Raw genomic sequence first — 108905 nt, 5'->3', positions numbered from 1 at the left:
GACAACGGGGTCAACAAGGACCACGTGCCCTACAACCAGGAATTCAGCCGACGCTACGGGCCGCTGATCAACGGCACCAAGGCACCTGCTCGCACCCGCAAGGCACCGACCGGCGCCTGATCGAACTCGCATCGGGCAGACGTGCCTGATGCCCGGCAGTCGAGGCCTGCCGAGGTGAACGATCGATAAGAATCCGATGCCGCAAGGCATCGGATTTTTTGTTGTCTGCAGGATAGGGGCAACCCTGTGAGCCCTATGTCCGAAAATAGCGAGCCTCGAACGAGTCCAGGACACTAGAATGTCGCTCATGACCAACCTCTGCCTGGGCTGGTGCCCACCCTATGACATCGAAGCGACGCTGGGCTTCCTGCGCCTGCGCGCCATCCCGGGCCTGGAATGGGTCGAGGGCCGGCAGTACGCGCGCACCCTGCGCCTTGTGCAGGACTCGCAGGCGTGCAGCGGCTGGCTGAGCGTGAGCCTTGATGACGAGCGCGCCCAGGCGCAGGTGACGATCAGTGACAGCCTTGCCAGCGTGCTGCCCATGCTGATCAACCGCGTGCGAACCGCGTTCGATCTGGATGCCGACCCGGTGGCGATCCACCGCGTGTTGCAGGCCAGTTTTCCGACCAGCGAAGGCATGCGTGTGCCCGGCACGCTGGATGGCTTCGAACTGGCGGTGCGCGCCGTGCTCGGCCAGCAAATCACCGTGGTTGCCGCACGCACGCTGGGCGCGCGCCTGGTCACCGCCTTTGGCGAGCCCATCCAGACTCCAGTCGCAGCGCTGGACCGCCTGTTCCCCACACCGGCCACCCTGGCGGCGGCCAGTGGTGATGCCCTTGGTCGACTGGGCATCACGCGCCAGCGCCAGGCGGCGCTCAAGGCCCTGGCCGAGGCCGTGGGGGAGGGGCGCCTGGTGCTGAGCCCCGGCGTCGATGTCGCGGCCACCTGCGCCCAGTTGCGTGCCTTGCCCGGCATCGGTGACTGGACGGCCCAGTACATTGCCTTGCGCGCACTGCGCTGGCCTGATGCGTTTCCGGCGGGTGACGTGGCATTGCAGAAGGCACTGGGTGTGAACAGTGCCAGCGCCGCTACGCAGGCCGCGCAGGGCTGGCGCCCCTGGCGTGGCTATGCGGTGCTGCGGGCCTGGCAAGGACTGGCAGGCAAGCCGTGAACCAGGCTCAGGGTTGTCCGGCGTTGTCTGACAGTGCCTGCAACACCGCCATGGCGCTTTGCGCGTCATCCACACCAACAAAGATATGGTCATGGTAGAAGGCCGCCACTACGTTGCAACTGATGCCGGCCTTGCCCAGCGCGGTGGCGAACGCTGCGGTCAGGCCAACGGCTTCGAGAGAGGAGTGGACGGTCAGCGTGATCCAGGCGCACACGTAGGTGTAGGGCAGCTGCATCGCGTCCGCGACCTTTCGCTCCAGGATGACCGTCCAGCCTTCGTGCTCCCTGAAGCTGCCGACAATGTTCAGGTCTTGTAGTTGTGAGGCGTCGGTGACCGTGGCAAAGACATACTCACCGTCATTGAGTACGGGTTTCATGGACTGGAGGAGTTTTTCAATCGAGGTTTCGCCATGCATCGTGTGGGCTCCCGGGGTGGTGAGCCGGCAGTCTAGAGCGTTCACCGGGGACGATTGAAATTAGCATTGCACGCAGGGCATTAGGATAATCGATGAGTCTGGCGCTCAGCGCCACGCCGCCAGGCGCACCAGCGAGGGCAGCAACAGTGCCCAGATCGGCGCCAGCAGCGTGGCGGTGGTGATCGCGCCCAACGGCAGGTCGACCTGCGCCAGCCGGGCGCCGGCGAGGTAGGCCAGCGGTCCGCCCAACGCGCCGAACAGCGCCCCGCGCCAGAACGGCCTGCCGGTCCAGGCCAGGCTGTGGCGCAGGCCGCTGGCCAGCACCAGCCACAGCATCGCCAGCCACATGGGTAGAGGACGGCTGTCGAAAGCGAACACGCCAAGCGCGCCGAGCAGGCTATCCAGCAGGCAACCGGCCAGCGTTACGCGCAGTAGCGCCCGGAATTCGCCAGCGCGATCCCGGCACAGGAATACATGCGCCACCATGACCGGCGGCACCACCAGCAACAACCAGGGCCATCGCGCCCCGAGCACGCACAGCCACCAGCCGGCCTGAAGCCACAGGGCATTGGCGATCAGCCAGCCACGGCGCATGGGTCAGTGCCCAGGCAACGGGGCGCGCCGAGCCAGGGGGGCGGCCCACAGCAACTGGGCGACGCCGATGGCGCGTTCCTCGAAGCCGCCCTGGCAGTAGCACAGGTAGTACTCCCACAGGCGCTGGAACATTTCGTCGTAGCCGAGCGCCGCCAGCTCACCACGTGCCTGGCGCAGGTTGTCGCGCCAATGACGCAGGGTGCGTGCATAGTCCAGGCCGAAGTCCTCCAGGTGCACGAGGTTCAGCCCTGTCTGGCGGCTGGCGGTGTCGAGCAGCACGCTCAGCGACGGCAGGGCGCCGCCGGGGAAGATGTAGCGCTGGATGAAGTCCACCGAGCGCCGGGCCTGGGCATAGCGCTGGTCGCGGATGGTGATGGCCTGCAGGAGCATCAGCCCGTCAGGTTTGAGCAGCGCGGCGCACTGGCGAAAGTACACGGGCAGGTAACGGTGGCCAACGGCTTCGATCATCTCGATCGAGACCAGTTTGTCGAAAGTTCCCTGCAGGTCGCGATAGTCCTGGCGCAACACCGTTACACGGTGTTCCAGCCCCAATGCCTGGACGCGCTGGAGGGTGAACGCATACTGGGCTTCGGAGAGCGTCGTGGTGGTGACCCGGCAACCGTGTCGGGTCGCGGCGTGGATCGCCAGGCTGCCCCAGCCGCTGCCGATCTCCAGCAGGTGATCCTGCGCACCCAGTTCGAGCTTGCGGCAAATCTGCTCCAGCTTGTTCAACTGGGCGTGCTCCAGGGGTTGCTCGGGGTGTTCGAAGCGGGCCGCCGAGTACATCATGGTCGGGTCGAGCAGGTGTTCGAACAGGACGTTGCCCAGGTCGTAGTGGGCCAGGATATTGCGTTTGGCGCCGCGCCGGGTGTTGCGGTTCAGGCGATGCAGCAGGCGCAGCAGGGGGCGGCCCAGGCGTGCCAGGCCACCTTCCAGGGCGTCCAGCACCTCCAGGTTGGCCACGAACAGGCGGGTCACGGCCGCCAGGTCCGGGCTGTGCCAGTAGCCGTGGATGTAGGCTTCGCCGGCACCGATCGAACCGTTGCCGGCCACCAGGTTCCAGGCCGCGCCTTCAAGGATCTCCACTTCGGCCAGCAACGGGCTGCCGGCGTCGCCGAAGCTCCATTGCTGTCCCCGCTCGCGCAGTCGCAGGTGGCCGTGGCGCAGCTTGCCCAGTTGCGCCAGCACCGCGCTGCGGGCCAGCCCACCCAACAGGGGGGTGAGGCCTGCGGATTTGCTGACGCTAAGGGTGGGGTTCGACATGATCGGGCTCCTCGCAGCGGTGGCCAAGCGCCAGGGCGCCCTGGCTGGCGGTGTGGTCGTGAATGGGGATGCGCTTGAGCAACAGGCGCAGGGCTTGCCAATAGATGGCCGAGACGGTGCGCAGGCTCATCCAGGGGAAGGACAGCAGGTATCGGTGCAGCGCGGCGCGGCCCAGCGGCTGGCGGCGCACGGCGAGGTCGGCTTCGAAGACTTTCTGACCGTCTCGCCAGTTCTCCATGTGCACGTGAATCCGCTGCGCGTCCAGATGGAAACGCAGGTGGTAGTCCATGGCCATTGGCAGGAAGGGCGAGACGTGGAAGGCCTTGGTCATGACGAATGGCTGGTCTAGACCGTCCCGCACCGGCAGTACATAGTGGAAGCGCTCGCGCCATGGCGTATTGCGCACTTCCAGCAGGATCGCCGCCAGTTGTTCGTTACGGTCATGGCAGAAGTACAGGCTCACCGGGTTGAACGACAGTCCCCAACTGCGCAGTTGGGTCAGCAGATGCACCGGGCCCTCGGGAATCTGGCCGGTGGCTTGGCCGACCAGCCGGCGGGCGGCCTGGGCCAGCGGCTCGCCGGTACCGGTCAGCGCCGGCAGGTAGTCGGTCTCGCGCCAGCTCAGGGGGGCCAAGCGCCCGTGGCCTATCCAGCGTGACAGGCCCAGCAGCCGGGCCTGCTCGTCAAGGTCCAGGTAGAACATGCCGATCCGGTAGCGGAAGGCATGCGGGCGGGGCCCCAGGCGCCGATGGCTGACCCAGCCCGGGCACAGGCTGCTGTTCACAGTTGCTCTCCGAAGTGTTCGGCGACCTTGAGCGCACTGACCACGCCGTCCTCGTGAAAGCCGTTGCCCCAGTAGGCGCCGCAGTAGTAGCTGTGGCGCTGGCCCTGCAGTTCGGCCTGGCGGGCCTGCGCGGCGGTGGCGGCGAGGCTGTACTGGGGGTGGGCGTACTGGTAACGGGCGATGATCTGCGCCGGGTCTACCTGCGCGGTCTGGTTGAGGCTGACACAGAAGGTCACCGGGGCCTGGAGGCCCTGCAGGATGTTCATGTTGTAGGTCAGCGCTGCCGGAGCTTGCTCGGGGCCGCCCAGGCGGTAGTTCCAACTGGCCCAGGCCTTGCGTCGGCGCGGCAGCAGGCGGGTGTCGGTGTGCAGCAGCACGTCGTTGCTGGCGTAGGTGATGGCCCCGAGTACCGCGCGCTCCTGGGCGCTGGGCGCCTCCAGCAAGGCCAGGGCCTGGTCGCTGTGGCAGGCGAACACCACGTTGTCGAAACGCTCGCTACCGGCCTTGCTGAACAGGGTGACGCCACCTTCGTCGCGGCTCACCCGGTCGACCTTGCACGCCAGGCGGATGCGCTCGGCGAACGGCCGGCACAGCGGTGCGACATAGCTGCGCGAACCACCTTCGACGACCCGCCACTGCGGACGTCGGTTCACCGACAGCAGTCCATGGTTGCGGCAAAAGCGCACGAAGAACTGCAAGGGAAAACCGAGCATGTCCGCCCGTGACATCGACCAGATCGCCGAACCCATCGGCACGATGTAGTGCTCGACGAAGCGCCGGCCATAGCCCTGTGCCTGGAGATAGCCGCCCAGGGTGGTGGACGGGGCAATTCGCCCGCGGTCCAGGTCGGCCAGGGCCTGGCGGTTGAAGCGCAGGATGTCGCGCAGCATGCCCCAGAACCCCGGCGACACCAGGTTGCGCCGTTGCGCGAACAGGGTGTCGAGGTCGTGGCCGTTGTATTCGAGACCAGTGCCCGGGTCATGCACCGAGAAGCTCATCTGGGTCGGTCGCGAGGCAACGCCGAGCTGGTCGAGCAGGCGGATGAAGTTCGGGTAGGTCCAGTCGTTGAACACGATGAAACCGGTATCCACCGCATGGCGCTCGCCGTGCCAGGGCACTTCGACGGTATGGGTGTGGCCGCCGATCCAGTCGTCGGCCTCGAACACCGTGATTTCGTGGCGGCGCGACAGCAGGTGGGCGCAGGTCAGGCCGGCGATGCCGCTGCCTATGATCGCGATACGCATGTTGGGCTATTCCTGTGGCCGTCTTGCCAGGCGTCGACCCAGCGCCAGGCGCCAACGCGGCGGCAGCGCGCCGAGCAGGCGCAGGGCCAGGGTGAATGCAGCGGGGAAGTTGATTTCCAGTGGCCGCCCGGGCAGGCGCCGGGCGATATGGCGGGCGGCGCGTTGCGCCGTCCAGCGCTGGGGCATGGGGAAGTCGTTACGCCGGGTCAGGGGCGTGTCGACGAAGCCGGGGCTGATCAGGGTGACATCGATGCCTTCGTTGGCCAGGTCGATACGCAGCGATTCGACCAGGTAACGCACGGCGGCCTTGGACGCGCCGTAGGCGCCGGCCCGGGGCAGGGCGAGCCAGGCCGCCGAGCTGCCCATTACCACTACATGCGGGCGTTCGCCGCGACGCAGCAAGGGCAGGGCGACGGCCAGGCAATGGCACAGGCCCAGCAGGTTGGTGCGCATCACGCGTTCGACCAGGTCTGGGTCGAATCGACCTGGCTCCAGGTATTCGCAGGTCCCGGCGTTGAGGATGACCGCGTCCAGCGCGCCCCAGGTCTGCTGCAGTTCACTGGCGATCAATGCCAGCCGTTCGCGGTCGTCGATGTCGCCAAGGGCCACCAGTGCCTGATCGGGAAAGCGTGCGACCAGGGGCGCCAGGCGTTCGGCGCAGCGGCCTCCCAAGGCCACCCGGTGCCCCTGTTCCAGCAATTGCACAGCCAGTGCGGCGCCGATGCCGCTGCTGGCGCCGGTCAGCCAGTAGCGGCTCATGTCAGTCGGCCCTTTAGCCAGCGAATGGCGCCGCCCATGACCGGGATATGTTCGTACAGCAGGGCGCCGGCGTCGAAGTAGTCCTGGTGGATCTGCACTCGCTGCTGCCATTGCAGATGACTGCAGCCCTGCAGGCTGATGGCCCGGCCGCCGGCCAGGCGCGGATGGCGAAAGTGCAGGGTCCAGCGCAGGTAACCCTGCCCGGGCTGGACCTCGTCGGCGCCGGTGAAGGCATAGCGGATGTCGTGGGCGTTGGCGTAGAGCTGGGCGAAGTACGCCTTCAGGGCCGGCAGGCCATCAATCCGGTGCAGCGGGTCGCGAAAGCAGATGTCTTCACTGTACAGGTTTTCCAGCGAATCAAGATTGCCTGCCTGCAAGCGGGCAAAGTGATGGGCGAACTGCAGCAGGTAGTCTGACATACGCGGCTCCGGGCAATCCTGTACAACGATGGCGAGTTGTACAGGTATGACTGAAGCCTAGGACTAAAATTGTACAAATACAATTGTCTTGTACAGCTTTTTCAATCAGCGTCCCGTCGCCTCCAGCGCCTGGCGCAAGCGCGCAACCTCCGCCTCCAGTTCGCGCACTTTCTCCTCGGCGGCCACCTGAGCCGTGACATCGCGCTGGATACCGATGTAGTAGGTCAGCTGGTCGGCTTCGTTGCGTACCGGGGTGATCGACAGCTCGTTCCAGAACGGGCTGCCATCCTTGCGGTAGTTGCGCAGCACCTGGCGGCAAGGGTGGCCTGAGCGGATCGCCTGGCCGATGGCGGCGACGCCCGGCTGATCATGGTCGGCGCCCTGGAGAAAGCGGCAGTCCTGATAGAGGATGTCGTCCGTGGCGTAGCCGGTGAGCCGTTCGAAGGCCGGGTTGACGTAGATGAGAATGCTGTCGTTGCCCTCCTGCTCGGCGACGACGATGCCATCGTTGGATTGTTCGACCATCAGTTGCAGGAGTTTCGCGTTGATCATGGAGCTCACCTGTCGGAACGTGGATGCGAATGCGCAGCGTAGCTACCGTGCGAGAGCCTCGGGCGCGTTTGCCGACCATGATGACCCAAGCAGGCTCGCCGCAACAGGTGCCCATGGGTTTAGAATGTGCTCACCTCCATGCGAACCCTGGCCATGACCGACACCCCTTCCTTAGACTTGCTGCCCATGCGCGACGTGGTCAGCCTGACCGGCATCAACCCCGTGACATTGCGGGCCTGGGAGCGCCGCCATGGCCTGATCAGCCCACAGCGCACCGAAGGCGGCCACCGGCTGTACACGGCCCGGGATGTCCAGCGTATTCGCGACATCCTGCGCTGGACCGGCAACGGCGTGCCCATCAGCAAGGTCGGCGGTCTGCTCGCCGGCCAGCCCGAGGCGCCCCCCGCGCAGGACGATGCCCTCCACGACTGGCGCCTGGCCGTTGTCCGGGCGACCAAGGCATTCGACGCGCAGGCGCTGGAAGGCATTCATGGGCAACTGTTCACGCTCCTGCCCAAGACCACGGTGATGCATGAGGTGTTCATGCCGGTGTGGCGTGAGCTGGCCGAGGGCGAGTCTTTCGGCGAGCGCAGCCAGTGGCTGTTCCTGGACACCTTCCTGCGCGCCCGTCTGCTACTGCGCCTGCACATGAACCAGGCCGATGCACCACGGGTGCTGCTGGCCGGCGCCGAGGGCCTGGTCGACCTGCAGTTGCTGTGTGCCGGCCTGCTGCTGAGCGATCGACGGCAACGCATCGAAGTGCTGGGGTGTGGCCAGCCGCTTGAGGAGCTGGCGCTGGTGTGCGGGGCAATCCAGCCCGCGGTGCTGGTGGTCGCGGTGCAGGGGCCGGTAAGCGCGGCCTTGGCGAAACGGCTGCGTTCGTTGCAGATGGAGATCCCTTGCCCGCTGGCCTTGGTGGGGGAGGGGTTGGGCGCTTCGCAGGCGGTGTTGCAGGGAACTCCGGTGTGTCTGCTGGATGAGCGCGATCCGCAGGCGCCCGGCATGCTCGATGCTCTGCTCAGGGGCGCCCTGGACCTGTGATGGCTACCTACAGCGCTTTCATCTGCGCAATATCCCGCGCCACCTGATCCGCAGAACGGTCGAACATCGCCTGCTCCTGCGCATCCAGCGGCAGCTCGATCACCTGCGTGATACCTGCGTCCGAGAGCACGCAGGGAACCCCCATGGCAATATCCGTGCGTCCGTACTCGCCCTCGAGAATCGCGACCGCCGGCAGGATGCGGCTGCGCCCGTTGGCAATCGCATCCACCATCTGCGCAATCGCCACGCCCGGCGCATCGCAGGCGCTGCCGACCTTCTTCAGGGCAAGGATCTCGCCGCCACCTTTACGGGTACGCTCAACGATCTGCTCGATCTGCTCACTGGACAGCAAGTGCGCCAGCGGTACCGCACCGACCGTGCAATAGCGCATCAACGGCACCATGCTGTCGCCGTGCCCGCCCAGGACCAGCGCCGTGATATCCCGTGCCGAAAACCCGGTCTGCTCGGCAATGAAACACTTCATGCGCGCGGTATCCAGCACCCCCGCCTGGCCGAACACCTTGTCGCGGCCCAGGCCACTGAGGTTCCAGGCCCGATAGGTAAGCACGTCGACCGGGTTCGACACCACCAGCACCGTCGCGCTCGGCGCATGCTGTTTCACATCGCGCATGATGCCATCGAGTATCGGCAGGTTGGTGGCCAGGACATCCTGGCGCGACTGGCCAGGTTTGCGCGGCACGCCGGCGGTGATCACCACCAGGTCGGAGCCCTGCAGCAACCGGGCATCCGACCCGCCGTGCACCTTGGTATCAGAGCCGGACTCCACCGCCGCCTGCCAGACATCCAGCGCCTTGCCCTGCGCCAGCCCGCCCTGGACGTCGATCAGCGCCAGTTCACGACAGAGGGCTTCCCGGGCGATGACCTGGGCCGCTGCCTCACCGACGATACCGGCACCCACGATTGATAGTTTGTTCATCTCGCACCTCCTCGCGGCTTGCGTCATCAGTGACACGCTCGCCTGTACAGGGAAGTATTGACCGCCCTTGGTAAAAGGCTACACGTTAGTCACTGCCAGCCAGCTGGACGCCAATTCCCATCACCCTGAAAGGCCTGCCCCTCAGAGCACTTTGACCGCCCGCCCGATGAACTGCACAGGCCCGGTCGGAAGGCCGCTGGCAGAGCCACCCACATTCTCCAGGGTCAGCTCGAACAACTGGTTGGGCTCAACCGCAGGCAGGCGCTCCAGCGGCACGGTTACCTGCTCCCCAGGTTCGACCAGCCCAAGGGAAACCGGTGCCGGCCATTGTTCACCCTTGGTCCAGAACTGCAGGACCTTGTCTCCCGGGACCTCGGACTTGCCCAAGGGAATCAGCTGGACCTTGTCAGGGCCACGGGCCTGGACTACCCAGCCAGGTGCCTGGGTGGCGGGTGCCACCAGCACGACCATGTAGGTGGTGGCAGGCGACTGAACCGTCAGCAGTGCAACACCCAGCAACAAGCTGGCTGCAAGGCTGGCAGCGGCCAGCCCTTGCCACAGCCCCAGGCGTCGCCACCATGTGGGCTGGGCAGGGCAGTCGCCCAGGCTACGGTTGATCCGTTGCCACAGTCTGGGACTGGGCGGCAGGGGCGCGGCCAGCGCGTTCAACCCCAGCAGCCGCTGCTCCCAGGCGTCCACGGCGTCACGCAGTGCACGGTCGCTATCCAGGCGCCTGAGCACGCTATCCTGCTGCTCGGCCGACAACGTGCCCAGCACATACTCGCCGGCCAGTTGCTCGAGATCATCGGCGCTTTTGCTACCTGGCTCGTTGTTCATCCCATGCACTCCCGCAGCGCCTTGAGGCTGCGTTTTATCCACGACTTGACCGTGCCCAGCGGGGTATCGAGCAAACGGGCGATCTCGGCATGGCTGCAGCCGTCGACGTAGGCATGCAGGATGCAGCGGCGCGGCGCGGTGTCGAGCTGGTCGAGGCAGCGGTCAATCCTCGGCGAATCGGCTTGCATGATCATGTCTTCGTGATAGGGCGCGATATCGGCATCGTCGAGCACGACCTCACGGCGGGTATCGCGCACGAAGTTCAAGGCCAGGTGCCGGGTCAGGCTGTACACCCAGCCACGTGCCGAGCCACGTGCCGGATCGAAGCTGTCCGCGCGGGTCCAGATGCGGATGAAGGCGTCATGGACGATGTCTTCGGCGGTGGCGTGGTCACGGGCGATGCGCCGGGCCACGCCGAGCAGCCGGGCAGCCTCCTGGTCGTAAAGCGCCTGCAGGGCGCCGCGATCGCCCCTGGCACAGGCCTGGAGACAGCGCTCGTAGTCGAATGGCGTCGTGGGCAGGTTCAAGGTCGGGCCGATCCTCATGCTATCGGGAGCCCCGGCCGGTCGGCCGGGGACTGTCGATGAGCGTAGCTCAAGGGTGCTGGCGCGCCTTGCGCGCAGGCCCTCAGTTGGCGGCCCAGAAGATGTAGTCGGCCTGGTACTTGACGATCTGCTTCTCGCCCTTGTTTTGCGCCGTGCAGGCGGTCTGCGGGGCGACACCGCCACGGGTGGCCAGGCGCTGGACGAAGCTGACGCCGCTCATGGCGCCCTTGCCCTCGGCGGGATTGGCCTTGACCAGCTGGTACGGCAGGTCACCCTTGGCCGCCGGGGCAATGGCCAGTTGCGTGCCGGTGATCTTCGAGCCGTCCTTGGCCTGCCAGGTGGCGGGCGGGCCGAAGTAGTCGCCCACGGCCTTGCCGGTCCGGTCCTTGAGCACGGCCTTCGGACCGACGAAGGTCCATTCGGTTTGGCCGGGGGCGTCGGGCTTGTCGCGGCATTCGTAGGTGATCTCGCCGACACCGACGGTTTCCAGCGCTACCTTGTGGCCGTCCGGCACCTTGACGGCATCGGGGACCCCGGTCTGGGCGTGGGCGGTCGGCAGCAGCATGGCCAGGGCGAGGCCGCAGGCGGGCAGGAACGAAACGTGTGCGATGTTCATCGAGCGATCTCCTGGTGGGGACATGGCAGGGCATTCAGGTGTTGCCCTGAGGTGAGTACCCACCAGGACGCGATCTGGATGCACCCAGACGAGTTCATCCTGGTGCTGCCAGGCCTGGTGCTGAACTACTTCGGCCAGGGCGCGTTGATCCTCGACAACCCGGCAGTGGTGCGCAACCCGTTCTACCTGCGGGCCCCGGAGTGGGTGCTGCTGCCGATGGTCGCGCTGGCCACCCTGGCCACCATCATCGCCTCGCAGGCGGTGATCTCCGACGCTTTTGACCCGCCAGGCCATCCAGCTGGGCTATGTGCCGCGCATGTTCATCCAGCACACCTCCAGCGAAGAGCAGGGCAGATCTGTTGCTATGGAAGGCCCCGCGCTGGCTGGCCATCCCCTTGCTGCTGGGCTTCCTGCTGGTGGACGGCCTGTACTTCGCCGCCAACGCGCCGAAGATCCTGCAGGGCGGCGCCGTCCCGGTGATCGCCGGCCTGGCGCTGTTCGTGCTGATGACTGCGAGGGGGCGAGCGCTTCCTCCCGAGCGATAGCATGAATCAAGCCCGCAGCAGATGAACAGCCAGCCCGGCCACGGCGCAGGCAAACAGCACCTGAATCACCCCCCGCTTGAAGCGGAACAAGGCGACTGCCGCAGCAAACGCGATCACCGCTGAAGGCCAGTCGAATGCCCCACTGAAACCCTTTGGCCATAGCACGTGGTAGCCAAAGAACAGGGCCAGGTTCAGGATCACTCCCACGACCGCCGCGGTGATGCCGGTCAGCGGTGCGGTGAACTTCATCTCGTTGTGCGTCGACTCCACCAACGGGCCACCGGCGAGGATGAAGAGAAACGATGGCAGGAACGTGAACCAGGTGACCAGGCTCGCCGCGACCGCACCGGCAAGAAACGGGTGCTCGGTACCGAACATGGGATGCACGTAGCCCCCAACGAAACCGACAAAGGCGACCACCATGATCAGTGGTCCCGGCGTGGTTTCCCCCAAGGCGAGGCCATCGATCATCTGGGTCGGCGTCAGCCAGCCGTAGTGTCCGACAGCGCCCTGGTAGACATAGGGCAGCACCGCGTAGGCACCACCAAAGGTCAGCAGTGCGGCCTTGGTGAAGAACCAGCCCATCTGTGGCAGGGTTGCGCCCCAGCCAAACGACAGCGTCAGCAGCCCCATGGGCAGGACCCAGAGTGCGGCACCGACCAGCAGCAGGCGCAACAGGTGGCCCCAACGGAATCGGGCGTGCGTGGGAGCCGGAGTGTCGTCATCGATCAGTGCCGGGCCATGGTTATGCTTTGCGGTTCCGTGACCGCCACCGATCACGAACTGGGCTGGGGCAAGGCGGCCTCCCACATAACCGATGATCGCGGCCACCAGCACGATCAGCGGGAACGGCACGTTGAGGGCGAAGATGGCAACGAACGAGGCGCCGGCCATGGCCCATAACCAGCCATTCTTCAACGCGTGCGAACCGATCCGGTGGGCTGCGTGGATGACGATTGCCGTGACCGCTGGCTTGATGCCATAGAAGATCCCTGCCACTACCGGGACCTGACCGAAGGCGATATAGACCCAGGACAGACCGATCAGGATGAACAGTGAAGGCAATACGAACAATACACCGGCAATCACCCCGCCCCAGGAGCGGTGCATGAGCCAGCCGATGTAGGTGGCCAGCTGCTGAGCCTCAGGGCCGGGCAACAACATGCAGTAATTCAGCGCATGCAAGAACCGCTTCTCGCTGATCCAGCGTCGGCGCTCGACCAGCTCCTGATGCATGATCGAGATCTGCCCGGCGGGCCCGCCGAAACTGATGAATCCCAACTTGAGCCAGAACAGGAAGGCTTCATACAAACTGACCGACTGCCGGGTGTCTTGCGAAGGTGGCTGTGTGCTCACAGCGGAGGGAGTATCAACCATTTTGAGCTTCCTCACTTGCGAACGCCGTCAGCAGGCCATCGAAAATGCCCTCGGCTACCGTTTCAGTTGATCGTCATCGCCGACATTTTCTCTCAAGCCCGCGAGCATACGCGTTTTCAGAGGCCGCGTTCCAGCGCGGGCAGCGTCGTCGTGCGGGCCATCGGTATCACGCAGGGCGTGGGTCGTGGGCAGGTGTCCTAGATCGATTATGAGAAAAATTAAAGATCAGCTCAAAATAAATGAGCTTTCCTCAAGGTGTTCATCTGCCGACAATCCCCCCATTGAATTTTTCCTTCGAAGCCGGGCAAGCCGGAAGACTTTTCAGGATCTACTTCGGGAATGAGGGTACCGGGTCACAATGAATAAAGAATTTACCTTCGCGATTAGTAGTATTCGTTTCGACGAAGACTATCGACCTGCGGACAACACGCGCATCACCACCAACTTTGCCAACCTGGCCAGAGGCGAGAGCCGTCAGCAAAACCTGCGCAACACACTGGCGATGATCGACAATCGCTTCAATGCCCTGGCGCATTGGGACAATCCCACGGGTGACCGTTATTCGGTAGAGCTCGATATCGTTTCCGTCGAGATGAAGATCGCGGGTGCGCAGGCGGGCGATGCCTTGCCGTTGATTGAAATCCTGAAAACCAGCATTGTCGATCACAAGACCAACGAGCGCATCGAAGGCATTGTCGGGAACAATTTCTCCTCGTACGTGCGGGACTATGACTTCAGCGTGCTGTTGCTGGACCACAACAAGGGGCAGTCCGCCTTCAGCACGCCGGAGGCATTTGGCGAACTGCACGGGAAACTGTTCAAGTGCTTCGTGAACTCGAGCACTTTCAGGGAGCATTTCAACAAACTGCCGGTCATCTGCCTGAGCGTTTCGAGCAGCAAGACCTACCATCGTACTGAAAATCAGCACCCGGTCCTGGGTTATGAATACCAGCAGGATGAGTATTCATTGACCGATGAGTACTTCGCCAAGATGGGCCTGAAGGTGCGCTACTTCATGCCGCCGAACAGCGTCGCGCCGTTGGCGTTCTATTTTGCCGGCGACTTGCTGGGTGATTACACCAACCTGGAACTCATCAGCACCATCAGCACGATGGACACCTTCCAGAAGATCTACCGCCCCGAGATCTACAACGCGAACTCGGCGGCAGGCAAGTCCTATCAGCCCAGCCTGAAGCACCAGGACTACTCGTTGACTCGAATTGTCTACGACCGCGAAGAGCGCAGCCGTCTGGCCATAGAGCAAGGCAAGTTTGCCGAAGAACAATTCATCAAGCCGTACCACGCTGTGCTGCAGCAATGGTCCGCTCATTACGCTGTTTGATCGATCGAATACACAAGGCCTTGGGTCATGAAAAAACTACTCCCCACTTCGACTGCCGGCAGCCTGCCCAAACCGTCCTGGCTGGCACAGCCGGAAACCCTCTGGTCGCCCTGGAAGCTGCAAGACGAGGCGCTGATCGAGGGCAAGCAGGACGCGCTGCGTCTGTCGTTGCACGAGCAACAAGTCGCCGGTATCGATATCGTCAGTGACGGTGAGCAGACCCGTCAGCATTTCGTCACCACGTTCATCGAGCACCTCGACGGCGTCGACTTCGAGAAGCGTGAAACCGTCCGCATTCGTGACCGCTACGATGCGAGCGTTCCGACGGTGGTGGGCGCCGTGGCTCGTCAGAAGCCGGTGTTCGTGGAGGACGCCAAGTTCTTGCGCCAGCAAACCTCGCAGCCGATCAAATGGGCGCTGCCAGGCCCCATGACGATGATCGATACGCTGTATGACGCGCACTATAAAAGCCGCGAAAAGCTGGCCTGGGAATTCGCCAAGATCCTCAACGAGGAAGCCCGCGAGCTTGAGGCTGCCGGCGTTGACATCATCCAGTTCGACGAACCGGCCTTCAACGTGTTCTTCGACGAGGTGAACGACTGGGGCGTTGCCACCCTGGAGCGGGCGATCGAAGGCCTCAAGTGCGAAACGGCCGTGCACATCTGCTATGGCTATGGCATCAAGGCCAACACCGACTGGAAGAAGACCCTGGGCTCGGAGTGGCGCCAGTATGAGGAGGCGTTCCCCAAACTGCAGAAATCCAGGATCGACATCGTCTCGCTGGAGTGCCACAACTCCCACGTTCCGATGGACCTGATCGAACTGATCCGCGGCAAGAAGGTGATGGTTGGAGCCATCGACGTGGCCAACCACGCCATCGAAACCCCGGAGGAAGTGGCCGATACCCTGCGTAAAGCGCTTCAGTTCGTGGATGCCGACAAGCTCTACCCGTGCACCAACTGCGGCATGGCGCCGTTGCCGCGTGCCGTCGCACGCGGCAAGTTGAACGCGTTGAGCGCAGGTGCAGAGATCGTGCGACGAGAGCTCGCGAAGCAAGGCTGAGCGCGAGGTGGAAGGGCGGGGCGCGCAGCTTCGGCCCTTTCCCATTGCTGACGGGTCGCACCCCATATCCAGGATCTACTATGTCGCTCTTCAGTACTGCCATCGAGCCACTGCGCTTTCGCGAAGCGCTCGGGCACTACGCCTCCGGCATCACGGTGATCACCTCGCACTGTGATGGCGAGCCGCTCGGCTTTACCTGCCAGTCGTTCTACAGCGTGTCGATGAATCCGCCGCTGGTGTCATTCAGCGTCATGTCCAATTCGGCCAGCTACCCCGGAATTCGCAAGGCCGGCCGCTTCGCGGTCAATATCCTGTCGGGTGAGCAGGTCGGGATTTCCAACCAGTTCGCACGGCGCGGCACGGACAAGTGGCAGGGCGTCGACTGGCAGGCCTCGCCGCTGGGCAACCCAATCATCGCAGGCAGCCTGCATTGGCTCGATTGCGAGATTCACGCCGAACACGCCGCCGGTGACCATCTGATCGTGATTGGCGAGGTGAAAGCGCTGAACTTGCAGGAAGCTGCGGCTGCCCAGCCATTGCTGTACTTCAAGGGGCAGTATTGCAACCTCGCCGCACTCAGCCCGGCCTGAGCCTTGGCAATGGCCAGCACGGCCGAGGTCCAGCCGCGCTCTGGGATTTACCGGCATGCCCACGCCACCCACTTCACGGATGGCACCGACGATGCGCTGGTCAGTGCCCTGGGCAGACAGTTGATTGGCGCGTATCAGGGGGCGGCGGGGTGAATTTTGCCGCGCCTTCTTCGTCACCCCTGGATTGGACAGGTTCATCGGACGAGGAGGGCCCGTGCAGACTGATCACGTGTTGAGCAGGCAGCCTTCCACCTGGCTGTTGCGCAGCTTGCTGGGCGCATCACTTGGACATGTAGTCGATCACTGCCTGGTAGTCCTCGGCGGTGCAGTCCATGCACAGGCCTCGCGCCGGCATGGCGGTGAAGCCGGTCTTCAGAGCAGGATGTAGTCACTGAACTGGCGGATACCTCCATGCTCGCCCTTGACCAGATGCACATAGCGTCCCGCCACCAGATCGACCGGCAGGCAATCGTCGACGTCGAGCACAGCGTCGGTATGCGGCTTGAGCCAATCTGCCGCCATGCGTTGCTTGCCCAGGCGCTTGGCCTCGGCCTTGTCGGTGGCCGCCACCAGCAGGTAGCGATGCGCTTCACCGAATACCTGCCGCTCATAGCCGCCCAGGTTCAGGAAGAACAGGCGCATGGTGTCGGGGCCCGGAGCCACCTGGCTCAGTTCGACGCGATAGCCATCGACACCGGCAACTTCCAGCCAGGAGTCGATGTGCAGGCCTTCGGCGCTGCCGAACCAGGCTTCGCGCAATTGCGGATAGAGCTGTTCCAGCGTATCGGCCTGGGCGAAGACCACATCGTGGACTTCGATGTGGGCTCGAGGGTGACGACCGCCGAGCATGACGATGTAGAGCATGATCAATCCTTCAGGGCAGCAAAAAGCGCTGTGGTGTGAACACTACAACGCTGTTCGCCAAGCACGCAATCAGCGTAACGGTTGCCTGAACACCCTGTGCAGACGTCGCCAGGCCACCGATGCTCATGGCAACGAGCAGGCTTTCGCGTAGCAGCGGCCTGGCCAGCCGGCGTTGTCAATCCCAGCTATGCAGCAGTTTTAACAAACAGCGGCCGAACCGTTGCGTGTGCGACCAGCTCGCCGTTCGGCGTTTCGCCTGGGCACCTTGGGGCGCCTTTGACGTGCTCATAATCACGCTTTGTGTGTTTGCAGCAGGTTTGCGTAAGGCCTATGCGTTGCTGACCTTGGCATTCGTGCCTGTCGATAGTGCGGACTTGGCGATATTGCTAGTGACCTGATCGAGGTCTGGCGCTGTCCATCAAAATCTATACGGTTGCAGCGAATAACTGTACAAGATGCTATTATTGTACAGTATTTGCGTGCGATCGAGGTCATTATGGCGCACCGTACTCGTTGGACTTGCCTTTGTCTGTTACTGGTTATCTTCTCGGCGGGCGCGAGCTGGAGGGCCGAGCTGCCTGGTGCGCAACGGCTCGGGAGTGGTGAGTTTCTTCTCCATCTGGCTGGACCCACGCTCCAGGGGCCTGCAACTGCGCCTGCTTGGGCTGGCTAGCAACGACTGAGGAACATGAACATGTACAAAGTACTGTTGCTGGTTTCCTGCGTGCTTCTGGGCAGCTGCCGCAATGTCGTTGTCGAGCACTATGCCCAGGAGCAACCGAAACTCGACCTGGCTGCATTCTTCTCGCGACCGGTGCAGGCCTGGGGGATGTTCCAGAAGCGTTCCGGGGAAGTGGTCAAGCGCTTCCATGTGCGTATCGACAGCCGCCGCGAAGGTGAGCGGCTGATCCTCGACGAACATTTTCTCTATAGCGATGGCACTCGCCAGCAGCGTACCTGGACACTGGTGCCAGACGGCCCTGGTCGCTGGCGCGGAACGGCAGGAGATGTGATCGGCGAGGCGCGCGGTGAAGTGGCGGGTAACGCGTTGCGATGGCGTTACCGGCTGGACCTGCCAGTTGACGGGCGGCACTGGCAGGTAGACCTGGACGACTGGATGTATCTCATGGATGACGACACCCTGATCAACCGTTCAAGCATGAGCAAGCTGGGCGTCGAAATCGGCCAGATCACCCTGTTTTTCCGCCGCCAGCCAGAGGGCACACAATGAACCTGATCGCGCTTGCCCAGTTGGTCTCGACTGGCGAAGCAAAGGAGCTTGAACTGCTGTCGCTGGAGGGTGGCTTCTACCTTCTGCGCGCCTTGACCGACGCCGGCCCCGTGACATTGAGCGATGCCCATGGGCAGCCCGTTCGCGTGCGTTCCACTACCGAGCTGCGACAGCTGTTGGCCGACCTGCCACCCGTGCCTTGCATGCTGGTACAGCAGGTGGTGCATGATGAGATGTGCGGGCAACGTGACGGCCCCATTGCGCCGCTTCGCGTACCGGTCACGCTCACCAGCCAGTGGTAGCCTGAACGATGCGCCTGGGCCTTGTGCTGGGTGACCAGCTGTCGTTCGACCTGGCGAGCCTGGCTGCCCTTGACCCCGCCCGAGATGCTGTTCTGATGGCGGAAGTGGAGGGTGAGGCTCGCTATGTGCCGCATCATCCGCTCAAGATCGTGCTCATCTTCAGTGCCATGCGGCACTTTGCCCAGACCCTGCGTGAGCGGGGTTGGCAGGTGCATTATGTCGAGCTCGATGCTGACGGCAACAGCGGCAGCATCGTTGGCGAGTTGCATCGCTGGCAAGAAGCCCTGGGCGCCACGCAAATTCACCTGACCGAGTGCGGGGAATGGCGCCTGGAGCAGGCTCTGCGTGATGCCGGATTGCCCCTCGTGTGGCATCGCGACACGCGTTTTCTGTGCTCCCGCGAAGCCTTTGCGCGCTGGGCCCATGAGCGTCGTCAGCTGCGTATGGAGCACTTCTACCGTGGCATGCGCAAGCGAAGCGGCCTGCTTATGCAGCCCGACGGCAGCCCGGCAGGTGGGGCCTGGAATTTTGATGGTGACAACCGCAAGCCCCTGCCTCGCCAGTTGCGTGGGCCGTTCGCTGCGCATTTCGCGCAGGACGGGATCACAGCAGCGGTGGTCGCCTTGGTACGACGGCGCTTCAGCGACCACTACGGGGACATCGACGGCTTTGACTACCCCGTGACCCATGCCGAGGCAAAGCAGCTGTGGCAGCACTTTCTGGATTTTGGCCTGGCGGCTTTCGGCGACTACCAGGACGCGATGGCCGAGGGCGAGCCGTACCTGTTCCATGCGCGCATCAGTGCGGCGCTCAACATCGGGCTTCTGGATGTCCGATGTGTGTGTGAAGAGGTCGACAGGGCCTGGCGCGAGGGGCGGGTGCCGCTTAATGCAGCTGAAGGCTTCATTCGCCAGTTGATCGGCTGGCGCGAGTATGTGCGCGGTATCTATTGGCTGCGCATGCCTGAGTATGCCGGGCTCAATCACCTGGGCAACGACCGAGCGCTACCTGAATTCTATTGGACCGGGCGCACCCGCATGCGCTGCATGGAGCAAGCCATCGGGCAGACCCTGCGGTTGGGCTACGCGCACCATATCCAGCGGTTGATGGTGACCGGCAACTTCGCCTTGCTGGCGGGTATCGTGCCTACCGCGATTTGCGAGTGGTACCTGGCGGTGTATATGGATGCCTTCGACTGGGTCGAGCTGCCCAACACGCTTGGCATGGTGATGCACGCCGACGGCGGCTACCTGGGGTCCAAGCCATACTGCGCCAGTGGTCGTTACATCCAGCGCATGTCCGATCATTGCCAGGCGTGCAGTTACAAGGTGAATCATGTGATCGAGGACGATGGCTGTCCGTTCAATGCCCTGTACTGGCATTTTCTCATCCGCCATCGCCCCCTGCTGTCGACGAACCCGCGTTTGGCTCTGGTCTATCGCAGCCTCGATGGCATGACTGCTAGTCGGCGCGAGGCCGTGTGGCAGCGTGGCCAAGCACTGTTGGCGCAGCTCGATGCGCAGCAGCCGTTATGAAAAAGAGTCTTTTGCCCAGCAAGGTCTGCGTGGTATGTGATCGGCCGTTCAACTGGCGCAAGCGCTGGGCTCGCTGTTGGGACCAAGTGCGCTACTGTTCAGAGCGATGCCGCAGGTCAGCGCCGCGCCGCGAGGCGCGCGAGCAGTGGCATGGCCAAGGCCCATATCGGCATCAGTAGCAGGCCGGTTTGCAGCGCGCCAAGCGGCAGGGCGACATCCGCAAACCTTGCGCCGCCTACGTAGGCCAACGGGCCACCCAGTGCACCCGTCCCTACAAACCCAGTTGGAGCGCGCAACGCGCCCAAGCCTTCATCCTGGAGCAGTCAGGGCAGCATTTTGATCCGCATTTGGTCCAGGTCATCCAAGGATGCTTCGAGCAAATCGAGCAGTATTTCGAATCATCCACGAAGGTGGGTGTTTGCGGCATTTAGCCGTCAGGCCGAATTCACCTGAAGTCGAAAACGTCACTTCAGATTCTATTCAGATTCGACCCCGATAATCCCCCCGTCGAACCCAATCGGGGGGAGTTTCATGACCGAATCTCAATGGAGCAGTCTGCTCCCGCTACCCATCGGTAGCCATGCCGACCACCGCGCGCAGCTTTCGCTTTGTTTGGAGGGAGATGCTTCACGTGCGAATCTTGAGCAATTCATCCACGCGTGCTTCGCCGCCGTGCATCAAGCGAATGTGCAGCATTACTTGCCAGAACTCCTGGCATTGCATGACAGCCACGGCCGCCTGATCGCCGCGGCCGGCATGCGCCCGGCCAGCCAGGGTCCAGTATTTCTCGAACGGTACCTGGACGTGCCTTTGGAAACCGCCGTTTCTCAAGTTGCGGGTATTTCATTGGATCGCACCTGCATAGTCGAGGTAGGAAACCTGGCCTCCCTCAGCGCTGGCAGTGCTCGCATCATGATCATCGCTGTCACGTGGTTGTTGGCCAACCGCGGCCTTGAGTGGGTCACGTTCACTGGGGCGGCGACACTGATAAACAGTTTTCAACGGCTTGGGCTTACGCCCTGCGTGTTGGCCGCCGCCGATCCCGATCGCCTACAGGGGCAGATGGATCAGTGGGGGACCTACTATGACCAACATCCGCAGGTGTTTGCCGGAAACATCGGCTATGGCTTCGACGCCCTGACCCGAGCCGGCGTGTTCCAAAGGCTGGGTTTTCCAGTGCTCGCCGAGGAGACTGGCCATGCCGCGTGAACTGGAGCGGTTTCAAGAGCTACTGATGTCGTTCGCCCGCGATCACGCCGGTGCCGTGGCGGTGAAAGGTGATGCTCACAGCTACACATACCGGCAGTTACTCGGTGAAGTAGGACTGCGAGCCCATGTGCTGCACCGGCAACCTGCCGGGGCGTTGGTGCTGGCCCTGGATAACGGCCCTGATCTGCTGTTCTGGGACCTGGCCGCCTTGTTCGCAGCGCGCCCCTGCGTGATCGTGCCGTCGTTCTTCAGCGCGACGCAGTTTGATCACTGCATTGCCCAGAGTGGTGCTTCAACCGTGCTTTGCACGACGCAGTGGGAGCCGCGACTGGTCAGTGAGGGGTTTGTTCAGGAAGGTGAGTTCTGGGTGCGCGAGCGGTTGGCCTGCGCCCGATTGCCTGATGGTACCGCCAAGATTACCTACACCTCTGGCAGCACCGGGCACCCTAAAGGTGTCTGCCTGAGCGCTGACGCCATGCTGCGGGTAGCACGGGAATTGGAGGCGGCAAGCCGGCCCACTGAACCGCAACAGTACCTGGCCGTGCTGCCTTTGGGCGTATTGCTGGAGAACCTCGGCGTATATGCCGCACTGATGGCGGGTGCCTGCGTACAGCTCTATCCGCAGCATCAGTTGGGCATGGGCGGGGCAAGTCAGGTGGATTTCAAGCGACTGCTGGGCGCCATTGCCCTCAGTGGTGCGCAGAGCCTGATCCTCGTGCCGCAGTTGCTGATGGGGCTGGTCACGGCCATTGAGCGCGGGTTGATGCGCGTTGGCCCACTGCGTTTCGTGGCGGTGGGCGGTGCCCGGATATCGCCAAGCCTGCTAGCCCGGGCCGAGGCGGTCGGGTTGCCGGTGTTCGAAGGCTACGGCCTGTCGGAGTGTGCCTCCGTGGTCGCATTGAATCGCCCTGGTGCCGTACGCCACGGCAGCGTCGGCCAGCCATTGCCCCATGTGCAAGTGCGTATTGCCGAGGACGGCGAGGTGCTGGTGGCCGGCTCGACATTGCTTGGCTACCTGGAGGACGCCCCGGTGACCCAGCCCTGGTGGGCAACGGGCGACCTGGGCCACCTCGACGAAGAAGGCTATCTGTTCCTCGATGGACGCAAGAAACACCAGTTCATCACCAGCTTCGGGCGCAACGTCAACCCGGAGTGGGTAGAAGCCGAACTCACCCAGAGCGGCGTCATCGCCCAGGCATTCGTGCATGGCGAAGCCTTGCCGCACAACCTGGCTCTGCTTTGGCCTCTTGACCCTGCCGCCAGCAACGAGGCCATCGAGCAGGCCGTGCAGCAGTGCAACGCGCAGCTGCCCGATTACGCCCGGGTACATACCTGGCGGCGCTTGCCGGCCCCCTTCAGCACCCGTGACGAAACCCTGACTGCCAACGGCCGCCCGCGACGCGAGGCGATCCTGCAGCACTACCAAACCCTGTTATCCGACATCTCGTGGTGAGGCTCCCCATGTCCTTTTTCGACACCCTGCAACTACAAACAACCCAAGAGCGTCAGGCGTTGTTCGCCGTGCCGGTGATCCGTGACGCCCTGGCCGGCCAGGTCAGCCTGGACAGTTACATTGCCTTCCTGACCCAGGCCTACCACCATGTCCGCCACACGGTTCCGCTGATGATGGCCTGTGGCGCGCGCTTGCCGTCGCGCCTGGAGTGGCTGCGCGGCGCGGTGTGCGAGTACATCGACGAGGAATACGGCCATGAGCAGTGGATCCTCAACGATATCAACGCCTGTGGTGGTGATTGGGAGGCGGTGCGCGATGGTCGGCCGGCGCGGTCGATCGAGCTGATGGTCGCCTACCTCTACGACCTGATCGCCCGCGGCAACCCGGTCGGGCTCTTCGGCATGGTCAACGTGCTCGAAGGCACCAGCATCGCCCTGGCCACCCAAGCGGCGGGCACGATCAAAACCACACTGAACCTGCCTGACAAGGCGTTCAGCTACCTGAGCTCCCATGGGGCGCTGGACCAGGACCACATGGTGACCTACAAGCAACTGATGGACCGCCTCGATGATGCCGCAGACCAGCAGGCCGTCATCCATGCGGCGAAGGTCGTCTACCACTTGTACACCGAAATGTTCCAAGGCTTGCCGCGCGCGGGGCAGCGAGAGGTGCATCATGCGCTTGCCTGAGTCCGTGGTGATCCTCACCGGTGCCAGTGGCGGCATCGGCCTGGAGCTGGCCGAACAGTTGTGCGCTGCCGGTGCCCAGGTACTGGCTGTCAGTCGGCACATGGGCAAGCTGGCAGGCTTGATGAATCGCTACCCGGATCGCCTGCGTTGGCAGGAGGCCGATTTGCGCAGCCAGGCGGGGCGCGAACAGGTCGTGAGCCGAGCCCGCGAGATGGGCACTGTCAACGTGCTGATCAACGCGGCCGGCGTGAATCGCTTCGCCCTGCTCGACCAATTGGACGAGCACGCGCTCGACGAGCTGCTGGACATCAACCTCAAGGCACCGCTGCAGCTGACGCGCGCCTGCCTGCCGCTGCTGCGTGCTCAGCCCAAGGCACTGGTGGTCAATGTCGGCTCCACCTATGGCTCGATCGGCTATCCCGGCTACGCCACCTACTGCGCCAGCAAGTTCGCCCTGCGCGGCTTCTCCGAGGCACTGCGGCGCGAGCTGGCCGACACCACGGTCAACGTCTTGTATGCCGCCCCCCGGGCGACCCGTACCGGCATGAACAGCAGTGCTGCGACTGCACTCAATCAAGCGCTTAAAGTCGGCATGGACGACCCGGCGGATGTTGCTCGCGCCGTGCTCGAGGCGGTGCAGTCCGAGCGCAGTGAGCTTTACCTGGGGTGGCCGGAAAAGCTTTTCGTGCGCATCAACAGCATGTTGCCGGGCGTGGTCGACCGCGCACTGCGCAAGCAACTGCCTGTCATTCGGCGCTATATCGCTAGCCACTCCAAGGAGTCGATCAAATGAAGCGTCTGTTCGTCGCCAGCTTGTTGGCATTCGCACCCTTGACCTGGGCATTGGACCAGGCAGGCACACAGCACCTGAGCGATCTGCAGCAGCACTGGGCGCAGATCCAGTATCAGGTACCCAAGGACAAACGTGCCGACGCCTTTGAAAAGCTCTCCGCTGACGCGGCGGCATTCGTTCATCGGTACCCCGGATCACCTGAGCCGTTGATCTGGCAAGGCATCATCGACAGCAGCTGGGCGGGCGCCACCGGTGGCCTCGGCGCACTGGGCAAGGTCAAGGCGGCGAAGGCAAGTCTTGAGCAGGCCATGAAACTGGACCCCAATGCCCTGCAGGGTTCGGCCTATACCAGCCTGGGCACTTTGTACGACCAGGTGCCCGGCTGGCCAATCGGTTTCGGCGACACCGACAAGGCTGACGCCCTGCTGCGCAAGGCGCTGCAAATCAACCCCGATGGTATCGACAGCAACTATTTCTGGGCCGATCATCTGTATCGGCAAAAGCGCTACCCTGAGGCTACTGCTGCTCTGCAGAAAGCCTTGCAGGCCCCGCCCCGACCAGGGCGTGAGTTGGCAGACCAGGGCCGGCGTGCCGATATCGATGTCTTAATGAAAGCGATCAAGGACAAACAGGACTGAACATGCGGCTGCTGCTGGTTGAGGACGACATCGCACTGGGAGAGGGCATCTGCGACGGCTTGCGCCAGGAAGGCTATACGCTCGACTGGTTGCGTGACGGCGTCAGTGCCTTGCATGCGCTGCAGCATGAAGCCTTCGACCTGGTGATCCTGGACCTTGGCCTGCCGCGCATGGATGGCCTGGAACTGCTGCGGCGGGTGCGCGCCGGCGGCGACAGCCTGCCGGTGCTGATCCTCACCGCGCGGGATGCGCTGGACGATCGCATTACCGGGCTTGATGCCGGTGCCGACGATTACCTGGTGAAACCTTTCGACCTCAACGAACTGAAGGCACGCTTGCGCGCCTTGCTGCGGCGCAGTGCGGGGCGAGCGAAGGTAGTGGTCGAGCATGCCGGGGTCAGCCTCGACCCTGCCACCCAGCAAGTGCACTACAACGGTGTCGAAGTGGTGCTGACCCCGAAGGAGTATGTGCTGTTACATGAACTGTTGGCGCAACCCGGCAAGGTATTCACCCGCGAGCGCCTGACCCAGCTGCTGTATGGCTGGGACGAAGAGCCCGAGAGCAATACGCTGGAGGTGAACATCTACCACCTGCGCAAGAAGCTGTTCAACGGGTTGATCCGAACGGTACGCGGCATCGGCTACCTGGTCGAGGCCAAGGCATGAGCTCGCTGCGCCAGCGCACATTGTGGCGGGTGATGTTGTTGCTGCTGCTCGGCACCGGTCTGCTGGCGCTCTACAACTACCACGACAGCCGCCGCGAAATTAACGAGGTGTATGACGCCCATCTCGCCCAGAACGCCCGCCTGCTGCAGGGTGTCATGAGCCTGCCGGTGCAGGACGGCTCGCGTGAGGCGCTGTACTGGGCCTTCAACGAAGCGTTGGGCAGGGCAGGGCGACATCAGGTGGGGCACCCTTACGAAAGCAAGCTGGCTTTTCAGGTCTGGCAGGTCGGCGGAGCCCTTCTGGTGCATACACCCAGCGCGCCATCGTTCGATTCGCCACCGACGGCGCCAGGCTTCTACGACTTCACCAGCGGCGGCGAACAATGGCGCGGTTTCGTCTTGCCGGTGCCGGAAAAACGCTGGGTGATCTGGGTCGGCGAGCGTGATGACGTACGCTACGACCTGATCGACCGAATTGTCCGCCATACCCTGTTCCCGTTCCTCCTGGGCAGCCTGGCATTGGCGCTGTTGGTCTGGGCGGCGATCGGCTGGGGGCTGCGGCCGTTGCAGAACATGGCCAATGTCATCCGCGCGCGCCACGCCGACTCCCTTGAGCCGTTGCAACTGGTGCCGCTTCCCTCGGAGCTTGAGCCGATGCAGGCCGCCATCAATCGCCTGTTGGCGCAGATCGAGGACCTGTTGCGGCGTGAGCATCGGTTCATTGCCGATGCCGCTCACGAAATGCGCACGCCGCTGGCCGTCCTGCGCCTGCATGCACAGAACGCGCTGGCCGCCAGCAACGACATGGAGCGGCAAAAAGCGCTGGGGTTCCTGATGGGCGGGGTCGACCGGCTGACCCGGGTGGTCAACCAGTTGCTGACACTCGCCCGCGTCGAGCCGAAACTGGGGCAGCGTGCCAGTACCTGCGTCGACCTGGCTGAGGTGGTTACCGAGACCCTGGCTGAGCTGACCCCGTGGATACTTGATCGCGGCCTGGAGCCCTCGCTGGAGATCGGTGAAGGCGACCATCACCTGGCGATCGATGCTGGCGCGTTGGGCATTGCGCTACAGAACCTTGTGTCCAACGCGGTTGAACATTCACCCCCGGCAGGCCGCATAACCGTATCACTCAGGCGTCTGGATGGCGCCTTGGAGCTGGTGGTCGAGGACGAGGGGCCAGGTATCGATGAAGCAAGCCTTTCTCGTGTATTCGAGCGTTTCTATAGCCGCAACAGCCCGAATGGCGCCGGCCTTGGTCTGTCGATCGTTGCGACCATCATCGATCGCCTGGGCGGGCAGGTCCGGTTGGAGAATCGAGCGGGCGGGGGACTGGCCGCCACCTTGCTGCTGCCAAGGGATTGAGTCCATCGGCACATGCGCTGGGCAAGTCCTGCCGATGACCTGCGGCGCAACGCAACGTTGATAGCTTCAGACTGCGCCGCCCGGGCTTGAACTGGCACTGAGCCTCGCCGCCGGTGCGGCGAGGCCAGGAGGGCAGCAGTTGTGCGACTGCCTGGCCATCCTTCTGGCGGCGCTGGTCTTGTGCACGATCAGGTACATCGGTGGGGACGGCATCGGGTAAACGCCCAGTTGGCCGAGATGGGCCAAAATGGGACCCGCCGTCACAGTACCTGAGACTGAACGAAGGGTTGCGGCAGCGCCGTAACTTTGATGGCACGCACTGGTACGGCAAATTTGGCGCCGATTCGGGTGAAGCGTTCGAGCAGGTGAAAGTTGATAGCCTGTTGAATATCCATGTAGAGGTTATAGCCAGGGTCTCTCACGATATAGACGCATTCGAACTCCAGCGCCTCTTTGCCAAAGCCGCGCAAGTGAGCGCGGTCGAAACGCACTTGCTGCTGGGCCTTGATCGCCTCTTCGACGATGGCGGGCGCCTGTTTCACCGCCTCGGTGGGCGTGTCGTAGGACAAGCCGAACTCGAACACAATACGTCGTTCCTGCAAGCGCTTGTAGTTCTGGATGGTGCTGCTGATCATGCTGGCATTGGCCATGACGATCTGCTCACCGCCCAGGCTGCGGATGCGAGTAGTCTTCAGCCCAACATGTTCCACCGTGCCGGCCAGTGGGCCGATGACGATGAAATCACCGACTTCGAAGGGTTTGTCGACAGCAATCGACAATGAGGCGAACAGGTCACCCAGGATGTTCTGCACGGCCAGGGCCACGGCAATCCCGCCCACACCCAGGCTGGCCACGAAGGCGGTGATATTTACGCCGAGGTTGGACAGCATGGCCAGCAACACTACCGACCACAGCAGCACCCGTGCCCCCCAGGCCGAAAGCGTGGCCAATGCACTGCCTTGATACAGGCCGTCGGCGCTGTGCCGGCTGAAGTAGCGTGTCAGCCCCAGCGCGATGGCGCGATTGACCCAGAGGCCGATCTGCAAGGCGGCGACCACGAACCACAAGCTACTGACCCGGCCCAACCAGCGCTCGGGCAGGTCCAGCATGCTCAAACCGACCAGCAGCGAAGCGAGCAGCAGCAGGCTGTTGCTGGTACCAGCCAGTACCTTGGCCAGCACCTGACTCATCGCCCCGTCATGTTCGGACCAGCGCTGCACCCGGCGCATCAACAGGCCGATGACAGCTCTGGCAATCACGAACGTCAGCACGGCAACGCACAGCGCTACCAACAGGTTGAGGATGGAAATGCCGAAGAATGTGGTGTCGGTGAACAGTTCGATGATTCGATCATTCATGGGAGCCCACCTCCAGATGGCTCAAGGCAGGGCCGCAAGGCGGCCCCTGGGATTGCGCGGTGACGTGTGGGTTACTTGCCGTGGGTGGCTTGCAGCGCCCTGGCCTGTTCCAGATGGTGTTGCAGCGTTGGCAGCTTGTCGCTGGCAAAGGCCTTCAGCTCAGGCTTGTCGGAGGAGGCGGCCTCTTTCTTGAACAGTTCCACGGCCTTTTCGTGCGCGTCGACCTGGTTATTGACGTAGGACCGGTCGAACGACTCCTCGCGCCATTCGAGGATCATCTTCTTGACCTTGTCGATCAGCGCCGCCTCGTCGGGCACGCTGATGTCCAGCTTGCGGGCGATATCACCGAGTTCCTGGTTGGCTTTGGTATGGTCTGTGACCATTTGCTGGGCGAATTGCTTGATGTCTGCGCTTTGGCTCTTTTCCTGCACCAGGTTGCCGGTGACCACTTCGGCGATACCGGCTTCAGTGGCCGCATCGACGAAATCGTCCGAAGACGCTGCCTGTACCTGCAGCGAAGCCAGGCCCATCAACAGGGTTATCCCGGCGATTTTCAAGAATGGTTTGTTCATCTGTCACTCCTTCGCTTGGTGGCTGCGACCTCTATGCCGCAATCGGTTGAGCCGTAGGAGCAAGTGAAGGTTTAGTTTTTCTCGAATAACCGGCCACTGTGAGGGCGCAGCCGGTGTTTTGGGCACCGCTCATCCACTATGTCGCAATCAGAATGAACTCACGGATGCCGTTCAGACTTGTCCAGCAGATGGCATGTAGAAGGAACTTTACCGATCTTGCGATCCTCCACCGGATGCGAGTGCTTCACCGAGATATTTCATGAACAGCCCGTTCAGAAAGGGGCAAGACCCTGACGGTGAATACATCACACTCCGGAGACCGCAAAATGAACAAATCCGACGATCAGCAGCAGAAAGGCCCCCATTCCTCCGATCATGCAACGACTGATCAGGACCTGGGATTCGATCCGGACTCTCCAGACCTGGACGACCCTCAAGTGGACCCCCAAGGCCCAGCGAAAGCGCCCAGGGATGTGGAAAAGAAACCGTGAGCTTGCCTACCCTGATTGAAGGCGGGTATATCATCCGGCATGCGGCTGGTGATCAGATTCCCGTCCACCACCTCTTCATCTACTTTCGCCAGGTGGGGACGTGGGACGTCTCGGACGGAGTGAGAAGTTCCATCGCACTACTTCAGCGGTAGGGTTGCTAACCGTCTGACCGTTGCAGTTGAACATTGCGCGGTGCTTGGGCTCTCACTTGCAGGGATAGAACGAGGCGGCCGTCATGAGCATCGAACGCAGCATTCCTGAACTTGAAGCCTGGTACGCGCAGTACGACGACATCAGCTACCGGCGCGAATCGCCGGACGCCTACCACCATGAACTGGTTTGCACCGCCGAGGAGCTAAGGGACGATGGTGCCATTGACTGGGATGACTGGTTGGCGCTGAAGGCACTGGCCGACGAGGCACATATCCGAGCATTGGAAGATGCCGTACAGGCTCACGTGAGCGACCCTGACGCATGAGAGCGCTGAAGATCGCCACCTTCAATATCAATGGCATCCGCAGCCGCCTGCCCGCGCTGTTGGCCTGGCTGGAGCGGGAGCAGCCGGACATTGCCTGCTTGCAGGAACTAAAGGCGGCCGACAAGCAGTTTCCTCGCCAGGCCATCGAAGCGGCAGGTTATGGCTGCCTTTACCAGGGGCAACCCTCCTGGAACGGCGTGGCGATCCTGGCGCGCGATAGCGAGCCGCTGGAGGTCCGTCGCGGGCTGCCCGGCATGCAGGACGATCAGCAGAGCCGCTATCTCGAAGCTGCGGCGCACGGTGTACTGGTGGGCTGCCTTTACCTGCCCAACGGCAACCCGCAACCCGGCCCGAAGTTCGATTACAAACTGCGCTGGTTCGAGTGCTTGATCAAGCATGCCCAAACACTGCATGTCAGCAGCCATCCTGCGGTATTAGCGGGGGACTTCAACGTTGTGCCCACCGATCTGGACATCTATAACCCGCGCTCATGGCTCAAGGACGCGCTGCTGCAACCTGAATCGCGGGCGTTATTCCAAGAATTGTTGGCCCAGGGCTGGGTCGATGCTGTTCGTCACCTTTATCCCGAGCAGCGCATTTACACGTTCTGGGACTATTTTCGCAATCACTGGGCGCGTAATGCCGGGCTTCGTATCGATCACCTGCTGCTCAACTCGGGTCTGAGCCCTTATTTGAAGCGGGCGGGCGTGGATGCCTGGGTGCGCAACGAAGCCAAGGCCAGTGATCATGCGCCGGTCTGGATCCAGTTGGGCGGGCGCCGCCAGCAACGCTAGGCTGTTCCCTGCAACGAGCGGGCAGCTTGCAGTTGTGTGTTTTTTCGCCACCCTCGCAGATTCATGGCACAGAGGCACAATTGCAGGATGATCAATGCCCAGGCTTCTGCTTGCCAGCCCCAGACGGCCCACAGAACGTTGCTTGCAAGAAAACAACAGAAACCTGCCTTCCTGCGCCCCGGACGGCGTGAACCGATGCACCAGGCTGCCAGCACGGTCATTACCATGGCGGGCCATTCAAGTAAGCCAATCCAATATTCCATGAAACCTTCCGACTGATGATGGGTAGCTGAAACTGATCACCTGCCAGCGTACTGAGCGCTGGCAGGTGATCGCTTGACTAAGCTGCTCGCTGCTCGCCCTTGAGCATCTTTTTCTGCATTTCCATGGTTTGCCCCAGCTCCTCGAGGGTGTCCTTGCTGAGCAGCTTCTTCGCGGTGGGGAAGAGTTCGCCTTCCTCTTCCTCGATGTGATGCTCCAACAACTCTTTCATGACCTTGACCCGCCCGGCGAATTCGACGGTGCCGGTTTCGGTATGCAGGAGGTCGGGTAGGACGAGGGAGTCGACAGTCCGGTGTTCTTCCTTGGCCTCGTAGTACATCTTCGCTTCTTCCTTGCCACCCGCTTGCTTGATGGCTGGGTAGAGTATTTCTTCCTCGAGCGTGGTGTGGATCCGCAACTCCTGCTCGATCCTGTGAAGTAACTCGGCCCGTTTCTTCACTGCGCGCTCGGTGGTGGTCGACAGTTCTTCGAGCAGTTTTTTCACCAGCTTGTGGTCTTGAATCAGTAAGTCGATAGCGTTCATTGGCGTTACCTCATCACGGATTGAGTCAAGAACTTGCTCGTGGTTGAGTACGCGCAGAGTGACAGGGTTCAATGCTTACGATGGCTGGCATCATCGCGTGTGCATGCGAAGCGATGGTCGTAGCTTTACTGTTGACAAAAGGCCTCACTTGGCAGGAATGATCGAAATCTTTCCATTGCGTTCGACGATGGCGAACTTGACCTGCTCAATGTTCTCGATACCTTGGCTGTCCCGCGCTGACTCGAGGATATCGTCCTCCGTGAGGCGTACCCGGCGCATGCGGTTATGCAGAAAGCGCCCATTCTCGACAACCAGGGTAGCGTGCCCATCCAGTAACCTGGCCAAGGGCTTGGAGTTGAGCTTCGCGAGCGAAAGACCGACGTCCAGGACGATCAGCGTGGCAATCACCAGCATGGCATTGGTGAACGAAAAGTCCTCGCCCAGAAGCGCCTGCTGGGTGGCCTCCCCGATGATCAGCAGCAAGACGAAGTCAAAGGTCGTCAGGTCGGCCAGCGAGCGCCGCCCGGCTACGCGAAACAGCAGCATGAGGGCGACGTACATTCCGGCTGCGCGGAGGATCGAATCCATGACGCACCCCTAGGGGTAAAGGAATGTGGAGAAACGAACGGCGCTTTTGGGGCCAGCCCTGACGCTGCCCTCCAGAGTGCCTACGTGCTCACTTCGAAGGGTCAGGTACAAGGTGGCCACGCCATCTTGCCTTGTACCCAATTGGAACAGCATGGCCTGGCCATGTGACATCGACCGTTGCGGCTCCGGTTGTAACGTCTCGATACTGGCGTCACGAAGCAATGATCCTGCGAGTTGCACCTCTACCGGCTGACCAGGGGTACCCTGAACGGTGATGAAAAGGCTATCTGTCGTGCCGCTTCGGCTGAGGCGCTGATACTCAACCCGTACCCTGCCATCCTGGCTCACCACCTCGGCATCGCTCAACGGGCCATTACCGAACAGGCCTGCCAAGGCAAGCAGTACCATGGTCACGAGTACATACCACCCCACGCGCTCAAAGCGCCAGACGCGCTGCTGCATCGGCATGTCTTCTTGAACAGGGTGACGCCGGGATACCAGTTCATCTTCCGACATGATCACAGCCCTCAAGCGCGCTCACCGTGTAACCAGCGCTGGTGATAGTGGGAAACCTGGGTCAGACCGAACAGGGCGCCTTCGCGCATGACTTCAGATCGCTCGCCGAAGAACCGTCGAGTGCACGTGAAAACGGCAATTGGATCGCCGGCGAAAGCCCACGCAAAGCACATCGTCCCCGGCGGTATTCCGGATTCGGGCGCCGGGCCGGCTACCCCGGTGGTGGCGATAACCACATTGGCATCGCTGTCTCGCAAGGCGCCCAAGGCCATTTCCCAGGCCACTGCTTCGCTGGTCAAGCCGTATCGTTCGATGGTTTCGGCGCTGACACCCAGCAGGCGTTTCTTGGCGCTGGGTGAGTAGACGACGTAGCCGCTTTCCAGCACCTCTGCGGTACCCGGTACCGCCGCCAGCAAAGCCACCATGCAGCCCGCAGTGCACGATTCTGCTGTGGTCAAAATCAGTTTGTTGTTCTTGAGATAGCCGAGGGCGGCCAGTACAGGGTCGTTTGCCATTCCAGTGTCGACTCGCTTGTTTTGCGGTGGACGCGATCCGGGGGTATTTGGTTCATCGCATCTATTGCCCGGCTATCTCGAGAAGTGAACGTGACGTGAACTTTGCCCGTGCTTCGGCTTCCCTAGTTCAAAGGCAATGGCAGGAGAGCAACATGAAGAAAGTGAGCGATAGGCTAAAGGAGTCTGCGCAGACGATGCCGCATGGGGAAGAAGAGCGAGACAACGATGCTCATCGTCCGGATGGATCCACCGGTACATCACATGACTCGACAGCGCAAAAAACGGCCCGTGATCACGATCGGCACAAACACTGAATCTGCCCCGCAAAAGGGAGGCCCGCCAGCACGGCGAGCCTCTTGGCGCTAAAGTATCGGTTTGCCGCCAGTCACCGCGTAACGTGAGCCACTGATGTAACTGGCCTCGTCGGAGCCCAGCAGCACGTAGATCGGCGCGACTTCGACCGGCTGCCCCGGCCGCCCCATCGGGTAGCTGGAACCAAAGTTCTTGACGGCCTCGTCCGGCATGGTTGCCGGAATCAAAGGCGTCCAGATAGGGCCTGGCGCGACACTGTTGACCCTGATGCCTTTCTTGCCCAGCAACTGAGCCAAGCCAGCAGTGAAATTGGCAATGGCCCCCTTGGTCGTGGCATAGGCCAGCAGGCTGGGGGATGGATCGTCGGAGTTGACCGAGCTCGTATTGATGATCGAACTGCCCTTGGGCATGGAGGGTAGTGCCGCCTGGCAAATACGGAAGATGGCGGTGATATTGGTATCGAACGTTTTCACCCATTCATCATCGTCGATTTCCTCCAGGGTCTCATGGGACATCTGGAACGCCGCGTTGTTGACCAGGATGTCGATACGCCCGAACTGGCGGACGGTCTTTTCGACGATGTCGTAGCAGTGCTGTTTCTGCGCCAAGTCTCCGGGCAACAGCAGGCATTGACGGCCCGCGGCCTCGACCCAGCGCGCGGTTTCTTGCGCGTCTTCATGCTCATTCAGGTAAGCGATGGCGACGTCTGCACCTTCACGGGCATAGGCAATCGCTACTGCCCGCCCGATGCCGCTGTCTGCTCCGGTGATGAGTGCGATCTTGCCTTCGAGTCGATTGTGACCGGTATACGACTGCTCACCACAATCCGGATAGGGTTCCATTTTGCGCTGTGAGCCGGGGACATTTTGAGGCTGTGAAGGGAAGGGCGGGGTAGGGAAGTCTCGCATGGTAGAAGCTCCTGCCGTTGAGAACGTTCATACCGGTTCGAAAGGCCGGGCCCCGGCGTGTTGGTTTCAATCTGCGGTTGATACGACGAGCGGTGCGGGATACCAATCCAATTGAATTTCACGCCCCATCGCCGTTCTACCGAGCTCAGCTCCAGGCGCATCTCGTCGTTCGGAGCCCAACTCCCGGAGTAGCAAGTGCCTCGAATCATTACCCCAACGACCCCTGAACACGAGATCAGCGAGCACAATGCCAGGATGTTTGGCTCTCCCAAGGAGCGTCTGGACTTTTACCGGCGTGAGATCCAGTACGAAACCAGCATCCTGGCCAACCGCACCGACGCCTACCTGGCGGCGCAGTCATTCCTGGTCATCGCCTTCGTCTCCTCCATGGGCAACCTAAATCAAGGATGGGGCGAGATGTTCACCCTGATCGTGCCTGCGTTCCTCGCCCTGCTCGGGGTATTGAGCTCGCTCAATGCCTGGCCTGGCATCCGTGCGGCCTACAACATCATCGATCATTGGCAGCTCAAGCAAAGCCATCTGCTGCGCAGCGAGCCGTTGATGGGGTTGGCTTACGACGAATCGCCGCTGTTCTGCGAGGCGGAAACCTCGCGTGCAGGCCATCGGAAATCACTGCTGTTCTCGCTGCGCACACCGTGGATCTTTCTGGTGTTCTGGGTGCTGCTGGGTAGCTACTCGGTGTACATCCAACTCGCCTGACAGTCCGCTGCATGGATTGGCTGCGCGTCGTCCTGCGAATCCGATGGAATTATCTCTTCCAGGAGTCGCTCAATAGCGTATGAACCAGGGAGCGGATCTTGTGCCAGCACTTCAATTGTACGTAATCGAGTATGACCTTCACGGTGACCATCGGACGTTCATCATCCGCCTGGAGAAAATGGACAACGCCGTGGCTTGGCACTGGGCCAGTTGCGATGCCGGCGTTGGCATCATCCCGAGATTCAGTCAGCAGAAAATCAAGTTGGTCAGTCGACCGATGGCCGAGCGCTACGGCATCGCCAAGGTGAAGTGGCGGCTCGCTGGCGATGGCCCTGAATTCGTGGCGCCACCTATCGACGTCAAAAAGTTTTCGGGCGTTGCTGGAGGTAGTTGAAGTCCAACGCCCGATCCATCTGCCCAGGGCCCAGGGTGCCCGCTGCAGCGCCTGGCACGAGGATGACCTTGCGACAGTCATCCTGCTTCTGATCGAACAACTTGTAGCCCATGGCTGCTTCTTCGAGGGCCAGGCGGTGAGTGACGATCAATTCCGGTTGTAGACGTCCTGCTTCGATGTGTTCCAGCAGTTCGGGCAGGTATTTCTGGACATGGGTCTGGCCCATCTTGAAGGTAAGGCCCTTGTCGAACGCGTCGCCGAACATGAATGCATGAATGAAGCCCGCGTACACTCCAGGGACACTCACGACGCCGCCACGCCGCACGGCTGCAATGCTCTGGCGCAATGCTTTGCCACTGCTGCCTTCAATCTTCAGGGCCGTCATCACCGTTTCGGCAGTGCTGCCCTTGGCCTCGAAACCGACCGCGTCGATCACCGCATCGACCCCGCGCATGCCGGGTGTCTGACGAATGATGCTGTCGGCTGGATCGTCGTCCTGCTCGAAATTGATCGGTATGACGCCGTAAGCCTCGCGGGCGTAGGCCAAGCGGTAATCATTGTCATCGACCATGAAGATGGTCTGAGCGCCGAGCATTCGCGCGCAGGCTGCGCCCAGCAAGCCCACTGGCCCGGCGCCGTAGACTGCCAACGTTGAACCCGGGCCAATCTCGGCATTGATGACCGCCTGCCAAGCGGTGGGCAGAATGTCCGAGAGGAACAGCACCTTGTCATCGGCCAGGTCTGTGGGCACTTTGAACGGGCCGACGTTACCCTTGGGTACCCTCACGTAATCCGCTTGGCCACCAGGGATTCCGCCATAGAGATGGCTGTACCCGAACAGCGCGGCGCCCGGTGGAATGCCTTTCTTGTTGATGATCGAGCCACGGCCTGTGTTGGTGGTTTCGCAGGCAGCGAACAGATCACGCTGACAGAAAAAGCAGTGGCCGCAAGCGATCACGAAGGGAATCACAACCCGATCGCCGATCTGGAGATTGGTGACGGCACGTCCTGTGTCTTCGACGATGCCCATGAATTCATGGCCAAAGATATCGCCCGCTTCGGTTTCTGGAATTTTTCCTCGGTAGAGGTGCAGGTCGGAACCGCAAATGGCCGTAGCGGTGACCCTGAGGATGATGTCGTCTTCTTGCTCGATGATGGGATCAGGGACGTTATCGACTCTGACGTCGTTTGCTCCGTGGTAGGTCAGTGCTCTCATGAAAGTCAGCTCCTGCAGCCGCGTGTTTGCGTTATCGGTATGCAGGGGAAGCCATGGCGGACAGTAAAGTTCAGACCAACAAGTCTGGCGGTACTGATTTGCTGCAGCCCCGAAAATTGGCGGAACCATTCAGATCATCCTGGTATCTGAGCAATCATCGTCGTACCGAGGAGCGCGAGGTGCTCGTGCGGACGATCCTGCCGACCTGGCTGCTGCTGACCGCAAAGCGGGTGGGGGGACTTGGCCCCCGCCCGATCAGAGCACTTTGTCGAGCGTGATCGGAAACTCCCTCACACGCTTGCCTGTGGCATGGTAGACCGCGTTGGCCACCGCAGCGGCCACCCCGACGACGCCGATTTCGCCCACGCCCTTGGACCCCAGTTCGTTGACAATGTCATCGTGCTCTTCAACGAAGATCACTTCGATATCCCCACAGTCTGCATTGACCGGGATGTGGTACTCCGCCAGGTTGTGATTGACGATGCGGCCTAGCCGATGGTCGGTCAACGCTGCTTCGTGCAGGGCCATGCCCACCCCCCACACCACGCCACCCAGGATCTGACTGCGCGCGGTCTTCGGGTTGACCACCCGTCCTGCGGCCACAGCGCTGACCACCCGGACGACCTTGATCGTGCCAAGCTCTTCGTCGACGTGGACTTCCACGAATACCGCCGAATGGGTGGCGGTGGAGAATGGTTGACGCCTGGCGCCGGGCTCGGCGTCGATCTGCACTTCGAACGCACCGGCGGGTGCGTTGGCGACGATGTCCGCCAATGCCAGGCGATGGCTGCCAGCGTGCAGATAGCCGTCGGCGAAAGCGATCTGCTGCCCGGCAGTGCTCGCCACCTGGGGGTGCATGTTGCGCGCGTGTGCCAGCACCTTGGCGCGCAGTACCTGGCAGGCCTGGCGCACGGCCGAGCCCACCGACGACACCGTGAATGATCCACCCTGAAGCGGTGCGGTGGGGAGTGAAGAGTCACCCAGCACGAAGGTGACATCCTCCACCCTGACGCCAGCTGCCTCGGCGGCGATCTGGGTCATGACGGTATAAGTGCCGGTCCCGATATCGGTGGTGGCACTGCTGACGGTGAGATGGCCCTGGGCATCGATGCGCGCCCTGGCGCTGGCCTTCATCTGCATGGCTTCCCAGACGCCGCCGGCCATCCCCCAGCCGACCAGCTGGTTGCCATTGCGCATGCTGCGCGGTTGGGGAGTGCGGTTATGCCAGCCAAAACGTTCGGCACCTTGCTGGTAGCACGCCAGCAGTTCCTTGCTGGAGTAAGGCTTGCCCTCGTTGGCGTTGTTGGCGGCGAAATTGCGCCGGCGCAGATCTACCGGGTCGACCTGCACTGCACAGGCGAGCTCATCCATGGCGCATTCCAGCGCAATCATCCCGGACGCAGCCCCAGGCGCCCGCATGTCCAGCGGGGTGTACACATCGAGCGAGGCCAGGTGATAGCTGAGCGCAACGTTGTCGCATTGGTAAAGCATGCCGCTCCATTCCACCAGGTGCTCGGTGAAGTCCTCGAAGCGGGAGGTCTGGCCAAGCGCATCATGAGCGATCGCCAGCAAGCGCCCGTTTGCGTCTGCACCCAGGCGCAAGCGTTGCTCGGTGCGGGGCCGGTAGCCAAAAGTGAACATCTGCTGGCGTGTCAGGGTCACGCGCACCGAGCGCTTCAGGTGCAACGCCGCCATCACTGCCAGCGGCAACTGGTACTGCGGGCGCAAACCCGAGCCGAAGGCGCCGCCGACGAATGCCGCGCGCACACGGATGTTTGCCTTGGGCAGGCCGAACACCTTGTGCAGGTAGTCCTGGCAGTTCTGCGTACCTTGGGTCTTGTCGTGGATTTCCAGGGTGCCGTCGGCCTTGTAGTGCACGGTCGACGCATGGGGCTCCATCGGGTTGTGGTGCTCGTTGGCCGTCAGGTAGGTGGCATCCACCTGCACCGGCGCCCTGGCAAACTGCCCGGCGAAGTCGCCACGCGGCGCTGGCGTTTCGGCGGGTGCCGCATGCGATTGTTGGCAGGCGCCCAGGTCTGTCTGGTGAGCCTGCTCGGCATAGTCGATTTTGATCAGCGAGCCTGCATAGCGGGCCAGTTCCAGGGTTTCGGCGATCACCAGCGCCAACGGTTGCCCACTGTACAGCACTCGATCATTGAACAAAGGCCGAAACGGTGAGCCCTCGGCAGTGTCGGCATCGCTGTAGTCGTTGTCATAACTGGATATAGGCGGGCGATGGCCATGGTCGAGCACGGCGATTACCCCGGGCACGCGCATGGCCTGCGTACTGTCGATGTCGAGTACCCGGCCGCGGGCAATGGTACTGGACACGACGCTGCCGTGCAGCAGGCCCGCCTCGGGGTATTCGCCCGCATAGCGGGCCTGCCCGGTGACCTTCGCCACACCGTCCACGCGGTCCAGGGGTGTGCCGACTACGGGTGTGCTTTTGATCATGAGCGTGCCCTCCCGTCAGCGGCGCCGCGCGCCGCGTCATCCAATGCCCGTACGATTGCTCGCTGGGCGAGGGTCACCTTGAAACCGTTGTGGCTCAGGGGTTGTGCACCTTGCAGCAACGTTTGCGCGGCGCGGGTGAAGAGCGCTTCAGATGGCACCTGGCCAGCCAGCATGCACTCCACAACCGGGTCCCGCCAGGGTTTGTGGGCAACGCCGCCCAGCGCAAGGCGCGCCTGCCGGATCACATCGCCATCGAAATTCAAGGCGGCAGCGACGGACACCAGCGCGAACGCGTAGGAGGCGCGGTCGCGTATTTTCAGATATCGAAAATGATGTTCGAACATCGGGGGCGGCAGCTCGATGCCAGTTACCAGTTCAGCGACTGCCAGTTGATTGTCGCGTTCGGGCGTGTCCCCGGGCAGACGATGGAAATCCGCAAAGGGTATCTCCCGTTTACCCGACGGCCCTGCTACATGCACCACGGCTTCAAGCGCTGCCAATGCCACGCACATGTCCGAGGGATGGGTCGCGACACAGGCATCGCTGGCACCGAGAATGGCATGGATGCGGTTCGACCCTTTACGCGCAGGGCACCCGCTGCCGGGCTCACGTTTGTTGCAGGGGGTGCCGGTGTCGTAGAAGTAGTAGCACCGGGTACGCTGCAGCAAGTTGCCACCGGTGCTGGCCATGTTCCTCAACTGCGGTGACGCCCCGGCCAGGATCGCGTCCGACAGCAGTGGATAATGCTGCTCGATCATCGGGTGCCAGGCCAGCTCGGCATTGCTCACCAGAGCACCGATCAGTACACCGCCGTTCGAGGTGGGATGGATACCGTTCAGCTCAAGGCCGGTGATATCGATGAGCCGCTCGGGACGAACGACGTTTTCCTTCATCAGGTCGACAAGGTTGGTGCCCCCGGCGATGAAATGCGAGCGTGTGTCAGCCAAGCTCACCGCTTCGCGGACTGATGCGGGCTTGCAGTAGTTGAAGGGCATCATGAATTTGGCCCTCGTTGCGGCTGGGCTGCGCCTCTTATCAACGGCAGCGCTTCTTCCACCGCTGCGACGATGTTGCCGTAGGCACCACAACGGCAAAGGTTGCCGCTCATCTGCTCGCGGATGGCCTCGCGGGTGTCGGCACGTCCTTCGTGCGCAAGCCCGACCGCAGAGCAGATCTGCCCCGGGGTGCAGTAGCCGCACTGGAACGCATCGTGAGTAATGAAGGCGCGCTGCATCGGGTGCAGGGCGTCACCGTTGGCCAGCCCTTCGATGGTCACCAACTCGGCCCCGTCACACATGATGGCCAAGGTCAGGCAGGCATTGACGCGCTTGCCGTCGCGCAGCACCGTGCAGGCACCGCACTGACCATGATCGCAACCTTTCTTGGTGCCGATCAGGTCCAATTGCTCACGCAGCAGGTCGAGCAAGGTAACCCAGGGATGCACCTGCAGGGTTCGGGGCTGACCATTGAGGGTCAGACAGATGGGGTGCTCTGCAGCCCCGTTGGAAGCGATCGCGCTCATGGTAGGTCCTCACGGTCAGGGTTCGCGCAGTCGGCTGCGTCTTAGTCGTGCGACCGGGCCGGCCGAATAAACGTTCAGCCGGCTCGCCGAGGTGTCGCTCATTTCTTGCCAGGCAGCACCGAGCCGAGCACCTGCTTGGCTGTCTGCACGATGATGCCCGCCTGGTCGGGGTCTCCCTTGAGCAAGGTACCGGCAAACTTCTTCGCCTGTTCCAGCGTGATGTGGGGAGGCAGGGGCGGCACGTTCGGGTCGGTCTTGAACTCGATCAGTACGGGTCGATCAGCCGCCAGGGCGCGCTCCCACGCAGCGGCAACGTCCTCTTCGCGATCTACGTAGATACCTTGCAGGCCAATGGACATGGCAAACACATGGTAGGGCACGTCAGGGATTGTCTGCGACGCGTCGAACTTGGGGTCCCCCTCCATGACCCGTTGCTCCCAAGTCACCTGGTTGAGGTCCTCATTGTTGAACACGGCACAGATCCATTGAGGGTTGTCCCACTGCTGCCAGTATTTGGCCACGGTGATCAATTCGGCGAGGTTGTTCATCTGCATCGCCCCATCGCCCACCAGGGCAACCACGGTCCGTTGCGGGTGGGCGAACTTGGCTGCAATCGCATAAGGCACGGCTGCGCCCATGCAAGCCAGGCCGCCAGACAGCGAACACTGCATCCCGTGGCGAATCTGCAGGTCGCGGGCAAACCAGTTGGCGCAGGAGCCGGAGTCGCTGGTGATGATGGCGTGGTCGGGCAGGCGAGGAGACAGTTCATGGACCACGCGTTGCGGGTTGATCGGGTCAGCCTTGACCCGCGCGCGTTTGGCCACGGTCCTGTCCCACCGTGCACGCCAGGTCTCTACCTTGTCGCGCCAGCGCCGGTCGGTCTTGTGCTCAACCAACGGCAACAGTGCGCGCAATGTTTCGCTGGCGTCGCCGACCAGGTTGACCTCCATCGGATAGCGCAGGCTGAGCATGTCGGGTTGCAGGTCGATCTGCACGCCACGCGCCTGGCCTTCCCTGGGCAAAAACTCGGAATAGGGAAAGCCGGAGCCGATCATCAGCAAGGTGTCGCATTCGGTCATCAGCTGATAGCTGGGTTCGGTGCCGAGCAGGCCTATCGATCCGGTGACCCACGGCAGCTCATCCGGCAGCACAGCCTTGCCCAACAGCGCTTTGGCAACCCCGGCACCCAGTCTTTCGGCGATTGAAATGACCTGGTCTGTCGCCTGCAGTGCGCCGGCACCCACCAGTATCGCCACCTTGTGCCCAGCGTTTAATACATCGGCGGCGCGCTGCAGGTCTTCGTCGAACGGCAACACGCGGGGCTTGCTGTAGCCGATGCCGGAATGCACGGTACCGTGGGCCCTCGGTGGTTCGTTGTAAGGTAGGTCCTGCAGGTCGTTGGGCAGGATGATGGTGGTGACGCGGCGTTCGCCGACGGCCGTACGCACTGCACGGTCAAGCAGGTGGCGCACTTGCTCCGGTGTCGATGCCTGCTGGACGAACGCACCGGCGACGTCCTTGAACATCGACAGCAGGTCCAGCTCCTGCTGGTAGTGCCCGCCCAGTGCCGCGCGGGCCTGTTGACCCACGATGGCCAGTACCGGCTGGTGATCCATGCGTGCATCGTACAGGCCGGTAAGCAGGTGCGAGGCGCCCGGGCCGGAGGTGGCGATGCACACGCCGAGCTCGCCGGTGAACTTGGCATGGGCGCTGGCCATGAAGGCGGCCATTTCCTCATGGCGGGCCTGGATGAATTGAATCTTGCCGTTGGCCCGACTCAGCGCGCCGAACACACCATTGATGCCGTCGCCGGGGTAACCGAAGATGCGCCGTACGCCCCATTGATACAAACGCTCCACCAGAAAGTCGCCTACCGTGCCGGTCATTGCCTGCTCCCGTTCTGTTATCGATAGGCGTCTGGAGTTGGCACGTGGCAGGAAAGTTTCATCGGTCTGTGTAGCGCTCTGCCGGCCGGAACCTGGCAACAGCCGACGGGCTCGAAGGTAAACCAATCACTCGATCAGGAAGCGCATCATGACGCGCATGAATACGCAAGATGCCAGCGTGCAGGCCTTGTTTTTCGAAGACGACGGCGCGACGCCGAATAGCCGTTTTCCGGTACTGCTCTACCGGCTGAAACTCGATCGGGCAGGGGATACTGCCAGCGCCTTCGAGGCCCTGTTTGCGGCTCACGAATGGACCCCGCTCTGGCGCGACGGGATCTTCGATTATCACCACTTTCATCCTAACGCCCACGAGGCACTCGGGATTGCCCGTGGGCGGGCCCGATTGACGCTTGGCGGGGAATGCGGGCAAAGCGTGAGCGTGGAGCGGGGGGATGTGCTGGTGCTGCCAGCAGGCACGGGCCATCGCTGCATCGAGTGCAGTGATGATTTCCTAGTGGTGGGTGCCTATCCTCACGGGCAGGAAGATTACGACATTCAACGGCCCGATAGTGCGGCGCACCAGCGTGCCTTGGAGCGCATCGCCAAGGTGCCGCAGCCTGAGCAGGATCCGGTCAGTGGCTTGCATGGCGCGTTGAAGACACGCTGGCGATGAGGCTGCACATAATTTCTATGTGTTTGAGTGTTTTTGGCGTTTTGCTGGGACTCGGTCACAGGCTATCGGGATCCCCGAAGGCACAGGGCATCAGGGCAGCGCAGAGTGCTCGATAGCGTGCATTGAAAGCCGGCAGGGCGAGAGGTCTATGGCGGCAACACGTCCCCGTTACAGCAGCGCGGTAGTCAAGGTTACAGGTTAGGCTGATGGACAGATGCAATGACAGTGGGGGCGTCAACCTGATTGCGTTTACGGCGTGGGCTGCCTGGAGGGCTTACGGATGATGGCACGCTGGCGTTGGGTCGCTGTTACGGGGTCTTCGGAAATGATAGATGCCGGTCAAGTGAGCACAGCTGAGCAGCCCTCGATCAGTAATAAAGAGGACTGCTCTGAAGACATTTGCAAACGCCTATCCGTTTACGTCCACAATCAAGCGACCCCGGATCTTTCCATTTATCAGGTCTGAGGCTGACGCGATCACGCTATGCAGGCCGATTTCTTTTGTCATGAGCGATAATGCGCCCAGGTTCAGCTGAGTCGAGAGTCTCTCCCACGCTTGCACTCGTCGCTCATAAGGCTGAGTCACGCTGTTGATGCCGAGCAGGCTTACCCCTCTGAGAATGAACGGCGCGACGGTGGCCGGAAAATCCATACCTTGAGCCAATCCGCAGGCAGCTACCAAACCTTCGGACATTGTGCTTGCGCACGCATTGACCAGCGTATGGCTCCCGACCGAGTCCACGACGGCCGCCCATTTCTCTTTCGCCAACGGACGCCCCGGGGCTGACAGTTCGGCGCGGTCGATGATAGTTGTCGCACCCAGGCTTTTCAGGTACTCATGCTCACTGGATTTGCCTGTGGCGGCGGTTACGGTATACCCCGCACCTGCCAGAAGGCTGATGGCGAAACTGCCCACGCCGCCGGTGGCGCCGGTAACCAGCACTGGCCCGTGGGAGGGTTTCAGCCCATGGCGTTCCAATGCCATCAGGCACAGCATGGCGGTGTAACCGGCTGTGCCAATGGCCATCGATTGGCGCTCATTCAGCCCCTGGGGATGGGGGATGAGCCAGTCGGCGTTCAACCGAGCCTTTTGTGCAAGGCCTCCCCAATGGCCCTCGCCAACGCCCCAGCCATTGAGCAGCACGCGATCGCCAGGCTGGTAGCGAGGATCGTCACTGGTCTCGACAGTACCCGCGAGGTCGATGCCAGGGACCATCGGAAACTGACGTACAACCGGCCCCTTACCGGTTATTGCCAGCGCATCTTTGTAGTTCAAGGTGCTGTAGGCCACCTTGACGGCCACGTTTGCGGGTGGGAGTTGATCCTCCCGCAGTTCCGTGACGCGGGCGGTATGTTGGTCATCATGCTTATCGATCAGAATGGCATTGAACATGGTGCGTCCTTAATTAGACCGGTTGTCTTTAAATCATCCGAAAGGAATCAGTGGGTGATTCCGTTCAGAAAACCTTGATAGAAAATGTCCAGCGGACGGACATTCTGCGTAAGCCGTGCACGAAGCACTGCACCCTCCCAACCTACCCAAAAGTAGGCTGCGAGTGCCTTGCAGTCATGTCCGCAAGGCACTTCACCCAGATTGACTGCTTCTTCCAGGCAGGCTGCCAAGCGCTGCTCCCAATCCTGCAGGGTCAGTTCCAGCTGTTCGCGGAAGCTGTCGGGGAGCACCAGTACCTCTTGGCCAAGGTTGCCTACCAGGCAGCCTCTTCTAAACTGATACCGGGCCATCCCCGCTTTCGCCTCCTCGACGAAATTGGACAGCCGTCGCAAGGGAGATACGCTCAAATCACCGAAGTTGCGCTCGAGCTTTTGAGCGAAATAGTCGGCATAGCGTTGCAGTACGGCTTGGCCAAATGCTTCTTTACTGTCGAAGTAGTGATAAAACGAACCCTTGGGCACCTGCACGCGCTTGAGCACGGCCTCGATGCCGGTGGCGGCGAAGCCTTGTTCGGTGAGGATTTCCATACCGCAACGCAATAGCATTTCGAGGGTTTCGCCATGCTCACGTGCGACTTTGGGGGGGCGGCCTCGACGAGGTGCAGGTTTGGAGATAGTCATGCGTTGTAATTTAGACTGATCGTCTCTAATGTCAACCTCCGAGCGATTCGATCCCCGATGAGCCGAGTGTTGGATGCGTCATGAAAAAGCGTTTACCGCCCTTGAACTGGCTTCGAGCATTTGAGGTTTCTGCCCGGATGCTCAATTTCACCCACGCCGCTGAAGAGCTCAACCTCACGCAAGCGGCGATCAGCCAGCAGGTTAAAGCGTTGGAGTCCCAGCTGGGCGTTGCGCTGTTCAAACGTCTGCCACGTGGACTTGAGCTTACCGAGGTGGGTAAATCGTATTTTCCAGTGGTCAGAGAGTCGGTTGAACGCCTGGCTGCATCGACCGACGAAATCTTTGGGCAAGGCCATCGCAGCGCACTCATTTTGCGTAGCAGTCTGGTTTTTTTTACCCACTGGATAGCCCCGCGCTTACCTAGATTTCAAGCAAGCCATCCAGACATACCCATTCGCATTGCCAGCAACATCTGGGTGGATGAAACAGCGTTCGATGCCGATCTCGAAATCCGCTACGGGCAGGGCCGCTGGCCCGGCATGAAGGCTGAACGATTGACCTGGGATACCCTGGTGCCGGTGTGTTCGCCTGCGCTCATCACGCCAGAGCGCCCGCTGCAGCGCCCCCAGGACCTTGCCAGACACCCGTTGCTGCACGTGTTGGGTTATGAGGAGGGGTGGGGCTACTGGCTGAAGAAGAACCATGCGGAGAACGTTGATTCCTCGCAAGGGTTGCAGTTCGACACCCTTATCTCGGCATTGACGGTGGCGGAATTGGGGCAGGGTGTAGCCCTGGCGCGTTCCTCGCTGGTCAAGCACCTGTTGGATCAAGGCCGTCTCGTAGCCCCCCTGGGGCGCAGTGTGCCGACCAAGGAGGCGTTCTACCTGGTGTATGCCGCCCACAGCATGGTTAACCCTGACGCCGCGGCTTTTGCACAGTGGCTGTGCGAAGAGGCACAGGCCTTCAGGGACGAGTACCGCTCGTTGGGGGAGGAAAACGCCAAGCGATAAGGAAATTTCCTTAGCAATAAAAAAAATGGCCCCTTAGGGCCATTTTTTATTGCTTTCGCGATGCCGTCGAATTTCTGAGAGTAGCTTCCACATCGCAGGCCCTTGGATGGATCAATCGTCCAGGTGACCGGTTGGTACGAGGTCTCAATAACAACAATAACCGCGCCGGCGAATCTCGTTGGCCCGGGGCTAAGTAGGGTTATCGTCATGCAGCATTGCAACCGTTTACCTTTGCAAGGCGTCAATGTCATCGATTTTGGTCAGTACATCGCAGGCCCTGCCGTCGCGATGATCCTTGCGGACCTGGGCGCGACTGTCGTACACATCGACCCGCTCGACGGGCCGCTGTGGGACAGCCCAGCCAACGCCACGCTCAACCGCAACAAGCTCTGCCTGCGGCTGGATCTGAAGACTGCCCAGGGGCTGCATCAGGCTCGCGAACTCATCTCCCGTTCAGACATCGTGATCGAAAACTTCCGGCCGGGTGTCATGTCCCGGCTGGGCCTTGATTTCGCAGCGCTGCGGCGCGCTCGCCCTGAGCTGATCACGCTGTCGATCCCTGGGTTTGCCAGTGATGACGAACTGCGTGCACAGTGGCGTGCGACGGAGGCGGTGATCGCTTCGGCCTCTGGTGTGTTCACCGATATGGGCCAGAACCGCGTACTGATGGGCATCAACCCCAGTTTCTCGCCGCTTCCGCTGGCGTCGGCCTATGGCACCATGCTGGCTGTTTCTTCTGTCGTGCTCGCCTTGCAGGCGCGTGAGAAGCACGGCGTTGGCGATCAGATCGAAGTGCCGCTGGCCGCCGCCGTGATGGAAGGTCTGTCGTACAACTCGATCAAGATCGACGGATACCCGCTGCGTTACAAGACGCTGCGTGAGAAGGAGAGCGAGCGGCGCCGTGCCGAAAACCTGCCGATGAACCTGAGCTACCAGGACCTGCAGGAGTTCCTCGACCCGTTCTACCGCACCTATGAATGTGCCGATGGCCGCAAGTTCTACGCCGTTTGCCCGTCCCATCGTGAGCATGCCAAGCGCTGTTTGCAGGCGATGGGCATCTATGAAGAAATGGTGGCCGCCGGCCTGCCCAAGGTAGATGACCCTTACCTGCCGATCGAACAGTGGGAAGGCAACGCATCGCTGGGCGTCTACCCTTTGCCGGCTGACTGGGCGGCACGCATCAGCGCCCGCATGAAAGAAGTGTTCTTGACCAAAACGGCGGCGCAGTGGGAAGTCATCTTCGGTGAAGGGCGTTTCCCAGGGGCGCCGCACAGATCGACCCAGGAGTGGCTCCACGACGAGCACTCGAATACTGCTGGTTTGATCGTCGAGGTCGATGATCGCGAGTTCGGCGTGATGAAGCAGCCTGGCCCAATTGCCTGGTTGGAGGGGTGTTCGGAGCCCATGCTCAAGCCGCTTTCGCGTCGTGATGTCAGCTTCGAGCAAGCGCTGGCAACCCTGTCCGAACGTCCTGATCCTGAATTGCCGCCTGCCAAGCTCGACACGCCTGCTGGTTGGCTGGAAGGCGTGAAGATCCTCGACCTGACGAACGTGATCGCAGGGCCGCACTCGACATCGTTCCTGGGCCGCTTCGGCGCAGATGTCATCAAGCTCGACCCTGTGGTGCCCAACTATGACCCGTGGAATACCGTGGTCTTCGGCATGTCGTCGGCACGTGGCAAGGAAAGTGTGCTGGTCGATCTGAACAAGCCCGAAGGGCGCGAGGTTTTCAATCGCCTCGTGCGCGAGGTCGATGTAATCGTCATGAACGCGCCGGATCGCCAATTGGCACCGCTGGGCCTTGATGAGGCGAGCCTGCAGGCGGTGAATCCTGGCGTGATCTTCTGTCAGCTGGACTGCTTCGGCGGCCCGCGTCGCGGACCTCGTACGGATTATCTGGGGTATGACGACCTAATCCAGGCCACTACCGGAATCATGCTGCGCTTTGGCGGCGGCATGGAAACGCCGGAAGAACATGCACACGTCGGCACGATCGATGTGATGTGCGGGTTTGCTGCTGCGCTGGGCGTGGCAACCGCCCTGTATCGTAAGCATCACTCGGGTGAGGCCTACCGGGCACGCACCTCGTTGGCTTCACTGGGCAACCTGGTGCAAATTCCATTCTGCTACGACTACCCAGGTCGTGGCCCATTCAATGAGCCATCCGGCCGTGACGTGGTCGGCTACAGCGACCTTTCCCGGTTCTACAGGACGGCGGATGGCTGGATCTACCTGGATGCCAGCGAAGGGGAGCTGCACAAGTTCGCGGCCATCGCCGATCTCAGCGGCGTGACCTGCGCAAGTGATCGGGTGGGCTATCTGCAATCTGCCATCAGCAGGATGAGCTGCGTGGTGCTTCAAGAGCGCCTGCAGGCTGCCAACATCGCTGCCGCAGTACCGGACAACATCGATCACCTGCGCAGCCAGTACAGCCGCAGTGCCGATGGCCAGCCGGGTATCGAGAATGGCAGCTACTCCTTCAGCATCTATGACGACCATCCGAGCGGGCATCGGGTTACGCAACTCGATCCTTACGCCATTCGCCCACGGGTCGGGCTTATACGAGCGCTGTCACCGGCTGAGAAGTTCGGTGCCTCGACTCGCAAGGTGCTGAGCCGCTACGGCTACACCGAGGCGCAGATTCAGTCGCTCCTGGACGCCAGCGCAATCGGCGAATCCTGGAGTGAGGAATATCTGCCGAGCTGACTGCTGAGGGCAGGTAAAGGCGCTGGGTTTCCCGCCCTGGCTTGCCCATTTCGAACAAGCGAACACGAGCCCAAGGCTGCTCGCGGGCGCGTTCATGCCCAAAAAATGAGATAGAGCCATGAATTACAACAGCATCCTTCCCCGTATCCTGCAAACCGGAGCTGGTGCCAGCCAGCAAATCCATCAGGTTCTAGCCAGCCTGGGCTGCCACAAACCGCTGATCATCACTGACCGGATGATGGTCGAGCTAGGCTACGCAGGGCGTATCAGCGCAGTCCTGACAGAGCAGGGGATTCAAGGCGACGTATTTTCCGACACCGTACCCGAGCCGACCGTCGCTTCGATTCAAGCCGGCGTATCGACCGCCAGGGAAGGTGGGTATGACAGCATCATCGCACTGGGCGGCGGAAGCCCTATCGATAGCGCCAAAGCGATCGGCATTCTGGCCAAATTCGGCGGTGTCATGCGCGATTACAAGTTCCCGCGCAACGTGACCGAGATGGGTTTGCCGATCATTGCCATTCCAACCACGGCCGGCACTGGCTCGGAAGTGACCCGGTTCACCATCATCACCGACGAATCGACTGACGAAAAAATGCTCTGTGTGGGCGCAGGCTTCATGCCGGTGGCGGCACTGGTCGACTACGAACTCACACTGTCGTTGCCACCTCGCGTCACCGCCGATACCGGTATCGATGCATTGACCCACGCCATCGAGGCATACGTCAGCAAGAAAGCGAATCTGTTTAGCGATGCCCAGGCACTGGCTGCCATGCGCCTGATCGGGCCGAACCTGCGCAAGGTCTACCACGACGGTAGCGACCGTGCTGCGCGCGAAGCCGTGATGCTGGGGTCGACCTTGGCGGGCCTGGCGTTCTCTGCAGCCTCCGTTGCCCTGGTGCATGGCATGAGCCGCCCGATCGGCGCGGCATTCCATGTGCCCCATGGCTTGTCGAACGCCATGCTGCTGCCTGAAGTGACAGCCTTTTCCATTCCCGCTGCACGTGATCGGTACGCCGATTGCGCACGTGCCATGGGCGTCGCCACGCAAAGCGACAACGACCAATCGGCGGTAGAGAAACTGCTGGATGAGCTGGTGGCGATCAATGATGAGCTCAAGGTGCCCACCCCAGCAGAGTTCGGCATCGATCGCGAAAAATTCTTCGAGCTGATGCCGACCATGGCCGCTCAGGCGTTGGCTTCCGGTTCACCTGGCAATAACCCGCGAGTACCGACCGAGGCCGAGATGGTCGAGCTGTATCGCAGCCTTTGGTAATGGCGCCTCATCGCATTATTTGAATAAAAAAAAGTGGAGTTACACATGAATACTGTCGGTCATCTGATTAACGGCGACGTCGTTGTCGAATCCAAGCGCACCCAGGATGTCTTCAACCCTGCCACCGGCCAGGTCGCTCGCCAGGTTGCCCTGGCATCGAGCCAGACCGTGGAGCACGCCATCGCGACTGCTGAGGCTGCTTTCCCGGCCTGGCGTGATACGCCGCCCATCAAGCGCGCACGCATCATGTTCCGCTTCAAGGAACTGCTGGAGCAGAACGCTGATGCGATCTGCAAACTGATTGGTGAAGAACACGGGAAGATTTCCCATGATGCGGCAGGCGAACTGCAGCGGGGTATCGAGAACGTCGAGTACGCTTGCGGGATCGCCGAGCTTCTGAAAGGTGAACACAGCAAGAATGTCGGCCCGAACATCGATGCCTGGAGCGAGTTCCAGCCCCTGGGCGTGGTGGCAGGTATCACGCCGTTCAACTTCCCAGTGATGGTGCCGCTGTGGATGATCCCGGTGGCCATTGCGGCGGGCAACTGCTTCATCCTCAAGCCCTCCGAACGCGATCCAAGCTCCACGTTGTTCGTTGCGCAACTGCTGCAGGAAGCGGGCCTGCCCAAGGGTGTACTTAATGTGGTGAACGGCGACAAGGAAGCGGTCGATATCCTGTTGCGCGACTCGCGCATCCAGGCAGTCAGCTTCGTAGGTTCGACCCCGGTTGCCGAGTACATCTACGCCACCGCCACGGCTCACGGCAAACGCTGCCAGGCACTGGGTGGGGCGAAAAACCACGCCATCGTCATGCCAGACGCCGACATCGACAATGCGGTGAACCAGCTGCTGGGCGCGGCGTTCGGTTCCTCCGGTGAGCGTTGCATGGCCCTGTCGGTCGCCGTTGCGGTGGGTGACGCGGCAGCCGATGCGCTGATCGCCAAGATGAAAGAAGCCATGAAGAACTTGAAGGTAGGGGCTTACAGCGACAGCACGAACGACTTTGGCCCGGTGATTACCCGCCAGCATCAGCAGAAGGTGGTCGGCTACATCGACAGCGCCGAAGAGCAGGGCGCTACGGTGGTTGTCGACGGTCGTCAGCCAAACGTTGCGGGCTATGAGGAAGGCTTCTTCGTCGGCGGCACCCTGATCGATCACGTCACCCCAGACATGCAGAGCTACAGGGAGGAGATCTTTGGTCCGGTTCTGCAGGTCGTGCGTGTCAACAGCATGCAGGAGGCCATGGCGTTGATCGACAAGCACGAGTACGGCAATGGTACGTGCATCTTTACCCGTGACGGTGAGGCTGCTCGGTACTTCTCCGACAACATCAAGGTTGGCATGGTCGGCATCAACGTGCCGCTGCCAGTACCTGTCGCGTACCACAGCTTCGGCGGTTGGAAGCGCTCGCTGTTCGGTGACTTGCATGCCTACGGGCCGGATGGCGTGCGGTTCTACACCCGACGCAAGACCGTTACCCAACGCTGGCCGTCGTCAGGTGTTCGCGAGGGCGCTGAATTCTCCATGCCGACCATGAAGTAACGCAGGTACAAGAGGTGTGCCTGGCTGTCGCCAGGCACACCGTTTCGTATGACACCGATGATCAATGATCGTCGTACTGCCGAGTGATGGTGTGCTGTTTTGTGGTGCCGCTGAAATAATAATTAGATAAAGCTAGAGGCGAATATGAATAATAAGCACAATATATGTTCGGGAAAGGCGGGTGGCCTTTCATTTCTTCAAGGGACGAGGTCTGTTCGAGCAAGGTTTGCAGTTCGTGCTTGACCTATTTGTATTCAACATGTGTTTGGTGTTGAGTCGAACGTTCTGAGGAGGTATGCCAAATGAGTACGTTGAAAGAAGGTGCGTCGATGGATGGGCGGGTGTTTTGGCCATCCATTGCAGTGATACTTGGCGTCACCGTTCCGCTTATTGCATTTCCCGAGGCTGGAAATGCAGTGATCAATCAAATGTTTGCGTTTGCCACCGGCAAGTTTGGCTGGCTCTACTTGGTTTCAGGCCTGATGACGGTCGCGTTTCTGTTGTGGATGGCGTTCGGGCGCTATGGAAATATACGCCTTGGACGAAAGAGTGATGCGCCAGAATTTTCCTATTTCAGCTGGGTCGCCATGATTTTTTGTGGTGGTATCGGCATCGCGATTGTCAATTGGGCCTGGGTTGAGCCGATTTATTATTTCAATGGCCCTCCTTTGAATGTCGCGGCTCACAGTCGGGAAGCGGCAGAGTGGGCGTTGACTTACGGACAGTTCCATTGGGGCCTGACCCCATGGGCATTCTATTGCCTGCCAGCCTTGCCGATTGCCTATTCGATGTATGTACGCCGGCAGCCAGGGGTGAGATTGTCCGTGGCTGCCCGTGGTGTGCTGGGTGATAAGTCCAACGGGTGGCTGGGGCTTACACTGGATACGGTGGTGGTGTTCGGGATCGTGGGTGGCGTGGGCACTTCCCTCGGCCTGGCCGTTCCGCTGGTTTCGACCTTGGCGGGTGACATCTTCGGTATTCAGCAGTCCTTCGCATTCGACATGGGTGTGCTGGCGCTCTGGACACTGATGTTTGGCATGAGTGTGTGGTTCGGACTGAGCAAAGGGATCAAGATTCTCAGTGATATCAACGTCTACCTGGCGTTTGCACTGCTGTTGTTCGCGGCCGTCGTGGGCCCCACGCTGCTGCTGATCAACGGCTGGGCAAACAGCCTGGGCCTGATGATCAATAACTTCATTCACATGAGCTTGTGGACGGATCCGGTTGCCAAGGGTTCTTTCCCTCAGGACTGGACAATTTTCTATTGGGCCTGGTGGATTGCCTACGCACCCATGATGGGCTTGTTCGTCGCCCGAATTTCCCGGGGGCGAACGATCAAGGAACTGATTCTGGCCGAGCTTGTGTGGGGCAGCCTGGGGTGCTGGGTATTCTTCGCAGTCTGGGGCGGGTACTCACTTAATCTGCAACTCAGTGGTGAGTTGGATATCAGCGCCATCTTGACCGCGCAAGGTATCCCTGCGGCGGTGCTCGCCATTTTGAAAACCATGCCCTATTCGAGTATTGCTATTGCAGCGTTCGTGCTCCTTTGCTTTGTGTTCCTGGCGACAACGCTTGATTCGGCGGCCTATGTGCTTGCTTCGGTGACATCGAAAGAACTCAGTGGTTATGAGGAGCCTCAGCGCTGGCTGCGAATTGTATGGGCGCTGTTGCTGGCGGTCATCGGCATCGGGCTTCTCAAGGTTGGTGGGTTGAAGGCCGTGCAAACATCTACCATCGTCGTCGCGCTGCCATTGATTCCCGTACTTGGCGTACTGGCTTGGTCACTGCTTCGCATGATTCGTGCAGATCTTGGGCATGCACTAGGAACGACCGAAGTTGTTTTGGACGACGCGCTGACGCTTGACAAGACTCCTGAAATGGACGTGCGACAGACTGCTGATACTGTTTTGATTACGATACACCCAGAGGCTAGATAGCAAGGTTTCTATTTTTCTGCTTACTAGGAAGAACTCAGAATTTTCTGGGCTCTTCCTTTCCACCCAGCGTATGTATGCCGGACTCTAAGGATTCTGTTAACAGCAGCGGAACGCTATCGAACGGCTATTTGGTTGGTTGAAGGAGCTCCGCCGCCTGGGTACACGCTATTGCAAGCTAGCGGAAGGCTTCGCAGTGATAATTATGTTGGCTTGCTGGCGGCAGTGTTTACGACATTACTTTTCGTACAGTGCCTAACAAGCGTGTGCGAAGTCCCTAAAGACTGTCAGGGTCGCCAAAGAACATCTGAATCCGCGACCGCAACCACTTCTCCGCCGGATCATTGTCCTGCGCCCCACGCCAGGCCATGTGCAGCTCGAAGCTGCGCACCTCCAGCGGCAGGTCTTCCGCCCGCAACCCGCCCGCCGCGGTCAGCGCATCGGCGGTGTAGTCCGGCACCGTGGCGACGATATCGGTCCCCGCCAGCAAACTCCCCAATCCGTTGAACTGCGGCACCGCCAGCACCACATGACGCTTGCGGCCGATCTCGTCCAGCGCCTCGTCGATGAACCCCGAGAGGTCGCCGGCGAACGACACCAGGGCGTGGGGGCGGGCGCAGAAGTCATCCAGGGTGATGCTGCCGGGCATGCTGTCGGCGCGCAGCAGCTTGGGCATGCTGCGACGCAGCACCTTGCGCTTGGCGTTGGCGGGGAGTTCACTGGTGTAGCTCACGCCCACCGAAATCTCGCCGGAGGCCAGCAGGGTGGGCATCAGCAGGTAGTTGACCCGGCGCACCACCAGGACGATGCCGGGGGCTTCGGCGCGGATGCGCTTGAGCAGCTGCGGCAGCAGGGCGAATTCGGCGTCGTCCGACAGACCGATGCGGAACACCGCGTTGCTGGTCGCCGGGTCGAACTCGGCGGCGCGGCTGACGGCGGTGGAGATCGAGTCCAGCGCCGGTGACAGCAGGGCGAAGATCTCCTGGGCCCGTGCCGACGGTTCCATGCTGCGGCCGGTGCGCACGAACAGCGGGTCGTCGAACAGGTTGCGCAGGCGCGACAGCGCGGCGCTGATCGCCGGCTGGCCGAGGAACAGTTTCTCGGCGGCGCGGGTCACGCTGCGTTCGTGCATGAGCGTTTCGAACACGATCAACAGGTTGAGGTCTACGCGACGCAAGTCGTTACGATTCATTCGATGCGGCTCGCCAGAAGTGGGGCAGGGGTGAATCTTAAGGCCAAAGGCTGGTACCCTGCACCGATTTCCGGGTGCCAATGCACAGATTTGTCAGGGGCCCAATCAATGACAGGCATGTCGACTATTAACAGCCACTGATGGTCCAACCGTGAAAGCCCGGATAAAGTCCGTGGTAATACGAGATTCACACAGGCGAGGTATGCGATGTCCCGCATGATCCGTTTCCACAAGTTCGGCCAGGCCGATGTGCTCCGATGCGAGGAGCAGGCCGAACCGTCCCCGGCTGCCGGCGAGGTGCAGATCCGCGTCGAGGCGATCGGCGTCAGCTGGTACGACGTGCTCTGGCGGCAGAACCTGGCGCCGTCCCAGGCACGGCTGCCGGCCGGTATCGGCCATGAGATGGCCGGCGTGGTCACCGCCGTGGGCGAGGGTGTGGACGATATCGCGGTGGGCGACCGGGTCGCCAGCTTCCCGGCCACCAGCGCCAACGACCACCCGGTGTACGGCGACGTGATCGTCCTGCCGCGCAGCGCCATCACCCGTTACCCGGATGTGCTGACCCCGATCGAGGCCAGCGTGCACTACACGCCGCTGCTGATCGCCTATTTCGCCTACGTCGACCTGGCGCGGGCCAAGGCCGGACAGACCGCGCTGGTCACCGATGCCAGCCACTGCGCGGGGCCGGCCTTCGTGCAACTGGGCAAGGCCCTGGGGCTGAAGGTGATCGCCGCCACCAAGGAGCCCGAGCAGCGCGAGTACCTGCTGGGGCTGGGCGCGGACAAGGTGATCGTCACCGAGGAACAGGACCTGCTGATGCAGATCGGCAAGTACACCGATGGGCGTGGCGTGGACATGGTCCTCGACGGCATGGGCGGCCCACAGATGTCGCTGCTCGGCGATGTCCTGGCACCGCGTGGCAGCCTGGTGCTGTACGGCCTGCAGGGCGGCAACCAGACGCCGTTCCCGGCCTGCGCGGCGTTCCAGAAGAACATCCAGTTCCATGTGCACTGCATCGGCAACTTCACCGGCAAGCCGGAGCTGGGCATCGCCCAGGACCAGGTGGCCCTGCAGCGGGCGTTGCGCGACATCAACCAGTTCACCGCCGACCAACTGCTGACGCCGCAGATCATCAAGGTGTATCCGTTCGAGCAGGTGGTCGAGGCGCACCGGCACATGGACGAGTGTCCGTGTGGTGGGCGGGTGGTGCTGGATATGGGGGCGCACTGACGCCTCAGGTCGTACGCGCTCCCACAGGGGGCGTGCAGCTGTAGGGCTGGATATTTAGCTAAATATCCTACCTGGCTTTAGGAAGTTTCCTTCAAGCTCGGTTTGCTATTCATCTGCCAGAATCGGACTTCAATTCGAAGCCGTCAGGGAGATGGAGCGATAGCATGACCGAGACCCACGACCAAGCCATGCACTATGTCTACCAGCAAGTCCTGCAGCGCCTGCTGGAGCACATGACCCAGGCCCAGCGCGCCTCGGTGCAACTGCTGGTCCAGCGATTGCTGGTCATCGCCGGCGGCCAGGAATACGTCGGTAACGTCCGGGTGCTGGTGCTGCACGGCGTCGACCGGCGCAGCGCGCACTTGCTGGCCTGCCTGCGCGCCGCGCAGTTGAGCATCGCCCTGCGCCATGGCGCGACCTTCCGCCTGCGCGTACTGGCGGCCCGCCTGCCGACCCTCGACGATACCGCCCTGGCCCTTCACGACCGTTGTTTCAGCGCGCTGTTCCTGCATGACGATCCGCGGGTGGAGCTGCTGCGAGCCGACGGCGGGCAACTTGGCCCGTTCGGTGCACGCCAGGCCTGCTCGGGCGAGCAACTGGCCGATGCAGGCAACGCCTGGTTGCTGTTCGGCCATCTGGTTGGCGGGCAGCCGGACGCGATACTCGGCGCCAGGGGCTACCTGGAGCTGGCCAACAGCCTGGGCCAGGCGCTGGCGGGGGAGGCTGGCGAACAGATCCTGATCAGCACCGTGCCGTTCGCTGAGCGCCATCGTCTGCTGGCCTGGGGCAGACGCTGCCTGCGCCATACCGTTGAAGTGGCGCAGGCCCTGACGCCCCACGACGTGCTGGCGGCGGGGCTCGAGCAGCTGGGCGAGGTGCTGGCCGATCCCTGGCAACCGCCGACTTCACCCGTGCTCCGCCAGCGCGGCGGCGAGCCGCGCCTGGTGATGGCCGAGGACCTGTTGCATCACCCGGACGACGGTGGGCCGCTGGACCGCATGCTCGGCCGGCAGGATGCCCAGGAAAGCCAGGCCCAGGGGCCATCGGGGTTGTTCGATCCCTTGCCGCTGGCCCACCTGCATGGGCTCAAATCGCAGTACCTGGACCTGCGTAGCTATCGCGAAGGCAGCCAGGCGTACTTCCAGCGTTTGCGCCGGCCCTCGGTTGCCTGGCCCCAGGGCCGGGCTTTGCGCGGCGAGGCACAGGCGCGCCTGCTTGGCGCCTATGGCGTGAGCGAGGCGCAACTGGTCTGCCAGCTGTTCACCCCGTTCGAGGCGGGAGGGTACAACCTTGAGAGTTTCGTGCTGCGTTGTCACCCGGGCATGCGCGTTGCACTGCCGTACCTGCACTGTGCCTTGCAGGGGCGGCCCTGCCCGGAGCCGGTCAGCCAGTGGCTGGTTGAAACCAGCGGCCTGCAGCTTGCGCAGTTGCGGGGGCTTTATGCCGGTACGCTCAGTCACCAGGCCCGGCGCCTGTTCCAGCTGTTGGGACGGCGCGACCTGGGGTTGCGGCTCCTGCCGGCCAGCCCGGACGGTGGCTATCCGCTATTGCGCGCCGCCGAGTAGGCCTGCTGCCTGGGCCAGCGCTCGCAGGGATCGGGTGACCGTCGATCCAGTACGCTTGCCCAGGCATGCGGTCTGTATGTATAACCAGTGCTTGTTTCCCAGCACCCGACTCGCACCGTGATCGCCCATTCCGTCGATGATCCCCTGTACTACCTGCATAACTTCCGCCAGGTCCTGAGCTGGGTCGGGCAGCGCTATGCCGACCTGCTGGATCGCCACGAGCACGGTTTCATCCAGGCTTTCAGCGAACTGCCGGTGCCCAGCCAGGCCCTTTTGGTGCGCATGGTCATGCGCAAGGGCGAGCTGTTTCGCAGCGACAAGCTCGACTACGCCGAGATCGGCGATACCGAGGCGGCCGTGGCGCCGTTGCTGGTGTTGGGCTGGGTCGCCGACGACGCGCCGATGACGGTGGAGCAGCTGTGGGCGTTACTGCGCAAGGATGAGCTGGCGACGTACTTCGCCGGGCAGCTTCCCCGACCGCGCGCCGGCAAGGCCGAGTTGCTGGAGCAGTTGCAGGCCTTGGGCTTGCCACCCGGTCCACTGGCCCAGTGGTGCCCCGATTTCCCCGTGCGGATCCTGCACTGGTGCCAGCAGCCCTTGTGCGACCGCCTGCGCCTGCTGTTCTTCGGCAACCTGTACCAGAGCTGGTCGGACTTCGTGCTGGCCGACCTGGGGGTGTTCCGCTACGAACAGGTGGCATTCAGCGACGACTCGCGGGCCTTGCGCCAGCGCGCCGAAGTCGACCTGGCCATGGCCCTGCACCAGTGCGCCGAGCGCCTGGAGCAGGGTGCCGCGCCCGCCGAGCTGCTCGCGGCGCTGGACGGGTTCGACGACAGCAACCCCTGGCTGACCCGGCGCCGGGCGCGCCTGCTGTTCAGCCTCGGCCAACAGTGCGAGCGCCTGGGGGACTGGGACCTGGCGCTGCGGATCTACGCTGACTGCGCGCACCCCGAGGCACGTATTCGCCAGGTCCGGGTCTACGAGCGCAGCGAGCAATGGCCGCAGGCTCACGCCCTGGCCCAGCATATGGCCCTGGCACCGGCCAACGCCCTGGAGCGTCAGGCCCTGGAGCGCCTGCTGCCACGCCTGATGCGCAAGCTGGGCGGTCCGGCACAGCCGCGCCGGCGCAGCGAGGCGGTGATGCTTATCGAACTGGAACTGCCGGCGGAACTTGCGTCACAGGGAGTGGAAGAGGCGGTGCGTCAGCACCTGGAGCAGGAAGGCGGCAGTGTTCACTATGTCGAGAACGCCCTGTTCAACAGCCTGTTCGGCCTGCTGTGCTGGGAGGCGGTCTTCGCCCCGGTGCCGGGGGCGTTCTTCCACCCGTTCCAGAGCGGACCTCAGGACTTGCACGACGTCGACTTCCAGCAGCGCCGCGCGGCACTGTTCGACGTCTGCCTCGGGCGCCTGGACGATGGCAGTCATCGCCAGGCCATCCTTGACTGCTTCCAGGCCAAGCAGGGCCTGCAGTCGCCTTTCGTGTTCTGGCAGATGCTCGATGAGACGCTGCTCGAACAGGCACTCGAATACCTGCCGCCCGCGCACCTCAAGGCCTGCTTCCTGCGCCTGCTGCAGGATATCCGCGCCAATCGCGCCGGCATGCCTGACCTGATCCAGTTCTGGCCGGGGCAGGGCGGTTATCGCATGGTTGAGGTCAAGGGGCCGGGCGATCGCCTGCAGGACAACCAACTGCGCTGGCTCGAGTTCTGCCATGCCCACGGTCTGCCGGTCGCGGTATGCCATGTGCGCTGGAAGGGGGGCGTATCGGCATGAGCTACACCGTGGCCGTACGCGCACTCTGTGAGTTCAGCGCCAAGGTCGGCGACCTCGACCTGCGTTTCACCCCGTCGCCCACCGCCCAAGAGGGCATCGCCGGGCACCGCCGGGTGGTGGCGCGGCGCGCCGCTGGTTATGAGTCGGAGGTGGCGCTGGAGGGCGAGTACCAGGGGCTGCGGGTACGCGGCCGCGCCGATGGCTACGACCCTGCGTGCAACCGCCTGGAGGAGATCAAGACCCATCGCGGCGACCTGGCCAGGCAGCCCGACAATCACCGCCTGCTGCACTGGGCCCAGGCCAAGGTCTATGCCTGGTTGCTGTGCCAGGCACGGCAACTGCCGGCGATCGACGTGGCGCTGGTCTACCTCGACGTCGACAGTGACGGCCAGACGCTGATCAGCGAGCGTTACCAGGCCGATGACCTGAAGCGCTTCTTCGAGACCCAGTGCCAGCGCTTTTTGGCCTGGGCGCAGGCCCAGGAGCGACGGTTGAGCGAGCGGGACCGGGACCTTGGCGCGCTGACATTCCCCTATCCCGAATTCAGGCTGGGCCAGCGCCAGCTGGCCGAGACGCTGTACAAGGCCGTGAGCACCGGCCGCTGCCTGATGGCCCAGGCCAGCACCGGCATCGGCAAGACCCTCGGTACCCTGTTCCCGCTGCTCAAGGCCGTGGTGCCGCAGCAACTGGACAAGCTCTACTTCCTCACCGCCAAGACCCCGGGCCGGGCCCTGGCCCTCGACGCTCTGCGCCAGATTACCCGGGCGTCGCCGCAGCCGGCGCTGCGCAGCCTCGAACTGATCGCCCGCGACAAGGCCTGCGAGCACCCCGAAAACGCCTGCCATGGTGAGTCCTGCCCCTTGGCGCGGGGCTTCTACGAGCGGCTGCCGGCCGCCCGCGAAGCCGCCGCCCAGGTGCCGCTGCTCGACCGCGCCAGCCTGCGCGAGGTGGCCCTGGCGCATCAGGTCTGCCCCTATTACCTGGCCCAGGAAATGGCGCGCTGGGTCGACCTGCTGGTGGCCGACTACAACTACTACTTCGACGCTCATGCCTTGCTGTTCGGCCTGGCCCAGGCCAACCAATGGCGCACGGCGGTGCTGGTGGACGAGGCGCACAACCTGGTGGAGCGGGGACGGCAGATGTACAGTGCCAGCCTTGACCAGGGCCAGTTGCTGGCACTGCGCCAGAGCAAGCCGGCCGGACTCGGCAGTGCCCTCGACCGGCTCAACCGGCAGTGGAACGCGCTGTACAAGGCCCAGGTGGCGCCGTATCAAGCCAGCGAAAAACTGCCGGACACCTTCCTGCGCGCCCTGCAGCAATGCATCGGGCTGATCCAGGAACGCATGAACCAGGCACCCGCCGAGGTCGAGCCCAAGGTGCTGGAGTTCTTCTTCCAGGCCCTGCAGTTCAGCCGCATCGCCGAGCTGTTCGACGAGCACTTCCTGTTCGATATCAGCCCGCGCAACGGCCCACGGGGGCGGCGCCTGGCCACGTTGTGCCTGCGCAACGTGGTGCCGGCACGGCTGCTGGGGCCGCGAATGAGCGCGGCGCGCAGCGTCACGCTGTTTTCCGCCACGCTCAATCCGCGGCACTTCTACAGCGACCTGCTGGGCATGCCCGCCGATACGGCCTGGCTGGAGGTCGCCGCGCCGTTCCGGGCCGAGCAGCTGCAGGTGCGCATCGTCAGCGAGGTGTCCACCCGCTACCAGCAGCGCCAGGCGTCGCTGGCGCCGATCGTCGAACTCATCGCCGCTCAGTTCGCCTGCCAGCCGGGCAACTACCTGGCCTTCTTCAGCAGTTTCGAATACCTCGACCAGGTATCGCGACTGCTGGCCGAGCGCTACCCGGCACTGCCCATCTGGTGCCAGGCGCCCGGCATGGACGAGGCCGGGCGCGAGGCGTTCCTGGCGCGGTTCGTGGAGCACGGGCAGGGGGTGGGCTTCGCCGTGCTCGGCGGCGCCTTCGGCGAGGGCGTGGACCTGCCCGGCACGCGCCTGATCGGCGCCTTCGTCGCCACCCTCGGGCTGCCCCAGGTCAACCCGGTCAACGAGCAGTTCAAGCAGCGCCTGGGCCGCCAGTTCGGCGCCGGTTTCGACTACGCGTACCTGTACCCGGGCGTGCGCAAGGTGATCCAGGCCGCCGGCCGTGTGATCCGCGGCGACCAGGACCGTGGCGTGCTGATGCTGATCGACGAGCGCTTCGCCGAACCCCGGGTGCGGCAGATGTTCCCCGGTTGGTGGCAACTGGGGTGAACGCCGCCATCGCCTGGCGCTGAAACTCCCAGTACACTGCGCGTTCCAACACCTACTTCTGTTGATTTCGAGGTTCCGCATGACGCTCAGTCCTTTGGCAGGCAAGCCGGCTCCGGCCAGCGTGCTGGTCGATATTCCCCGCCTGTTGACCGCCTACTACACCGGCCGTCCCGACGCCGCGGTGGCGGCCCAGCGCGTGGCCTTCGGCACCTCGGGCCACCGCGGCACGTCGTTCGATCTGAGCTTCAACGAGTACCACGTGCTGGCGATCACCCAGGCTATCTGCCTGTATCGCCAGGAAAAGGGCATCGATGGCCCACTGTTCATCGGCGCCGACACCCACGCGCTGTCGGCGCCGGCCGCGGCCAGCGCCCTGGAAGTGCTGGCCGCCAACGGCGTGCAGGTGATGCTGAGCCAGGATGACGAGTACACCCCGACCCCGGCGGTGTCCCACGCCATCCTCTGCTACAACCGTGGCCGGCAGCAGGGCCTCGCCGACGGCATCGTCATCACCCCGTCGCACAACCCGCCGCAGAGCGGCGGCTTCAAGTACAACCCGCCCAACGGCGGCCCGGCCGACAGCGACGTGACCAAGTGGATCGAGGTCAAGGCCAACGAGCTGCTGGCGGCGAACCTGGCCGGTGTCAAGCGCATGGACTACAAGCAGGCGCTGGCGGCACCCACCACCCAGCGTCACGACTACGTCAGCAGCTACGTCGCCGACCTGGAAAACGTCATCGACTTCGAGGTAATCCGTGGCGCCAACCTGCGCCTGGGCGTCGACCCACTGGGCGGCGCCGGGGTGCGCTACTGGTCGGCCATCGCCGAGCGCTACCAGCTGAACCTGGAAGTGGTGAACACCGAGGTCGACCCGACCTTCCGCTTCATGACCGTCGACTGGGACGGCCAGATCCGCATGGACCCATCCTCGCCGTACGCCATGCAGGGCCTGATCGGCCTGCGCGAGCGCTTCGACGTGGCTTTCGCCTGCGACCCCGACCACGACCGCCACGGCATCGTCACCGCCGACGGCCTGCTGCAACCGAACAACTACCTGGCCGTGGCCATCGACTACCTGTACCGCAACCGCCCGCAATGGCGCAGCGACGCGGCCGTGGGCAAGACCGTGGTCTCCAGTGGCCTGATCGACCGGGTCACCGCCGCGCTGGGCCGTGACCTGTACGAAGTGCCGGTGGGCTTCAAGTTCTTCGCCCAGGGCCTGTTCGACGGCTCGCTGGGCTTTGGCGGCGAAGAGAGCGCCGGCGCCTCGTTCCTGCGCAAGGACGGCAGCGTCTGGGCCACCGACAAGGACGGCCTGATCCCGGCGCTGCTGGCGGCCGAGATGACCGCCCGCACCGGGCGCAACCCGAGCCAGATCTATGCCGACCTCACTGCCAAGCTGGGCAAGCCTTACGCCACTCGCGTCGAGGCCAAGGCCGATGCACGGCAGAAGGCGCTGCTGAGCAAGCTGGCGCCGGAGCAGGTCAAGTCCACCGAACTGGCCGGCGAACCGATCCAGCAGATCCTCAGCCATGCGCCGGGCAACAACCAGGCCATCGGTGGCCTGAAAGTGATGACCGAGAACGGCTGGTTCGCCGCCCGTCCTTCGGGCACCGAGGACATCTACAAGATCTACGCCGAGAGCTTCATCGACGAGGCGCACCTTGCGCGCCTGGTGGCCGAAGCCCAGGTGCTGGTGGATGCGGCGATCGCCTGATCGACGCTGATGCCCATCGCGGGGCAAGCCCGCTCCCACAGTGCCTATGTACGTTGGCCTCGTGGGAGCGGGCTTGCCCCGCGATACATTTGGTTGTTCCATTTTTGGAACGATCTATGCCATTTTAGCGGTCTACCGAACCATTAGTCTCATCTGTAAGGTGATACCCATCAAACAGGAGGCTTCTCATGAAAAAGATCCAGGGTATCCACCGCAGCCCCCACGCCCATTGGGTGGGCGACGGCTTCCCGGTGCGCAGCCTGTTCACCTATGACCATCTGGCCCGGCACATCAGCCCGTTTCTGCTGCTGGACTACGCCGGCCCCCACGACTTCACCCCGACCACGGACCGGCGCGGCGTCGGCCAGCATCCGCATCGCGGCTTCGAGACCGTGACCATCGTCTACCAGGGCGAGCTGGAGCACCGGGACTCCACCGGCGCCGGCGGCCTGATCGGGCCGGGCGACGTGCAGTGGATGACCGCCGCGGGCGGCATCATCCACGAGGAGTTCCATTCCCCGGCCTTTGCCCGCAGCGGCGGCACCCTGGAGATGGTGCAACTGTGGGTCAACCTGCCGGCCAAGGACAAGCGTGCCGCGGCGGGCTACCAGACGCTGTTGGCCAACGACATTCCCGTGGTGGCGCTGGCAGGCGAGGCGGGCAGCCTGCGGGTGATTGCCGGACGCTACCTGGATCATCAAGGGCCGGCGCGCACCTTCACCGAGATGGATGTCTGGGACCTGCGGCTGAAGGCCGGCGCCACACTGCAACTGCCCTTGGCCGCCGGGCGCAATGCCGCGCTGGTGGTGCTGCGCGGCAACCTGCGGGTCAACGACGAGCGCGAGGTCGGCCCGGCCAGCCTGGTGCTGCTGGAGCGCGATGGCAGCGATGTGCGCGTCGAGGCGCTGGAGGAGGTCAGCGTGCTGCTGCTCAGCGGCGAGCCGATCGACGAGCCCATCGTTGGCTACGGGCCATTCGTGATGAACAGCCAGGCGGAAATCGCCGAGTCGTTCGATGATTTCCAGGCCGGACGGTTCGGGCAGGTAGGGGGCGCCGAGCGCGTCGTTGCCCGATAGCACCCATCGCGGGGCAAGCCCGCTTCCACGCCAGGAGTTCATCTTGGAGTGGGGGCGGGCTTGCCCCGTGATTTAGTTTCAACGCTTTATGCCTGGTCTGCACCACCGAGACCACATCAGTCTCCATCAGCCACTCGGCTTGGGCCAACTATCTGGTAAAGGTCCAGAGTTGAGGGCCGTGGATGGCTCTTCTGATTCCCTCGTTGACACGCTGCATCTCATCCTCTGAGTCCGACCCGTAAGGTGTCGAATCGCTTGAAGAGATTGGCTCGTTCGAACGGGCCCATCTTGCTTCTCGAATTTCTTTCAGCATTCTCTTGGGGCCACCAAGCCGTTCGATCCGCTTGATGTCGTTAAAGAAGGGGAGCGGCGGGATCTCAAGTTTTGCTTTCTGCGAAGCTGTCATGCCTGAAGCGCCGTCGGTCTTGAACACTATATCTCTGGCGCGGTCTGGTAACTGCATTATGCGTGCGGTGAGCCTGGGAGCATTCTGCTGGGCTATCTCAGATGAGGTTCTCGAAAGAGCAAATAGCTCGGGGAGTTCAAGATGATTGACGATTGACGTCAATATGTCTGGCTCCATACGAATCACTTTCAGGAAGAGATGGCCTGAAGGATCGACCTTGTTGACGGGATCTGCGGCGCAATAGCTATAAGCACTCACTCCACCCGCCCCGAACGGACTCAGCGAGTCGGTTGAGAGAAAGCGCATCAGCACAGGGCTGAACGCCCGGTAGCCATTACCGAGAAGGTAGCGTCCAGTCAATGAGTCGCGATGCTGGCCATTGAAACCGAGTGCAGCGCTTGTTATGCCGACAGGCCCTGAATACCCATAAGCGGTGTAGGTGAGTGCATGAGATTGCTGGTCTTTGCTGCACCACAGAATGGACCTTGGCCTATCTGCCGCCAATAGGATTGTTGCGGTCGGCATGGGGTTACCTGATTAGGGGCTGGGCAAGATAATTTAGGCATCAACGCTCGATACTGGAACTGGCAAAATTATCAGGTGCCATTTTGCCCCTCTTCTTGCTACTGGCAGGCCCAATGAGGCCGCAACGCGGCCCCCTGTACTGCTCATGATCAAGCCTGATCCGGCACCACCGCGATCACATCGATTTCCATCAGCCACTCAGCCTGGGCCAAACCCGCCACCACCAGCCCGGTGGAAATCGGGAACACCCCCTTGAGCCACTTACCCACTTCCTTGTACACCGGCTCGCGGAAGCGCGGGTCGGTGATGTAGGTGGTGGTCTTGACGATATGCGACAGGTCAGAGCCCGCCTCTTCGAGCAGCTGCTTGACGTTCTTCATCGCCTGTTCGGCCTGGGCCCGTGGATCGCCCAGGCCCACCAGCCGGCCTTCGAAGTCGGTGCCGACCTGCCCGCGCACGTAGATGGTGTTGCCGGCCCGTACCGCCTGGCACAGGTCGTTGTCCAGGGTCTGGTTGGGGTAGGTTGCCTTGGTGTTGAACATGCGGATGCGAGTGTGGGTAGGCATCAGAGGGCTCCGAAGGTGCTGACGTTGCTGATCGAGGGTTGCTGCTCATCCGCCGCGCGCTGCTCGCGGTCGCGGTAGGCCAGGTAGGTGCGCTGGGTGGCGATGTGTCCGGCGACGTGCTTGGCGTCGTGCCACACCCCCCAGATGAATGACGAGCCGCGGCGCGACAGCCAGGGCAGGCCGAGGAAGTACACGCCCGGCTCCTTCGATACGCCGCGCTGGTGTTGCGGCTTGCCGTTGGCGTCGAAGGCGTCCACCTGCAACCAGCTGAAATCCACGCCATAGCCGGTGGCCCAGATGATGCTCCTGACGTTGGCCTCGGCGAGGTTGAGTTCCAGCAGCGGCTGGCTGACGCAGGCCGGGTCGGGCAGGCGCTTGCGGGCCTCGGGCTCCTCCGGCAGGTCCAGACCGTTGCGCTCGACATAGGCGTCGGCGGCGTCCAGCAGGGCCAGGTAGTTCTCGTCGCCGCGGTTGATGTTCTCGGCCAGGTTGTCCTGGAAGCGGGCCACGCCGCCCTCGAACGACTGGGTCAGGCCGACCAGGGTCATGCCCTGGTGGGCGAGGGCGCGAAAGTCCACGGTGTGGCCGCCGCGGGCGCCGGACACGGCGATGGTCACGTGCTCGCGGCCGGGCTTGGCGATCTCCGCGTCCCACTCGCCGAGCACGCCCAGCCACCAGCAGAAATCGCGGTTGCGGTAGCTGCGCGGCGGACGGTCATGGGCGCCGACCGACAGGTACACCTGGCGTCCTGCGCGCATCAGTTCCTCGGCGATCTGCACCCCGGAGGAGCCGGCGCCGACCACCAGCACCGCGCCTTCGGGCAGTTGCTGCGGGTTGAAGTAGGCGGCGGAGTGGATCTGGTGCAGGCCTTCGTCCTTGGGCGCGATGGCCGGGATCACCGGGCGCTGGAACGGGCCGGTGGCGGCCACCACGCGGTTGGCTCGGATCACGCCCTGGTTGGTGTCGATGGTGAAGCCTGGGCGGTCGGCATTGCGCACCACCTTCTTCACCTCGACCCCGGTACGTACCGGCAGGTTGTACTTGCGCACGTACTGTTCGAAGTAGTCGGCAACCTGGTCCTTGCCGGCGAAGGCGTCGGCGTCGAGGTCGAATTCCAGGCCCGGGAAGCGGTCGTGCCAGACCGGTCCGTTGGCCACCAGCGAATCCCAGCGTCCGGTGCGCCATGCCTCGGCGATGCGCTTGCGCTCCAGCACCAGGTGCGGCACGCCGAGCTTGCTCAGGTGTTCGCTCATGGCCACGCCGGCTTGGCCGGCGCCGACCACGAGGGTGTCGATTTCGATGTTGTTCAGTGTCATGTCCCAGCCCTTCTTCAGCGGCGTTCTTGTTCAGGTCGGTGGGGACCGCCTTTGCCTGGGGCCAGACTAGGGACGGGCGGGAAATCGCGAAAATAGTATTTAGTTGGGGGTTGCCGATAAATTGGCGAAGGCTCTCCTGGCAATGGGCTGCAGCGGTTTCCAGGGGGGCGCAGGACCCTGTGGAGCGGCCTTAGTTTTTTCCTGCCCAGTGCCGAGGAAAATGTTGGTTTCGCAGCTCCCGGGGCCCACCGAGAATGCCGGTAACCCCAACACAGGAGCTGCACCATGACCTTCTCCATCATCGGCCGCTGCCAGGAAACCGGCCAGGTCGGCATCGCCATCAGTTCATCGAGCATCGCCGTCGGCGCCCGCTGCCCATGGGTGCGGGCCGGGGTCGGTGCCGTGGCCACCCAGAACATCACCCTGCCGGCCCTCGGCCCGCAGATCCTCGACGCTCTCGAGCAGGGCCAGCTGCCGCCCGCCGCGGCATTGGACCGGGTGCTGAGCGCCAATGGCTGGAGCGAGTATCGCCAGGTCACGGTGATCGACAGCCAGGGCCAGGTGGGGCTGTTCACCGGCAAGGAGGCCCTGGGCGTGCACAACGCCGTGGCCGGCGAACAATGCGCCGCGGCCGGCAACCTGCTGTCGTCGCAGGCGGTGATCGAGGCCATGGTGGCGGCGTTCGAACAGGCCGGCGGCCACCTGGCCGACCGCCTGCTGGCGGCGATGCACGCGGCCATGGCCGCCGGTGGCGAGGCGGGGCCGGTGCACTCGGCGGCGTTGAAGATTGCCGGCGAGCTGACCTGGCCGCTGGTGGACCTGCGCGTGGACTGGACCGAGCACGATCCCATCGCCGAGCTGGACAACCTCTGGCAGGCCTACCGCCCGCAGATGCAGGACTATGTGACCCGCGCCCTGAACCCGACCGCCGCGCCAAGCTATGGAGTGCCGGGCGATGAATGAGGTTTCCAGCCGTGCGCTGTTGGAACGGTTGGTCGGGTTCGCCACGGTCAGTCGCGATTCCAACCTCGAGCTGATCGCCTTCATCCGCGACTACTTGGCCGGGCTTGGTGTCGCCAGCGAGCTGTTCCACAACGAAGAGGGCACCAAGGCCAATCTGTTCGCCACCATCGGCCCCGACGACCGTGGCGGCGTGGTGCTCTCCGGGCACACCGACGTGGTGCCGGTGGAGGGCCAGGCCTGGAGCGTCGAACCGTTCCGGCTGACTGAGCGCGAAGGGCGCCTGTACGGTCGCGGCACGGCCGACATGAAGGGCTTCATCGCCTCGGTGCTGGCGGCGGTGCCGGCGTTGCTCGCCCAGCCGCTGGAGCTGCCGGTGCACCTGGCGTTTTCCTATGACGAAGAAGTCGGCTGCCTGGGCGTGCGCTCGATGCTCGCCGCCCTGGCGCAGCGCCCGCACAAGCCGCGGCTGTGCCTGATCGGCGAACCCACTGAACTGAAGCCGGTGCTTGGCCACAAGGGCAAGCTGGCCATGCGTTGCCAGGTACATGGCGCCGCTTGCCACTCGGCCTATGCCCCCTACGGCGTCAACGCCATCGAGTACGCGGCGCGGCTGATCGGCAAGCTGGGCGAGATCGGTGACGACCTGGCCCGTCCCGAGTACCACGACGAGCGCTTCGACCCGCCGTTCTCCACAGTACAGACCGGTGTGATCAAGGGCGGTCGTGCCCTGAACATTGTCCCCGCCGAATGCGAGTTCGATTTCGAGGTGCGTGCCTTGCCCGGCTTCGAGGCCCAGGTCGTGGCTGATCGGCTGCAGGACTACGCCGAGACACAGTTGCTGCCGCGCATGCGCGCGGTGAGTGGGGCGAGCGATATCCGCCTGCGACCGTTGAGTGCCTACCCGGGCTTGGCCACGCCTGCCGACAGCGAGGCGGCGCGCCTGGTGGCCTTGATCAGTGGTTCGAGCGACTTTGGCACGGTGGCCTTCGGCACCGAGGGCGGCTTGTTCGACCAGGCCGGCATCCCCACCGTGGTCTGCGGGCCGGGAAGCATGGAGCAGGGGCACAAGCCCGACGAGTTTGTCAGTGTCGAGCAGCTAAAGGGATGCGATGCCATGTTGCGTCGGCTGGTGGATCATCTGCGACAGGACTGACTGCGCATGCCCGTCCGCTCCCACCCAAGGGCAGGAGCGGGCGTCGTTGGCGGCTTATGCCGGCACCATCGCAAAACCTACGCCGAATCGGTTCCAGGCATTGATGGTGGCGATGGCCAGGGTCAGGTTGGCGACCTCCTTGGCGCTGAAGTGCTCCAGCAGCGCCTGGTACTCGTCCTGCGGCGCGCCACGCTCGGCCAGGCGGGTCAGGCTCTCGACCCAGGCCAGGGCGGCCCGCTCGCGCTCGCTGAAGTAGCGGGTCTCGCGCCAGACGCTCAGGGTCTGCAGGCGCGCCTCGGTTTCGCCGGCCTTGCGCGCATCGTTGGCGTGCATGTTGACGCAATAGGCGCAGCCATTGATCTGCGAGGCGCGCAGGCGGATCAGCTCGAGCAGCGAGTGCTCCAGGCCCGAGGCGACCAGCGCCTGTTCGAGGCCGATCATGGCCTTGTAGGCTTCCGGTGAGTGTTTGGCCCATTCGATACGGTCATGCATGGTGAAACTCCAGGTCGGCAAGAGGAAAGTGGCACTACCTTAGCGCCAGGCCGCGCCGCGCCGAATAGCCAATCCCGCGCTTTGCCAGGAGGCCAATCGGTCATTCGGATGAGCACTGACAGGCATCCAATCTCTTCATTTCTGCCAGGGCGGTCGAGTCGGGATAATGGGCGGGTCAACACCTGAGAACCGTTTCATGTCCGCAGATCGATTCATGCGCGAGGCCCTTGAGCTTGCCCGCGCCAATATCCAGGCCGGTGGCCGCCCCTTCGGCGCCGTGCTGGTCCATCAGGGGCAGGTGATCGCCCGTGCCGTCAACGAGATCCACAGTACCCAGGACCCCACCCGCCACGCCGAGATGCAGGCCATCCGCCAGGCCTCCCAGGTGCTCGGTCGGGCGCGCCTGGACGGCGCCGAGATCTACGCCAGCGGCCATCCGTGCCCGATGTGCCTGGCCGCCATGCACCTGTGCGGCATCGAGCGCGCCTGGTTCGCCTATGACAACGACGAGGGCGAGCCCTATGGGTTGTCCACCGCCGCGGTGTATGCGCAGATGGCCCGCCCGCCTCGGCAGCAGAGCCTGCCCCTGCGCCCACTGAAACCGGCGGGTGAAAATGGCCTGTACCGTGAATGGCAGCAGGTCGGCGAAGCATGAGAGGCGCATTGAACCTGTTGCTGGTAGTGCTGCTGGCGTTGAACCTGCGGCCGATCCTCACCAGCATCGGCCCGCTGCTCGAACCGATGCGCCATAGCACTGGCCTGGGCTACCAGCAGGCGGCGCTGCTGACCGCGTTGCCGGTGCTGTGCATGGGCCTGGTGCCGCTCCTGCAACCCTGGCTGCGGCGCTGGTTGAGCGAGCATGGCGGCATGCTGGCGGGGCTGGCGGCCATCGCCCTGGCGTGCCTGTGGCGCCTGCAACTGGACAGCGCCTGGGCGCTGATCGCAAGCGCGGTGGTCGCCGGGCTGGGCGTCGCCGTGGTTCAGGGCATGATGCCGGGCTTGGTCAACCGCTGGTTCCCCGGCCGCCTGGCTGCGACCATGGGGCTGTATTCGGCGGCGTTGATGAGTGGCGGTGGCCTGGCGGCGGTGTTGGGCCCATCGATCACCGCGCACTTTGGCCATTGGCAGTTCGGCCTTGGCCTGTGGGCGCTGCCTGCGCTGCTGGCTATCGTGGCGTGGATCGCCCTGCGCCCGCGCCAGGACACGCCGTCCCTGGCCGGTGGCGGCGGCGGGCACTGGTTCGGCAACCGACGGGCCTGGCTGCTGGCGCTCTACTTCGGGCTGATCAACGGCGGCTACACGAGCATGGTCGCCTGGTTGCCGGCCTATCACCTGGAGCACGGCGGCACGGCCCAGGGCGGTGGCGAGCTGGTCGGGTTGATGACCATCTTCCAGGTCTGCGGCGCCCTGGGCCTGCCGTTGCTGCTGCGGCGCCTGGCCGATCGCCGGCCGGGGCTGTGGCTGGCCTTGCTCATCCAGCTGGCGGGCTTTCTTGGCTTGCTGCTGGCGCCGGCCAGCGCCATGGGCCTGTGGGTGGCGCTGATCGGCCTGGGCCTGGGCGCGTGCTTCAGCCTGAGCCTGACGCTGACCCTGGAGCACCTGCGCACGCCCGGTGAAGCCGGCAGCTTGGCGGCTTTTGTCCAGGGCGTGGGTTTCATCATCACCGGAATCGTGCCGTACATCACCGGCTGGCTGCGTGATGTCAGCGGCGACTTCCAGGCGTCCTGGACCCTGCTGACCTGCACGGTGCTGGCGATGCTGCTGGTGACCGTGCGTTTCGCCCCCAACGGCTATGCCCGGGCCATCGCCGGTGAGCGGCGAGCGCCTGCGGCGGCGCTCAACTGAGGCGTTGCAGGGTATCGCCGACCCGGTCCAGTGCCGGGTCGATGTCCAGCAGTTCGATGGCACCGAAGCCGAACAACAGGCCTGGCCTGACCGGCGCTTCGCTGAAGAATGGCGCCAGGGAGTAAAGACCGACCTCCACCTTGCGTGCCAGGTTGATCAGCAGCTCGACATCCACCCCGGGCTTGGCCAGCGCGCTCAGGTGAAAGCCGGCGCTGGCCGGCACGGCGTCGAACCACGGCGCCAGGTCGCCACCCAGGCGCGTCAGGATCCGCTCGCGGCGGGCGCTGTACACCTCGTGGCAACGGCGGATGTGCTTGTTCAGGTGACCTTCGCTGATGAACCGGGCCAGCGCCCACTGCTGCAGGCTCGGGCTGTGCCAGTCGCTCAGGTGCTTGGCCACGCAGGCGGCCTGCAGCACGGCCGGCGGCAGCACGGCGTAGCCCAGGCGCAGTTCCGGCAGCAGGGTCTTGGAGAAGGTCCCGACATAGGCCACCAGGCCATGTCGATCCAGGCGCTGCAGCGCTTCGGCGGCCGGCCCCTGGTAGCGGAATTCGCAGTCGTAGTCGTCCTCGATGATCAGCGCGCCAAGCTCCGCGGCCCGCGCCAGCAGCGCCTGGCGCCGTGGCTCGGCCATGGGCATGCCCAGCGGGAACTGGTGCGAGGGTGTCACGTAGATCAGTCGGGTGCCGTCCTCGATCTGCTCGACGCACAGCCCCTGGTCGTCCACCGGCACCGACTGCAGGCGCGCGCCGAGGGCCAGGAATAGTTGGCGTGCCGGTGGGTAGCCCGGGTCCTCCATGGCCACCTTGCAGCCGGGTTCGACCAGTACCCGGGCGATCAGGTCCAAGGCCTGCTGGGCGCCATTGCACACCAGCACATCGCTGGCCGCGCACTGGATGCCGCGGGTGAAGGCGATCTGGTGGGCGATGGCCTCGCGCAGCTCCGGCAGGCCCTGGGCGGAAAACTGCCGGTCGGGGTGGCGCTGGCTGCGGCGCAGGGCGTAGTTCATGCAACTGCGCCAGTGGTCGTAGGGGAACTGCGCCTTGCTCGAGGCGCCGCCGATGAAGTCATAGCGCGACGGTGCGTCCAGCGCCCGCCGGCCCAGCACCGTGGCGCGCCGGCGCCAGCGTTCGAGGGTGTCGGCGGCGGCCAGCGGGATGTTGTCGCTATCGCTCTGGTGCCGTGTGTGGCGCGGGGTAATGAAGGTGCCGCGGCCGACCACGCCGCTGAGCAGGTTTTCATAGGTCAGGCGCGAATAGGCTTCGGCCACGGTCTTGCGCGAAACCCCCAGTTGTTCGGCCAAGAGACGCGTGGGTGGCAGCTGGGTGCCGGCGGCCAGGTGGCCGCTGTCAATACCGGCGCGCAGTTGCTGGTAGAGCTGTTCGGCCAGGCCTTTGCGGCCTTCGAGGCGGATGTGCAGTTCCATCGGGGGAGGGTGTCCGAAGCGCAGGAGGGGTAAAAGCTTCGGGGTTTATTGCGTTGGCTGCAAGGGGACCGCTCTGCGGCCCATCGCCGGCAAGCCGGCTCCCACAAGGACCGTGTTCACCCTGTGGGATCTGGCTTGCCGGCGACGAGGAGTCAAAGTCGGGCGGTACTGATGGTGATGTAGCCTTTTTCCGGCAGTGCGATGCGGATCACCGTCTCGTCTTCGCAGGCCTTGCGTTTTTGCTGGATGCACACGCCGTCCACCGCGGCTTCGCGCATGCGGGCTGGGATGGCGCGGCCCTTGGCATCGAAGAAGGCTTCGCTGGCGAGCAGCTCGACCCGCTCGATCAACTGGCGGGTGTGCTCGTCGGTGGCACAGAAGAACCGCACCCCGGACAGGTGCGGATTGTCATCGGGGTTGCTGACCTCGTGGGCCAGCAGTTGGCGCAGGGTGTGGCGCAGTTCACGGGTAGGGTGATCAGCGTTTGCGGGCATGGCATGGCCTCGTCTGGATGGGGTTGGCCGCGCCGGGGCGGCGGTCACGTCTCCAGGTCGGATGATGTTTTGCCGACGGTGTGGCAACAATCTAGAAGCTTCCGTGTTTTCGGTAGGAGGGTTCCGAAATTACAGGCGCCAGGTTGAACATCGCCTTGATCCGCGTCAGGGGCGGGGCACAATTTCCATCGCCTCGACAGCGCGGGGCTCAAGCGCCGCCTCGACGATTTCGATCCAGTGCCGCACCGGCGTGCGCCCGGCACCGCCGAGGTGCAGCTGGCAGCCGATGTTGGCGGTGGCAATGAGCTGCGGGTTGCCGCTTTCCAGGGCGTTGAGGCGGTTGTCGCGCAGCTGGCGCGCCAACGTCGGCTGGGTCAGCGAATAGGTGCCGGCCGAGCCGCAGCACAGGTGGCCATCGGGCACCTGGGTGAGGTGGAAGCCCAGGCGCTGCAGCAGGCCTTCCACCGCACCGCCGAGCTTGAGGGCATGCTGTAGGGTGCAGGGGCAGTGGAACGCCAGGCGCTGCTCGGTGCAAACACCCAGTCGCTCCAGTGGTTCGGCCTGCAGCACCTGCACCAGGTCGCGGGACAGGGCACTGACCGTGGCGGCCTTGGCGGCGTAACGCGGGTCTTGTTCCAGCAGGTGGCCATAGTCGCGGACGAACGCACCGCAGCCGCTGGCGGTCTGCACGATGGCCTCTGCGCCGGCCTCGATGGCCGGCCACCAGGCGTCGATGTTGCGCCGGGCACGGTCGAGGCCACGCGCCTGGGCATCCAGATGATAGTCCACGGCGCCGCAGCAGCCGGCCTCATGGACCGGTTTGACGCTGATGCCGAGCCGGTCAAGCAGGCGCGTGGCGGCGGCGTTGGTGTTGGGTGAAAGGGCCTGCTGCACGCAGCCTTCGAGCAGCAGCACATGTCGGGCGTGGCGCGGTGTCAGGCGTTGGCGTGGGGCTACAACATGCGCCGGCAGCTTGTCCTTGAGGCTGGCCGGGAGCAGGGGGCGCAGGGCCTGGCCGGCGCGCACCAGGGCCTTGAATGCGCCAGGCCGTGGCACCACGGCGCGCAGGCCGGCGCGCAGCAGGCGTTGCCCCGGTGGTCGGGGGACTTGCCGGTCGACCACGGCGCGGCCGATGTCGAGCAGGTTGTGGTACTCCACCCCCGACGGGCAGGTGGTCTCGCAGTTGCGACAGCTCAGGCAACGGTCCAGGTGCGCCTGGGTGCTGGTGCTCACCGGCTCGCCTTCGAGCACCTGCTTGATCAGGTAGATGCGCCCGCGAGGCCCGTCCAGTTCATCGCCGAGCAACTGGTAGGTGGGGCAGGTGGCGGTGCAGAACCCGCAGTGCACGCAGGCGCGCAGGATACGTTCGGCCTCGTCGGCGCGGGGCAGTTGGCGGGCGGAGTCGCTCAGGTGTGTGTGCATGCCGTGGCCTCACAGGTCGGCGTACAGGCGGCCAGGGTTGAACACGCCCTGGGGATCGAGTTGGCGTTTGAGCGCCTGGTGATAGCGCAGCGTCAAAGGATCAAGCGGGGCGCTGCTGTCATCACCGGGCCGGTAGGCGGTGGCATGACCGCCGGCCTCGGCCGCCAACGCCCGGATGACGGACGCCGGGGCATCAGACTTCAGCCAGCGCTGGGCGCCGCCCCAGTCGAGCAACTGACGCCCCGGAAGTTCGAGTGCGCCGCAGGCAAGGGGCAGGGAAAGCCGCCACAGCGTCGCGGGTGCGGCGAAGAAGGCCAGGCGCTGCTCGCGCAGGTCGTGCCAGAAGCCCGTGTCGAGCGCTTCGCCACCCAGGCGCTCGCGGGCCGAGCGCACCGAGCCTTCGCCGCCTTCCAGGCGCAGATGCAGCGTCTCGCCGTCATGGCAGGCAGCGCTGATCGGCAGCGCTTGCCGGCCCCATTCGACGAGTTCGCCCAGGGCCTGACCTACGTTCATCTCCAGGCGCAGGCCCAGGCACTGGCGTGGTCGCGGCAGCACCTTCAACGACACCTCGGTGAGCAGCCCCAGGCAGCCGAAGCTGCCCGCCATCAGCCGCGATACGTCGTAGCCGGCGACATTCTTCATCACCTCGCCGCCAAAGCGCAGGTGCTTGCCGTGGCCGGTGATCAGCCGGGTACCGAGGACGTAGTCACGCACCGACCCGGCCCAAGGCCGCCTTGGCCCCGACAGCCCAGCCGCGACCATGCCGCCCAGCGTTGCCTCGGGGCCCAGGTGTGGTGGTTCGCAGGCCAGCATCTGCCCGGCCTCGTGCAGTGTCGCCTCGACCTCCCGCAGCGGCGTGCCGGCGCGGGCGGTGAGTACCAGTTCGGTGGGGTTGTAGCCGACGATGCCACGGTGGCCGCGGATGTCGATGACCTGCCCGGTTACCGGGCGACCGAGCATGGCCTTGCTGTTGCCGCCCTGGATGCGCAGCGGGGTGTGCATCTCCAGCGCCTGGTTGACCTGCTCCTGCAGGTCCTGGCTCAAGTCCCTGTCCATCAGAAACGCTCCAGGTCGGGGAAGGGCAGTTGTCCGTGGTGCACATGCAGCGCGCCGAACTCGGCGCAGCGCTGCAGGGTGGGGATGTTCTTGCCCGGGTTGAGCAGGCCCCATGGGTCGAAGGCGGCCTTGACCGCGTGGAACAAGGTGATCTCGTCGCTGTTGAACTGCGCGCACATCTGGTTGATCTTCTCCCGGCCCACGCCGTGTTCGCCGGTGATGCTGCCGCCGACGGCCACGCACAGTTCGAGGATCTTGCCGCCGATGGCCTCGGCGCGCTCCAGTTCGCCGGGCAGGTTGGCATCGAACAGGATCAGCGGGTGCAGGTTGCCGTCGCCGGCATGGAACACGTTGGCCACCCGCAGGCCATACTGCCGGGAAAGCTCGCTGATGCCCTTGAGCACTCGTGGCAACTCCCGGCGCGGGATGGTGCCATCCATGCAGTAGTAGTCCGGGGAAATGCGCCCCACCGCCGGGAAGGCATTCTTGCGCCCGGCCCAGAAGCGCGCGCGCTCGGCTTCGTCGCAGGCCAGGCGCACCTCGCGGGCGCCGGCCCTGCGCAGCACGGCATCGACCCGTGCGCAGTCGTCCTGCACGTCGGCCTCGACACCGTCGAGCTCGCACAGCAGGATCGCCGCCGCGTCCAGCGGGTAGCCGGCATGGATGAAATCCTCGGCGGCGCGAATCGCCAGGTTGTCCATCATCTCAAGCCCAGCCGGGATGATCCCGGCGCCGATGATTTCGGCCACCGCGCCCCCGGCATCCTCGACGCTGTCGAAACTGGCCAGCAGTACCCGTGCCACCTGCGGTCTGGGCAGCAGCTTGACGGTGACTTCGGTGACGATACCGAGCATGCCTTCGGAACCGGTGAACAACGCCAGCAGGTCGAATCCGGGGCTGTCCAGGGCATCGCTGCCCAGCACCAGGCGTTCGCCTTCGACGGTGAGGATTTCCACCTTGAGCAGGTTATGCACGGTCAGGCCGTATTTCAGGCAATGCACGCCACCGGCATTCTCGGCGACATTGCCGCCGATCGAGCAGGCGATCTGCGAGGACGGATCGGGCGCGTAGTACAGCCCATGGGGCGCCGCCGCCTGGGAGATCGCCAGGTTGCGCACACCAGGCTGGACCCGGGCGAAGCGGCCCTGCGGGTTGACCTCGAGAATGCGCTTGAAGCGCGCCATTACCAGCAGGATGCCCTGGCTCAACGGCAGGGCGCCGCCGGACAGGCCGGTGCCGGCGCCGCGCGCCACCACCGGCACGCCGCGCTGGTGGCAGAGCCGCAGCAGCGCCTGCACCTGCTCGATGCGCTCGGGCAGCGCCACCAGCAGCGGTAGCGTGCGGTAGGCCGAGAGGCCGTCGCACTCGTAGGGCCTGAGGTCTTCGCCGCGGTGCAGGATCTCCAGGTCGGGCAGGGCCTCGCGCAGGGCGGCCAGCAGTGCCGGCTTGTCCACGGCTGGCAACGGTCCGTCGACACGTTCGTCGTAAAGGATATTCATGAAGACTTACTGCGCCAGGTGCCGGATCATCGCCACCGTCAGGTACAAGCGTGGCGCCACGCTGGCGATCTCCATGTATTCGTCGTCGCCATGCAAGCCGGCGCCGACCACGCCGAGGGTCTCCAGCACCGCCGGCTTGTCGCTGTCGGGCACGTAGGCGTAGCCGGCGTCGGTGCCGAAGCGCATGGCGATCGGCTGCAACTGCCGGTCGATCTTGCTGTAGAGCTGCCGCGCCGTTTGCGCAAGTTCCGTGGAGGCGTCGTTCCTGGCCAGCGGCGGACGGCCTTTTTCCATGACCAGCTCGACCTGGGTATCGGCCACCAACTGTTTCTTGATGATCCGCAGGGCATCCTCCTGCACCCGCTCGGTCTCGCTCAGGTCGGAGTAGCGCATGTCGGCCTCGGCGCTGGCCTGGGCGGGAATGATGTTGGCTTTTTCCCCGGCCTTGGCCAGGGTCCAGTTGACGGTGGTGCCCTTGCTCTTGTCGCCGAGGTTGTTCAATTGCAGCAACTGGTGCGCCAGCTCCAGCAGCGCGTTGCGCCCGGCCTCCGGGGCGGAGCCTGCGTGGGAGGCGCGGCCCTTGACCTCGAGCTTGAGGCGATTGATGCCGTTGGTGGCGACGGTGACCGCGTCCTTGTCGGGCGGCTCGTAGGAGAAGACGAAGTCATGCTTGCGCGCCAGTTCGGCAATCAGCTGCCGCGAGCCGGTCGAGCCCATTTCCTCGTCCGGGTTGAACAGCACGGTGAGGGTGCGGTATCCCTTGTACTGCTGGTCCTGCAGCAGTTTCAGCGCATGCAGGATCATCGCCACGCCGCCCTTGGCATCGGCCACGCCGGGGCCGTAGGCGCGGTCGCCGTCGATCCGAAACGGGCGCTTGGCCACGGTTCCGGGGCCGAACACCGTGTCGTAGTGGACCATCAGCAGGAAGTCCTTGTCGCCACTGCCCTTGAGCGTTCCGACGATGTTGTCGCCCACCGAAGGCGTGGCCGGCTGCGTCGTGACCTTGGCGCCGAGAGCCTCCAGTCGTTTCACCAGTTCGTTGCCGACCTGCTTCAGGCCGGGCTCGGTACCGGTGCCGGTGTCCACGGCCACCAGGGTCTTGAGGGTTTCCAGGTAGTGAGGCTGTTCGGCCTGGGCCTGGCTGAACAGGGCCTGGGGCGTCGGGTCGGCTGCCTGGGCGGTGGCGCAGGCCAGGGCAAGGGTCAAAGAGCAGAGTCGCAAGGGCATGGGCAGGGATCTCGTTGTCGTGAACCCTTTAGCGTAGACCCTGTCACGCAATCATCGCCAAGGCCAGACCGTGCCCCGTTGCTCAGAACCAGCGGTCGTTACGTTTGCGGCCACGGGTCAGCGCCGGCAGGATCAGCCCCGCCAGCAGCCCGGCGCCGGCGATGCTGCCGCCATACACCATGTAGCGCATCATCACCTGCTTGTTCTCGTCACCCAGGCGTGCCTGGGTGTCGCGCAGGGTCGACTGGCTCTGCTCGAGCTGTTCGTTGAGTGCCTTGTTGCGGCTTTCCAGCTCGTCGATCAGCGCCTTGCGCGAGTCGAGGGTCTCCTGCATGCCCTGCACGCGGTTCTTCCAGCTGTCGTCGATGGTCTTGAGCTGGCCGGACAGTTCGGCCACCTGGGCGTCGAGCTGCGGCAGGCGCTCGCTCTGGCCGGGCACCGCCTGCAAGTCGCTGGTGAGGATCCACACCAGGTCGCCGCTCTGCCCGCGTACCTGGCTGTAGTTGCCCTGGCTGGTGACCAGGGTGACCTTCTGCCCCGACTTGAGCGTGCCGACGATGCGGTGGCCGTCGGTGGGGCCGCTGCGGACATAGGTGCTCAGGCTGTCGCTGACCCAGCGCGCATCGCTGGCCGGCTCTTCGGCGTGGGCTGGGGCGGCAAGGGCGATCAGGGCGGCGATCAGGCCGCCGCGCAGGACGGTGAGGGCAGGAGGAACGGGCTGGATGTCTGGCATGCTGGTCTTCGCTGAAACAGGACGAATGAAGGCCCGATGACTGGGCCGGCGATCCGGTCGGGTGGATTGACCGTCAGCGAAAGACCGTTTTTTTGTAGGCAGGTTCACTGCCTGGCTTGGGAAATGTCTGCAGGATGTTGCGGGAAGTGGTGTGTAGCTTGCCCCTGTGAGCGCCGGCCTGCCAGCAAAGGGGCCGCCAGGCGGCCCCCCGAGGTCTCAGGCCACCACCTCATAACACGGCACATACGCCGCCCCGCCGGGCAGCTTCATGCGGTGCTGGTCGACGAACGCCTGCAGCAGGCGCCCGAGCGGGTCGAGGATCGCCGCGTCGCCACGGATCTGGTACGGCCCGTGCTCTTCGATCAGGCGAATGCCCTTGTCCTTGACGTTGCCGGCGACGATCCCGGAGAACGCCCGGCGCAGGTTGGCCGCCAGTTCGTGGGGCGGCAGGTTGCGGCGCAGGGCCAGGTTGGCCATGTTCTCGTGGGTCGGGTCGAACGGGTGCTGGAAGCCTTCGTCGATCTTCAGCAGCCAGTTGAAGTGGAAGGCGTCGTTGCGTTCGCGACGGAACTGCTTGACCGCCTTGAGCCCCTCGACCATCTGCCGGGCGACTTCGGCCGGATCGTCGATGATGATCTGGTAATGACGCTGGGCGGCCTCGCCGAGGGTGGCCCCGACGAAGGCGTGCAGTTGCAGCAGGAAGGCTTCGGCGCTACGCGGCCCGGTGAGTACGACCGGGAACGGCAGGTCCTGGTTTTCCGGGTGCATGAGGATGCCGAGCAGGTACAGGAACTCCTCGGCGGTGCCGGCGCCCCCGGGGAAGATGATGATGCCGTGGCCAACGCGGACGAAGGCTTCCAGGCGCTTCTCGATATCCGGCAGGATCACCAGTTCGTTGACGATCGGGTTGGGCGCCTCGGCGGCGATGATGCCTGGCTCGGTCAGCCCCAGGTAGCGGCTGCCGTGCATGCGCTGCTTGGCGTGGGCGATGGTGGCGCCCTTCATCGGGCCTTTCATCACGCCAGGGCCGCAGCCGGTGCAGACATCCAGCTTGCGCAGGCCCAGCTCGTGGCCGACCTTCTTGGTGTACTGGTATTCCTCGCTGCTGATCGAGTGACCGCCCCAGCACACTACCATCTTCGGCTCGACGCCCGGGCGCAGGGTGCGGGCGTTGCGCAGCAGGTGGAAGACGTAGTCGGTGAGGCCCTGGGAGCTCTCGAGGTCGATGCGCTGGCTGGCCAGCTCGCTCTCGGTGTAGACGATGTCGCGCAGGGCGCTGAACAGCATCTCGCGGGTGCTGGCGATCATTTCGCCGTCGACGAAGGCGTCGGCCGGGGCGTTGAGCAGTTCCAGGCGCACGCCGCGGTCCTGCTGGTGGATGCGTACCTCGAAGTCCTTGTAGGCCTCGAGGATGGTCTTGGCGTTGTCGACATGGGCGCCGGTGTTGAGGATGGCCAGGGCGCACTGGCGGAACAGGGTGTAGAGGCTGCCGGTACCGACTTCGCTCAGTTGCTGGACTTCACGTTGCGACAGCGTCTCCAGGCTGCCCTTGGGGCTGACGGAGGCGTTGATGACATTGCGTTGGGGCATCTGGTCTTTCCTGTGCGGGTAAAACATCCTTCTTGGACAACACCATACAAGCAAATGTGCGTGGCAACGAGGGCCTTGGTGAAAAACCTTGGACGCAGTGCCTACCCCGTGGGAGCCGACCTGCCGGCCAAAGGGCTGCGTAGCAGCCCCGGGGTTATTGGACGTTGAACACATGCCGCAGGTACGCCACGAAATTCTCGTCCCGGCACTGGGTCTTGCCCGGACTGTCGGAGATCTTCGCCACCGGCGCGCCGTTGCAGGCGGTCATCTTGATCACCATGTTCATCGGCCTGACCCCGGGGATGTCGCAGGTCAGGTTGGTACCGATACCGAAGCTGACGTTGATCCGCCCGTGCAGGGCGCGATAGAGCGTCAGCATCTTCTCGAAGTCCAGGCCGTCGGAGAAGATCAGCGTCTTGCCACGTGGATCGATGCCCAGCCGCTGGTAGTGGGCGATGGCTTTCTCGGCCCAGGCCAGCGGCTCGCCCGAGTCATGCCGTAGGCCGTCGAAGAGCTTGGCGAAGTACAGGTCGAAGTCCTTCATGAATGCATCCATGCCGATGCAGTCGGTCAGGGCGATGCCCAGCTGTCCACGGTATTCACGTACCCAGCATTCCAGCGCGGCGGCCTGGCTGTCGACCAGCCGCGGGCCGAGCTGCTGGTGGGCCATGAACCATTCGTGGGCCATGGTGCCGATGGGCTTGATCTGGTATTCGCGGGCCAGGTGCACGTTGCTGGTGCCGACGAAACGCCCGGGGAAGTCGCGTTTGAGGATATGCACCACCTCTTCCTGTACCCGATAGGAGAATCGCCGGCGGGTACCGAAGTCGGCCAGTTGCAGACCGGCCAGTTCGTCGTCGCTGGCTTCTGCCCTGAGCCAGTCGAGCTTCTGGTACAGGCGCTCGCCGACCTGTTCGATCAGCACCTCGCGATAGCGGTAGCGGTTGCGTACCTCGCTGATGATCGCCAGCAGCGGGATCTCGAACAGGATCACGTGCAGCCACGGGCCGCGCACGCGGATCGCCAGTTGCCCGGCATTGTCCAGGCCGACCTGCACATAGCGCAGGTTGAAGCGGAACAGGCTGAGGAAGCGGATGAAATCCGGCTTGATGAACGGGATCTTTTCCAGGTAGGCCAATTGGTCGTGGGTGACCGAGACATCGGCCAACTGCTCGACCTGGTAGCGGATCTCGGCGAGGTAGGGCGCCAGGTCCTCGTCGTTGCGGCAGCGGAACTCCCATTCCACTTCGGCGTTGGGGTAGTTGTGCAGCACCGCCTGCATCATGGTGATCTTGTAGAAATCGGTGTCCAGCAGGTTCTGGATGATCCTTGGGCCGAAGACGCTGTCGCTCATGGGCGGTCCTCCTTGAGTTGGTCGAGCCGGGTGTCGAGGGTCTGTTCGTCGGCGCACAGGTGGATGCCGGTGCTGGCCATTTCATCGCAGGCCGCTTGTGCGCCCTCGGCGCTCAGGGCGCGGCAGGCCGGCAGGTACAGCAGCACCTCGAAACCGGCGCGGCGCAGCTGCAGGGCGGTGGTGCGCACGCAGTAGTCCAGTGCCAGGCCACCGACGATGATCGCCTGCACCTGTTGCACCTTGAGGAACTCGATGACGCCGGTGGAGCGGCGCTCGGCCAGGTCGTGGTAGCAGGCGCCGTAGGGGTGCAGGTCGGGCTCGACGCCTTTCCAGACGAAGTAGTCGTAGTCGATGGGGGAGGGCAGGCCGGGCAGCAGCTCGAAGCCCGGCGTGCCGGGGACGCAGTGGCTGACCCAGGTCAGGTCGGCATTGGCCAGGGGCAATGGTTGCAGCATCTGGCCCGGCTCGGCGACCACCCAGGCGGCGTTGGCCGGGTGGGCGTCCTTGCTGCCCAGGCGCAGCGAGGCGCGTTGGGCCATGGCGTTGAGCGCGGGGGCGATCAGGTGGCCGCCGGGCACCGGCAACTCATGGGCGGCGTTGGCGGTGAAGCCGTTCTGCGCGTCGACATCGAAACTGGCGATTTTCATTGGAGGAAACTCCTCGGCTGGAATGGCTATATATTCCACCTGGTGGATTAAGTGTGTCAAGATTATTTTATCCAGGGATTTAGGGTTGCCCTATTTAATCGCCCTGGTGGAATATAGGCGGATGTTGATTAAGGAACCTTTCCGTGAGCACAGCTGAAGTCCTGGCCAGTGTCGATATCGTCACCCTGCGCCTGTCGCCCCACAGCCAGCGCCTCGAGGTGTTGCTGTCCCCGCGCGAACGCGAGCCCTACAAGGGGCAGTGGGCCTTGCCGGGCGTCATCGTCAATGGCAGTACCGCGGACAACAACCTGGATGCCGCCGCCTGCCGGGCGCTCTCGGAAAAGGCCAAGGTGCGCCCGCGCCACCTGGAGCAGGTCGGCACCGAGGGCAATGCTTCCCGCGATCCACGAGGCTGGACCTTGAGCACTTACTACCTGGCGTTGCTCGATCCTGCGGTTGTGGTCGAGGATCCGCAGATTGCCTTTTTCGATCTGCAACGCGTCCTGGACAACGAACCGCCGTTGCCGTTCGACCATCGCCTGCTGGTCGAGCGTGCCCATGAACGGCTGGCGGCCAAGGCCGTGTACACCAACCTGCCTTTATACCTGGCACCCGAGCGGTTCACCGTGCTGGATGCGCTGGCCGCCGCGCAGGCGTGCCTGGGGCAGCCAGTCAACAACACCTCGATGCGTAAACGCCTGGAGCGCATGAAGAGCGAAGGCTGGGTGCAGGACACCGGAGAGAAGAACCAGCCCAGGCTGGGACGGCCACAGCAACTGTACCGGCATACTCCGCAGGGGGGCGGGGCGTTCATGTTCGACCGGAGTCTGCTGGCGGGAGGATAGTCAGGGCCGATCGCGGCCTCTTCCTGCAGCCGTCGAGTAGCGACTATCCTTGCCCCATGACCAGCCTGCCTCCTTTACGCCATCCTTGTCCGCCGGGCGCCTGCGACTGCGGCCGCGAACGCCTGGCCGACGGCCCCGAGCGACGCATCCTGCTGCTCACCCGCGAGGAGGAGAAGCGCCTGGTCGAACGCCTGGAGAACCTGAAGGATCTGGAGGACCTGCAGCGCCTGCAGTCACGCCTCTACGAGCAACTGGGCATCCGCGTGCATATCGCCCCGGGCTTCAACGAAGTGCGCACCATGCGCGGCATCGTCATCGAGCTTGCGGCGCAGCCGGGCCTGTGCCGCAAGACCCGCCAGTCGATCCCCGCCGCTATCCGCCGGGGACTGGAGCGCAATCCGCAGGTGGCCTTCCGCCTGCTCGACGCCCATGACCTGCTGCGTGATGCCTGAACATCAACGCATCGCCGCCAGCTTGATGCCGAAGCCTACCAGGCAGGCGCCGGCCAGGCGTTCGAGCAGGTTAGTGATGCGCGGGCTGGCGCGCATGCGCTCGGCCAAGCGGTGGGTGAGCAGCACCGCCACCAGGCCGTAGAGCAGGGTCAGGCCAGCCACGGTCAGCGCCATGAAAGCGAAGGTCACCACGCCCTGGTGGCGCACCGGGTCGATGAACAGCGGGAAGAACGCCATGTAGAACATGATCGCCTTGGGGTTGAGCAGGGTGATCATCATGGTCTGGCGCAGGTAGCGGCCGCTGGCCATGCCGCTGTCGCGCGGCGCGCCGCCGGGCTTGCTCAGCACCATGCGCAGGCCGAGCCAGGCCAGGTAGGAGGCGCCGGCCCACTGCACCACATGGAAGGCGGCCGGATAGGCGGCCAGCAGGGTGGCGACGCCCGCCACCGCCAGCCACATCAGCACCTGGTCGCCGAGGATCACTCCGAAAGTAGCGGCCAGGCCGCCCTTGATGCCGCCCTTGCCGGTGGCGGTGATCAGGGCGAAGTTGCCGGGCCCGGGGATCGCCAGGAGGATAAGGAACGCGATCACGAAAGCGCCGTAGTCGGTCACGCCGAGCATGGGTAGTCTCCTGGGGAAGGCGGGCGGGCAGATCAGGATATATGCCATTATTCGCATCACTTGCAAAGCCACGACGGCACAGGGAGGTGGAGATGGCGTTCAATGCGCATGAGCGGGCAGTGTTGCTGGCGGTCAAGGGCGTGGGGCCGACCGTGGTGCAGCGGCTCGAGCAGTTGGGTTATGACTCGCTGGCGCGACTGGCCGGGGCCGATGCCCTGCGGATCGTCAGCGAGGCGGCCGGTCTGGTGGGCAGCAGTTGCTGGAAGAACAGCCCGCAGGCACGGGGGGCGATCCAGGCGGCGATTGCCCGGGCCAGGGAGCATGTCCTGCAGGGCACCTGTCCCGCCAATGGCACATAAAAAAGCCCCGAAGACCTAGGTCTTCGGGGCAAACGGTTGGGGGAGGAGCCAACCAAAGGAGTCTTCACATCAGGGGACGGTCAGCGCGAGCTGACCACCACGTCGGGTTGCCAGCCGCCGCCCAGCGCCTTGTAGATCGCGACGATGCCGCTGTACAGCTCGACCTCGCCCTGGGCCTGGGCGTCTTCGGCGCTCAGGCGCTCGCGTTCGGCGTCGAGCAGCACCAGGTAGTCCACCGTGCCTTCGCGATAGCGCACCGAAGCCAGTTCCGCCGCCTTGCGGCTGGCGTCGCTCTGGCGCATCAGCGCCAGCAGGCGCTGTTGGCGCTTGCCATAGTCGCTGAAGGCGTTGGAGGATTCCTCCAGGGCCAGCAGCACCTGCTGTTCGTAGTTGGCCAGGGCGCCCTCGGCATCGGCCTTGGCCCCGCGCAGGCGGGCGCGCACGCTGCCCAGGTCGAAGGCTGCCCAGGTGATGCTCGGGCCCAGCGCCCAGGCGTTGGCCGCCGAGGAGCCGATCTGCGAGCCGCGCGCGGCGGTGAAGCCGAGGAAGCCGCTGAGGCTGACACGCGGGAACAGGTCGGCGGTGGCCACGCCGACGTTGGCCGTGGCCGCCGCCAGCTGGCGCTCGGCACTGCGGATGTCCGGGCGGCGGCGCAGCAGCTCGCCGGGGTCGCCCACCGGCAAGGCCTTGGCGATGGCCGGCAGGGCCTTGGGCGCAAGGTCCACGCTCAAGGCGTCCGGACGCTGGCCGAGCAGGGTGGCGATGCGGTTCTTCGCCCGCACTTGTTCGGCCTGCAGCTGCGGCACGGTGGCTTCGACACCCGCCAGGCGGGCGTCGGCGCGGACCACGTCGAGTTCATTGCCGACCCCGGTGTCGCGCAGGGTCACGGTGATATCCCGCGACTGCTGCTGGGTCTTGAGGTTGGCCACGGCGATCTGCTCGCGCAGCTGGGCGCCGCGCAACTGGCCGTAGGCGTCGACCAGTTCGGCGATCAGGCTGACCTGCAGTTGTTGCAGGTCGGCTTCGGCGGCGGCTTCCTGGGCTTCGCTGGCCTCGATCTGGCGCTGGATTCGGCCGAACAGGTCGAGCTCCCAGGCCATGTCCAGGCCCAGGTCATAACGCTCGCTGTTGACCCGCCGTTCAGTCTGGCCGGGCACCTGGCCCTTGCCCAGGTCGCTGCTGGCACGGCTGGTGACCACCGGCAACTGGTCGTTGGACGCATCCTCGCGGATCGCCCGCGCCGCCTTCAGGCGGGCAAAGGCCACGCGCAGGTCGCGGTTGCCGTCCAGCGACGCCTGCACCAGTTGGTTGAGCACCGGGTCGTCGAACTGCTTCCACCACACGCTTTCGAAGCGGCTGCGGTCGAAGGCCTTGGCCTCCAGACCGCTGTCCAGCTTGGCCGGCGCGGTGTCCGGCGTCTTGTAGTCCGGGCCCACGGCGCAGGCTGCCAGGGCCAGTGCCAGCAGGCTCGGGGTCAGGGGTTTGAGCAACTTCATGCGTGGGTCTCCAGCGCGACGGCGTGTTCGGCCTTGCGGGCCTGGCGACGCTCGACGAAACGGCGGATCAGGAAGAAGAACACTGGGGTCAGGAACAGGCCGAACACGGTCACCCCGATCATCCCCGAGAACACCGCCACACCCATGGCGTGACGCATTTCCGAGCCGGCGCCGGAGCTGAACACCAGCGGCACCACGCCCATGATGAAGGCGATCGAGGTCATCAGGATCGGCCGCAGGCGCAGACGGCAGGCTTCCAGTACCGCGGCCAGCGGGTCGAGGCCCTTGGCCTGTTCATCCTTGGCGAACTCGACGATCAGGATCGCGTTCTTGCACGCCAGGCCCACCAGCACGATCAAGCCGATCTGGGTGAAGATGTTGTTGTCGCCACCGGAGATGATCACCCCGGTAATGGCCGACAGCAGGGTCATCGGCACGATCAGGATCACCGCCAGCGGCAGGCTCCAGCTTTCGTACTGGGCGGCCAGCACTAGGAAGGCCAGCAGCACGCAGAGCGGGAACACGAATAGCGCAGTGTTGCCCGAGAGGATCTGCTGGTAGGTCAGGTCGGTCCACTCGAAGGTCATGCCGTTGGGCAGTTCTTCCTTGAGCAGCTTCTCGATTGCCGCCTCGGCCTGGCCGGAGCTGTAGCCGGGGGCCGCGGCACCGTTGATCTCGGCGGTGATGAAGCCGTTGTAGTGCATGACCCGGTCAGGTCCGGAGGTGTCGCTGACCTTGAGGAAAGTCGCCAGCGGGATCATCTCGCCCAGGTTGTTGCGCACCTTCAACTGGCCGATCTGCTCGGCGTCGAGGCGGAACTGCTGCTCGGCCTGGACGTTGACCTGGTAGGTGCGGCCAAAGCGGTTGAAGTCGTTGGTGTACAGCGAGCCCAGGTAGACCTGCAGGGTGTCGAAGATGTCATTGATCGCCACGCCGTGGGTCTTGGCCTTTTCCCGGTCGATGGCGGCATCGACCTGCGGCACGTTGACCTGGTAGCTGGTGAACAGGCCCGCCAGTTCCGGTACGTTGTGGCTCTTGGCGATGATGTTCTGGGTCTCTTTGTACAGCGCTTCGTAGCCCAGGTTGCCGCGGTCTTCGATCTGCAGGCGGAAGCCGCCGATGGTGCCCAGGCCTTGGACCGGCGGAGGCGGGAAGATCGCGATGTAGGCGTCCTGGATATCGGCGAACTGGGCGTTCAGGGCTGCCGCGATGGCCGCCGCCGACTGACTCGGGTCCTTGCGCTCGTCGAACGGCTTGAGCGGGGTGAACACGATGCCGCTGTTCGGGCTGTTGGTGAAGCCGTTGATCGACAGGCCAGGGAAGGCCACCGAATCAGCCACGCCCGGTTGCTTGAGGGCGATCTCGCTCATCTTCTTGATCACAGCCTCCGTACGGTCGAGGCTGGCGGCGTCAGGCAACTGGGCGAAGGCCACCAGGTACTGCTTGTCCTGGGCCGGGACGAAGCCGGTCGGGGTGGACGAGAAGCCCAGGTAGGTCAGGCCCATGAGCCCGGCATAGACGAACAGGGCGATGCCGCTGGAGCGGATGACCCGGCGCACGCCGCCGACATAGCCATGGCTGGCGCGGTCGAAGAAGCGGTTGAACGGAGCGAACAGCCAGCTGCCCAGCAGCTTTTCCAGGAACCGCGAGAAACGGTCCTTGGGCGCATGGTGGTCCTTCAGCAGCACGGCGGCCAGGGCCGGCGACAGGGTCAGCGAGTTGAACGCCGAGATCACGGTGGAGATGGCGATGGTCAGGGCGAACTGCTTGTAGAACTGCCCGGTAAGCCCCGAGATGAACGCGGCGGGCACGAACACGGCGCACAGCACCAGGGCGGTGGCGATGATCGGGCCGGTCACTTCGCTCATGGCCTTCTGCGTGGCTTCCAGCGGTTTCAGGCCAAGCCCGATGTTTCGCTCGACGTTCTCCACCACGACGATGGCGTCGTCCACCACGATACCGATGGCCAGCACCAGGCCGAACAGCGATAGCGCGTTGAGCGAGAAGCCGAACAGGTGCATCACCGCGAAGGTGCCGATCAGCGAAACCGGTACGGCCATCAGCGGGATGATCGAGGCGCGCCAGGTCTGCAGGAACAGGATCACCACCAGCACGACCAGGATCAGCGCTTCGAACAGGGTGTGCACCACCGCTTCGATGGAGCCACGGACGAACACGGTCGGGTCATAGACGATGCTGTAGTCCATGCCTTCCGGGAAATCTTTCTTCAGCTCGGCCATCTTCGCCCGCACTTCGTCGGAGATCTCGATGGCGTTGGAGCCCGGACGCTGGAAGATCGGGATGGCAACCGCCGGCTGGTTGTTCAGCAGCGAACGCAGGGCGTACTGGCTGGAGCCGAGCTCGACCCGGGCGATGTCCTTCAGGCGGGTGATCTCGCCGTTGGCGCCGGCACGGATGATGATGTTCTCGAACTCTTCCTCGTTGACCAGGCGGCCTTGGGTATTGATCGACAGCTGGAAGCTGGTCGAGCCGGGGGCGGGCGGGGCGCCCAGCTGGCCGGCGGCGACCTGGCGGTTCTGTTCGCGAATGGCGGCCACCACGTCGCTGGCGGTCAGGTTGCGCGAAGCGGTCTTGTTCGGGTCGAGCCACACCCGCAGCGAGTAGTCGCCCATGCCGAACAGCTGCACGTCACCCACGCCACCCAGGCGCGCCAGCTCATCCTTGATGTTGAGGATGGCGTAGTTGGACAGGTAGAGCATGTCGTAGCGGTTGTCCGGCGAGGTCAGGTGCACGACCATGGTCAGGTCGGGCGAGGCCTTGTCGACGGTAATGCCGATACGGGTGACTTCCTCCGGCAGCTTGGGCTGGGTGCGGGTCACGCGGTTCTGTACCTGCACCTGGGCGTTGTCCAGGTCGGTGCCGAGGGCGAAGGTGATGGTCAGGGTCAGCTTGCCGTCGGCGGTGGACTGCGAGGACATGTACAGCATGTTCTCGACACCGGTGATGGCTTGTTCCAAGGGCGCTGCGACGGTTTCGCCGATCACCTTGGGGTTGGCGCCGGGGAAGTTGGCGCGCACCACCACGGTGGGCGGCACCACTTCGGGGTATTCGCTGATCGGCAGCTGGAACAGCGAGATGGAACCTGCGATCAGCAGCACCAGCGACAGCACCGCGGCGAAGATCGGCCGGGTAATGAAGAATTTCGAAAAGTTCATCGGTGTTGTCCCTTAACCGCGCGGCGCTTGGGCGCTGGCGACTTTGACATTGGCGCCGGCAACTTTCGGCGCCGGGTTGCTGGCCTCCAGGGCCTGGCGTTGCTGGGCGAGGGCGGCAAGGGTCTGTTCGCTGGCCATCGGCGTTTCCTCCGGGGTGACCGGCGAGCCCGGGCGCACGCGCTGCAGGCCCTTGACCACGATGCGGTCGTCCTTGCCCAGGCCGCTGCGCACAATGCGCAGGCCTTCGAGCTTGGGCCCCAGTTCCACGGCGCGATAGGCGGCCTTGTTGTCCTTGTCCATGACCAGCACGAACTTCTTGCCAAGGTCGGTGCCGACCGCTTCGTCGTTGATCAGCACGGCGTCGTACTGGGCGCTGCCGACCAGCTTCAGGCGCGCGTACAGGCCGGGGGTGAACTGGCCGTCACGGTTGTCGAAAACGGCACGGCCACGAATGGTGCCGGTGCGCGGGTTGACCTGGTTGTCGACGAAGTTCATCTGGCCCAGGTGCGGGTTGCCGGTCTCGTTGGTCAGGCCCAGGTACACCGGGGTGCTCTGGCCGCGCTGGCCGTCGCGGGCGAGCTGGCTGTACTTGAGGTACACGCGCTCGTCAGCGTCGAAATAGGCGTAGACCTTGTCGGTGGACACCACGCTGGTCAGCGGGGTGACATCGGCAGTGACGATGTTGCCGGCGGTGAACTGGGCACGGCTGACCCGGCCACTGATCGGCGCGGTGACACGGGTGAAGCTCAGGTTCAGGCGGGCCAGGTCGAGCTGGGCCTGGATCGCGTCGACTCCGGCACGGGCCTCGGCGGCGGCGCTGCTGCGCGACTCGGCCAGTTCGGCAGAGATGGCGTTGCTGTCGCGCAGGCGTTCGCCGCGGCGGGCTTCGTTGGCGCTGCGGATGGCGGTGGCCTTGGCTTGTTGCAGCTGGGCTTCGAGACGGCGGACTTCTGCCTGGAACGGGCGCGGGTCGATCTGGAACAGCAGGTCGCCTTTCTTCACCTGGGCGCCTTCGGTGAAGGCCACCTGGTCGATCTGGCCGGACACCCGTGGGCGCACTTCGACGGTTTCCGGCGCTTCCAGGCGGCCGGTGAACTCGTCCCATTCGTTGATCGGCTGTTCGATTACCTTGGCTACGCTGACCTTGGGCGCGGCGGGAGCCTGCACGGCGTCGGGGGTGCGACCGCAAGCGCTGAGCACCACCACTGCCAGGGCAGCGAGGGGGAAGCGCAAGGGTTTGAGTGAGTGATCCATGGAGAACTCCGCCAATGTATTAGTAGTGGGCGGAGTGTGAGTGTCTTGCGCGTGGCGCACGAATCAAACGGAGCGAAGGTTATTATCACGCGCAATGATATGTCGGGTGCCGTCATCGATCCGGACGCATGATTTCAAGGCATCTACAAAGGGACGGTGTAATTCGGCAGTCAGCGTGGCCCGCCGGATGCCTTTTCGCGCAACGCCTTGGCCACTTGTGCCTCGATCTCGTAGGCCGGCCCCTCCAGCGCCTGGTAATCCCGGGTATAGCGCCTGGCGAATTCCTCCACCCCCAGTTCCTGGTACTGCTGCACATGCCTGAGCTCATGGGCCCACAGCGCCGCGTTGTCCTCGGCATCGGTGCTGCGGCGAAAGATGATGGTGTCGATCAGGGTCACTGCGTTGACGTCCGGGTTCTGCAGCAATGCATTGGCGGCGCTGATCTGCTGTTCATCGCCCACCCGATAGCGCGCCGCGTCGAGTACCGCGAAGTCGTACCAGGGCTCGAGCTGGGCGCGGATATGCAAGGGAATCGGCTGGCTGCCGCTGACGGTTGCCTCGTCGCGGGCCTGGCGCAGGGCGAACACCAGGCTGCCGGTGGCCATGCGCTCGACATCCTGCAGCACCTGGCCGCCCTGGTTGGGGTCGACGGGCGAACAGAAACACACCACCAGGCACACTTGGTATTGCCCGGTCGGGCAACTTTCCTGGGCGAAGACGGGCAGGGTCAACAGCAGTCCAAGCAGCGTACTAGCGAACTTCATCGAAGACCCGTCCGACCAACTGGCGGCTGGCGTCCAGCACCTGCGCCTGCACCGGCTCGCTGGCCAGCATGCGGCCCACCACCAGCGCGCCGACGCACTGGCTGAGCAGGGCCCAGGCCAGCTCGGGATCGTCAAGGGTTTCGCTCCACGCCTGGTGCAGCTCCACCAACCAGTGCTCGGCCTGTTCGCGTACCGGTCGCTCGGCGCGGGCGATCTCCACCCCCAGCGGCGGCAGCGGGCAGCCGCCCTCGGCATTGTGCAGGTGGGCCAGGCTCAGGTACTGCTCGAGCAGGCGCCTGAGCCGGGGGCGGTCGGCGCCACGCTCGACCAGGCGCGCCAGCGGGCTGTTGGCCAGCTCGCGGCGGACGATCTCGCTGAACAGGTCGTCCTTGGACGGGAAATGGTTGTAGAAGGCCCCGCCGGTCAGGCCGATGGCCTTCATCAATCCGGCCACGCCGGTGGCGGCGAACCCCCCGCGCTTGGCCAGGGCGCCGCTGCTGGCCAGTAGCTTCTCGCGAGTCTGTTGCTTGTGGTCGGTGCTGTAGCGCATGCGTGGAACCTCTTGGCGCGGGCTTGACGATCAGCTGATCGTAGCATAGCGTTCGTTTACTAAACGATCATTCATCAATGGAGCGGTCCATGGCAGAACAACAAAAGGTCGTGCTGGTGATCGGCGCGGGCGACGCCACCGGTGGCGAGATCGCCAAGCGTTTCGCCCGTGAGGGGTACATCGCCTGCGTCACCCGGCGTCAGGTGGACAAGCTGCAGCCGCTGGTCGATGAGATCCGCGCCGCAGGCGGTCAGGCTCATGGTTTCGGGTCGGATGCGCGCAAGGAAGAGGAGGTGGTCGAGCTGGTCGAGACCATCGAGCGCGATATCGGCCCGATCGAAGCCTTTGTCTTCAACATCGGCGCCAATGTCCCGTGCAGCATCCTCGAGGAAACCCCGCGCAAGTACTTCAAGATCTGGGAAATGGCCTGCTTCGCTGGTTTTCTCACCGCCCAGGCAGTCGCCCGGCGCATGGTGACCCGCGAGCGCGGCACCATCCTCTTCACCGGCGCCACCGCCGGTACCCGCGGCGCGGCCGGTTTTGCCGCCTTCGCCGGGGCCAAGCATGGTTTGCGCGCCCTGGCCCAGAGCATGGCGCGCGAGCTTGGGCCGCGAAACATCCATGTTGCTCATGTGGTGGTCGACGGGGCCATCGACACCGCGTTCATCCGCGACAGTTTCCCCGAACGCTATGCGCTCAAGGACCAGGACGGCATCCTGGACCCTGTACACATTGCCGAAAGCTACTGGTTCCTGCACGCCCAGCCACGGGACGCCTGGACCTTCGAACTTGACCTGCGCCCGTGGATGGAGCGCTGGTAAGTCCCACCTTCATACAAGGAACGAATCATGAGCAAGACCGTCGAGTTCTTCCTGGACCTGGGCAGCCCGGCCACCTACCTGGCCTTTACCCAGCTACCCGCCCTGTGCGCGCGTCACGGGGCACGGTTGGTATACAAGCCGATGTTGTTGGGCGGGGTGTTCCAGGCCACCGGCAACGCTTCGCCGGTCATGGTGCCGGTCAAGGGGCGCTATATGCGCATCGACCTCAAGCGTTATGCCGATCGCTATGGCGTGCCCCTGACCCTGCCGCCCGGGTTTCCGGTCAACACCCTGAACCTGATGCGTGGGCTGATCGGCGTCCAGTTGTTTGCCCAAGCGCGGTTCGAGGCGCTGTTGAAGGTACTGTTCGAAGGGCTGTTCGTGCACGGGCGCAATCTGGCAGACCCGGCGGTGCTGGGTGAAACATTGGCCGCCGGTGGCTTCGAGGCCGGGATGTTGCATGAACTGGCCGCCCGGCCCGAGGTCAAGGACGCCTTGCGCAAAGCTACCGAGGAGGCGGTCGAACGTGGCGTGTTCGGCGCGCCGACGTTCTTCGTCGATGGGCAGATGTTCTTCGGCCAGGACCGGCTGGATTTCGTCGAGCAGGCTTTGGTCAGGCAGGCATGAGGGACAACAAGGTTCTTGCAGGCTGCGATTCCAAAAACCTTGGGTGCTATTGCTTCATGGCCTGTACGTCGTCAGGGTTGCAGCGCTCGATCATGCAGGCGCTGAAACCCTTTTGCCGGATCAGAAGTTCGCCGGGGTGTTGGCGCTGATGATCTCGGCCTCGTCGGGGCCGATGTTCTTGAAGCTGTGGGGCAGGGTGGTGGGGATGTAGTAGCCGTCGCCGGCGTTGAGCACGCTGACCTGGCCATCGACCCACAGCTCCATGGTGCCCCGGGTGACCAGGCCGCATTCCTCGCCTTCGGCGTGGACGATCGGCTCGCCGGAGTCGGCGCCCGGCGCGTACAGTTCGCGCAGCATGCGCATCTGCCGGCCTTCGACGCTGGCACCAACCAATAGCATGCGCAGGCCGTTGCGGCCCAGGTCGGGCTGCTCTGCGCCACGGAACACGTAGCGCTCCTCGCGCACCGGCTCGTCGAAACTGAAGAATTCCGCCAGGGACATGGGAATCCCTTCGAGCAGTTTCTTGAGGGAACTGACCGAAGGGCTGACCCGGTTCTGCTCGATCTGCGAGATCGTCGAGTTGGTCAGGCCGCTGCGGCGGGCCAGTTCCCGTTGGGAGAGGTTGTTGCGTTCACGCACCAGTTTGAGTCGTGTCCCCGTGTCCATAGCCGCCTTGTTTGCAGAGGTGTCAAAAATAATGGGCGAGGCATTAAAACACACTCTGCAGGCTTGCGCGCTGTGCGTCTCAGTGACGCTGGTCGGCCGCTACCGGCCACAACCCCACCAGCAACAGCAGGGCACCCACGGCGAGGAACGGCAGGCGCGGGTCGAGGGCATAGACCAGGGTACCCGCCAGTGGCCCGATCACCGCGCCCATGCCCTGGGCGGCGCCGATCGAGCCCGCGGTGGCGCCTTGTTCGCCGGCCTGCATGGCGTTGGCCGCCAGGGCGGAAAATGCCGGGAAGACGAAGCCCATGCCAAACGCGGCGACGAAGAACGCGCCCCACAGCCAGGGCGCTTGGGTGGCCAGCGCGGCGGCGGCGAAACCCAGCCCGGAGATGCTGGCGCCGATACGGATCATTTTCGCTGGCGGCCACTCGAGCCTGCGCAGGAACACCTGCGCCAGCATCAGCGCCACGCCCACGCAGGTCAGGGCGATGCCCGCGGCCTGGGCGGCGTCGCCGGCCTCCAGGCGCAGGCGGTCGAGGGCGAAGAAACCGACGGCGATCTGCGACACGGTGATGCTCAGCATGGCGCTGAAGGCCACCAACAGCGGGCGGCGCAGGCGTGGGTCGGACAGGCGCACCGGATTGGGCGCACGGCTTTGCGCCAATGGCTGGGGCTTGAGCTTGAACAGCAGCACCACGAACGCCGTGGCCGGCAGCAGCGACATGGCATAGAACGGCAGGCTCAGGCTGTAGCGCGACAGCAGCGCGGCCAGTGCCGGCCCGACCACCAGGCCGACGGCATTGGCCGCCCCCAGCGAAGCCATGGCCCGGGCCCGACGCTGGGGTTCGACATGGTCGGCGATCAGGGCGTTGCCACCTACCGGCAGCGCGGCATAGAAGGCGCCGATCAAGCCGCGGGCCAGCATCAACCCGAAGAACGCCACGCTCGCGCCCGGCAGCCAGCGCAACGCGCCGTCGATGAACAGGCACAGCACCCAGTACGCCAAGGTGAAACCGCCACTGCCCAGCAGCAGCACGCGGCGTCGGCCATAGCGGTCGGCCAGGCGCCCCCAGGGCCGGGCCAGCAGCACCCAGACCACGCCGGCCACGGTCACCGCCGCGCCGGCCTGCCAGGTGGCCATGCCCAGCAGGCGGGCGATGGGGCCGATCAGGGCGACGAAGGCCATCATCGACATCGTGCAGGCCATGTTCACCAGCATCAGTGGACGCAGGTCCAGGGTGCTGGCGGGGGTCAAAGTGGCAGGGTCCTTTGCAACGTTCATGGGGCAGTCCGGGGCAGTTCGACGAAATGAGCGCCAATGTTAGTAATAATTATTTACATGTGTCGACCCCGGCAATCCTCATTCACTGCGGCGGGCCTGGCCACATGCTACGCAAGACGCCGTCGCGGCGCACCAGGGCATGCACCAAGGCCGCGCCCAGGTGCAGCAGCACGGTGGCGAACAGCAGGTAGCCCGCCCAGCCGTGGGCCTGGCGCAGCACGGCGTACAGCTGCAGGTCGTGGGGCGCGATGGCGGGCAGTTGCAGGGGCCGTGGATAGCCGCCGGCCGAGAGCATGGCCCAGCCGAGCAGCGGCATGGCCAGCATCAGGCCGTACAGCAACAGGTGCGAGGCGCCGGCGGCCAGCCGTTGCAGGCGGGGCAGGTCGCGGGGCAAGGCCGGGTGCGGCAGGCCCAGGCGCAGGGCGATGCGCAGGATCACCAGCACCAGCAGGGCCAGGCCGGTGGCCTTGTGCAGCTCGACCAGCAGCGGATGCCGTGGCGACAGGTCGCCGACCATGTTCACGCCGATGAACAGCATGGCCAGGATCAGCACGGCCATCAGCCAGTGCAGCAGGCGGGCCAGGGGGTGGAAGGCGGTGGCGGTCATGGGCGGGCTCCTTCGCTCAGCGCTTCGTGGCTGCGGCGGTTGAACGACACCGAATAGGCGGCCGAGCGGGCGGCGAGGATCGGGTCAGCGGATGGTTCGATGCCCTGGGGCAGGATCAGCGGGTCGAAGTTCAGGTCGCGGCAGGCGCCTTGCTCGGGGCCGTCGACCTGTTCCAGCACCAGGGTGCCGGCGTCGATGCTGCGGCGTTCGGCGGGCCAGGGCCGGGCGGGGTCGTCCACCGGGTCGCCGGGCTCGGCCAGGGTCAGGCGCAGGGTCCAGCGCAACGGGCCTTGCGCCAGGCGCTGCTGCAGGTCGTGCTGGAGGAACTGCTTGTCATCGACCTGGGCGGGCAGGGCGGTGAACGCGGTCTGCGGCTCCAGGGCCCAGCGCACCGGCTGGGCGTTGCCCTGGGCATCGATCAGGCGAAAGGCGTTGATGCTGTTGTAGGCGGTGCTGGCGAAGCTGTCGCTGGGCTTGTAGCTGGCCGCCCACTGGCGAAACGCAGCGCTTTCCGGGTGGCTGGCGAAGAACGCCTGCAGTTTCACCGGGTCCGGCTTGCCGGTGGCCGGGTCTGGAGCCCCAGCCAGTACCTGCTGGTAGAACGCCTCGGGCGTGCTCACCGCCAGCACAGGCGGGTTGTTCATGCCGGTGCGCCAGACCTGTCCGTCATCGCTGCTCAACTGAATCGCCAGGCTGCGTACGGGTATGGCGGTGTCCGGGGCGAACGGGTTGGCGCCGCCGATGGCGAATCGGCCGATCACCGGCACCTGGGCCTGGCTGAACACCCGGGCGCTGGAGAGCGCCGCGGCCTGTCCGCTGGCCTGGAAGTAACCGCTGACGCACAGGCCCTTGGCATGGTTCTTCCGGTAACCGGGATAATGGCCAGCCTGGGCCTCGAAGGTGTCGATGATGCGCTGCGGGGTCAGCCCTGGCGCGCCGATCCAGCCGGCGGCATAGGCGAAGCCCGCACCGAGGGCGGCGAGGGTGGCGCCGATGGCGGCCAGGCGCAGGGCCTTGGCGGGGCCATGCAGGGGAGTGGTCATGGGATGCTCCGGTCAGGTGGAATGAGTCGGTACGACGCAAGGGAGAACGATTTATTCCCGCCGGGGGAATAGATTTCGTGCCGGGCCGTCTGCCCATTACACTGACAGCCCATTGGGGCCCGGAACCCGACCATGCACGATCTGGACGACCAACAATGGCGCGAGCTGCTGCAACGCCTGCGCCGCTTCGCCCTGTGGCTGACCCGCGAGCCCGGCGGTGCCGACGACCTGGTCCAGGCCACGGTCGAGCGTGCCTTGAGCCGCCGTGGCCAGCAGCGCGATGCCGACAGCCTGCGACCCTGGCTGTTCACCATCCTTTACCGGCTGTTCCTCGACGGCAAGCGCCGCGAGCGCCTGCATGCCCGCTGGTTGGCCTGGTTCGGTCGGGGCCAGGCCGAGGAACCGACCGGTGGCGAGATCGAGAGCATCGTCCTGGCCCAGGCCGACCTGCGCGCCTTTGCCCGGCTGTCGGCGGAACAGCGGGCACTGTTGCTGCTGGTCAGCGTCGAGGGCCTGAGCTACAAGGAGGCGGCCGACACCCTCGGCATTCCCATCGGCACGGTGATGTCGCGCCTGTCGCGCGCCCGCGCCGCCTTGCGTGAACTGACCGAGGGCAACCCCACGCCCCCGGCCTTGCGGAGACTCAAATGACACGCCTGATCCCCACCGAGCACGAGTTGCACGCCTATGTCGACGAGCGCCTGGCGCCGGCGCGCCGGGTCGAGGTCGAGGCGTGGCTGGCGGCCAATCCCCAGGAGGCGGCGCGCATCGAGGCCTGGCGCGACGATGCCCGACGCCTGCGGGCGGCCCTTGCGGGCTTCGGCGAGCAGCCCAGCGACCCGGCGCTGGACCTGGCGCCCTTGCGTCGCCGCCTGCGCCAGCGTCGGCAATGGCGCCTGGCACAGGCGGCGGTGCTGTTGCTGGCGGTGGGCCTGGGCGGCCTGGGCGGCTGGCAGGCGCGTCAGGCGACGCTGTTCGCCGGCATGCTGCCCATGGCCGACGCGGTAGAGGCCCACCGGCTGTTCGCCGACGCGGCCGCGCTGGATATCCAGGCCAGCGATCCGGGGCGGCTGCAGGAATGGCTGGGGCGTCATTTCAACCGTGTCGGCCAGCTGCCGGACCTGTCCGGTTATGGCCTGCAGCCGGTCGGCGCGCGCCTGCTGAGCAACGAGGCGGGGCCGGCGGCGCTGCTGGTGTTCCAGGACCGCCAGGGGCAGCGCATCAGCCTGTTCCTGCGTTCGCCTGGCGAGCATTTCGAGCGCATGCCCAGCGGCCAGCGCACCGACGGCCAGTTGCAGGCCCGCTACTGGTCCCATGGCGACTACAACTTTGCCCTGGTCAGCGCGGCGGATGACGCTCGCGGCGAGTCGTTGCGCCGGACGCTGGGTGTCAGCCTGTAGGCAGGTCGAGGCCGGCGCATCGACCTGCACGGTTTCAGACCGTGCGCAGGCGGGCCTTTTCCACTTGCTGCATTTCCACGCCGTCGAGCAATGCCTCGACCACCGCCTTGGCCGCATCCAGCCCGTGATCGTTGCCCAGCAGCAGGTCGTGGCAGGTGCCGGTCGCCAGTTCCATGGCCTTGAGGTTGGTGGCGAATGCGCCCTTGAGCAGGGTGGACAGGTGCACCAGTGCGTCTTCGAAGTCCACGCCTTCGCGCACGGCGAACAGGGACGGGTGGCTGCATTCGCAGTTGCCGAAGCTGGAGTGCGCCGTGGTGGCGCGGGACGGGGGATCAGGTAAGCCTTTTGTCATTGTGTCGCTCCTTGATTCAATGGAGCCGCCACAGTTCGCTACCAAACGAATGGTGACGGCTGAACGCAGGTTGGTAGACCGGGAATCAAGGAAACCGGCGCGCACGGGGGCGCCCTGCGCACAGCCGCCATTGAACGAAACAGCGGACACAAAAAAGCGCCGACTGAATCGCTGAGCGGGCGCTTGTGCGCCTTGATTGATCGCGGGCTACCAAACCCGGCTGCTGGACTTACAGCAGCGAGCGAAGGTTACCGGGGGAGAGCAGGGGTTTCAAGAACGAAGGTGTAAAAAATAACCCAGTGTATCTAGGAAGTTGCGTCGGGAAGTCCACCACTGTTTCTGAAGTGATCGACTAATATCGTGGTTCCTACGATGTATTTTCCAACTTCTCGATAATAATTCAGTTTTAGTTCTGGAGTTGGACTTATGACAAGCTCACTAAATGCGACCTGTACCTTTGCCCCTTGAGCAGAAATGTCACCAATGAGTTCGTAGGCTTCGTGCGTGATGCCCGAGCTTGGCGGTACATACGTGGCTTTACCTTGTACTAACTGGCCTATGGTTGGCATTTTTTCTGCGTGGACTAGTGCATTCTTATTAATTGCGTCGATCATTCGCGAATTATGTAGCTGGTTGTTTTTCAGCTCGCTAAGTTGGTGGGTTGGCGTATTTTCGATGATTTGGCTAAGTCGCTGGATGGCGGCAGTGGCATCTGTGGTCTGATGGTTAGTGAATGCTGTTAAATACTTGGTCATTCTCCCATCAGGATCCACATGATTCACCGGATCCCCCCCGCAATACCCATAGGCATTGATCCCACCCGCCGCAAACGGGCTAAGTCCGTCCGGCGAGTGGAACCGCATCAATGTCGGGCTGAACGCACGATGCCCATTGCCGAGCAGGTAACAGCCCGTCAACAGTTCCCGTATCACGCCATTGAAGCCAAGCTGCGCGCGGACAACCGCCTGGACCGGATCATGGCCGTAAGCCGAGAAAACGAACCCATGGCGCAGTGCCCCCCGCGACGCCATCAGCACGGAGCCTGCCAAGTCGCCTGCCAGCAGCCTGGTATCTGGATCAACCACTGTCCCACCCACTGTTCAGAAATGACCAATCCACGTTAACGTGCGCCCCTGGCCAGTGAAACTGGCAAAAATGCCAGGTATGGCACTACCGACAAAGAGGACTTGCAATGCCCGAACCCTCCAACCTGCTGGGCTTCGCCCTGATCAGCCTGGGCATGGTGCTGACCCCGGGCCCCAACATGATCTACCTGATCTCCCGCTCCATCTGCCAGGGGCGTGGTGCCGGGCTGATCTCGCTGGCGGGGGTGGCGCTGGGGTTCGTCTTCTACATGCTCTGCGCCGCGCTGGGCATCACCGCGCTGGTCATGGCCGTGCCGTTCGCCTACGACGCCCTGCGCATCGGCGGTGCGCTGTACCTGCTGTACCTGGCCTGGCAGGCGCTGCGCCCGGGTGGACGCTCGCCGTTCCAGGTCCGCGACCTGCCGGCGGACAGCCCGCGCCGGCTGTTCATGATGGGCTTTCTGACCAACCTGCTGAACCCCAAGATCGCGGTCATGTACCTGTCGCTGATGCCGCAGTTCATCGAGCCGGGCCACGGCAGCGTGCTGGCGCAGTCGCTGGTGCTGGGCGGCACGCAGATCGCCATCAGTGTCACGGTCAACGCGCTGATTGCGCTGATGGCCGGCTCCATTGCCGTGTTCCTGGCCGGCAGGCCGCTGTGGCAGCAGCTCCAGCGCTGGCTTATGGGCACGGTGCTGGCGGCGCTGGCGCTGCGCATGCTGGCCGAAGGGCGCCGCTGATCGTCGGCGTCATTCTGATGGAACGTTTTGCCAGTGGGCGATTTCTTACCCTCATAGGAAAGAAAACGTGCCCGGGACTGCCGAGACATGAAAGTGCGCCAGCAGAGCAAGACCGCCAACCTGCAAGCGCTGCCGAGCTTTCTGAACGGCGGTGGCGAAGTCAGCTGCCTGTTGCAGGCGATGGACTGGCGGCAATCCCCGCTCGGGGCGCCGGATGGCTGGTCGCCGGTGCTGCAGTCGGTGGTGGCCATGCTGCTGCCGGCGCAGGCGCAGATTGTGTTGTTCTGGGGGCCGCAGTACATCGCGCTGTACAACGATGCCTACGGGCCAACCATCGGCAGCAAGCACCCCGGGGCGCTGGGCCGGCCTGGGCAGGAGCATTGGAGCGAACTGTGGGACGATCTCGAGCCGCTGCTGCGCGGGGTGCGTGAAACCGGCATAACCTTTTCGGCGCGGGACCGGCCGTTCTATATCGAACGGCATGGGTTGGGTGAAACCGCCTTTTTCGACGTCTCCTACTCCGCTGTGCGCGAGGCTGACGGTGGGGTGGGTGGTGTATTGTGCATCGTCACCGACACCACCGAGCGGGTACGTTTCCAGCAACGCCAAGCATTTCTCCAGGAGCTGCGCCAGGCCTTGCCAGGCCTGGGCGAGGCCGAGCGCATCGAGGCCCACGCGGTGCGCCGCCTGGGTGAGGAGTTGGGCGCGGCGCGGGTCTGTTTCGGTGAGGACCTGGGCGATGGCCGGCGCTACCGGGTCGCCCAGGAGTGGGCCACCGAGGTGCCCTCGATGGTCGGCTTGAACCAGTATTCGGCCCTGGACCCGGCGTTGCGCGAGGCGCTGCTGGCCGGTCAGGCTGTGCAGCGCAACTATGAGCCAAGCAAGAGCGCACCGGCACGGTTCAAGGGCTTGTGTGCGACATTGCACGTGCCGGTGCTGCGCGCCGAGCGCCTGGAGGCGGTGCTCGCGGTGCATTTCCATACCCCCCATGCCTGGGCCGAGAGCGAGTGCCTGCTGGTCCAGGAGGCCGCCCGCCAAGTCTGGTCGGCGGTCACCCATGCCCGCGCCGAGCGCGCCTTGCATGCACTCAACGAAAACCTGGAAGACCGGGTGGCCAAGGTGCTTGGCCAGCGCGAAGCGTCGCTGTCGCAACTGCACGAAGCGCGCAAGATGGAGATGATTGGCCAGCTCTCCGGGGGCATCGCCCACGACCTCAACAACATGCTGACGCCGATCATCGCCTCCCTCGAACTGCTGCGCCGCCATCCTCAGTCGGAGCGCGCCGAGCGCCTGATCGATGGCGGCCTGCAGGCGGCCGAGCGGGCGCGCAACCTGGTTGGGCGCCTGCTCAGCTTTGCCCGGCGCCAGACCCTCAAGCCCACGACGGTATCGCTGGCGGCGCTGGTGGAGGAAATGCGAGAACTGATCGTCCGCTCGTTGGGGCCTACCATTGCCATCGAGGTCAGTGTCGAGGCGGCGTTGCCGGGCGTGCTGGTGGATCCGCACCAGCTGGAGCTGGCGTTGCTGAACCTGGTGGTCAACGCCCGCGATGCCATGGGCGAGGGTGGCAAATTGACCATACGTGCCGGTCTCGACAGCGACGCTACGCCGAGGCCACCCGGCCTGCAGACAGGCCCGTTGGTGTGGATGCAGGTTGCCGATAACGGCTGCGGCATGAGCGAGGACGTGCTGGCGCATTGCATCGAGCCATTCTATTCGACCAAGGGCGTCGGCCGCGGCACCGGGCTGGGGCTGCCCATGGTGCAGGGCCTGGCGTTGCAGTCCGGTGGTGGCTTTGGCATTCGCTCGCGGGTAGGCGGGGGCACCGAAGCGACCCTGTGGCTGCCGGCCAGCGAGCAGGACGCGGTAGATGAAGTGGCCATGCCGGTCGAGGTTTCGCGGGCGCGACGCCCGACGCGCGTGCTGCTGGTGGATGACGAGCCGCTGGTGCGCCAGGCCACGCTCCTGCAACTGCGTGCCCTGGGGTACGAGGTGACCGAGGCCGAGGGCCCGGCCCAGGCCCTGGCGTTGCTGGACAAGGGGCTGTTGCCCGATGTGCTGCTGACCGACCATGTCATGGCCGAAACCACCGGCGTGCGTTTCGCCCAGCAGGTGCGCGAGCGGCTGGCGCAACTGCCGGTGTTGATCATCACCGGCTACGCCAACCTGACGCCACACGAGCTGCATGGCTTCGAGGTGCTGCGCAAGCCATTTCGCCAGGACGAGCTGGGACAGAGCCTGGCGCGACTGCTCAAGTCCTAGCCAACACATCCCCGAGCATCTGGCACACCTGTTCGGCCGAATAGGGCTTGGCCAGGAAGGCGAAACCCTGGTGGCCACCCTCGGCGATCGCCTCGCTGTAGCCGGAGGTGAGGATCACCGGTAGCTGCGGCTGGCTGTGACGCAGCTCCCTGGCCAGGGCAAGGCCGCCCATGCCCGGCATGACCACGTCGGAGAACACCGCATCGAATCCGCCCCGGGCGGCCGCGAGCTGGGCCAGCGCGTCCTCGGCCGAGGTCGCCCAACTGATCTGGTAGCCATGGTCGCGCAGGATCTGCGCGGTGAAACTGCCGACATCCGGGTTGTCCTCCACCACCAGGATGCGCTTGCGGTCGCCCTGTGGCGCGAGCTGCGCGGTCACGCCGGGCTCCTCGGCGTCAGGCTGGGACACCTGTGGCAGGTACAGGGTGAAGGTGGTGCCTTGTCCTTCGACGCTGACCACCCGCACATCGCCACCGGACTGCTTGACGAAGCCGAACACCTGCGACAGGCCCAGGCCGGTGCCCTGTCCGGAGGCCTTGGTGGTGAAGAACGGGTCGAAGATGCGCTCCAGCAGGTGCGGGGCGATGCCCACGCCGCCGTCGATCACCGAGATCGCCGCGAAGCGGTCGTCCTGTGCCGGCTGGCCGCGAATCTCAGGCAAATGCTGGTCGCCTTCAAGGCGCAGGCGCAAGGTGCCGACCCCGGCCATGGCGTCGCGGGCATTGATCATCAGGTTGATTACCGCGGTTTCCAGTTGGCCGAGATCGGCATGCACATGGCAGGGCGTGTCGGGCAACTCCAGGCTGACCTGGATACGTGCGCCAGTGGCGGTGTCGAGCATCTCGGCCATGGCCTTGAGCTGTGGGCCAGCATCGAACACCTGCGGGCTGAGGGCCTGGCGCCGGGCAAAGGCGAGCAGTTGCCCGGTGAGCTTGGCGCCGCGGTCGACGGTGTCGGACACGATCTTGAAATAGCGGCTGCGGCGCGTTTCGTCGAGATCCGGGCGCTGCAGGAAGTGGAGGGAAGAGCGAATGATGGTCAGCAGGTTATTGAAATCGTGGGCCACGCCGCCGGTCAGCTGGCCGATGGCCTCGAGCTTCTGGGCCTGGCGCAGCACGGCCTCGGTGTGCAGGAGCTGCTCGGTACGCTCCTCCACACGTTGTTCGAGGGTGGCGTTGAGCGCCTCCAGGGCCGTCAGCGCCTCGCGCACCTGTGCGTTGGCCTGGACTCGCTGGATATGTGCCCAGCAGCGTCCGGTCACCTCGTTGAGCAGGGTCTGTTCGTAGCGGGTCCAGGTCCTTGGCAGCTTGTCGTGGATGGCCATCAGTGCGGTCAGGCGGCCTTCCTTGATCAATGGCATGCAAAGTGTCGCGGTGATGCCGATGGCCTGGAAGGTCGCCGATTCGCAGGCCGGCAACTGCGTGAGGTTGTCGTTGATCACCAGCGCCAGTCCGGCGCGCAGGCGGCTGACGGCCAGCTCGCCGAAGTCGCCCAGGCGGTACCGGCCGAGCAGGCGCGGTGAGCCTGGCGCGACCCGGTCGCCGCAGATGGTGAAGCCGTCCTCGTCAGGGTCCATCACGGCGTAGGCGCAGCTCGACAGGTGCAGATGCTCGCCCAGCAGGCGCGTGGTGATAGCCATGATCCGCTCCGGATCCGTGGCATTGGCCGCCGCCCGGCTGAGGGTGTCAAGAAATTTCAGGCGTTGGTTGGCGACCACGCTGGCGGTGGTCTCGGTGACCGTGTCGATCATGCCGACCACCTGGCCGTCATGGTCGCGAATGGGGCTGTAGCAGAACGTGAAGTAGGCGCGCTCCGGGCTGCCGTGGCGCTCGATCAGCAGGGGAAAGTCCTCTATGTACACGGCTTCGCCATCGAGGGCGCGTTGGGCCAGGTGGCGGATATCGCTCCAGGCTTCCTGCCAGACCGCGCTGAAGGGGCGGCCCAGGGCCGAGGGCTTGTTGCCGAGGATCTCGCTGAAGGCATCGTTGTGCAGGGTGATCAGCTCGTCGCCCCAGAGCACGGCCTGGGGAAAGCGCGAGGCCAGGCACAGGGCGACCGTGGTCTTGAGCACGTCAGGCCAGTTGGCCAGGGGGCCCAGGGGGGTAGACGACCAGTCGTGGTTGCGGATGCGTTCGGCCATGAGGCCGCCGCCGTCGAGCCATTTCGCCATGAGCGGTGCGGGTCCTTGTGCGTGAGAGCATCAGGGTGCACCGAGACGCGGCGCTTGGCGAGGGATTTTGCATGGGCCGTGCTGGCCCGCTACCACTGATGCCGGCGTTCAATTGTGGGAGCGGGCTTGACCCAAGAGTCTATTCAGACCTTGAACTGCGCGACCAGGCCGTTCAGCTCCAGCGCCAACTGCGAAAGGTCCTGGGCCGAGGCGCTGGTCTGGTTGGCCCCGGTCGTTGTCTGCAGCGCCAGGTCGCGAATGTTCACCAGGTTGCGATCCACTTCGCGCGCCACCTGGGCCTGTTGCTCCGTGGCACTGGCGATCACCAGGTTGCGCTGGTTGATCGAGGCGATGGTCCGGGCGATGAGCTCCAGGGCCTGACCGGCCGCTTGCGCCACCTCCAGGGTACCGCTGGCGCGGCCCTGGCTGCTGTGCATGGCGCTGACCGCACGCTCGGTGCCGCTCTGGATACCGCCGATCATCTGCTCGATCTCGGCGGTCGATTGTTGGGTGCGATGTGCCAAGGCACGCACCTCGTCGGCAACCACCGCAAAACCACGACCGGCCTCACCGGCGCGAGCGGCTTCGATGGCGGCGTTGAGGGCCAGCAGGTTGGTCTGTCCGGCGATCGAACCGATCACATCCAGTACCCGGGTAATGTCGTTGGCGCTGTTGGCCAATTGTTCGATCTCTTCCGCCGTACCGGTGACATCGTCGACCAGGTGCTGGATCGAGGCGAGTGCCTGGTTGACCTGGTCTCGGCCTTCACGGGTGGTCTGGTCGGCGCCCTGGGAGGCCTCGGCGGTGCTCACGGCATTGCTTGCCACTTCCTCGACGGCGCTGGTCATCTGGTTGACCGCGGTGGCGGCCTGGTCGATCTCGGTGCTTTGCTGCTGCAGGCCGCGGCTGGTGTCCTCGGTGACGCTGTGCAACTCCTCGGAGGCCGAGGCCAGGCGGTCGGAGGATGCGGCGATCTTGCCGATGGTGTCGCGCAGGCTCTGCTGCATGCGTCGCAGGGCGTGGAGCAGCAACGCCGGCTCGTCTTGGCCGACGACCATGATCTCGCGGGTGAGGTCACCAGTGGCGACACGCTCGGCGACCGCGACGGCCTCGGCCAGCGGAGAGACGACGCTGCGGGTGAACAGGACGGCGATGGCTATCAGTGCCAGGACGATCAGCAACAGCGCGATGATGATCACGACGAATGCTTGCTCGCTGACCGCGCCGCTGAGGCGAGAGGCTGTTTGCGCGCCCGTGTAGTTGTAGGCGACCAGCGCGGACATGCTGTCCATCATGCGGTCGGCGCTCAGCATCAGCGGGCCGCTGATCTGGCGCCTGGCTTCAGCCATACGTCCGGCGTCGATGTTCCCGAGCACCAGCTGCTGCTGCTGGATGTATTGTTGGCGCGCCGTCAGGAGGGCATTGAACAGGCTGCGGTCCTGGGCGTCGGAGATGGTCTTCTCGTAATCCTTGAGGTCCTGCTGGATCTCTTCCTCGATACTGTTGAGCAGGTTGATGCTGGCGTTTTCGCCGGTGTCTTCCTCCAGCGCCGCGCGCAGCGTGGCGGCGCGTTCCTGAGCCAGGGTGCCGCCGATCTCATTGAGGGCGATCAAGGCAGGTAGCCAGTTGCCGCGGATCTCGTCGGTGGCATCGCTCATCTGGCGGGTTTCGTACAAGGTCACCAGGCCCATGGTCAGGACCAGGCCGGCCAACAGCGTGAACAGGCTGGTCGCCCGTTTGCCGATCTTCATATTTCTCAACAGCATGGATGTTCCTCGACGTCAGAATGCAAACGTCAGGAGCATGATGTCGGGGACTGTTGGGGGATAGTCGCCAGGTCGCACGTGTTGCGGCGTATTTTCCTATTTGCCGGCACCTCTCCCTGCGTAGGTCGGCTCCCAGCAAATGGCGCCATGCGCCATCTGGTGGAAGCCCGTTTGCGTTCGACCCGCGATGCAACACGGTCGCTCAGACCTTGAACTGCGCCACCATCCCGTTCAATTCCACCGCCAGGCGAGACAGGTCCTGTGCCGCCGCGCTGGTCTGGTTGGCGCCGGCCGAGGTCTGCATCGCCAGGTCGCGGATGTTCACCAGGTTGCGGTCCACCTCCCGGGCCACCTGGGCCTGCTGCTCGGAGGCGGTGGCGATGACCAGGTTGCGCTGGTTGATGGTGGCGATCGCTTCGGCGATCAGTTCCAGGGCCTGACCGGCCGACTGCGCCACGGCCAGGGTGCCGCTGGCGCGACCCTGGCTGTTGTGCATGGCGCTGACTGCGCGTTCGGTGCCAGTCTGGATGCCGTCGATCATCTGTTCGATTTCAGCGGTGGACTGCTGGGTGCGATGGGCCAGGGCGCGCACCTCGTCGGCGACCACGGCGAAGCCGCGGCCGGCCTCGCCGGCGCGGGCAGCCTCGATGGCAGCGTTGAGTGCCAGCAGGTTGGTCTGCCCGGCGATGGCGCCGATCACGTCCAGCACCTGGCTGATCTGGTTGGCGTGGCTGGCCAGTTGCTCGATCTCCCCGGAGGTATCGGTCACGTCATCGACCAAGTGCTGGATCGAGGCCAGCGCCTGGTTGACCTGGTCGCGACCATCACGAGTGGTGCGATCTGCGCCCTGGGAAGCATCGGCGGTGCTCACGGCGTTGCTCGCCACCTCTTCGACGGCGGCGGTCATCTGGTTGACCGCGGTGGCGGCCTGGTCGATCTCGGCGCTCTGCTGGTGCAGGCCGCGGCTGGTGTCCTCGGTGACGGAGTGCAGCTCCTCGGAGGCCGAGGCCAACTGATCGGAAGATGCGGCAATCCTGCGCAGGGTGTCGCGCAGGCTATGCTGCATGCGACTCAGGGCGCCCAGCAGCAAGGCCGGCTCGTCGCGGCCGAGCACGACGATCTCGCGGGTCAAGTCGCCGGTGGCGACCCGCTCGGCCACGGCAACGGCGTCGGCCAGGGGCACGACGATACTGCGAGTGAGGAGGGTGGCGATGCCGATCAGCGCCAGGGTGATCACGGCAATGGCGGCGATGATCAGGCTGAAGGCTTCGTCGGAGGCCGCGCTGCTGCGCAGCGAGGCTTGCTCGGCGCCCTTGTTGTTGTAGTCGACCAGCGCGGCCAGGGCTTTCATCATGCTGTCGGCGTACTCGGCCAGCGGGCCGTTGACCAGGCGTCGGGCCTCGTCCAGTCGGTCATTGCCGGCGGCGGCGCGGATGGCTTGCTGCAATGCGTGATAGCGTTCGCTCAGG

Annotated in this window: 107 protein-coding genes and 4 pseudogenes (2 of these 111 cut by a window edge); 50 read left to right on the top strand and 61 right to left on the bottom strand. The window is 64.1% G+C overall.

Features of this window, described 5'->3' with window-relative positions:
• Together ACVWZ5_RS01710 and ACVWZ5_RS01705 are read left to right on the top strand one after the other, a co-directional pair.
• Positions 1-120, top strand: the final stretch of a protein-coding gene (locus tag ACVWZ5_RS01710) for a chitinase (protein ID WP_028689291.1). 930 nt of this gene lie to the left of the window's left edge; the window shows 120 of its 1050 coding nt (coding positions 931-1050); its start codon lies beyond the left edge, outside the window; it ends in the stop codon at positions 118-120.
• Positions 121-298: 178 nt separating this feature from the next.
• Entirely contained in the window at positions 299-1171 is an 873-nt protein-coding gene (locus ACVWZ5_RS01705) for an AlkA N-terminal domain-containing protein (RefSeq protein ID WP_457340358.1), read from the top strand.
• 7 nt (positions 1172-1178) lie between these two features.
• Here the strand turns inward: ACVWZ5_RS01705 and ACVWZ5_RS01700 are convergent, their stop codons facing one another.
• The 8 genes from ACVWZ5_RS01700 to ACVWZ5_RS01665 form a co-directional block, all read right to left on the bottom strand.
• Positions 1179-1586: an ACT domain-containing protein gene (locus ACVWZ5_RS01700; RefSeq protein ID WP_062573711.1), complete on the bottom strand. Its 408-nt coding sequence runs from the start codon at positions 1584-1586 to the stop codon at positions 1179-1181.
• Between the two features lie 105 nt (positions 1587-1691).
• Complete coding sequence (locus ACVWZ5_RS01695) at positions 1692-2180, bottom strand: DUF2878 domain-containing protein (protein ID WP_062573712.1); 489 nt, start codon at positions 2178-2180, stop codon at positions 1692-1694.
• A gap of 3 nt (positions 2181-2183) precedes the next feature.
• Entirely contained in the window at positions 2184-3443 is a 1260-nt protein-coding gene (locus tag ACVWZ5_RS01690; protein ID WP_062573713.1) for an SAM-dependent methyltransferase, read from the bottom strand.
• Positions 3424-4227, bottom strand: coding sequence for a DUF1365 domain-containing protein (locus tag ACVWZ5_RS01685; RefSeq protein WP_062573714.1), 804 nt, complete (start codon positions 4225-4227; stop codon positions 3424-3426). Before ACVWZ5_RS01685 ends, ACVWZ5_RS01690 begins: the two co-directional genes overlap by 20 nt.
• Positions 4224-5471, bottom strand: a complete 1248-nt coding sequence (locus tag ACVWZ5_RS01680; RefSeq protein ID WP_062573715.1) for an NAD(P)/FAD-dependent oxidoreductase — start codon at positions 5469-5471, stop codon at positions 4224-4226. The genes ACVWZ5_RS01685 and ACVWZ5_RS01680 overlap by 4 nt, the downstream gene beginning before the upstream one ends.
• 6 nt (positions 5472-5477) lie before the next feature.
• Complete coding sequence (locus ACVWZ5_RS01675; RefSeq protein ID WP_062573716.1) at positions 5478-6230, bottom strand: SDR family NAD(P)-dependent oxidoreductase; 753 nt, start codon at positions 6228-6230, stop codon at positions 5478-5480.
• Positions 6227-6649, bottom strand: coding sequence for a nuclear transport factor 2 family protein (locus ACVWZ5_RS01670; RefSeq protein WP_062573717.1), 423 nt, complete (start codon positions 6647-6649; stop codon positions 6227-6229). The genes ACVWZ5_RS01675 and ACVWZ5_RS01670 overlap by 4 nt, the downstream gene beginning before the upstream one ends.
• A 105-nt stretch (positions 6650-6754) precedes the next feature.
• A complete protein-coding gene (locus tag ACVWZ5_RS01665; protein WP_062573718.1) occupies positions 6755-7201 on the bottom strand; it encodes a PAS domain-containing protein in 447 nt (148 codons plus the stop codon).
• A 153-nt stretch (positions 7202-7354) separates the two neighbouring features.
• Here ACVWZ5_RS01665 and ACVWZ5_RS01660 point away from each other — a divergent pair, with 153 nt between their 5' ends.
• On the top strand, positions 7355-8242 hold the full coding sequence (locus ACVWZ5_RS01660; RefSeq protein ID WP_062575711.1) for a MerR family transcriptional regulator: 888 nt from the start codon (positions 7355-7357) through the stop codon (positions 8240-8242).
• A 7-nt stretch (positions 8243-8249) separates the two neighbouring features.
• Here the strand turns inward: ACVWZ5_RS01660 and ACVWZ5_RS01655 are convergent, their stop codons facing one another.
• The 4 genes from ACVWZ5_RS01655 to ACVWZ5_RS01640 form a co-directional block, all read right to left on the bottom strand.
• The gene (locus tag ACVWZ5_RS01655) at positions 8250-9179 is read right to left on the bottom strand and encodes a malate dehydrogenase (protein ID WP_062573719.1); all 930 of its coding nucleotides are present in this window, start codon (positions 9177-9179) and stop codon (positions 8250-8252) included.
• Positions 9180-9320: 141 nt separating this feature from the next.
• Complete coding sequence (locus ACVWZ5_RS01650) at positions 9321-10016, bottom strand: anti-sigma factor (protein ID WP_062573720.1); 696 nt, start codon at positions 10014-10016, stop codon at positions 9321-9323.
• Positions 10013-10543, bottom strand: coding sequence for a sigma-70 family RNA polymerase sigma factor (locus ACVWZ5_RS01645; protein ID WP_062573721.1), 531 nt, complete (start codon positions 10541-10543; stop codon positions 10013-10015). The genes ACVWZ5_RS01650 and ACVWZ5_RS01645 overlap by 4 nt, the downstream gene beginning before the upstream one ends.
• Before the next feature lie 100 nt (positions 10544-10643).
• Positions 10644-11177 (bottom strand): DUF3455 domain-containing protein, encoded by a 534-nt coding sequence (locus ACVWZ5_RS01640; protein WP_062573722.1) that lies wholly within the window; start codon positions 11175-11177, stop codon positions 10644-10646.
• 93 nt (positions 11178-11270) lie between these two features.
• On the opposite strand from ACVWZ5_RS01640, the pseudogene ACVWZ5_RS01635 reads away from it, so the two are divergent.
• Positions 11271-11719, top strand: a pseudogene (locus ACVWZ5_RS01635) (KUP/HAK/KT family potassium transporter); the annotation flags it as partial.
• Between the two features lie 9 nt (positions 11720-11728).
• On the opposite strand, the gene chrA reads toward ACVWZ5_RS01635, so the two are convergent.
• Complete coding sequence (chrA, locus tag ACVWZ5_RS01630; protein ID WP_084942798.1) at positions 11729-13099, bottom strand: chromate efflux transporter; 1371 nt, start codon at positions 13097-13099, stop codon at positions 11729-11731.
• Positions 13100-13457: 358 nt separating this feature from the next.
• Between chrA and ACVWZ5_RS01625 the strand changes: the two genes are divergently transcribed.
• The 3 genes from ACVWZ5_RS01625 to ACVWZ5_RS01615 all read left to right on the top strand — a co-directional run bounded on the left by ACVWZ5_RS01625 (position 13458) and on the right by ACVWZ5_RS01615 (position 16093).
• Positions 13458-14441, top strand: a complete 984-nt coding sequence (locus ACVWZ5_RS01625; protein WP_084942795.1) for a DUF1852 domain-containing protein — start codon at positions 13458-13460, stop codon at positions 14439-14441.
• A 27-nt stretch (positions 14442-14468) separates the two neighbouring features.
• The gene (locus tag ACVWZ5_RS01620; protein WP_457340357.1) at positions 14469-15503 is read left to right on the top strand and encodes a methionine synthase; all 1035 of its coding nucleotides are present in this window, start codon (positions 14469-14471) and stop codon (positions 15501-15503) included.
• An 80-nt stretch (positions 15504-15583) separates the two neighbouring features.
• Complete coding sequence (locus ACVWZ5_RS01615) at positions 15584-16093, top strand: flavin reductase family protein (protein WP_062573727.1); 510 nt, start codon at positions 15584-15586, stop codon at positions 16091-16093.
• A 280-nt stretch (positions 16094-16373) separates the two neighbouring features.
• Here the strand turns inward: ACVWZ5_RS01615 and ACVWZ5_RS01610 are convergent.
• A pseudogene (locus ACVWZ5_RS01610) lies at positions 16374-16460 on the bottom strand (c-type cytochrome); the annotation flags it as partial.
• A gap of 5 nt (positions 16461-16465) precedes the next feature.
• Positions 16466-16957 (bottom strand): DUF1543 domain-containing protein, encoded by a 492-nt coding sequence (locus tag ACVWZ5_RS01605; protein WP_062573729.1) that lies wholly within the window; start codon positions 16955-16957, stop codon positions 16466-16468.
• Positions 16958-17651: 694 nt separating this feature from the next.
• On the opposite strand from ACVWZ5_RS01605, the gene ACVWZ5_RS01600 reads away from it, so the two are divergent.
• From ACVWZ5_RS01600 to ACVWZ5_RS01585, 4 genes are read left to right on the top strand one after another with little or no spacing between them, the layout of a single operon-like run.
• Positions 17652-18188, top strand: coding sequence for a DUF3833 domain-containing protein (locus ACVWZ5_RS01600; RefSeq protein ID WP_084942790.1), 537 nt, complete (start codon positions 17652-17654; stop codon positions 18186-18188).
• Entirely contained in the window at positions 18185-18490 is a 306-nt protein-coding gene (locus tag ACVWZ5_RS01595; protein ID WP_062573731.1) for a DUF6482 family protein, read from the top strand. The genes ACVWZ5_RS01600 and ACVWZ5_RS01595 overlap by 4 nt, the downstream gene beginning before the upstream one ends.
• An 8-nt stretch (positions 18491-18498) precedes the next feature.
• On the top strand, positions 18499-20025 hold the full coding sequence (locus ACVWZ5_RS01590; protein WP_084942787.1) for a cryptochrome/photolyase family protein: 1527 nt from the start codon (positions 18499-18501) through the stop codon (positions 20023-20025).
• A complete protein-coding gene (locus ACVWZ5_RS01585) occupies positions 20022-20204 on the top strand; it encodes a DUF2256 domain-containing protein (protein WP_084942785.1) in 183 nt (60 codons plus the stop codon). The genes ACVWZ5_RS01590 and ACVWZ5_RS01585 overlap by 4 nt, the downstream gene beginning before the upstream one ends.
• On the opposite strand, the pseudogene ACVWZ5_RS01580 reads toward ACVWZ5_RS01585, so the two are convergent.
• Positions 20142-20291, bottom strand: a pseudogene (locus ACVWZ5_RS01580) (DUF2878 family protein); the annotation flags it as partial. The gene ACVWZ5_RS01585 and the pseudogene ACVWZ5_RS01580 sit on opposite strands and share 63 nt — an antisense overlap.
• Positions 20292-20556: 265 nt before the next feature.
• Here ACVWZ5_RS01580 and ACVWZ5_RS01575 point away from each other — a divergent pair.
• The 7 genes from ACVWZ5_RS01575 to ACVWZ5_RS01545 are packed head-to-tail and all read left to right on the top strand — an operon-like array spanning position 20557 to position 26833.
• On the top strand, positions 20557-21234 hold the full coding sequence (locus ACVWZ5_RS01575) for a thermostable hemolysin (RefSeq protein ID WP_062573733.1): 678 nt from the start codon (positions 20557-20559) through the stop codon (positions 21232-21234).
• The gene (locus ACVWZ5_RS01570; protein WP_084942782.1) at positions 21224-22687 is read left to right on the top strand and encodes an AMP-binding protein; all 1464 of its coding nucleotides are present in this window, start codon (positions 21224-21226) and stop codon (positions 22685-22687) included. Before ACVWZ5_RS01575 ends, ACVWZ5_RS01570 begins: the two co-directional genes overlap by 11 nt.
• Positions 22688-22695: 8 nt before the next feature.
• Positions 22696-23376 carry a TenA family transcriptional regulator gene (locus tag ACVWZ5_RS01565; protein ID WP_062364386.1) on the top strand — a complete coding sequence of 227 codons (681 nt, stop codon included), beginning with the start codon at positions 22696-22698 and terminating at the stop codon, positions 23374-23376.
• A complete protein-coding gene (locus tag ACVWZ5_RS01560) occupies positions 23363-24169 on the top strand; it encodes an SDR family oxidoreductase (protein WP_457340356.1) in 807 nt (268 codons plus the stop codon). Before ACVWZ5_RS01565 ends, ACVWZ5_RS01560 begins: the two co-directional genes overlap by 14 nt.
• Complete coding sequence (locus tag ACVWZ5_RS01555) at positions 24166-24807, top strand: tetratricopeptide repeat protein (RefSeq protein WP_062573736.1); 642 nt, start codon at positions 24166-24168, stop codon at positions 24805-24807. Before ACVWZ5_RS01560 ends, ACVWZ5_RS01555 begins: the two co-directional genes overlap by 4 nt.
• Before the next feature lie 2 nt (positions 24808-24809).
• Positions 24810-25472: a response regulator gene (locus ACVWZ5_RS01550; RefSeq protein WP_028689322.1), complete on the top strand. Its 663-nt coding sequence runs from the start codon at positions 24810-24812 to the stop codon at positions 25470-25472.
• The gene (locus tag ACVWZ5_RS01545; protein WP_084942780.1) at positions 25469-26833 is read left to right on the top strand and encodes a sensor histidine kinase; all 1365 of its coding nucleotides are present in this window, start codon (positions 25469-25471) and stop codon (positions 26831-26833) included. The genes ACVWZ5_RS01550 and ACVWZ5_RS01545 overlap by 4 nt, the downstream gene beginning before the upstream one ends.
• A 260-nt stretch (positions 26834-27093) precedes the next feature.
• On the opposite strand, the gene ACVWZ5_RS01540 is transcribed toward ACVWZ5_RS01545, so the two are convergent.
• Positions 27094-28191 (bottom strand): mechanosensitive ion channel family protein, encoded by a 1098-nt coding sequence (locus ACVWZ5_RS01540; RefSeq protein WP_028689324.1) that lies wholly within the window; start codon positions 28189-28191, stop codon positions 27094-27096.
• 71 nt (positions 28192-28262) lie between these two features.
• Positions 28263-28763: a DUF4142 domain-containing protein gene (locus tag ACVWZ5_RS01535; RefSeq protein WP_084942778.1), complete on the bottom strand. Its 501-nt coding sequence runs from the start codon at positions 28761-28763 to the stop codon at positions 28263-28265.
• Positions 28764-29089: 326 nt separating this feature from the next.
• Here ACVWZ5_RS01535 and ACVWZ5_RS01530 point away from each other — a divergent pair, with 326 nt between their 5' ends.
• From ACVWZ5_RS01530 to xth, 3 genes are all read left to right on the top strand, one after another.
• Entirely contained in the window at positions 29090-29254 is a 165-nt protein-coding gene (locus tag ACVWZ5_RS01530; RefSeq protein ID WP_167388388.1) for a DUF6021 family protein, read from the top strand.
• A gap of 235 nt (positions 29255-29489) precedes the next feature.
• On the top strand, positions 29490-29732 hold the full coding sequence (locus ACVWZ5_RS01525) for a hypothetical protein (protein ID WP_084942775.1): 243 nt from the start codon (positions 29490-29492) through the stop codon (positions 29730-29732).
• Entirely contained in the window at positions 29729-30526 is a 798-nt protein-coding gene (gene xth, locus ACVWZ5_RS01520) for an exodeoxyribonuclease III (protein ID WP_084942773.1), read from the top strand. Before ACVWZ5_RS01525 ends, xth begins: the two co-directional genes overlap by 4 nt.
• On the opposite strand, the gene ACVWZ5_RS01515 is transcribed toward xth, so the two are convergent.
• From ACVWZ5_RS01515 to ACVWZ5_RS01495, 5 genes are all read right to left on the bottom strand, one after another.
• A complete protein-coding gene (locus ACVWZ5_RS01515) occupies positions 30523-30789 on the bottom strand; it encodes a hypothetical protein (protein WP_081100266.1) in 267 nt (88 codons plus the stop codon). The two genes, xth and ACVWZ5_RS01515, sit on opposite strands and share 4 nt — an antisense overlap.
• A 77-nt stretch (positions 30790-30866) precedes the next feature.
• Positions 30867-31331 carry a hemerythrin domain-containing protein gene (locus ACVWZ5_RS01510; RefSeq protein ID WP_028689328.1) on the bottom strand — a complete coding sequence of 155 codons (465 nt, stop codon included), beginning with the start codon at positions 31329-31331 and terminating at the stop codon, positions 30867-30869.
• Positions 31332-31475: 144 nt separating this feature from the next.
• A complete protein-coding gene (locus ACVWZ5_RS01505) occupies positions 31476-31919 on the bottom strand; it encodes a DUF421 domain-containing protein (protein ID WP_084942770.1) in 444 nt (147 codons plus the stop codon).
• Positions 31920-31928: 9 nt separating this feature from the next.
• On the bottom strand, positions 31929-32435 hold the full coding sequence (locus tag ACVWZ5_RS01500) for a hypothetical protein (protein WP_062364484.1): 507 nt from the start codon (positions 32433-32435) through the stop codon (positions 31929-31931).
• A gap of 11 nt (positions 32436-32446) precedes the next feature.
• Positions 32447-32950: a CinA family protein gene (locus ACVWZ5_RS01495; protein WP_084942768.1), complete on the bottom strand. Its 504-nt coding sequence runs from the start codon at positions 32948-32950 to the stop codon at positions 32447-32449.
• 152 nt (positions 32951-33102) lie between these two features.
• Between ACVWZ5_RS01495 and ACVWZ5_RS01490 the strand changes: the two genes are divergently transcribed.
• The gene (locus ACVWZ5_RS01490) at positions 33103-33264 is read left to right on the top strand and encodes a hypothetical protein (protein WP_280088075.1); all 162 of its coding nucleotides are present in this window, start codon (positions 33103-33105) and stop codon (positions 33262-33264) included.
• 48 nt (positions 33265-33312) lie between these two features.
• On the opposite strand, the gene ACVWZ5_RS01485 is transcribed toward ACVWZ5_RS01490, so the two are convergent.
• The gene (locus tag ACVWZ5_RS01485) at positions 33313-34170 is read right to left on the bottom strand and encodes an SDR family oxidoreductase (RefSeq protein ID WP_062573743.1); all 858 of its coding nucleotides are present in this window, start codon (positions 34168-34170) and stop codon (positions 33313-33315) included.
• Between the two features lie 195 nt (positions 34171-34365).
• On the opposite strand from ACVWZ5_RS01485, the gene ACVWZ5_RS01480 reads away from it, so the two are divergent.
• Together ACVWZ5_RS01480 and ACVWZ5_RS01475 are read left to right on the top strand one after the other, a co-directional pair.
• Positions 34366-34890, top strand: coding sequence for a hypothetical protein (locus tag ACVWZ5_RS01480; protein ID WP_016486361.1), 525 nt, complete (start codon positions 34366-34368; stop codon positions 34888-34890).
• Between the two features lie 79 nt (positions 34891-34969).
• Positions 34970-35284, top strand: a complete 315-nt coding sequence (locus ACVWZ5_RS01475) for a DUF6555 family protein (protein ID WP_028689333.1) — start codon at positions 34970-34972, stop codon at positions 35282-35284.
• On the opposite strand, the gene ACVWZ5_RS01470 is transcribed toward ACVWZ5_RS01475, so the two are convergent.
• From ACVWZ5_RS01470 to ACVWZ5_RS01450, 5 genes are all read right to left on the bottom strand, one after another.
• Positions 35250-36500: a zinc-dependent alcohol dehydrogenase gene (locus tag ACVWZ5_RS01470; protein WP_084942765.1), complete on the bottom strand. Its 1251-nt coding sequence runs from the start codon at positions 36498-36500 to the stop codon at positions 35250-35252. The genes ACVWZ5_RS01475 and ACVWZ5_RS01470 overlap by 35 nt on opposite strands.
• Before the next feature lie 255 nt (positions 36501-36755).
• Positions 36756-38954 carry a xanthine dehydrogenase family protein molybdopterin-binding subunit gene (locus tag ACVWZ5_RS01465; RefSeq protein WP_457340355.1) on the bottom strand — a complete coding sequence of 733 codons (2199 nt, stop codon included), beginning with the start codon at positions 38952-38954 and terminating at the stop codon, positions 36756-36758.
• A complete protein-coding gene (locus ACVWZ5_RS01460) occupies positions 38951-39952 on the bottom strand; it encodes an FAD binding domain-containing protein (protein WP_062573746.1) in 1002 nt (333 codons plus the stop codon). The genes ACVWZ5_RS01465 and ACVWZ5_RS01460 overlap by 4 nt, the downstream gene beginning before the upstream one ends.
• Complete coding sequence (locus ACVWZ5_RS01455; protein ID WP_062573747.1) at positions 39949-40476, bottom strand: (2Fe-2S)-binding protein; 528 nt, start codon at positions 40474-40476, stop codon at positions 39949-39951. Before ACVWZ5_RS01455 ends, ACVWZ5_RS01460 begins: the two co-directional genes overlap by 4 nt.
• Positions 40477-40574: 98 nt before the next feature.
• Positions 40575-42362 (bottom strand): thiamine pyrophosphate-requiring protein, encoded by a 1788-nt coding sequence (locus ACVWZ5_RS01450; protein WP_457340354.1) that lies wholly within the window; start codon positions 42360-42362, stop codon positions 40575-40577.
• Positions 42363-42510: 148 nt separating this feature from the next.
• Here ACVWZ5_RS01450 and ACVWZ5_RS01445 point away from each other — a divergent pair, with 148 nt between their 5' ends.
• The gene (locus ACVWZ5_RS01445) at positions 42511-43035 is read left to right on the top strand and encodes a cupin domain-containing protein (protein WP_062573749.1); all 525 of its coding nucleotides are present in this window, start codon (positions 42511-42513) and stop codon (positions 43033-43035) included.
• Between the two features lie 409 nt (positions 43036-43444).
• Here ACVWZ5_RS01445 and acuI read toward each other — a convergent pair whose 3' ends face one another.
• Positions 43445-44428, bottom strand: a complete 984-nt coding sequence (gene acuI, locus ACVWZ5_RS01440; protein ID WP_062573750.1) for an acrylyl-CoA reductase (NADPH) — start codon at positions 44426-44428, stop codon at positions 43445-43447.
• Between the two features lie 47 nt (positions 44429-44475).
• Positions 44476-45108, bottom strand: coding sequence for an acrylate utilization transcriptional regulator AcuR (gene acuR / locus ACVWZ5_RS01435; RefSeq protein WP_167388387.1), 633 nt, complete (start codon positions 45106-45108; stop codon positions 44476-44478).
• A gap of 80 nt (positions 45109-45188) precedes the next feature.
• Between acuR and gcvA the strand changes: the two genes are divergently transcribed.
• The 6 genes and pseudogenes from gcvA to ACVWZ5_RS01405 all read left to right on the top strand — a co-directional run.
• Entirely contained in the window at positions 45189-46118 is a 930-nt protein-coding gene (gene gcvA, locus ACVWZ5_RS01430) for a transcriptional regulator GcvA (RefSeq protein WP_260269895.1), read from the top strand.
• 207 nt (positions 46119-46325) lie between these two features.
• Positions 46326-48824: a CoA transferase gene (locus ACVWZ5_RS01425; protein ID WP_186599850.1), complete on the top strand. Its 2499-nt coding sequence runs from the start codon at positions 46326-46328 to the stop codon at positions 48822-48824.
• A gap of 118 nt (positions 48825-48942) precedes the next feature.
• On the top strand, positions 48943-50100 hold the full coding sequence (locus ACVWZ5_RS01420; protein WP_062573754.1) for an iron-containing alcohol dehydrogenase: 1158 nt from the start codon (positions 48943-48945) through the stop codon (positions 50098-50100).
• A 45-nt stretch (positions 50101-50145) separates the two neighbouring features.
• Positions 50146-51642, top strand: coding sequence for a CoA-acylating methylmalonate-semialdehyde dehydrogenase (locus ACVWZ5_RS01415; protein WP_186599851.1), 1497 nt, complete (start codon positions 50146-50148; stop codon positions 51640-51642).
• Positions 51643-51944: 302 nt separating this feature from the next.
• Positions 51945-53579: a BCCT family transporter gene (locus tag ACVWZ5_RS01410; protein ID WP_062573756.1), complete on the top strand. Its 1635-nt coding sequence runs from the start codon at positions 51945-51947 to the stop codon at positions 53577-53579.
• A gap of 100 nt (positions 53580-53679) precedes the next feature.
• Positions 53680-53835: pseudogene (locus ACVWZ5_RS01405) on the top strand (transposase); the annotation flags it as partial.
• An 18-nt stretch (positions 53836-53853) separates the two neighbouring features.
• Here the strand turns inward: ACVWZ5_RS01405 and ACVWZ5_RS01400 are convergent.
• Entirely contained in the window at positions 53854-54768 is a 915-nt protein-coding gene (locus tag ACVWZ5_RS01400; protein WP_062573757.1) for a LysR family transcriptional regulator, read from the bottom strand.
• Between the two features lie 207 nt (positions 54769-54975).
• On the opposite strand from ACVWZ5_RS01400, the gene ACVWZ5_RS01395 reads away from it, so the two are divergent.
• The 6 genes from ACVWZ5_RS01395 to ACVWZ5_RS01370 all read left to right on the top strand — a co-directional run bounded on the left by ACVWZ5_RS01395 (position 54976) and on the right by ACVWZ5_RS01370 (position 64381).
• Positions 54976-55998 carry a zinc-dependent alcohol dehydrogenase family protein gene (locus ACVWZ5_RS01395; RefSeq protein WP_062573758.1) on the top strand — a complete coding sequence of 341 codons (1023 nt, stop codon included), beginning with the start codon at positions 54976-54978 and terminating at the stop codon, positions 55996-55998.
• Between the two features lie 164 nt (positions 55999-56162).
• Positions 56163-57563: a hypothetical protein gene (locus tag ACVWZ5_RS01390; protein ID WP_062573759.1), complete on the top strand. Its 1401-nt coding sequence runs from the start codon at positions 56163-56165 to the stop codon at positions 57561-57563.
• Positions 57564-57680: 117 nt separating this feature from the next.
• Complete coding sequence (locus tag ACVWZ5_RS01385; protein ID WP_062573760.1) at positions 57681-59336, top strand: VRR-NUC domain-containing protein; 1656 nt, start codon at positions 57681-57683, stop codon at positions 59334-59336.
• Entirely contained in the window at positions 59333-61588 is a 2256-nt protein-coding gene (locus ACVWZ5_RS01380; protein ID WP_336197238.1) for an ATP-dependent DNA helicase, read from the top strand. The genes ACVWZ5_RS01385 and ACVWZ5_RS01380 overlap by 4 nt, the downstream gene beginning before the upstream one ends.
• Before the next feature lie 79 nt (positions 61589-61667).
• Positions 61668-63305: a phosphoglucomutase (alpha-D-glucose-1,6-bisphosphate-dependent) gene (pgm, locus tag ACVWZ5_RS01375; RefSeq protein ID WP_062573762.1), complete on the top strand. Its 1638-nt coding sequence runs from the start codon at positions 61668-61670 to the stop codon at positions 63303-63305.
• 188 nt (positions 63306-63493) lie between these two features.
• Positions 63494-64381, top strand: coding sequence for a pirin family protein (locus tag ACVWZ5_RS01370; protein ID WP_084942743.1), 888 nt, complete (start codon positions 63494-63496; stop codon positions 64379-64381).
• A 148-nt stretch (positions 64382-64529) separates the two neighbouring features.
• Here the strand turns inward: ACVWZ5_RS01370 and ACVWZ5_RS01365 are convergent, their stop codons facing one another.
• The 3 genes from ACVWZ5_RS01365 to ACVWZ5_RS01355 all read right to left on the bottom strand — a co-directional run bounded on the left by ACVWZ5_RS01365 (position 64530) and on the right by ACVWZ5_RS01355 (position 67194).
• Positions 64530-65312: an RHS repeat-associated core domain-containing protein gene (locus ACVWZ5_RS01365; protein ID WP_081100270.1), complete on the bottom strand. Its 783-nt coding sequence runs from the start codon at positions 65310-65312 to the stop codon at positions 64530-64532.
• Between the two features lie 149 nt (positions 65313-65461).
• On the bottom strand, positions 65462-65878 hold the full coding sequence (locus ACVWZ5_RS01360) for a RidA family protein (protein WP_029887064.1): 417 nt from the start codon (positions 65876-65878) through the stop codon (positions 65462-65464).
• Positions 65878-67194, bottom strand: a complete 1317-nt coding sequence (locus ACVWZ5_RS01355) for a flavin-containing monooxygenase (protein WP_260269883.1) — start codon at positions 67192-67194, stop codon at positions 65878-65880. The genes ACVWZ5_RS01360 and ACVWZ5_RS01355 overlap by 1 nt, the downstream gene beginning before the upstream one ends.
• Before the next feature lie 285 nt (positions 67195-67479).
• Here ACVWZ5_RS01355 and ACVWZ5_RS01350 point away from each other — a divergent pair, with 285 nt between their 5' ends.
• Together ACVWZ5_RS01350 and argE are read left to right on the top strand one after the other, a co-directional pair.
• On the top strand, positions 67480-68157 hold the full coding sequence (locus ACVWZ5_RS01350) for a DUF1028 domain-containing protein (RefSeq protein WP_062573766.1): 678 nt from the start codon (positions 67480-67482) through the stop codon (positions 68155-68157).
• On the top strand, positions 68150-69310 hold the full coding sequence (gene argE, locus ACVWZ5_RS01345; RefSeq protein ID WP_457340353.1) for an acetylornithine deacetylase: 1161 nt from the start codon (positions 68150-68152) through the stop codon (positions 69308-69310). Before ACVWZ5_RS01350 ends, argE begins: the two co-directional genes overlap by 8 nt.
• 54 nt (positions 69311-69364) lie before the next feature.
• On the opposite strand, the gene ACVWZ5_RS01340 is transcribed toward argE, so the two are convergent.
• Positions 69365-69802 carry a carboxymuconolactone decarboxylase family protein gene (locus ACVWZ5_RS01340; RefSeq protein ID WP_062364339.1) on the bottom strand — a complete coding sequence of 146 codons (438 nt, stop codon included), beginning with the start codon at positions 69800-69802 and terminating at the stop codon, positions 69365-69367.
• A gap of 196 nt (positions 69803-69998) precedes the next feature.
• Between ACVWZ5_RS01340 and ACVWZ5_RS01335 the strand changes: the two genes are divergently transcribed.
• Both ACVWZ5_RS01335 and ACVWZ5_RS01330 read left to right on the top strand, forming a co-directional pair.
• Positions 69999-70457, top strand: coding sequence for a nucleoside deaminase (locus ACVWZ5_RS01335; RefSeq protein ID WP_084942738.1), 459 nt, complete (start codon positions 69999-70001; stop codon positions 70455-70457).
• On the top strand, positions 70454-71647 hold the full coding sequence (locus ACVWZ5_RS01330) for a cyanate transporter (protein WP_062573769.1): 1194 nt from the start codon (positions 70454-70456) through the stop codon (positions 71645-71647). The genes ACVWZ5_RS01335 and ACVWZ5_RS01330 overlap by 4 nt, the downstream gene beginning before the upstream one ends.
• On the opposite strand, the gene pdxR is transcribed toward ACVWZ5_RS01330, so the two are convergent.
• From pdxR to ACVWZ5_RS01280, 10 genes are all read right to left on the bottom strand, one after another.
• A complete protein-coding gene (pdxR, locus tag ACVWZ5_RS01325; RefSeq protein WP_062573770.1) occupies positions 71640-73073 on the bottom strand; it encodes a MocR-like pyridoxine biosynthesis transcription factor PdxR in 1434 nt (477 codons plus the stop codon). The two genes, ACVWZ5_RS01330 and pdxR, sit on opposite strands and share 8 nt — an antisense overlap.
• A gap of 152 nt (positions 73074-73225) precedes the next feature.
• Positions 73226-73567, bottom strand: a complete 342-nt coding sequence (locus tag ACVWZ5_RS01320; RefSeq protein ID WP_028689365.1) for a hypothetical protein — start codon at positions 73565-73567, stop codon at positions 73226-73228.
• A 165-nt stretch (positions 73568-73732) separates the two neighbouring features.
• The gene (gene glcF, locus ACVWZ5_RS01315) at positions 73733-74989 is read right to left on the bottom strand and encodes a glycolate oxidase subunit GlcF (protein ID WP_096048014.1); all 1257 of its coding nucleotides are present in this window, start codon (positions 74987-74989) and stop codon (positions 73733-73735) included.
• Positions 74990-74998: 9 nt separating this feature from the next.
• Positions 74999-76045, bottom strand: coding sequence for a glycolate oxidase subunit GlcE (glcE, locus tag ACVWZ5_RS01310; protein ID WP_280071489.1), 1047 nt, complete (start codon positions 76043-76045; stop codon positions 74999-75001).
• Positions 76045-77544: a glycolate oxidase subunit GlcD gene (gene glcD / locus ACVWZ5_RS01305; RefSeq protein ID WP_062573773.1), complete on the bottom strand. Its 1500-nt coding sequence runs from the start codon at positions 77542-77544 to the stop codon at positions 76045-76047. Before glcD ends, glcE begins: the two co-directional genes overlap by 1 nt.
• A 6-nt stretch (positions 77545-77550) precedes the next feature.
• Positions 77551-78771 (bottom strand): M20/M25/M40 family metallo-hydrolase, encoded by a 1221-nt coding sequence (locus ACVWZ5_RS01300; protein ID WP_457340352.1) that lies wholly within the window; start codon positions 78769-78771, stop codon positions 77551-77553.
• A gap of 82 nt (positions 78772-78853) precedes the next feature.
• A complete protein-coding gene (locus tag ACVWZ5_RS01295) occupies positions 78854-79504 on the bottom strand; it encodes a TIGR04211 family SH3 domain-containing protein (protein ID WP_028689369.1) in 651 nt (216 codons plus the stop codon).
• Between the two features lie 216 nt (positions 79505-79720).
• Positions 79721-81094 carry a nucleotide 5'-monophosphate nucleosidase PpnN gene (gene ppnN, locus ACVWZ5_RS01290; protein WP_028689370.1) on the bottom strand — a complete coding sequence of 458 codons (1374 nt, stop codon included), beginning with the start codon at positions 81092-81094 and terminating at the stop codon, positions 79721-79723.
• Positions 81095-81248: 154 nt separating this feature from the next.
• Positions 81249-82448: a nicotinate phosphoribosyltransferase gene (gene pncB / locus ACVWZ5_RS01285; RefSeq protein WP_062573775.1), complete on the bottom strand. Its 1200-nt coding sequence runs from the start codon at positions 82446-82448 to the stop codon at positions 81249-81251.
• Complete coding sequence (locus tag ACVWZ5_RS01280) at positions 82445-83095, bottom strand: nicotinamidase (RefSeq protein WP_062573776.1); 651 nt, start codon at positions 83093-83095, stop codon at positions 82445-82447. The genes pncB and ACVWZ5_RS01280 overlap by 4 nt, the downstream gene beginning before the upstream one ends.
• Positions 83096-83238: 143 nt before the next feature.
• Here ACVWZ5_RS01280 and ACVWZ5_RS01275 point away from each other — a divergent pair, with 143 nt between their 5' ends.
• Both ACVWZ5_RS01275 and ACVWZ5_RS01270 read left to right on the top strand, forming a co-directional pair.
• A complete protein-coding gene (locus ACVWZ5_RS01275) occupies positions 83239-83940 on the top strand; it encodes an NUDIX hydrolase (protein ID WP_062573777.1) in 702 nt (233 codons plus the stop codon).
• Positions 83941-83996: 56 nt separating this feature from the next.
• Entirely contained in the window at positions 83997-84392 is a 396-nt protein-coding gene (locus tag ACVWZ5_RS01270) for a hypothetical protein (RefSeq protein ID WP_062573778.1), read from the top strand.
• A gap of 3 nt (positions 84393-84395) precedes the next feature.
• Here ACVWZ5_RS01270 and ACVWZ5_RS01265 read toward each other — a convergent pair whose 3' ends face one another.
• Positions 84396-85013 (bottom strand): LysE family transporter, encoded by a 618-nt coding sequence (locus ACVWZ5_RS01265; protein WP_457340351.1) that lies wholly within the window; start codon positions 85011-85013, stop codon positions 84396-84398.
• A gap of 92 nt (positions 85014-85105) precedes the next feature.
• On the opposite strand from ACVWZ5_RS01265, the gene ACVWZ5_RS01260 reads away from it, so the two are divergent.
• The gene (locus ACVWZ5_RS01260) at positions 85106-85372 is read left to right on the top strand and encodes a hypothetical protein (RefSeq protein WP_062573779.1); all 267 of its coding nucleotides are present in this window, start codon (positions 85106-85108) and stop codon (positions 85370-85372) included.
• Between the two features lie 80 nt (positions 85373-85452).
• Here the strand turns inward: ACVWZ5_RS01260 and ACVWZ5_RS01255 are convergent, their stop codons facing one another.
• From ACVWZ5_RS01255 to ACVWZ5_RS01235, 5 genes are all read right to left on the bottom strand, one after another.
• The gene (locus ACVWZ5_RS01255; RefSeq protein WP_062573780.1) at positions 85453-86868 is read right to left on the bottom strand and encodes an efflux transporter outer membrane subunit; all 1416 of its coding nucleotides are present in this window, start codon (positions 86866-86868) and stop codon (positions 85453-85455) included.
• On the bottom strand, positions 86865-90044 hold the full coding sequence (locus tag ACVWZ5_RS01250; RefSeq protein ID WP_028689378.1) for an efflux RND transporter permease subunit: 3180 nt from the start codon (positions 90042-90044) through the stop codon (positions 86865-86867). Before ACVWZ5_RS01250 ends, ACVWZ5_RS01255 begins: the two co-directional genes overlap by 4 nt.
• Before the next feature lie 12 nt (positions 90045-90056).
• Positions 90057-91298, bottom strand: a complete 1242-nt coding sequence (gene mexE, locus ACVWZ5_RS01245) for a multidrug efflux RND transporter periplasmic adaptor subunit MexE (RefSeq protein ID WP_028689379.1) — start codon at positions 91296-91298, stop codon at positions 90057-90059.
• A gap of 170 nt (positions 91299-91468) precedes the next feature.
• The gene (locus tag ACVWZ5_RS01240) at positions 91469-92062 is read right to left on the bottom strand and encodes an eCIS core domain-containing protein (RefSeq protein ID WP_186599858.1); all 594 of its coding nucleotides are present in this window, start codon (positions 92060-92062) and stop codon (positions 91469-91471) included.
• Positions 92049-92612 (bottom strand): TetR/AcrR family transcriptional regulator, encoded by a 564-nt coding sequence (locus ACVWZ5_RS01235; RefSeq protein ID WP_084942354.1) that lies wholly within the window; start codon positions 92610-92612, stop codon positions 92049-92051. The genes ACVWZ5_RS01240 and ACVWZ5_RS01235 overlap by 14 nt, the downstream gene beginning before the upstream one ends.
• Positions 92613-92701: 89 nt before the next feature.
• On the opposite strand from ACVWZ5_RS01235, the gene ACVWZ5_RS01230 reads away from it, so the two are divergent.
• Positions 92702-93433 carry an SDR family oxidoreductase gene (locus tag ACVWZ5_RS01230; RefSeq protein ID WP_325925765.1) on the top strand — a complete coding sequence of 244 codons (732 nt, stop codon included), beginning with the start codon at positions 92702-92704 and terminating at the stop codon, positions 93431-93433.
• Between the two features lie 27 nt (positions 93434-93460).
• On the top strand, positions 93461-94060 hold the full coding sequence (locus tag ACVWZ5_RS01225) for a 2-hydroxychromene-2-carboxylate isomerase (RefSeq protein WP_301141009.1): 600 nt from the start codon (positions 93461-93463) through the stop codon (positions 94058-94060).
• Positions 94061-94180: 120 nt separating this feature from the next.
• Here the strand turns inward: ACVWZ5_RS01225 and ACVWZ5_RS01220 are convergent, their stop codons facing one another.
• The 4 genes from ACVWZ5_RS01220 to ACVWZ5_RS01205 form a co-directional block, all read right to left on the bottom strand.
• Positions 94181-94726, bottom strand: a complete 546-nt coding sequence (locus ACVWZ5_RS01220; RefSeq protein WP_062364308.1) for a cupin domain-containing protein — start codon at positions 94724-94726, stop codon at positions 94181-94183.
• A gap of 79 nt (positions 94727-94805) precedes the next feature.
• Entirely contained in the window at positions 94806-96011 is a 1206-nt protein-coding gene (locus tag ACVWZ5_RS01215) for an MFS transporter (protein WP_301141012.1), read from the bottom strand.
• Between the two features lie 82 nt (positions 96012-96093).
• On the bottom strand, positions 96094-96618 hold the full coding sequence (locus tag ACVWZ5_RS01210) for a cytochrome b (protein WP_186599861.1): 525 nt from the start codon (positions 96616-96618) through the stop codon (positions 96094-96096).
• Positions 96615-97661 carry a catalase family peroxidase gene (locus ACVWZ5_RS01205; protein ID WP_301141015.1) on the bottom strand — a complete coding sequence of 349 codons (1047 nt, stop codon included), beginning with the start codon at positions 97659-97661 and terminating at the stop codon, positions 96615-96617. The genes ACVWZ5_RS01210 and ACVWZ5_RS01205 overlap by 4 nt, the downstream gene beginning before the upstream one ends.
• A gap of 132 nt (positions 97662-97793) precedes the next feature.
• On the opposite strand from ACVWZ5_RS01205, the gene ACVWZ5_RS01200 reads away from it, so the two are divergent.
• On the top strand, positions 97794-98312 hold the full coding sequence (locus tag ACVWZ5_RS01200) for a sigma-70 family RNA polymerase sigma factor (RefSeq protein ID WP_062573788.1): 519 nt from the start codon (positions 97794-97796) through the stop codon (positions 98310-98312).
• Positions 98309-99061 carry an anti-sigma factor family protein gene (locus ACVWZ5_RS01195; protein WP_062573789.1) on the top strand — a complete coding sequence of 251 codons (753 nt, stop codon included), beginning with the start codon at positions 98309-98311 and terminating at the stop codon, positions 99059-99061. Before ACVWZ5_RS01200 ends, ACVWZ5_RS01195 begins: the two co-directional genes overlap by 4 nt.
• A 34-nt stretch (positions 99062-99095) precedes the next feature.
• Here ACVWZ5_RS01195 and ACVWZ5_RS01190 read toward each other — a convergent pair whose 3' ends face one another.
• Both ACVWZ5_RS01190 and ACVWZ5_RS01185 read right to left on the bottom strand, forming a co-directional pair.
• Positions 99096-99329: a hypothetical protein gene (locus ACVWZ5_RS01190; RefSeq protein WP_028689390.1), complete on the bottom strand. Its 234-nt coding sequence runs from the start codon at positions 99327-99329 to the stop codon at positions 99096-99098.
• A 389-nt stretch (positions 99330-99718) separates the two neighbouring features.
• Positions 99719-100498 carry an RHS repeat-associated core domain-containing protein gene (locus tag ACVWZ5_RS01185; protein ID WP_230962657.1) on the bottom strand — a complete coding sequence of 260 codons (780 nt, stop codon included), beginning with the start codon at positions 100496-100498 and terminating at the stop codon, positions 99719-99721.
• Positions 100499-100605: 107 nt separating this feature from the next.
• Between ACVWZ5_RS01185 and ACVWZ5_RS01180 the strand changes: the two genes are divergently transcribed.
• The gene (locus ACVWZ5_RS01180) at positions 100606-101238 is read left to right on the top strand and encodes a LysE family translocator (protein ID WP_186599862.1); all 633 of its coding nucleotides are present in this window, start codon (positions 100606-100608) and stop codon (positions 101236-101238) included.
• 87 nt (positions 101239-101325) lie between these two features.
• Entirely contained in the window at positions 101326-103500 is a 2175-nt protein-coding gene (locus ACVWZ5_RS01175; RefSeq protein WP_457340350.1) for an ATP-binding protein, read from the top strand.
• Here the strand turns inward: ACVWZ5_RS01175 and ACVWZ5_RS01170 are convergent.
• From ACVWZ5_RS01170 to ACVWZ5_RS01160, 3 genes are all read right to left on the bottom strand, one after another.
• Complete coding sequence (locus ACVWZ5_RS01170; RefSeq protein WP_457340349.1) at positions 103490-105670, bottom strand: ATP-binding protein; 2181 nt, start codon at positions 105668-105670, stop codon at positions 103490-103492. The genes ACVWZ5_RS01175 and ACVWZ5_RS01170 overlap by 11 nt on opposite strands.
• A 143-nt stretch (positions 105671-105813) precedes the next feature.
• Entirely contained in the window at positions 105814-107421 is a 1608-nt protein-coding gene (locus ACVWZ5_RS01165; protein ID WP_411830193.1) for a methyl-accepting chemotaxis protein, read from the bottom strand.
• Between the two features lie 217 nt (positions 107422-107638).
• Positions 107639-108905 carry the 3' portion of a methyl-accepting chemotaxis protein gene (locus ACVWZ5_RS01160; RefSeq protein ID WP_375547227.1) on the bottom strand. The gene runs 317 nt beyond the window's last position, so 1267 of the gene's 1584 nt are visible here — the last part of the coding sequence; its start codon lies beyond the right edge, outside the window — the gene reads right to left on this strand; it ends in the stop codon at positions 107639-107641.

The sequence above is a fragment of the Pseudomonas sp. TE6283 genome (assembly GCF_054060555.1).
The sequence above is the reverse complement of the archived record's forward strand: the minus strand, read 5'-3'. Positions and strand labels throughout refer to the sequence as shown.

What these genes read in the sequence shown, in the direction of transcription:
- ACVWZ5_RS01540 (WP_028689324.1), bottom strand. Translation starts at nt 28,191, where the DNA reads ATGAATGATCGAATCATCGAACTGTTCACCGACACCACATTCTTCGGC.
- ACVWZ5_RS01380 (WP_336197238.1), top strand. Translation starts at nt 59,333, where the DNA reads ATGAGCTACACCGTGGCCGTACGCGCACTCTGTGAGTTCAGCGCCAAG.
- ACVWZ5_RS01600 (WP_084942790.1), top strand. Translation starts at nt 17,652, where the DNA reads ATGTACAAAGTACTGTTGCTGGTTTCCTGCGTGCTTCTGGGCAGCTGC.
- xth (WP_084942773.1), top strand. Translation starts at nt 29,729, where the DNA reads ATGAGAGCGCTGAAGATCGCCACCTTCAATATCAATGGCATCCGCAGC.
- ACVWZ5_RS01270 (WP_062573778.1), top strand. Translation starts at nt 83,997, where the DNA reads ATGACCAGCCTGCCTCCTTTACGCCATCCTTGTCCGCCGGGCGCCTGC.
- acuR (WP_167388387.1), bottom strand. Translation starts at nt 45,108, where the DNA reads ATGACTATCTCCAAACCTGCACCTCGTCGAGGCCGCCCCCCCAAAGTC.
- pncB (WP_062573775.1), bottom strand. Translation starts at nt 82,448, where the DNA reads ATGAGCGACAGCGTCTTCGGCCCAAGGATCATCCAGAACCTGCTGGAC.
- ACVWZ5_RS01550 (WP_028689322.1), top strand. Translation starts at nt 24,810, where the DNA reads ATGCGGCTGCTGCTGGTTGAGGACGACATCGCACTGGGAGAGGGCATC.
- ACVWZ5_RS01670 (WP_062573717.1), bottom strand. Translation starts at nt 6,649, where the DNA reads ATGTCAGACTACCTGCTGCAGTTCGCCCATCACTTTGCCCGCTTGCAG.
- ACVWZ5_RS01205 (WP_301141015.1), bottom strand. Translation starts at nt 97,661, where the DNA reads ATGACCACTCCCCTGCATGGCCCCGCCAAGGCCCTGCGCCTGGCCGCC.
- ACVWZ5_RS01220 (WP_062364308.1), bottom strand. Translation starts at nt 94,726, where the DNA reads ATGGACACGGGGACACGACTCAAACTGGTGCGTGAACGCAACAACCTC.
- ACVWZ5_RS01235 (WP_084942354.1), bottom strand. Translation starts at nt 92,612, where the DNA reads ATGCGCTACAGCACCGACCACAAGCAACAGACTCGCGAGAAGCTACTG.
- ACVWZ5_RS01615 (WP_062573727.1), top strand. Translation starts at nt 15,584, where the DNA reads ATGTCGCTCTTCAGTACTGCCATCGAGCCACTGCGCTTTCGCGAAGCG.
- ACVWZ5_RS01455 (WP_062573747.1), bottom strand. Translation starts at nt 40,476, where the DNA reads ATGAGCGCGATCGCTTCCAACGGGGCTGCAGAGCACCCCATCTGTCTG.
- ACVWZ5_RS01450 (WP_457340354.1), bottom strand. Translation starts at nt 42,362, where the DNA reads ATGACCGGCACGGTAGGCGACTTTCTGGTGGAGCGTTTGTATCAATGG.
- glcD (WP_062573773.1), bottom strand. Translation starts at nt 77,544, where the DNA reads ATGAATATCCTTTACGACGAACGTGTCGACGGACCGTTGCCAGCCGTG.
- ACVWZ5_RS01485 (WP_062573743.1), bottom strand. Translation starts at nt 34,170, where the DNA reads ATGCGAGACTTCCCTACCCCGCCCTTCCCTTCACAGCCTCAAAATGTC.
- ACVWZ5_RS01425 (WP_186599850.1), top strand. Translation starts at nt 46,326, where the DNA reads ATGCAGCATTGCAACCGTTTACCTTTGCAAGGCGTCAATGTCATCGAT.
- ACVWZ5_RS01490 (WP_280088075.1), top strand. Translation starts at nt 33,103, where the DNA reads ATGAAGAAAGTGAGCGATAGGCTAAAGGAGTCTGCGCAGACGATGCCG.
- ACVWZ5_RS01395 (WP_062573758.1), top strand. Translation starts at nt 54,976, where the DNA reads ATGTCCCGCATGATCCGTTTCCACAAGTTCGGCCAGGCCGATGTGCTC.
- ACVWZ5_RS01230 (WP_325925765.1), top strand. Translation starts at nt 92,702, where the DNA reads ATGGCAGAACAACAAAAGGTCGTGCTGGTGATCGGCGCGGGCGACGCC.
- ACVWZ5_RS01350 (WP_062573766.1), top strand. Translation starts at nt 67,480, where the DNA reads ATGACCTTCTCCATCATCGGCCGCTGCCAGGAAACCGGCCAGGTCGGC.
- ACVWZ5_RS01570 (WP_084942782.1), top strand. Translation starts at nt 21,224, where the DNA reads ATGCCGCGTGAACTGGAGCGGTTTCAAGAGCTACTGATGTCGTTCGCC.
- ACVWZ5_RS01335 (WP_084942738.1), top strand. Translation starts at nt 69,999, where the DNA reads ATGTCCGCAGATCGATTCATGCGCGAGGCCCTTGAGCTTGCCCGCGCC.
- ACVWZ5_RS01625 (WP_084942795.1), top strand. Translation starts at nt 13,458, where the DNA reads ATGAATAAAGAATTTACCTTCGCGATTAGTAGTATTCGTTTCGACGAA.
- ACVWZ5_RS01475 (WP_028689333.1), top strand. Translation starts at nt 34,970, where the DNA reads ATGAACCAGGGAGCGGATCTTGTGCCAGCACTTCAATTGTACGTAATC.
- ACVWZ5_RS01330 (WP_062573769.1), top strand. Translation starts at nt 70,454, where the DNA reads ATGAGAGGCGCATTGAACCTGTTGCTGGTAGTGCTGCTGGCGTTGAAC.
- ACVWZ5_RS01420 (WP_062573754.1), top strand. Translation starts at nt 48,943, where the DNA reads ATGAATTACAACAGCATCCTTCCCCGTATCCTGCAAACCGGAGCTGGT.
- ACVWZ5_RS01370 (WP_084942743.1), top strand. Translation starts at nt 63,494, where the DNA reads ATGAAAAAGATCCAGGGTATCCACCGCAGCCCCCACGCCCATTGGGTG.
- ACVWZ5_RS01320 (WP_028689365.1), bottom strand. Translation starts at nt 73,567, where the DNA reads ATGCCCGCAAACGCTGATCACCCTACCCGTGAACTGCGCCACACCCTG.
- ACVWZ5_RS01560 (WP_457340356.1), top strand. Translation starts at nt 23,363, where the DNA reads ATGCGCTTGCCTGAGTCCGTGGTGATCCTCACCGGTGCCAGTGGCGGC.
- ACVWZ5_RS01400 (WP_062573757.1), bottom strand. Translation starts at nt 54,768, where the DNA reads ATGAATCGTAACGACTTGCGTCGCGTAGACCTCAACCTGTTGATCGTG.
- ACVWZ5_RS01585 (WP_084942785.1), top strand. Translation starts at nt 20,022, where the DNA reads ATGAAAAAGAGTCTTTTGCCCAGCAAGGTCTGCGTGGTATGTGATCGG.
- ACVWZ5_RS01195 (WP_062573789.1), top strand. Translation starts at nt 98,309, where the DNA reads ATGACACGCCTGATCCCCACCGAGCACGAGTTGCACGCCTATGTCGAC.
- ACVWZ5_RS01565 (WP_062364386.1), top strand. Translation starts at nt 22,696, where the DNA reads ATGTCCTTTTTCGACACCCTGCAACTACAAACAACCCAAGAGCGTCAG.
- argE (WP_457340353.1), top strand. Translation starts at nt 68,150, where the DNA reads ATGAATGAGGTTTCCAGCCGTGCGCTGTTGGAACGGTTGGTCGGGTTC.
- ACVWZ5_RS01595 (WP_062573731.1), top strand. Translation starts at nt 18,185, where the DNA reads ATGAACCTGATCGCGCTTGCCCAGTTGGTCTCGACTGGCGAAGCAAAG.
- ACVWZ5_RS01175 (WP_457340350.1), top strand. Translation starts at nt 101,326, where the DNA reads ATGAAAGTGCGCCAGCAGAGCAAGACCGCCAACCTGCAAGCGCTGCCG.
- pgm (WP_062573762.1), top strand. Translation starts at nt 61,668, where the DNA reads ATGACGCTCAGTCCTTTGGCAGGCAAGCCGGCTCCGGCCAGCGTGCTG.
- ACVWZ5_RS01295 (WP_028689369.1), bottom strand. Translation starts at nt 79,504, where the DNA reads ATGCCAGACATCCAGCCCGTTCCTCCTGCCCTCACCGTCCTGCGCGGC.
- ACVWZ5_RS01510 (WP_028689328.1), bottom strand. Translation starts at nt 31,331, where the DNA reads ATGAACGCTATCGACTTACTGATTCAAGACCACAAGCTGGTGAAAAAA.
- ACVWZ5_RS01705 (WP_457340358.1), top strand. Translation starts at nt 299, where the DNA reads ATGTCGCTCATGACCAACCTCTGCCTGGGCTGGTGCCCACCCTATGAC.
- ACVWZ5_RS01665 (WP_062573718.1), bottom strand. Translation starts at nt 7,201, where the DNA reads ATGATCAACGCGAAACTCCTGCAACTGATGGTCGAACAATCCAACGAT.
- ACVWZ5_RS01495 (WP_084942768.1), bottom strand. Translation starts at nt 32,950, where the DNA reads ATGGCAAACGACCCTGTACTGGCCGCCCTCGGCTATCTCAAGAACAAC.
- ACVWZ5_RS01605 (WP_062573729.1), bottom strand. Translation starts at nt 16,957, where the DNA reads ATGCTCTACATCGTCATGCTCGGCGGTCGTCACCCTCGAGCCCACATC.
- ACVWZ5_RS01590 (WP_084942787.1), top strand. Translation starts at nt 18,499, where the DNA reads ATGCGCCTGGGCCTTGTGCTGGGTGACCAGCTGTCGTTCGACCTGGCG.
- ACVWZ5_RS01460 (WP_062573746.1), bottom strand. Translation starts at nt 39,952, where the DNA reads ATGATGCCCTTCAACTACTGCAAGCCCGCATCAGTCCGCGAAGCGGTG.
- ACVWZ5_RS01200 (WP_062573788.1), top strand. Translation starts at nt 97,794, where the DNA reads ATGCACGATCTGGACGACCAACAATGGCGCGAGCTGCTGCAACGCCTG.
- ACVWZ5_RS01660 (WP_062575711.1), top strand. Translation starts at nt 7,355, where the DNA reads ATGACCGACACCCCTTCCTTAGACTTGCTGCCCATGCGCGACGTGGTC.
- ACVWZ5_RS01170 (WP_457340349.1), bottom strand. Translation starts at nt 105,670, where the DNA reads ATGGCGAAATGGCTCGACGGCGGCGGCCTCATGGCCGAACGCATCCGC.
- ACVWZ5_RS01700 (WP_062573711.1), bottom strand. Translation starts at nt 1,586, where the DNA reads ATGCATGGCGAAACCTCGATTGAAAAACTCCTCCAGTCCATGAAACCC.
- gcvA (WP_260269895.1), top strand. Translation starts at nt 45,189, where the DNA reads ATGAAAAAGCGTTTACCGCCCTTGAACTGGCTTCGAGCATTTGAGGTT.
- acuI (WP_062573750.1), bottom strand. Translation starts at nt 44,428, where the DNA reads ATGTTCAATGCCATTCTGATCGATAAGCATGATGACCAACATACCGCC.
- ACVWZ5_RS01390 (WP_062573759.1), top strand. Translation starts at nt 56,163, where the DNA reads ATGACCGAGACCCACGACCAAGCCATGCACTATGTCTACCAGCAAGTC.
- ACVWZ5_RS01165 (WP_411830193.1), bottom strand. Translation starts at nt 107,421, where the DNA reads ATGAAGATCGGCAAACGGGCGACCAGCCTGTTCACGCTGTTGGCCGGC.
- ACVWZ5_RS01695 (WP_062573712.1), bottom strand. Translation starts at nt 2,180, where the DNA reads ATGCGCCGTGGCTGGCTGATCGCCAATGCCCTGTGGCTTCAGGCCGGC.
- ACVWZ5_RS01535 (WP_084942778.1), bottom strand. Translation starts at nt 28,763, where the DNA reads ATGAACAAACCATTCTTGAAAATCGCCGGGATAACCCTGTTGATGGGC.
- ACVWZ5_RS01340 (WP_062364339.1), bottom strand. Translation starts at nt 69,802, where the DNA reads ATGCATGACCGTATCGAATGGGCCAAACACTCACCGGAAGCCTACAAG.
- ACVWZ5_RS01530 (WP_167388388.1), top strand. Translation starts at nt 29,090, where the DNA reads ATGAACAAATCCGACGATCAGCAGCAGAAAGGCCCCCATTCCTCCGAT.
- ACVWZ5_RS01240 (WP_186599858.1), bottom strand. Translation starts at nt 92,062, where the DNA reads ATGAAGTTCGCTAGTACGCTGCTTGGACTGCTGTTGACCCTGCCCGTC.
- mexE (WP_028689379.1), bottom strand. Translation starts at nt 91,298, where the DNA reads ATGGATCACTCACTCAAACCCTTGCGCTTCCCCCTCGCTGCCCTGGCA.
- glcE (WP_280071489.1), bottom strand. Translation starts at nt 76,045, where the DNA reads ATGGACAGGGACTTGAGCCAGGACCTGCAGGAGCAGGTCAACCAGGCG.
- ACVWZ5_RS01415 (WP_186599851.1), top strand. Translation starts at nt 50,146, where the DNA reads ATGAATACTGTCGGTCATCTGATTAACGGCGACGTCGTTGTCGAATCC.
- chrA (WP_084942798.1), bottom strand. Translation starts at nt 13,099, where the DNA reads ATGGTTGATACTCCCTCCGCTGTGAGCACACAGCCACCTTCGCAAGAC.
- ACVWZ5_RS01300 (WP_457340352.1), bottom strand. Translation starts at nt 78,771, where the DNA reads ATGCCCTTGCGACTCTGCTCTTTGACCCTTGCCCTGGCCTGCGCCACC.
- ACVWZ5_RS01365 (WP_081100270.1), bottom strand. Translation starts at nt 65,312, where the DNA reads ATGCCGACCGCAACAATCCTATTGGCGGCAGATAGGCCAAGGTCCATT.
- ACVWZ5_RS01505 (WP_084942770.1), bottom strand. Translation starts at nt 31,919, where the DNA reads ATGGATTCGATCCTCCGCGCAGCCGGAATGTACGTCGCCCTCATGCTG.
- ppnN (WP_028689370.1), bottom strand. Translation starts at nt 81,094, where the DNA reads ATGCCCCAACGCAATGTCATCAACGCCTCCGTCAGCCCCAAGGGCAGC.
- ACVWZ5_RS01680 (WP_062573715.1), bottom strand. Translation starts at nt 5,471, where the DNA reads ATGCGTATCGCGATCATAGGCAGCGGCATCGCCGGCCTGACCTGCGCC.
- pdxR (WP_062573770.1), bottom strand. Translation starts at nt 73,073, where the DNA reads ATGGAACTGCACATCCGCCTCGAAGGCCGCAAAGGCCTGGCCGAACAG.
- ACVWZ5_RS01410 (WP_062573756.1), top strand. Translation starts at nt 51,945, where the DNA reads ATGAGTACGTTGAAAGAAGGTGCGTCGATGGATGGGCGGGTGTTTTGG.
- ACVWZ5_RS01215 (WP_301141012.1), bottom strand. Translation starts at nt 96,011, where the DNA reads ATGAACGTTGCAAAGGACCCTGCCACTTTGACCCCCGCCAGCACCCTG.
- ACVWZ5_RS01280 (WP_062573776.1), bottom strand. Translation starts at nt 83,095, where the DNA reads ATGAAAATCGCCAGTTTCGATGTCGACGCGCAGAACGGCTTCACCGCC.
- ACVWZ5_RS01690 (WP_062573713.1), bottom strand. Translation starts at nt 3,443, where the DNA reads ATGTCGAACCCCACCCTTAGCGTCAGCAAATCCGCAGGCCTCACCCCC.
- ACVWZ5_RS01500 (WP_062364484.1), bottom strand. Translation starts at nt 32,435, where the DNA reads ATGTCGGAAGATGAACTGGTATCCCGGCGTCACCCTGTTCAAGAAGAC.
- ACVWZ5_RS01255 (WP_062573780.1), bottom strand. Translation starts at nt 86,868, where the DNA reads ATGAAGTTGCTCAAACCCCTGACCCCGAGCCTGCTGGCACTGGCCCTG.
- ACVWZ5_RS01265 (WP_457340351.1), bottom strand. Translation starts at nt 85,013, where the DNA reads ATGCTCGGCGTGACCGACTACGGCGCTTTCGTGATCGCGTTCCTTATC.
- ACVWZ5_RS01355 (WP_260269883.1), bottom strand. Translation starts at nt 67,194, where the DNA reads ATGACACTGAACAACATCGAAATCGACACCCTCGTGGTCGGCGCCGGC.
- glcF (WP_096048014.1), bottom strand. Translation starts at nt 74,989, where the DNA reads ATGCACACACACCTGAGCGACTCCGCCCGCCAACTGCCCCGCGCCGAC.
- ACVWZ5_RS01675 (WP_062573716.1), bottom strand. Translation starts at nt 6,230, where the DNA reads ATGAGCCGCTACTGGCTGACCGGCGCCAGCAGCGGCATCGGCGCCGCA.
- ACVWZ5_RS01260 (WP_062573779.1), top strand. Translation starts at nt 85,106, where the DNA reads ATGGCGTTCAATGCGCATGAGCGGGCAGTGTTGCTGGCGGTCAAGGGC.
- ACVWZ5_RS01210 (WP_186599861.1), bottom strand. Translation starts at nt 96,618, where the DNA reads ATGACCGCCACCGCCTTCCACCCCCTGGCCCGCCTGCTGCACTGGCTG.
- ACVWZ5_RS01640 (WP_062573722.1), bottom strand. Translation starts at nt 11,177, where the DNA reads ATGAACATCGCACACGTTTCGTTCCTGCCCGCCTGCGGCCTCGCCCTG.
- ACVWZ5_RS01445 (WP_062573749.1), top strand. Translation starts at nt 42,511, where the DNA reads ATGACGCGCATGAATACGCAAGATGCCAGCGTGCAGGCCTTGTTTTTC.
- ACVWZ5_RS01620 (WP_457340357.1), top strand. Translation starts at nt 14,469, where the DNA reads ATGAAAAAACTACTCCCCACTTCGACTGCCGGCAGCCTGCCCAAACCG.
- ACVWZ5_RS01250 (WP_028689378.1), bottom strand. Translation starts at nt 90,044, where the DNA reads ATGAACTTTTCGAAATTCTTCATTACCCGGCCGATCTTCGCCGCGGTG.
- ACVWZ5_RS01360 (WP_029887064.1), bottom strand. Translation starts at nt 65,878, where the DNA reads ATGCCTACCCACACTCGCATCCGCATGTTCAACACCAAGGCAACCTAC.
- ACVWZ5_RS01515 (WP_081100266.1), bottom strand. Translation starts at nt 30,789, where the DNA reads ATGGAATATTGGATTGGCTTACTTGAATGGCCCGCCATGGTAATGACC.
- ACVWZ5_RS01555 (WP_062573736.1), top strand. Translation starts at nt 24,166, where the DNA reads ATGAAGCGTCTGTTCGTCGCCAGCTTGTTGGCATTCGCACCCTTGACC.
- ACVWZ5_RS01465 (WP_457340355.1), bottom strand. Translation starts at nt 38,954, where the DNA reads ATGATCAAAAGCACACCCGTAGTCGGCACACCCCTGGACCGCGTGGAC.
- ACVWZ5_RS01650 (WP_062573720.1), bottom strand. Translation starts at nt 10,016, where the DNA reads ATGAACAACGAGCCAGGTAGCAAAAGCGCCGATGATCTCGAGCAACTG.
- ACVWZ5_RS01525 (WP_084942775.1), top strand. Translation starts at nt 29,490, where the DNA reads ATGAGCATCGAACGCAGCATTCCTGAACTTGAAGCCTGGTACGCGCAG.
- ACVWZ5_RS01545 (WP_084942780.1), top strand. Translation starts at nt 25,469, where the DNA reads ATGAGCTCGCTGCGCCAGCGCACATTGTGGCGGGTGATGTTGTTGCTG.
- ACVWZ5_RS01655 (WP_062573719.1), bottom strand. Translation starts at nt 9,179, where the DNA reads ATGAACAAACTATCAATCGTGGGTGCCGGTATCGTCGGTGAGGCAGCG.
- ACVWZ5_RS01225 (WP_301141009.1), top strand. Translation starts at nt 93,461, where the DNA reads ATGAGCAAGACCGTCGAGTTCTTCCTGGACCTGGGCAGCCCGGCCACC.
- ACVWZ5_RS01575 (WP_062573733.1), top strand. Translation starts at nt 20,557, where the DNA reads ATGACCGAATCTCAATGGAGCAGTCTGCTCCCGCTACCCATCGGTAGC.
- ACVWZ5_RS01470 (WP_084942765.1), bottom strand. Translation starts at nt 36,500, where the DNA reads ATGAGAGCACTGACCTACCACGGAGCAAACGACGTCAGAGTCGATAAC.
- ACVWZ5_RS01180 (WP_186599862.1), top strand. Translation starts at nt 100,606, where the DNA reads ATGCCCGAACCCTCCAACCTGCTGGGCTTCGCCCTGATCAGCCTGGGC.